Annotated in this window: 113 protein-coding genes, 2 tRNA genes and 2 pseudogenes; 46 read left to right on the plus strand and 71 right to left on the minus strand. The window is 54.3% G+C overall.

What is annotated here, in order from left to right; all coding sequences use genetic code 11:
- Window positions 1-72: 72 nt before the first annotated feature.
- Window positions 73-318 (plus strand): annotated as a pseudogene (locus IM299_RS18030) (tyrosine-type recombinase/integrase); the annotation flags it as partial.
- Between the two features lie 156 nt (window positions 319-474).
- Here the strand turns inward: IM299_RS18030 and IM299_RS18035 are convergent.
- Complete coding sequence (locus tag IM299_RS18035) at window positions 475-1,776, minus strand: polysaccharide biosynthesis protein (RefSeq protein ID WP_236918386.1); 1,302 nt, start codon at window positions 1,774-1,776, stop codon at window positions 475-477.
- Window positions 1,777-2,345: 569 nt separating this feature from the next.
- Between IM299_RS18035 and IM299_RS18040 the strand changes: the two genes are divergently transcribed.
- Window positions 2,346-2,945 carry a helix-turn-helix domain-containing protein gene (locus IM299_RS18040; RefSeq protein ID WP_052445443.1) on the plus strand — a complete coding sequence of 200 codons (600 nt, stop codon included), beginning with the start codon at window positions 2,346-2,348 and terminating at the stop codon, window positions 2,943-2,945.
- A 142-nt stretch (window positions 2,946-3,087) separates the two neighbouring features.
- Here IM299_RS18040 and IM299_RS18045 read toward each other — a convergent pair whose 3' ends face one another.
- From IM299_RS18045 to icd, 3 genes are all read right to left on the minus strand, one after another.
- Window positions 3,088-3,624, minus strand: coding sequence for a LuxR C-terminal-related transcriptional regulator (locus tag IM299_RS18045; protein ID WP_040017163.1), 537 nt, complete (start codon window positions 3,622-3,624; stop codon window positions 3,088-3,090).
- 17 nt (window positions 3,625-3,641) lie between these two features.
- On the minus strand, window positions 3,642-4,124 hold the full coding sequence (locus tag IM299_RS18050; RefSeq protein WP_087822351.1) for an outer membrane beta-barrel protein: 483 nt from the start codon (window positions 4,122-4,124) through the stop codon (window positions 3,642-3,644).
- 414 nt (window positions 4,125-4,538) lie between these two features.
- Window positions 4,539-5,789: an NADP-dependent isocitrate dehydrogenase gene (gene icd / locus IM299_RS18055; protein WP_003857898.1), complete on the minus strand. Its 1,251-nt coding sequence runs from the start codon at window positions 5,787-5,789 to the stop codon at window positions 4,539-4,541.
- Between the two features lie 117 nt (window positions 5,790-5,906).
- Here icd and rluE point away from each other — a divergent pair, with 117 nt between their 5' ends.
- The 8 genes from rluE to IM299_RS18095 all read left to right on the plus strand — a co-directional run bounded on the left by rluE (window position 5,907) and on the right by IM299_RS18095 (window position 13,714).
- Window positions 5,907-6,560, plus strand: a complete 654-nt coding sequence (gene rluE, locus IM299_RS18060; protein ID WP_193357899.1) for a 23S rRNA pseudouridine(2457) synthase RluE — start codon at window positions 5,907-5,909, stop codon at window positions 6,558-6,560.
- A gap of 9 nt (window positions 6,561-6,569) precedes the next feature.
- Window positions 6,570-7,043 carry an NUDIX hydrolase gene (locus IM299_RS18065; protein ID WP_153656053.1) on the plus strand — a complete coding sequence of 158 codons (474 nt, stop codon included), beginning with the start codon at window positions 6,570-6,572 and terminating at the stop codon, window positions 7,041-7,043.
- A gap of 40 nt (window positions 7,044-7,083) precedes the next feature.
- A complete protein-coding gene (gene mnmA / locus IM299_RS18070) occupies window positions 7,084-8,196 on the plus strand; it encodes a tRNA 2-thiouridine(34) synthase MnmA (RefSeq protein WP_028012751.1) in 1,113 nt (370 codons plus the stop codon).
- A 26-nt stretch (window positions 8,197-8,222) separates the two neighbouring features.
- Complete coding sequence (gene hflD / locus IM299_RS18075) at window positions 8,223-8,852, plus strand: high frequency lysogenization protein HflD (RefSeq protein WP_013097081.1); 630 nt, start codon at window positions 8,223-8,225, stop codon at window positions 8,850-8,852.
- Window positions 8,853-8,871: 19 nt separating this feature from the next.
- On the plus strand, window positions 8,872-10,242 hold the full coding sequence (gene purB / locus IM299_RS18080) for an adenylosuccinate lyase (RefSeq protein ID WP_014883421.1): 1,371 nt from the start codon (window positions 8,872-8,874) through the stop codon (window positions 10,240-10,242).
- Window positions 10,243-10,366: 124 nt separating this feature from the next.
- On the plus strand, window positions 10,367-11,038 hold the full coding sequence (gene phoP / locus IM299_RS18085) for a two-component system response regulator PhoP (RefSeq protein ID WP_025911763.1): 672 nt from the start codon (window positions 10,367-10,369) through the stop codon (window positions 11,036-11,038).
- Window positions 11,039-12,502, plus strand: coding sequence for a two-component system sensor histidine kinase PhoQ (phoQ, locus tag IM299_RS18090; protein WP_045630113.1), 1,464 nt, complete (start codon window positions 11,039-11,041; stop codon window positions 12,500-12,502). It begins immediately after the preceding gene.
- Between the two features lie 90 nt (window positions 12,503-12,592).
- Window positions 12,593-13,714, plus strand: coding sequence for a cupin domain-containing protein (locus IM299_RS18095; protein ID WP_047364295.1), 1,122 nt, complete (start codon window positions 12,593-12,595; stop codon window positions 13,712-13,714).
- A gap of 42 nt (window positions 13,715-13,756) precedes the next feature.
- On the opposite strand, the gene pepT is transcribed toward IM299_RS18095, so the two are convergent.
- Window positions 13,757-14,980, minus strand: coding sequence for a peptidase T (pepT, locus tag IM299_RS18100; RefSeq protein ID WP_032644861.1), 1,224 nt, complete (start codon window positions 14,978-14,980; stop codon window positions 13,757-13,759).
- A 237-nt stretch (window positions 14,981-15,217) separates the two neighbouring features.
- Here pepT and potA point away from each other — a divergent pair, with 237 nt between their 5' ends.
- Genes potA through potD form a run of 4 tightly spaced genes read left to right on the plus strand, consistent with a single transcriptional unit; the run spans window position 15,218 to window position 19,026 of the window.
- The gene (gene potA, locus IM299_RS18105) at window positions 15,218-16,366 is read left to right on the plus strand and encodes a spermidine/putrescine ABC transporter ATP-binding protein PotA (protein ID WP_167401640.1); all 1,149 of its coding nucleotides are present in this window, start codon (window positions 15,218-15,220) and stop codon (window positions 16,364-16,366) included.
- Complete coding sequence (gene potB, locus IM299_RS18110; RefSeq protein WP_041910497.1) at window positions 16,350-17,207, plus strand: spermidine/putrescine ABC transporter permease PotB; 858 nt, start codon at window positions 16,350-16,352, stop codon at window positions 17,205-17,207. The genes potA and potB overlap by 17 nt, the downstream gene beginning before the upstream one ends.
- Window positions 17,204-17,995, plus strand: coding sequence for a spermidine/putrescine ABC transporter permease PotC (gene potC / locus IM299_RS18115; protein WP_193357900.1), 792 nt, complete (start codon window positions 17,204-17,206; stop codon window positions 17,993-17,995). Before potB ends, potC begins: the two co-directional genes overlap by 4 nt.
- Window positions 17,992-19,026 (plus strand): spermidine/putrescine ABC transporter substrate-binding protein PotD, encoded by a 1,035-nt coding sequence (potD, locus tag IM299_RS18120; RefSeq protein WP_028012743.1) that lies wholly within the window; start codon window positions 17,992-17,994, stop codon window positions 19,024-19,026. The genes potC and potD overlap by 4 nt, the downstream gene beginning before the upstream one ends.
- A gap of 39 nt (window positions 19,027-19,065) precedes the next feature.
- On the opposite strand, the gene cobB is transcribed toward potD, so the two are convergent.
- Genes cobB through lolC form a run of 5 tightly spaced genes read right to left on the minus strand, consistent with a single transcriptional unit; the run spans window position 19,066 to window position 24,005 of the window.
- The gene (gene cobB, locus IM299_RS18125) at window positions 19,066-19,887 is read right to left on the minus strand and encodes a Sir2 family NAD+-dependent deacetylase (RefSeq protein WP_041910499.1); all 822 of its coding nucleotides are present in this window, start codon (window positions 19,885-19,887) and stop codon (window positions 19,066-19,068) included.
- 14 nt (window positions 19,888-19,901) lie between these two features.
- The gene (nagK, locus tag IM299_RS18130) at window positions 19,902-20,813 is read right to left on the minus strand and encodes an N-acetylglucosamine kinase (RefSeq protein ID WP_193357901.1); all 912 of its coding nucleotides are present in this window, start codon (window positions 20,811-20,813) and stop codon (window positions 19,902-19,904) included.
- Between the two features lie 54 nt (window positions 20,814-20,867).
- Window positions 20,868-22,112 carry a lipoprotein-releasing ABC transporter permease subunit LolE gene (lolE, locus tag IM299_RS18135; RefSeq protein WP_193357902.1) on the minus strand — a complete coding sequence of 415 codons (1,245 nt, stop codon included), beginning with the start codon at window positions 22,110-22,112 and terminating at the stop codon, window positions 20,868-20,870.
- Window positions 22,112-22,813, minus strand: a complete 702-nt coding sequence (lolD, locus tag IM299_RS18140) for a lipoprotein-releasing ABC transporter ATP-binding protein LolD (RefSeq protein WP_008500772.1) — start codon at window positions 22,811-22,813, stop codon at window positions 22,112-22,114. Before lolD ends, lolE begins: the two co-directional genes overlap by 1 nt.
- A complete protein-coding gene (lolC, locus tag IM299_RS18145; RefSeq protein WP_028012739.1) occupies window positions 22,806-24,005 on the minus strand; it encodes a lipoprotein-releasing ABC transporter permease subunit LolC in 1,200 nt (399 codons plus the stop codon). Before lolC ends, lolD begins: the two co-directional genes overlap by 8 nt.
- Window positions 24,006-24,262: 257 nt before the next feature.
- Here lolC and IM299_RS18150 point away from each other — a divergent pair, with 257 nt between their 5' ends.
- The 3 genes from IM299_RS18150 to IM299_RS18160 all read left to right on the plus strand — a co-directional run bounded on the left by IM299_RS18150 (window position 24,263) and on the right by IM299_RS18160 (window position 30,048).
- A complete protein-coding gene (locus IM299_RS18150) occupies window positions 24,263-25,336 on the plus strand; it encodes an acyltransferase family protein (protein WP_048956787.1) in 1,074 nt (357 codons plus the stop codon).
- Between the two features lie 149 nt (window positions 25,337-25,485).
- Complete coding sequence (gene mfd / locus IM299_RS18155) at window positions 25,486-28,932, plus strand: transcription-repair coupling factor (RefSeq protein ID WP_045630106.1); 3,447 nt, start codon at window positions 25,486-25,488, stop codon at window positions 28,930-28,932.
- 150 nt (window positions 28,933-29,082) lie between these two features.
- Window positions 29,083-30,048: a L,D-transpeptidase family protein gene (locus IM299_RS18160; RefSeq protein WP_193357903.1), complete on the plus strand. Its 966-nt coding sequence runs from the start codon at window positions 29,083-29,085 to the stop codon at window positions 30,046-30,048.
- A gap of 69 nt (window positions 30,049-30,117) precedes the next feature.
- Here IM299_RS18160 and IM299_RS18165 read toward each other — a convergent pair whose 3' ends face one another.
- From IM299_RS18165 to bhsA, 8 genes and pseudogenes are all read right to left on the minus strand, one after another.
- A complete protein-coding gene (locus IM299_RS18165; RefSeq protein WP_193357904.1) occupies window positions 30,118-30,480 on the minus strand; it encodes a hypothetical protein in 363 nt (120 codons plus the stop codon).
- 247 nt (window positions 30,481-30,727) lie between these two features.
- The gene (locus IM299_RS18170; RefSeq protein ID WP_193357905.1) at window positions 30,728-31,855 is read right to left on the minus strand and encodes a hypothetical protein; all 1,128 of its coding nucleotides are present in this window, start codon (window positions 31,853-31,855) and stop codon (window positions 30,728-30,730) included.
- Window positions 31,855-32,112 carry a PAAR domain-containing protein gene (locus IM299_RS18175; RefSeq protein ID WP_032639699.1) on the minus strand — a complete coding sequence of 86 codons (258 nt, stop codon included), beginning with the start codon at window positions 32,110-32,112 and terminating at the stop codon, window positions 31,855-31,857. The genes IM299_RS18170 and IM299_RS18175 overlap by 1 nt, the downstream gene beginning before the upstream one ends.
- Window positions 32,112-32,837, minus strand: a pseudogene (locus IM299_RS18180) (hypothetical protein). Before IM299_RS18180 ends, IM299_RS18175 begins: the two are co-directional and overlap by 1 nt.
- 2 nt (window positions 32,838-32,839) lie before the next feature.
- Window positions 32,840-33,550, minus strand: coding sequence for a hypothetical protein (locus tag IM299_RS18185; protein WP_193357906.1), 711 nt, complete (start codon window positions 33,548-33,550; stop codon window positions 32,840-32,842).
- Between the two features lie 13 nt (window positions 33,551-33,563).
- A complete protein-coding gene (locus IM299_RS18190) occupies window positions 33,564-35,702 on the minus strand; it encodes a DUF3274 domain-containing protein (RefSeq protein WP_193357907.1) in 2,139 nt (712 codons plus the stop codon).
- On the minus strand, window positions 35,699-38,212 hold the full coding sequence (locus IM299_RS18195) for a type VI secretion system Vgr family protein (RefSeq protein WP_193357908.1): 2,514 nt from the start codon (window positions 38,210-38,212) through the stop codon (window positions 35,699-35,701). Before IM299_RS18195 ends, IM299_RS18190 begins: the two co-directional genes overlap by 4 nt.
- 831 nt (window positions 38,213-39,043) lie before the next feature.
- Window positions 39,044-39,301 carry a multiple stress resistance protein BhsA gene (gene bhsA / locus IM299_RS18200; protein WP_023332711.1) on the minus strand — a complete coding sequence of 86 codons (258 nt, stop codon included), beginning with the start codon at window positions 39,299-39,301 and terminating at the stop codon, window positions 39,044-39,046.
- Window positions 39,302-39,545: 244 nt separating this feature from the next.
- Here bhsA and comR point away from each other — a divergent pair, with 244 nt between their 5' ends.
- Window positions 39,546-40,181: a TetR family copper-responsive transcriptional repressor ComR gene (gene comR, locus IM299_RS18205; protein WP_193357909.1), complete on the plus strand. Its 636-nt coding sequence runs from the start codon at window positions 39,546-39,548 to the stop codon at window positions 40,179-40,181.
- A 59-nt stretch (window positions 40,182-40,240) separates the two neighbouring features.
- Here comR and IM299_RS18210 read toward each other — a convergent pair whose 3' ends face one another.
- The 8 genes from IM299_RS18210 to hinT form a co-directional block, all read right to left on the minus strand.
- Window positions 40,241-40,780: a glycine zipper 2TM domain-containing protein gene (locus tag IM299_RS18210; protein ID WP_028012731.1), complete on the minus strand. Its 540-nt coding sequence runs from the start codon at window positions 40,778-40,780 to the stop codon at window positions 40,241-40,243.
- Window positions 40,781-40,973: 193 nt separating this feature from the next.
- Complete coding sequence (locus IM299_RS18215; RefSeq protein ID WP_041910505.1) at window positions 40,974-42,278, minus strand: NAD(P)/FAD-dependent oxidoreductase; 1,305 nt, start codon at window positions 42,276-42,278, stop codon at window positions 40,974-40,976.
- Window positions 42,279-42,515: 237 nt separating this feature from the next.
- Complete coding sequence (ycfP, locus tag IM299_RS18220) at window positions 42,516-43,058, minus strand: alpha/beta hydrolase YcfP (RefSeq protein WP_008500781.1); 543 nt, start codon at window positions 43,056-43,058, stop codon at window positions 42,516-42,518.
- 34 nt (window positions 43,059-43,092) lie between these two features.
- Window positions 43,093-44,118, minus strand: coding sequence for a beta-N-acetylhexosaminidase (gene nagZ, locus IM299_RS18225; RefSeq protein ID WP_045630221.1), 1,026 nt, complete (start codon window positions 44,116-44,118; stop codon window positions 43,093-43,095).
- An 11-nt stretch (window positions 44,119-44,129) separates the two neighbouring features.
- Entirely contained in the window at window positions 44,130-44,954 is an 825-nt protein-coding gene (thiK, locus tag IM299_RS18230; RefSeq protein WP_193357910.1) for a thiamine kinase, read from the minus strand.
- The gene (gene lpoB / locus IM299_RS18235) at window positions 44,935-45,579 is read right to left on the minus strand and encodes a penicillin-binding protein activator LpoB (RefSeq protein WP_088205017.1); all 645 of its coding nucleotides are present in this window, start codon (window positions 45,577-45,579) and stop codon (window positions 44,935-44,937) included. The genes thiK and lpoB overlap by 20 nt, the downstream gene beginning before the upstream one ends.
- A gap of 13 nt (window positions 45,580-45,592) precedes the next feature.
- Window positions 45,593-45,967: a YcfL family protein gene (locus IM299_RS18240; RefSeq protein ID WP_041910507.1), complete on the minus strand. Its 375-nt coding sequence runs from the start codon at window positions 45,965-45,967 to the stop codon at window positions 45,593-45,595.
- A gap of 1 nt (window position 45,968) precedes the next feature.
- Window positions 45,969-46,328: a purine nucleoside phosphoramidase gene (hinT, locus tag IM299_RS18245; RefSeq protein WP_006809243.1), complete on the minus strand. Its 360-nt coding sequence runs from the start codon at window positions 46,326-46,328 to the stop codon at window positions 45,969-45,971.
- Window positions 46,329-46,668: 340 nt separating this feature from the next.
- Here hinT and fhuE point away from each other — a divergent pair, with 340 nt between their 5' ends.
- A complete protein-coding gene (fhuE, locus tag IM299_RS18250; RefSeq protein WP_045630101.1) occupies window positions 46,669-48,858 on the plus strand; it encodes a ferric-rhodotorulic acid/ferric-coprogen receptor FhuE in 2,190 nt (729 codons plus the stop codon).
- 71 nt (window positions 48,859-48,929) lie between these two features.
- On the opposite strand, the gene ptsG is transcribed toward fhuE, so the two are convergent.
- The 14 genes from ptsG to yceD form a co-directional block, all read right to left on the minus strand.
- Entirely contained in the window at window positions 48,930-50,363 is a 1,434-nt protein-coding gene (gene ptsG, locus IM299_RS18255; RefSeq protein WP_028012724.1) for a PTS glucose transporter subunit IIBC, read from the minus strand.
- A gap of 297 nt (window positions 50,364-50,660) precedes the next feature.
- Window positions 50,661-51,455 carry a metal-dependent hydrolase gene (locus IM299_RS18260; RefSeq protein WP_193357911.1) on the minus strand — a complete coding sequence of 265 codons (795 nt, stop codon included), beginning with the start codon at window positions 51,453-51,455 and terminating at the stop codon, window positions 50,661-50,663.
- 10 nt (window positions 51,456-51,465) lie between these two features.
- A complete protein-coding gene (holB, locus tag IM299_RS18265; RefSeq protein ID WP_045261638.1) occupies window positions 51,466-52,470 on the minus strand; it encodes a DNA polymerase III subunit delta' in 1,005 nt (334 codons plus the stop codon).
- Window positions 52,467-53,108, minus strand: coding sequence for a dTMP kinase (tmk, locus tag IM299_RS18270; RefSeq protein WP_041910511.1), 642 nt, complete (start codon window positions 53,106-53,108; stop codon window positions 52,467-52,469). The genes holB and tmk overlap by 4 nt, the downstream gene beginning before the upstream one ends.
- Window positions 53,098-54,120 carry a cell division protein YceG gene (gene yceG / locus IM299_RS18275; protein ID WP_041910512.1) on the minus strand — a complete coding sequence of 341 codons (1,023 nt, stop codon included), beginning with the start codon at window positions 54,118-54,120 and terminating at the stop codon, window positions 53,098-53,100. The genes tmk and yceG overlap by 11 nt, the downstream gene beginning before the upstream one ends.
- A complete protein-coding gene (gene pabC, locus IM299_RS18280) occupies window positions 54,117-54,932 on the minus strand; it encodes an aminodeoxychorismate lyase (protein WP_193357912.1) in 816 nt (271 codons plus the stop codon). Before pabC ends, yceG begins: the two co-directional genes overlap by 4 nt.
- Before the next feature lie 121 nt (window positions 54,933-55,053).
- Window positions 55,054-56,295, minus strand: coding sequence for a beta-ketoacyl-ACP synthase II (gene fabF, locus IM299_RS18285; protein WP_045630098.1), 1,242 nt, complete (start codon window positions 56,293-56,295; stop codon window positions 55,054-55,056).
- A 91-nt stretch (window positions 56,296-56,386) separates the two neighbouring features.
- On the minus strand, window positions 56,387-56,623 hold the full coding sequence (gene acpP, locus IM299_RS18290; protein WP_003857954.1) for an acyl carrier protein: 237 nt from the start codon (window positions 56,621-56,623) through the stop codon (window positions 56,387-56,389).
- Window positions 56,624-56,777: 154 nt separating this feature from the next.
- Window positions 56,778-57,512, minus strand: a complete 735-nt coding sequence (gene fabG / locus IM299_RS18295) for a 3-oxoacyl-ACP reductase FabG (protein ID WP_010429699.1) — start codon at window positions 57,510-57,512, stop codon at window positions 56,778-56,780.
- 12 nt (window positions 57,513-57,524) lie between these two features.
- Entirely contained in the window at window positions 57,525-58,454 is a 930-nt protein-coding gene (fabD, locus tag IM299_RS18300; RefSeq protein WP_028012717.1) for an ACP S-malonyltransferase, read from the minus strand.
- 15 nt (window positions 58,455-58,469) lie between these two features.
- Window positions 58,470-59,423 carry a beta-ketoacyl-ACP synthase III gene (locus IM299_RS18305; protein WP_041910515.1) on the minus strand — a complete coding sequence of 318 codons (954 nt, stop codon included), beginning with the start codon at window positions 59,421-59,423 and terminating at the stop codon, window positions 58,470-58,472.
- Window positions 59,424-59,429: 6 nt separating this feature from the next.
- Complete coding sequence (gene plsX / locus IM299_RS18310) at window positions 59,430-60,464, minus strand: phosphate acyltransferase PlsX (protein ID WP_028012715.1); 1,035 nt, start codon at window positions 60,462-60,464, stop codon at window positions 59,430-59,432.
- Between the two features lie 80 nt (window positions 60,465-60,544).
- Window positions 60,545-60,718 (minus strand): 50S ribosomal protein L32, encoded by a 174-nt coding sequence (gene rpmF, locus IM299_RS18315; protein WP_003857964.1) that lies wholly within the window; start codon window positions 60,716-60,718, stop codon window positions 60,545-60,547.
- Between the two features lie 16 nt (window positions 60,719-60,734).
- Window positions 60,735-61,256: a 23S rRNA accumulation protein YceD gene (gene yceD / locus IM299_RS18320; RefSeq protein ID WP_021240759.1), complete on the minus strand. Its 522-nt coding sequence runs from the start codon at window positions 61,254-61,256 to the stop codon at window positions 60,735-60,737.
- Between the two features lie 140 nt (window positions 61,257-61,396).
- On the opposite strand from yceD, the gene IM299_RS18325 reads away from it, so the two are divergent.
- On the plus strand, window positions 61,397-61,981 hold the full coding sequence (locus IM299_RS18325) for a nucleoside triphosphate pyrophosphatase (RefSeq protein WP_193357913.1): 585 nt from the start codon (window positions 61,397-61,399) through the stop codon (window positions 61,979-61,981).
- A 79-nt stretch (window positions 61,982-62,060) separates the two neighbouring features.
- Here the strand turns inward: IM299_RS18325 and rluC are convergent, their stop codons facing one another.
- Window positions 62,061-63,008 carry a 23S rRNA pseudouridine(955/2504/2580) synthase RluC gene (gene rluC, locus IM299_RS18330; protein WP_045630096.1) on the minus strand — a complete coding sequence of 316 codons (948 nt, stop codon included), beginning with the start codon at window positions 63,006-63,008 and terminating at the stop codon, window positions 62,061-62,063.
- A gap of 572 nt (window positions 63,009-63,580) precedes the next feature.
- On the opposite strand from rluC, the gene rne reads away from it, so the two are divergent.
- Window positions 63,581-66,682 carry a ribonuclease E gene (gene rne / locus IM299_RS18335; RefSeq protein ID WP_193357914.1) on the plus strand — a complete coding sequence of 1,034 codons (3,102 nt, stop codon included), beginning with the start codon at window positions 63,581-63,583 and terminating at the stop codon, window positions 66,680-66,682.
- A gap of 41 nt (window positions 66,683-66,723) precedes the next feature.
- Here the strand turns inward: rne and IM299_RS18340 are convergent, their stop codons facing one another.
- Window positions 66,724-67,662: a LysR family transcriptional regulator gene (locus IM299_RS18340; RefSeq protein ID WP_193357915.1), complete on the minus strand. Its 939-nt coding sequence runs from the start codon at window positions 67,660-67,662 to the stop codon at window positions 66,724-66,726.
- A gap of 109 nt (window positions 67,663-67,771) precedes the next feature.
- On the opposite strand from IM299_RS18340, the gene IM299_RS18345 reads away from it, so the two are divergent.
- Window positions 67,772-68,986, plus strand: a complete 1,215-nt coding sequence (locus IM299_RS18345) for an MFS transporter (protein ID WP_193357916.1) — start codon at window positions 67,772-67,774, stop codon at window positions 68,984-68,986.
- A 75-nt stretch (window positions 68,987-69,061) separates the two neighbouring features.
- Here IM299_RS18345 and flgL read toward each other — a convergent pair whose 3' ends face one another.
- The 11 genes from flgL to flgB all read right to left on the minus strand — a co-directional run bounded on the left by flgL (window position 69,062) and on the right by flgB (window position 78,910).
- A complete protein-coding gene (flgL, locus tag IM299_RS18350; RefSeq protein WP_193357917.1) occupies window positions 69,062-70,015 on the minus strand; it encodes a flagellar hook-associated protein FlgL in 954 nt (317 codons plus the stop codon).
- A 14-nt stretch (window positions 70,016-70,029) separates the two neighbouring features.
- Entirely contained in the window at window positions 70,030-71,670 is a 1,641-nt protein-coding gene (flgK, locus tag IM299_RS18355) for a flagellar hook-associated protein FlgK (protein WP_048956760.1), read from the minus strand.
- Window positions 71,671-71,745: 75 nt separating this feature from the next.
- Window positions 71,746-72,699 (minus strand): flagellar assembly peptidoglycan hydrolase FlgJ, encoded by a 954-nt coding sequence (gene flgJ / locus IM299_RS18360; RefSeq protein ID WP_041910522.1) that lies wholly within the window; start codon window positions 72,697-72,699, stop codon window positions 71,746-71,748.
- Complete coding sequence (locus IM299_RS18365) at window positions 72,699-73,790, minus strand: flagellar basal body P-ring protein FlgI (protein ID WP_028012706.1); 1,092 nt, start codon at window positions 73,788-73,790, stop codon at window positions 72,699-72,701. Before IM299_RS18365 ends, flgJ begins: the two co-directional genes overlap by 1 nt.
- 12 nt (window positions 73,791-73,802) lie before the next feature.
- Window positions 73,803-74,501, minus strand: coding sequence for a flagellar basal body L-ring protein FlgH (flgH, locus tag IM299_RS18370; RefSeq protein WP_023311139.1), 699 nt, complete (start codon window positions 74,499-74,501; stop codon window positions 73,803-73,805).
- A gap of 57 nt (window positions 74,502-74,558) precedes the next feature.
- The gene (flgG, locus tag IM299_RS18375; RefSeq protein ID WP_000625853.1) at window positions 74,559-75,341 is read right to left on the minus strand and encodes a flagellar basal-body rod protein FlgG; all 783 of its coding nucleotides are present in this window, start codon (window positions 75,339-75,341) and stop codon (window positions 74,559-74,561) included.
- Between the two features lie 11 nt (window positions 75,342-75,352).
- Complete coding sequence (locus IM299_RS18380) at window positions 75,353-76,108, minus strand: flagellar basal body rod protein FlgF (protein WP_193357918.1); 756 nt, start codon at window positions 76,106-76,108, stop codon at window positions 75,353-75,355.
- Between the two features lie 20 nt (window positions 76,109-76,128).
- Window positions 76,129-77,337, minus strand: coding sequence for a flagellar hook protein FlgE (gene flgE, locus IM299_RS18385; protein ID WP_193357919.1), 1,209 nt, complete (start codon window positions 77,335-77,337; stop codon window positions 76,129-76,131).
- 26 nt (window positions 77,338-77,363) lie between these two features.
- The gene (flgD, locus tag IM299_RS18390; protein ID WP_041910524.1) at window positions 77,364-78,074 is read right to left on the minus strand and encodes a flagellar hook assembly protein FlgD; all 711 of its coding nucleotides are present in this window, start codon (window positions 78,072-78,074) and stop codon (window positions 77,364-77,366) included.
- 11 nt (window positions 78,075-78,085) lie between these two features.
- Window positions 78,086-78,490 (minus strand): flagellar basal body rod protein FlgC, encoded by a 405-nt coding sequence (gene flgC, locus IM299_RS18395; protein WP_013097138.1) that lies wholly within the window; start codon window positions 78,488-78,490, stop codon window positions 78,086-78,088.
- 3 nt (window positions 78,491-78,493) lie between these two features.
- Window positions 78,494-78,910 (minus strand): flagellar basal body rod protein FlgB, encoded by a 417-nt coding sequence (gene flgB / locus IM299_RS18400; RefSeq protein WP_041910525.1) that lies wholly within the window; start codon window positions 78,908-78,910, stop codon window positions 78,494-78,496.
- A 157-nt stretch (window positions 78,911-79,067) separates the two neighbouring features.
- Between flgB and flgA the strand changes: the two genes are divergently transcribed.
- From flgA to flgN, 3 genes are all read left to right on the plus strand, one after another.
- Window positions 79,068-79,727: a flagellar basal body P-ring formation chaperone FlgA gene (flgA, locus tag IM299_RS18405; protein WP_041910526.1), complete on the plus strand. Its 660-nt coding sequence runs from the start codon at window positions 79,068-79,070 to the stop codon at window positions 79,725-79,727.
- 93 nt (window positions 79,728-79,820) lie between these two features.
- Window positions 79,821-80,114 (plus strand): flagellar biosynthesis anti-sigma factor FlgM, encoded by a 294-nt coding sequence (gene flgM, locus IM299_RS18410; RefSeq protein WP_014883360.1) that lies wholly within the window; start codon window positions 79,821-79,823, stop codon window positions 80,112-80,114.
- A gap of 4 nt (window positions 80,115-80,118) precedes the next feature.
- A complete protein-coding gene (gene flgN, locus IM299_RS18415; RefSeq protein WP_028012701.1) occupies window positions 80,119-80,544 on the plus strand; it encodes a flagella biosynthesis chaperone FlgN in 426 nt (141 codons plus the stop codon).
- A 59-nt stretch (window positions 80,545-80,603) separates the two neighbouring features.
- Here flgN and murJ read toward each other — a convergent pair whose 3' ends face one another.
- From murJ to rimJ, 4 genes are all read right to left on the minus strand, one after another.
- Entirely contained in the window at window positions 80,604-82,139 is a 1,536-nt protein-coding gene (gene murJ / locus IM299_RS18420; protein WP_048956754.1) for a murein biosynthesis integral membrane protein MurJ, read from the minus strand.
- Window positions 82,140-82,268: 129 nt separating this feature from the next.
- Window positions 82,269-83,192: a Gfo/Idh/MocA family protein gene (locus tag IM299_RS18425; RefSeq protein ID WP_048956753.1), complete on the minus strand. Its 924-nt coding sequence runs from the start codon at window positions 83,190-83,192 to the stop codon at window positions 82,269-82,271.
- A 2-nt stretch (window positions 83,193-83,194) separates the two neighbouring features.
- Window positions 83,195-83,842: a YceH family protein gene (locus IM299_RS18430; RefSeq protein ID WP_193357920.1), complete on the minus strand. Its 648-nt coding sequence runs from the start codon at window positions 83,840-83,842 to the stop codon at window positions 83,195-83,197.
- A 9-nt stretch (window positions 83,843-83,851) separates the two neighbouring features.
- Window positions 83,852-84,436: a ribosomal protein S5-alanine N-acetyltransferase gene (gene rimJ / locus IM299_RS18435; RefSeq protein ID WP_013097146.1), complete on the minus strand. Its 585-nt coding sequence runs from the start codon at window positions 84,434-84,436 to the stop codon at window positions 83,852-83,854.
- Window positions 84,437-84,671: 235 nt separating this feature from the next.
- On the opposite strand from rimJ, the gene mdtH reads away from it, so the two are divergent.
- From mdtH to IM299_RS18480, 9 genes are all read left to right on the plus strand, one after another.
- Window positions 84,672-85,880, plus strand: coding sequence for a multidrug efflux MFS transporter MdtH (mdtH, locus tag IM299_RS18440; protein WP_059354732.1), 1,209 nt, complete (start codon window positions 84,672-84,674; stop codon window positions 85,878-85,880).
- 123 nt (window positions 85,881-86,003) lie between these two features.
- Window positions 86,004-86,564, plus strand: coding sequence for a lipoprotein (locus IM299_RS18445; RefSeq protein ID WP_028012696.1), 561 nt, complete (start codon window positions 86,004-86,006; stop codon window positions 86,562-86,564).
- A 126-nt stretch (window positions 86,565-86,690) separates the two neighbouring features.
- Window positions 86,691-87,737, plus strand: a complete 1,047-nt coding sequence (gene pyrC, locus IM299_RS18450) for a dihydroorotase (protein ID WP_028012695.1) — start codon at window positions 86,691-86,693, stop codon at window positions 87,735-87,737.
- 74 nt (window positions 87,738-87,811) lie between these two features.
- On the plus strand, window positions 87,812-88,057 hold the full coding sequence (dinI, locus tag IM299_RS18455) for a DNA damage-inducible protein I (protein ID WP_028012694.1): 246 nt from the start codon (window positions 87,812-87,814) through the stop codon (window positions 88,055-88,057).
- 272 nt (window positions 88,058-88,329) lie between these two features.
- Window positions 88,330-88,584 carry a biofilm formation regulator BssS gene (bssS, locus tag IM299_RS18460; protein ID WP_023299782.1) on the plus strand — a complete coding sequence of 85 codons (255 nt, stop codon included), beginning with the start codon at window positions 88,330-88,332 and terminating at the stop codon, window positions 88,582-88,584.
- Between the two features lie 116 nt (window positions 88,585-88,700).
- Window positions 88,701-89,819 (plus strand): N-methyl-L-tryptophan oxidase, encoded by a 1,119-nt coding sequence (solA, locus tag IM299_RS18465; protein WP_047368279.1) that lies wholly within the window; start codon window positions 88,701-88,703, stop codon window positions 89,817-89,819.
- Window positions 89,820-89,879: 60 nt separating this feature from the next.
- A complete protein-coding gene (locus IM299_RS18470; RefSeq protein WP_032644857.1) occupies window positions 89,880-89,993 on the plus strand; it encodes a YceO family protein in 114 nt (37 codons plus the stop codon).
- 218 nt (window positions 89,994-90,211) lie between these two features.
- Entirely contained in the window at window positions 90,212-90,778 is a 567-nt protein-coding gene (locus tag IM299_RS18475) for a cytochrome b (RefSeq protein WP_028012692.1), read from the plus strand.
- 1 nt (window position 90,779) lies between these two features.
- Window positions 90,780-91,358 carry a YceI family protein gene (locus IM299_RS18480; RefSeq protein ID WP_048956748.1) on the plus strand — a complete coding sequence of 193 codons (579 nt, stop codon included), beginning with the start codon at window positions 90,780-90,782 and terminating at the stop codon, window positions 91,356-91,358.
- Window positions 91,359-91,399: 41 nt separating this feature from the next.
- Here the strand turns inward: IM299_RS18480 and IM299_RS18485 are convergent, their stop codons facing one another.
- Window positions 91,400-92,449, minus strand: coding sequence for a rhodanese-related sulfurtransferase (locus IM299_RS18485; protein ID WP_048956746.1), 1,050 nt, complete (start codon window positions 92,447-92,449; stop codon window positions 91,400-91,402).
- A 222-nt stretch (window positions 92,450-92,671) separates the two neighbouring features.
- Between IM299_RS18485 and IM299_RS18490 the strand changes: the two genes are divergently transcribed.
- From IM299_RS18490 to IM299_RS18500, 3 genes are all read left to right on the plus strand, one after another.
- Window positions 92,672-93,598 carry a Kdo(2)-lipid IV(A) acyltransferase gene (locus IM299_RS18490; protein WP_028012689.1) on the plus strand — a complete coding sequence of 309 codons (927 nt, stop codon included), beginning with the start codon at window positions 92,672-92,674 and terminating at the stop codon, window positions 93,596-93,598.
- A 140-nt stretch (window positions 93,599-93,738) separates the two neighbouring features.
- Window positions 93,739-94,956: a multidrug efflux MFS transporter MdtG gene (gene mdtG, locus IM299_RS18495; protein ID WP_193357921.1), complete on the plus strand. Its 1,218-nt coding sequence runs from the start codon at window positions 93,739-93,741 to the stop codon at window positions 94,954-94,956.
- Between the two features lie 97 nt (window positions 94,957-95,053).
- Window positions 95,054-95,428, plus strand: coding sequence for a MysB family protein (locus tag IM299_RS18500; RefSeq protein WP_028012687.1), 375 nt, complete (start codon window positions 95,054-95,056; stop codon window positions 95,426-95,428).
- Between the two features lie 6 nt (window positions 95,429-95,434).
- On the opposite strand, the gene IM299_RS18505 is transcribed toward IM299_RS18500, so the two are convergent.
- From IM299_RS18505 to mdoG, 3 genes are all read right to left on the minus strand, one after another.
- A complete protein-coding gene (locus tag IM299_RS18505) occupies window positions 95,435-95,662 on the minus strand; it encodes a YceK/YidQ family lipoprotein (RefSeq protein ID WP_013097162.1) in 228 nt (75 codons plus the stop codon).
- Window positions 95,663-95,746: 84 nt separating this feature from the next.
- Window positions 95,747-98,275 carry a glucans biosynthesis glucosyltransferase MdoH gene (mdoH, locus tag IM299_RS18510; RefSeq protein WP_041910533.1) on the minus strand — a complete coding sequence of 843 codons (2,529 nt, stop codon included), beginning with the start codon at window positions 98,273-98,275 and terminating at the stop codon, window positions 95,747-95,749.
- A complete protein-coding gene (gene mdoG / locus IM299_RS18515) occupies window positions 98,268-99,821 on the minus strand; it encodes a glucans biosynthesis protein MdoG (protein ID WP_028012685.1) in 1,554 nt (517 codons plus the stop codon). Before mdoG ends, mdoH begins: the two co-directional genes overlap by 8 nt.
- A gap of 254 nt (window positions 99,822-100,075) precedes the next feature.
- Between mdoG and mdoC the strand changes: the two genes are divergently transcribed.
- Entirely contained in the window at window positions 100,076-101,215 is a 1,140-nt protein-coding gene (gene mdoC / locus IM299_RS18520; RefSeq protein ID WP_041910534.1) for a glucans biosynthesis protein MdoC, read from the plus strand.
- Window positions 101,216-101,250: 35 nt separating this feature from the next.
- Here the strand turns inward: mdoC and ymdB are convergent, their stop codons facing one another.
- The 5 genes from ymdB to csgB all read right to left on the minus strand — a co-directional run bounded on the left by ymdB (window position 101,251) and on the right by csgB (window position 103,711).
- Window positions 101,251-101,793 carry an O-acetyl-ADP-ribose deacetylase gene (ymdB, locus tag IM299_RS18525; RefSeq protein ID WP_193357922.1) on the minus strand — a complete coding sequence of 181 codons (543 nt, stop codon included), beginning with the start codon at window positions 101,791-101,793 and terminating at the stop codon, window positions 101,251-101,253.
- Window positions 101,794-101,896: 103 nt separating this feature from the next.
- A complete protein-coding gene (locus IM299_RS18530; RefSeq protein ID WP_045261657.1) occupies window positions 101,897-102,217 on the minus strand; it encodes a type 1 fimbrial protein in 321 nt (106 codons plus the stop codon).
- 150 nt (window positions 102,218-102,367) lie between these two features.
- Window positions 102,368-102,700, minus strand: coding sequence for a curli assembly chaperone CsgC (gene csgC, locus IM299_RS18535; protein WP_041910536.1), 333 nt, complete (start codon window positions 102,698-102,700; stop codon window positions 102,368-102,370).
- 61 nt (window positions 102,701-102,761) lie between these two features.
- Window positions 102,762-103,214, minus strand: a complete 453-nt coding sequence (gene csgA / locus IM299_RS18540) for a curli major subunit CsgA (RefSeq protein WP_193050303.1) — start codon at window positions 103,212-103,214, stop codon at window positions 102,762-102,764.
- Window positions 103,215-103,255: 41 nt separating this feature from the next.
- Window positions 103,256-103,711, minus strand: coding sequence for a curli minor subunit CsgB (gene csgB, locus IM299_RS18545; protein ID WP_163333835.1), 456 nt, complete (start codon window positions 103,709-103,711; stop codon window positions 103,256-103,258).
- 754 nt (window positions 103,712-104,465) lie between these two features.
- Between csgB and csgD the strand changes: the two genes are divergently transcribed.
- Genes csgD through csgG form a run of 4 tightly spaced genes read left to right on the plus strand, consistent with a single transcriptional unit; the run spans window position 104,466 to window position 106,807 of the window.
- Window positions 104,466-105,116, plus strand: a complete 651-nt coding sequence (gene csgD, locus IM299_RS18550; RefSeq protein WP_045630077.1) for a biofilm master transcriptional regulator CsgD — start codon at window positions 104,466-104,468, stop codon at window positions 105,114-105,116.
- Between the two features lie 4 nt (window positions 105,117-105,120).
- A complete protein-coding gene (gene csgE / locus IM299_RS18555) occupies window positions 105,121-105,510 on the plus strand; it encodes a curli production assembly/transport protein CsgE (protein ID WP_028012676.1) in 390 nt (129 codons plus the stop codon).
- A gap of 23 nt (window positions 105,511-105,533) precedes the next feature.
- Complete coding sequence (gene csgF / locus IM299_RS18560; protein WP_028012675.1) at window positions 105,534-105,947, plus strand: curli production assembly/transport protein CsgF; 414 nt, start codon at window positions 105,534-105,536, stop codon at window positions 105,945-105,947.
- Window positions 105,948-105,973: 26 nt separating this feature from the next.
- Entirely contained in the window at window positions 105,974-106,807 is an 834-nt protein-coding gene (gene csgG / locus IM299_RS18565) for a curli production assembly/transport protein CsgG (RefSeq protein ID WP_028012674.1), read from the plus strand.
- A 45-nt stretch (window positions 106,808-106,852) separates the two neighbouring features.
- Here the strand turns inward: csgG and IM299_RS18570 are convergent, their stop codons facing one another.
- The 4 genes from IM299_RS18570 to ghrA form a co-directional block, all read right to left on the minus strand.
- A complete protein-coding gene (locus IM299_RS18570) occupies window positions 106,853-107,335 on the minus strand; it encodes a DUF1097 domain-containing protein (protein WP_075206204.1) in 483 nt (160 codons plus the stop codon).
- Between the two features lie 96 nt (window positions 107,336-107,431).
- Complete coding sequence (locus IM299_RS18575) at window positions 107,432-107,986, minus strand: molecular chaperone (protein ID WP_045630075.1); 555 nt, start codon at window positions 107,984-107,986, stop codon at window positions 107,432-107,434.
- A 20-nt stretch (window positions 107,987-108,006) separates the two neighbouring features.
- A complete protein-coding gene (locus tag IM299_RS18580) occupies window positions 108,007-108,744 on the minus strand; it encodes a phosphatase (protein ID WP_028012671.1) in 738 nt (245 codons plus the stop codon).
- A gap of 84 nt (window positions 108,745-108,828) precedes the next feature.
- Entirely contained in the window at window positions 108,829-109,767 is a 939-nt protein-coding gene (ghrA, locus tag IM299_RS18585) for a glyoxylate/hydroxypyruvate reductase GhrA (RefSeq protein WP_028012670.1), read from the minus strand.
- A 232-nt stretch (window positions 109,768-109,999) separates the two neighbouring features.
- Here ghrA and IM299_RS18590 point away from each other — a divergent pair.
- A tRNA-Ser gene (locus IM299_RS18590) sits at window positions 110,000-110,087 on the plus strand.
- Window positions 110,088-110,243: 156 nt separating this feature from the next.
- Here IM299_RS18590 and IM299_RS18595 read toward each other — a convergent pair.
- Window positions 110,244-111,149, minus strand: coding sequence for a LysR family transcriptional regulator (locus tag IM299_RS18595; protein WP_048957843.1), 906 nt, complete (start codon window positions 111,147-111,149; stop codon window positions 110,244-110,246).
- Between the two features lie 109 nt (window positions 111,150-111,258).
- On the opposite strand from IM299_RS18595, the gene IM299_RS18600 reads away from it, so the two are divergent.
- The 3 genes from IM299_RS18600 to IM299_RS18610 all read left to right on the plus strand — a co-directional run bounded on the left by IM299_RS18600 (window position 111,259) and on the right by IM299_RS18610 (window position 113,042).
- Window positions 111,259-112,119, plus strand: a complete 861-nt coding sequence (locus IM299_RS18600; protein ID WP_045261663.1) for a pirin family protein — start codon at window positions 111,259-111,261, stop codon at window positions 112,117-112,119.
- Between the two features lie 20 nt (window positions 112,120-112,139).
- Complete coding sequence (locus IM299_RS18605; protein ID WP_025755865.1) at window positions 112,140-112,817, plus strand: isochorismatase family protein; 678 nt, start codon at window positions 112,140-112,142, stop codon at window positions 112,815-112,817.
- Between the two features lie 137 nt (window positions 112,818-112,954).
- Window positions 112,955-113,042, plus strand: a tRNA-Ser gene (locus IM299_RS18610).
- Window positions 113,043-113,403: the final 361 nt, after the last annotated feature.

The raw sequence follows: 113,403 nt of genomic DNA on the forward strand, positions 1-113,403 counted from the left end.
AAGATGCCACCGGCTGAATATGAAAACCAGTATTACCAACGGCTCGGAAGTGTCTAGATTATCCGTGGCGATTCAGAACGAGGTGCTCAGGTAAAGTCGAACACAATAACAATGAACTTCAGTAAGGCTCGTGATAAATCAGACATAAATTGGGGGAATGGCACGCCAGCTACTTTCCATGAACAACGCTCGTTAGCGGAAAGACTATATGAGATTCAAGGGATAGATACTCAGAAGTTGCTAGGTCATAAGTCACCGAATCAAACGGCTCGATATCATGATGATCGGGGTAAAGATTGGATTAAAATATTTATATAAAGGAGTATACACTCCTTTATATAAATTTTTAAAACCCCACCGGACTGCAAAACGCCTTACCAATTTAATTAAACATAACAATTAATATCTTTTATTAAGAATGAATTTTAGACGTAAACTTTTATCTTAACCTATTCAGATAAAGATTTCTCTTTGCTAATCTTTATCGAGCGCTTTTATTTTAAATAACTTTTGAACGCACCCGCAAATAACCTTTATTATTTCGATATGCACTAACAATATAAAACCTTGCATGAACAAGTAGTTAAAAATTGTTAGAGAAAAAATTTCAGTGATGATAACCGCTAAGGCAGCACCAATTAACCCGAACCTTAGAGAAAACAAATAAGAAAGCACCAAACTAAAAACCAAAACAAATATAGTTTTATATAGCAAAAATCTATATCCAGAAAACTTAACAATTATTTTTGATGAAGCCATTCCAAGTGTAGATAATAATGTTGCAAAACATAATAAAATGCAAGGCGCTATAGATTCATTATACTCACCCCCATATATGTAGAAAATTATATAGTTTATCAAAAACGTCATCAGCAATATTACTGGAATTGACAGTAAAATGATATTCAAATGCAGTCTTGCACCAAGATTTATTATTTTTGATTTACTTTTCTCTCGAAATATTGCTGGTAAACAAGAGGTTAGCAATGATAGCAAAATGAAATTCCAACTAGTAGCAAGAGTTTGAGAAACTGAATATATGCCGACATCATGATCACCATACAAACATGATATTACAAGTAAATTCAACCTCGGATAGATTGATGCAATAACAGAAGGAATAACGAGAATACTACCCGCATAACTCAGGTGAAAAAATCTTTTTCTTAATACTTTGTATTTTATTGACACTTTACTTTTATACTCCCTCCGGAATATAAATAACTTCAAAAAGTAAGGGGTGGCGCTTATAATTATAAGAGGCAATCCAAAAAAGATAACCGGAGCTTTATATTTAACCATTAATGCTCTGACTACTAAACCGAAAATAAGTCCGGTTACGTTTGCAAGAGCATTCATTCTAGAGTTCAGTAATGACTCATTAAGGCTGGTATATGTATCAATTGTGTAAAAGTAATATGCCAAACATATTGACAGCACTAACACCATACCTGTTAAATCCATTTGCACATTTAAAATCATGATGCAAGCACATGCAAAAAATATAAATACCGCACTCCTCAATATGAATACAGGCAACATTAATTGAATGCCGCCCAGTAAATTTGTGGTTATTCTTTTATAGAAAATACTATCGCTACCAAAAACCGCGGCAACTTGGATAATTTGAAAAATCGCAGTTGCGATTGCTATTTGCCCAATTACTACAGGCCCCAAGTATTTAGCTACTAAAGCGTTTATAAAGAAAAGACCAATTACGCCTATTGATTTTTCTGTAATCATCCAAATGATATTTTTTTGAGTTTTAGTTAACACCTATCCAACCTCTTTTAAATATTTATTTCTCTTCATCATCTTTATATAGTAAATCTATGAATTGCGTTATATCCATGCTATTTTTATTCAATAGCATAACGTAAACAACAGCAACTATCAGTATCAATAAGACAATACATGAAAGTAGAAATAACATATTCAATCCTCTTTCTAACATTAAATTCAAAACCAATCTAATTCAAAACAGAATGAGTAGACTAGTAAAAATATCGCAAAAAAAATAGAATTGCAGAAGTGTTTTTAGCAATACTCAAGCATGGAAAACATTAGTATGCACGCTATATATTATAAATAGTTATAATATATATTATTAGCACCCTACCAAACAATCAACTAATACAAAATACACATCCAAACGACTATTGAGAATGATAGATTGATATTTTTTGACGAACCCAGAACTGCCTGCTGGTAATTTAACTAATAGATAAATTATGTATAATTACACAAGAACATATTTAAATTTAAACTTGCCATCCCCTAAAAAGATCATATGATTGCCTAACATCAAACTTTAAGAATGAAAATAATAGCAGAGGCATTAAATCATGTTTGACCATATCTTAGAGATTGTTGAAGCTTCTAACAAATTTATACGCATTTATGCGTCAAATGGACAGCAGATACACAGCACACTCAATAATAAACCACATGTTTACTTTCTCACCGAAGGTAGAGTAGATATTTATAGGAAAACAGACGATATTTTAATTTTCACTGTATATGCACCTCATATTTTAGGGTTATTTTTTATGTTCGAAAAGAATGATTATCATTATTTCAGAGCTTCAACGGATGCAACCTTTACAGCAATTCCAACTATAGAACTGAACTGCCTGGCTGATAGTAATGATTTGTGGAAACATTTTTTCTTAATGACTTGTGAAATCGCTTCAAACTTTTTCAAAAGGGATCAAAGATTTTCATCAAAAAATGCCTACGATATTATAAAAAACAACTTAGAAGCTATATGGGAATTACCAGAAAATGAAAGATCTCAAATTTCAGTTTTCAAATTCATTTTATCTAGAAGTACAATATCTCGTAGCTCCTTAAATAAAGTTCTAAAAGACCTCAATGATGGGGGGTATATTAAAATTCACAGAGGAAAACTTTTAAACATTAAAAACCTACCGCTAAAATATTAATCACTTAGGCGGCAGAAAAATCTTTCTCCATAATGGTGTTGTTTCTGATGTAATACTCTTCTTTTCGTTTATGCGATAATTAGCATAAAGACAATAGATTGAGAATGGAATCAATACCATTATCGATACAATAGATATTATATTATACATGCTCATAAACCCCTTCCTTTGTTGCCAGAGCATACATATAAAGTTCATGTCTATTTTTTAAATTTAATTTTTGCAAAATATTACGCCGATGTGTGCTTATTGTCTTTTTTGTTATGTTAAGAATAATTGCAATGTTGTCATCTGTTGTTCCTTCAGAAAACAAAGTGAACAAAAGAGCCTCTTTTGATGATAGTTTTTTAAAATGAAGCATATCATGAAAGTCATTTTGGTCTGTTAAATCATTAAAACACTCAATGTATTTATCCAAGTCGTAATTACATGGTAAAATCAAAGTTTTTTCTGGTCTGTATTTTGAAACTGCATAACAATGTAAAAAGTTATCTGTAATAATAATATCTTGAGTATGATACTTATGATAAAAAATAAGTGTTGGAAGCTTTGTTGTTTGCTCAACGTTATATGTATAAGATTCAAAAACTTTTGAATCTTCAATAAGTTCCCTGATGCCGTGATATAAAAAATAATTGTCAGTAATAACGTATATTCTTAATAATTTTTTAGAGATCATTTTATTCACCTTCAAAATCAAAACAAATATCCTATCCCAATGATGAAAGTATTTATTTCTTTGTTATCAATAATACCCAATTCATATCCTGAATTTAATTGAATGTTGTCTGTTAAATTGTAAAAAAAACCAGCACCAAAAGCGGCTCCATAAACCTCATGTGTTTGATTAGGTTGCATTTTTGAACCAGAAGCAAGACCAGCAAGCCCATATAATTTTAAATCTTGCGTAATGTTAAATGCTATACCCGGCATAATAGATGCATATTTATTCTTTAAATAAGAATATCCAGATCCGCTGGTGTTCTGTATATAAGTGCCTGATGCGACCAGTGCGAAATTATTCATATCGTGTCTAAACATGATATTCATTCCATGCATATTTTCTGCCCCATTTTTCTTGCCTATGGCATAATTCATAGACATTGAATTACTAGCAGATACAGTCGTGTTAAAAACGCAAATAAAAAGAAACAGCACTGCAAGCTTGATTTTATGCATAAATCCTCCAAAAATTTCTCTTAAATATACAGAGATAAAATTGTGTTACCAGCATATAAATACGCAAGAAAAAGTTATAATCACACAATGAAATGTATATTTTTGTATATTGACTAAGGAAATCAACAGGAACCAGTGATTCCCAGATAAAATAGCAAAAGGATATGAGAACCGACGTTGTATACATTTCTGATAGTTTGGAAACTACAACGCCCGAATACATATTATATGCTTATAGTAACCTGTATGCCGTCTGGTAAATTGTTTTGGAAAATGCGGAAATAATAGGGAAAAACATCTGATTAAGAGAGGATTTTGATAATCTATTTTGATAAATTGTTGATAACCGTTCGAAAACTAATAATAAAAACGGGAACCAATCGGCTCCCGCTCTTGTTTAACCCAGAATCTGGATTACATGTTCGCGATAATCGCGTCGCCAAACTCTGAGCATTTCAGCAGCTTAGCGCCTTCCATCAGACGTTCGAAATCGTAAGTTACGGTTTTCGCGTTGATGGCGCCTTCCATACCTTTAACAATCAGGTCTGCGGCTTCGAACCATTCCATATGACGCAGCATCATCTCTGCGGAGAGGATGATAGAGCCTGGGTTCACTTTGTCCTGGCCTGCGTATTTTGGTGCAGTACCGTGGGTTGCTTCGAACAGGGCGCACTCGTCGCCGATGTTCGCGCCGGGGGCGATACCGATACCGCCAACCTGTGCCGCCAGGGCGTCAGAAATGTAGTCACCGTTCAGGTTCATACAGGCGATCACGTCGTATTCAGCAGGACGCAGCAGGATCTGCTGCAGGAACGCATCGGCGATCACATCTTTAATGATGATCTCTTTGCCGGTGTTCGGGTTCTTGATCTTCTGCCACGGGCCGCCGTCGATCAGCTCACCGCCGAACTCTTCGGTCGCCAGCTGGTAGCCCCAGTCTTTGAACGCGCCTTCGGTGAACTTCATGATGTTGCCCTTGTGAACCAGGGTCACAGAATCACGGTCGTTGGTGATCGCGTATTCAATGGCCGCACGCACCAGGCGCTTGGTCCCTTCTTCAGAGCACGGCTTAATGCCGATACCGCAGTGCTCAGGGAAGCGAATTTTCTTCACGCCCATCTCTTCGCGCAGGAATTTAATCACTTTTTCTGCATCAGCAGAGTCCGCTTTCCACTCAATGCCCGCGTAGATGTCTTCTGAGTTTTCGCGGAAGATAACCATGTCGGTCAGTTCAGGGTGCTTAACCGGGCTTGGGGTGCCCTGATAGTAACGAACCGGACGCAGACACACGTACAGGTCCAGCTCCTGACGCAGCGCCACGTTCAGGGAACGGATGCCGCCGCCGACCGGAGTGGTCAGTGGGCCTTTAATAGCAACGCGGTAGTCGCGGATCAGGTCCAGCGTTTCCGCTGGCAGCCAGACGTCCTGGCCATAAACTTGCGTTGATTTCTCACCGGTGTAAATTTCCATCCAGGAAATTTTACGCTCGCCTTTGTAGGCTTTCTCAACAGCGGCATCAACCACTTTCAGCATTGCCGGGGTAACGTCTACACCGATACCGTCGCCTTCGATGAACGGAATAATCGGATTGTGAGGAACGTTAATCTTGCCGTTTTGCAGGGTGATCTTTTTACCTTCCGCCGGAACAACTACTTTGCTTTCCATTAACCTCTCCTTCGAGCGCTTCTGGTTGTTACTGATCTTATGTTAATAAATTGTAATGAGCCCTTCGATAGTACCTGATTGTCCTGCGCCATGAAAGGTCTTCGTTATTAGGCTATAATGCGGCAATTGATAACGCCTGAAAATACCATGAAGAAAACTTCTTTTACAAAACACCGGGTTGAGCGATTCAGCTCGCGACAAGCCGCCAGACGACCGCAAGAAACCCAGCCAAAGCGGGTTATTCTGTTCAATAAACCCTACGATGTTTTGCCGCAGTTTACCGATGAGGCCGGACGCAGCACGCTAAAGGATTACGTCCCCGTTCAGGGCGTCTACGCCGCCGGTCGCCTGGACCGGGACAGCGAAGGACTTTTGGTCCTAACCAACGACGGCGCCCTACAGGCAAAGCTTACACAACCGGGCAAACGCACCGGCAAAATTTACTTTGTGCAGGTTGAAGGCGAGCCGGACGAAGAGACGCTGGCGAAACTGCGCAGCGGGGTGACGCTGAACGACGGTCCCACCCTACCCGCCGGTATTGAACGCGTGAATGAGCCGGAGTGGCTGTGGCCGCGTAACCCGCCCATTCGCGAGCGCAAATCTATCCCGACAAGCTGGCTCAAAATCACCCTGTATGAAGGCCGCAACCGCCAGGTGAGGCGAATGACCGCGCACGTCGGCTTCCCTACCCTACGTCTGATTCGCTACGCCATGGGCAGCTACACGCTGGATACGCTGGCAAACGGCGAATGGCGCGACGCTGCCCCTTAAGGAGAAACGATGTTTAAACCTCATGTTACGGTCGCCTGCGTGGTGCACGCGCAGGGAAAATTCCTCGTTGTGGAAGAGAGCATCAACGGCAGGGCGCTGTGGAATCAGCCTGCCGGACATCTTGAAGCCAATGAAACGTTGCTGCAGGCCGCGAAGCGCGAGCTTTGGGAAGAGACCGGCATTCGCGCTGAGCCCCAGCACTTCATTCGCATGCACCAGTGGATTGCGCCCGACAGCACCCCATTCCTGCGCTTTTTATTCGCCGTTGAGCTTAGCGAAACGTGCGTCACAGAACCGCATGATGACGATATCGATCGCTGCCTGTGGGTCACCGCCGAGGAGATCCTGAACGCGCCAAACCTGCGCTCGCCGCTGGTTGCGGAAAGCATCCGCTGCTGGCAGTCAGGCGCACGCCTGCCGCTGGGTGTCATCGGAGAATTTAACTGGCCGTTTACAGAGGGTGTCAACGGTGGGGGGGCGTGATAGAATACGCCGCCTTGAAGTTCAATGTCGTGAGTATTCCATGTCAGATAACAGCCAGAAAAAAGTGATCGTCGGCATGTCCGGCGGTGTCGATTCCTCCGTTTCCGCCTACCTGTTGCAGCAACAGGGCTATAAGGTGGAGGGCCTGTTCATGAAGAACTGGGAGGAAGACGATGGCGAGGAATACTGCACTGCCGCAGCGGATCTCGCCGACGCGCAGGCCGTATGCGACAAACTCGGCATTGAACTGCACACCGTTAACTTTGCCGCAGAATACTGGGACAACGTCTTTGAACTGTTCCTGGAAGAGTACAAAGCGGGCCGTACCCCGAACCCGGATATTCTGTGCAACAAAGAGATCAAATTTAAAGCCTTCCTGGAATTCGCCGCGGAAGATCTGGGCGCTGACTACATTGCGACCGGTCACTACGTGCGACGTGCGGACGTGAATGGCAAAAGCCAACTGCTGCGCGGCCTCGACGGCAATAAAGACCAGAGCTACTTCCTTTATACGCTGAGCCACGAACAGATTGCGCAAAGTCTGTTCCCGGTCGGCGAACTGGAAAAGCCGGAAGTGCGTAAAATTGCCGAAGAGCTGGACCTGATCACCGCGAAGAAAAAAGACTCCACCGGTATCTGCTTTATCGGCGAGCGCAAATTCCGTGATTTCCTGGGCCGCTACCTGCCTGCACAGCCAGGTAAAATTGTCACCGTTGATGGCGACGAGATTGGTCAGCATCAGGGGCTGATGTACCACACCTTAGGCCAGCGTAAAGGCCTGGGTATTGGTGGGACGAAAGAAGGCAGCGAAGATCCGTGGTACGTGGTCGACAAAGACGTCGAAAACAATATTCTGGTGGTGGCTCAGGGTCACGACCACCCGCGTCTGATGTCCGTTGGCCTTATCGCACAGCAGTTGCACTGGGTCGATCGCGAGCCCCTGAAAGGCACGCTGCGCTGCACGGTGAAAACGCGCTACCGCCAGACCGATATTCCTTGCACCATCACCGCGCTTGATGACGACCGTATTGACGTCCGTTTCGACGAGCCGGTCGCCGCCGTTACCCCGGGCCAGTCTGCTGTCTTCTACAGCGGCGAAATCTGCCTGGGCGGCGGGATCATTGAACAGCGCCTGCCGCTGCCCGCTGTTTAACCGATTGCACACATAAAGGAGACCGTGTGGCGAAGAATTATTATGACATCACCCTGGCGCTGGCAGGAATTTGCCAGTCTGCTCGTCTGGTGCAACAACTGGCGCATCAGGGTCACTGTGACGCTGATGCCCTGCACGTTTCGCTCAACAGCGTTATCGACCTCAACCCCGGTTCAACCCTGGGCGTGTTCGGTGGCAGTGAAACCAATCTTCGTCTCGGTCTTGAAACCCTGCTTGGCGTGCTTAACGCCAGTAGCCGTCAGGGGTTAAACGCGGAACTGACCCGCTACACCTTAAGCCTGATGGTGCTTGAGCGTAAGCTAAGCGCGGCGAAAGGCGCGCTCAATACCCTGGGCGATCGCATCGCCGGGCTACAGCGTCAGCTCGACCATTTTGACCTGCAGTCTGAAACGCTGCTGAGCGCCATGGCGGGCATTTACGTTGATGTCATCAGCCCGCTGGGCCCGCGCATTCAGGTCACCGGCTCCCCTGCCGTACTGCAAAGCCCGCAGGTGCAGGCGAAGGTCCGCGCTTCCCTGCTGGCTGGGATCCGCGCCGCCGTGCTGTGGCATCAGGTTGGCGGTGGCCGCCTGCAGTTAATGTTTTCTCGTAATCGCCTGACTACTCAGGCAAAACAAATTCTTGCTCATTGTTAACCTCCCGGAGTTGCGAATTATGGAATTATCCTCACTGACCGCCGTATCCCCTGTCGATGGACGCTACGGCGATAAAGTCAGCGCGCTGCGCGGGATCTTCAGCGAATATGGTTTGCTGAAGTTCCGTGTTCAGGTTGAAGTACGCTGGCTGCAGAAGCTGGCCGCCCAGGCAGCAATCAAGGAAGTTCCTGCTTTTGACGAAAAGGCAAACGATTACCTTGATAAAATCGTTGCTGAGTTTAGCGAAGAAGATGCCGCGCGTATTAAGACCATTGAACGCACCACCAACCACGACGTGAAAGCGGTTGAGTATTTCCTGAAAGAGAAAGTGGAAAGCGTCCCGGCCCTGCATGCGGTATCCGAGTTCATTCACTTCGCCTGTACGTCCGAAGATATCAATAACCTGTCTCACGCGCTGATGCTCTCCACCGCGCGTAAAGAAGTGGTGCTGCCTTACTGGCGTAAAATCATCGACGCGGTGAAAGCGCTGTCCGTGGAATACCGCGACATTCCGCTGCTTTCCCGTACTCACGGCCAGCCAGCCACCCCATCCACGATGGGTAAAGAGATGGCGAACGTGGCGTACCGTATGGAGCGCCAGTATCGTCAGCTGGAGCAGGTTGAAATTCTGGGTAAAATCAACGGCGCGGTCGGTAACTACAATGCCCACATTGCCGCGTACCCGGAAGTGGACTGGCATCAGTTCAGCGAAGAGTTCGTGACCTCTCTGGGGATCCAGTGGAACCCGTACACCACCCAGATTGAGCCGCACGACTACATTGCAGAGCTGTTTGACTGCATCGCGCGCTTCAACACCATCCTGATCGACTTCGATCGCGACGTGTGGGGCTACATCGCGCTGAACCACTTCAAGCAGAAGACTATCGCCGGGGAAATTGGCTCCTCCACCATGCCGCACAAAGTGAACCCAATCGACTTCGAAAACTCCGAGGGCAATCTGGGCCTGGCGAATGCCGTGCTGCAGCATATGGCGAGCAAGCTGCCGGTTTCCCGCTGGCAGCGCGACCTGACCGATTCCACCGTGCTGCGTAACCTGGGCGTGGGCATTGGCTACGCGCTGATCGCGTATCAGTCCACCCTGAAGGGCGTGAGCAAGCTCGAAGTGAACCGTGACCGTCTTCTGGACGAGCTGGATCACAACTGGGAAGTATTGGCAGAGCCGATTCAGACCGTGATGCGCCGCTACGGTATCGAAAAACCGTACGAGAAGCTGAAAGAGCTGACACGCGGTAAACGCGTCGATGCCGAAGGCATGAAACAGTTTATCGACGGTCTGGCACTGCCGGAAGAAGAGAAAACCCGCCTGAAGGCCATGACTCCGGCGAATTACATTGGCCGCGCCATCACCATGGTTGATGAGCTGAAGTAACGTTCCTTCCCCCCCTTTCCGCCCGGAAAGGGGGTTGCTTTTCCCCGGTTTACTGAATGTTTATCCCCACAGCAACATAATCAGCGTTAAACTATTCATACTATTTATTCTGGGAGAAAAGATGATGCGCGTACTGGTTGTTGAGGATAACGCATTGCTACGCCACCACCTGAAGGTTCAGCTTCAGGAGATGGGACATCAGGTGGATGATGCTGAAGATGCAAAAGAAGCCGATTATTATCTCAATGAACACCTGCCGGACATCGCCATTGTCGATTTAGGCCTGCCTGATGAAGACGGCCTGTCGTTAATTCGTCGCTGGCGCAGCCATGACGTTTCCCTGCCGGTTCTGGTTCTCACCGCCCGCGAAGGCTGGCAGGACAAAGTTGAAGTGCTCAGCGCCGGTGCGGATGATTACGTCACCAAACCGTTTCACATTGAAGAAGTGGCGGCGCGCATGCAGGCGCTGTTACGCCGCAACAGCGGGCTGGCTTCACAGGTTATCTCCATTCCGCCTTTCCAGGTGGATCTCTCCCGTCGCGAGCTCTCGATTAACGATGAAGTGATCAAGCTCACCGCGTTCGAATACACCATTATGGAAACGCTGATCCGTAACAGCGGAAAAGTAGTGAGCAAAGACTCCTTAATGCTCCAGCTCTACCCGGATGCTGAGCTGCGCGAGAGTCACACCATAGACGTGCTGATGGGCCGTTTGCGTAAGAAAATTCAGGCGCAGTATCCGCAGGACGTGATTACGACCGTCCGCGGCCAGGGCTACCTGTTCGAATTACGCTAAATGAGACGGATTTTGCGCCACATTCTGCCCCTCTCGCTGCGGGTTCGTTTTTTACTGGCAACGGCCGCGGTGGTGCTGGTGCTGTCGCTCTCCTACGGTCTGGTCGCCCTGGTGGGCTACAGCGTCAGCTTCGATAAAACGACCTTTCGACTGTTACGCGGCGAAAGTAATCTGTTTTATACCCTGGCCACATGGGAAGACAACCACATCACCGTTGAAATGCCAGAAAACCTGGATCAACAGAGTCCTACTTTAGCCCTGATTTACAATGAAAAGGGAAAGTTGCTTTGGGCGCAACGCGATATTCCGTGGCTGGCGAAAAGCATTCGTCCGGAGTGGCTCAAAACCAACGGGTTTCATGAGATAGAAGCCGATCTCAATACCACCAGCACGCTGATTCGCGAAGATCGCTCGATGCAGCAAAAGCTCAATGAAATCCGGGCTGACGATGCCGAGACGGAAATGACGCATTCGGTGGCGATCAATATCTACCCGGCGACCATGAACATGCCGCAGTTAACTATTGTGGTGATCGACACCATTCCGGTTGAGCTAAAACGTTCCTATAAGGTCTGGGGCTGGTTCGTTTATGTTCTGGCCGCAAACCTGCTGCTGGTGATCCCGCTGCTTTGGGTGGCGGCGTGGTGGAGCTTGCGCCCTATTGAGTCCCTGGCGCGAGAGGTGCGCGAGCTTGAGGAACATCATCGTGAAAAGCTCAATCCGGAAACCACCCGTGAGCTGACCAGTCTGGTGCGTAACCTCAATCGCCTGCTGAAAAGCGAGCGTGAACGCTATGATAAGTACCGTACGACCCTGACCGACCTCACCCACAGCCTGAAAACGCCGCTGGCCGTAATGCAAAGCACCCTGCGTTCCATGCGCAGCTCAAGGCTGAGCGTCGACGATGCCGAGCCGGTGATGCTGGAACAAATCAGCCGAATCTCGCAGCAAATTGGCTACTATCTGCACCGCGCCAGCATGCGTTCCGGCAGCGCGCTCCTGAGCCGCGAGCTGCACCCGGTGGCCCCGCTGCTGGATAATCTCACGTCCGCCCTTAACAAGGTGTATCAGCGTAAAGGGGTCAACATCAGTCTCGATATTTCGCCTGAAATTAGCTTTGTTGGCGAAAAAAATGACTTCATGGAAGTGATGGGCAACCTGCTGGATAACGCCTGTAAATACTGCCTGGAGTTTGTTGAAGTATCGGCGCGCCAGACGGATAACGAGTTACACATTATCGTTGAGGATGATGGCCCCGGGATCCCGCTTAATAAACGTGATGTGGTGTTCGATCGCGGTCAGCGAGCGGATACGCTGCGCCCCGGTCAGGGCGTGGGTTTAGCCGTCGCCCGTGAGATTGTCGACCAGTATGACGGAAAAATCGAAACCAGCGAAAGCTTGCTCGGCGGGGCCAGAATGGAAGTGATTTTTGGTCGTCAGCAGCCCACATCGGACGATAGTTAACCCGTTATGTGAAAAATGCGAGGATCTCGCAGCCGGGGGGCTGAGCTTCCGTTATAATCCGAGTCAGTAAGAGCCTGCGGATAAAAAAATATGGATTATCACTTAACACTTAACTGGCCCGAGTTTATTGAACGTTACTGGCAAAAGCGCCCGGTGGTTCTGAAACGCGGGTTCAGCAACTTTGTCGACCCTATCTCACCTGACGAGCTGGCCGGTCTGGCCATGGAAAACGAAGTCGACAGCCGTCTGGTCAGCCACCAGGACGGGAAATGGCAGGTCAGCCACGGTCCTTTCGAAAGCTACGATCATCTCGGCGAAAGCAACTGGTCGCTGCTGGTGCAGGCGGTTAACCACTGGCACGAGCCGACTGCCGCGCTAATGCGCCCGTTCCGCGCCCTGCCCGACTGGCGAATGGACGATCTGATGATCTCCTTCTCCGTACCTGGCGGCGGCGTGGGTCCGCATCTGGACCAGTACGACGTGTTTATCATTCAGGGCACGGGCCGCCGCCGCTGGCGCGTGGGCGAAAAAGTGCCGATGAAGCAGCACTGCCCGCACCCGGATCTGCTTCAGGTGGATCCGTTCGAAGGCATTATCGACGAAGAGCTGGAGCCAGGCGATATTCTCTACATTCCGCCAGGATTCCCTCACGAAGGTTACTCCCTGGAGAACTCGCTGAACTACTCTGTCGGGTTCCGCGCGCCAAGCGGCCGCGAGATGATCAGCGGCTTTGCCGACTATGTCCTGCAGCGCGAGCTGGGAAGCTATCGCTACAGCGATCCGGATGTGCCTGCACGCGAGCATCCGGCAGACATCGTGCCAGAAGAGCTGGATAAGCTGCGCGGCATGATGCTGGATCTGATCAACGAGCCGGAACATTTCAGGCAGTGGTTTGGCGAATTTATCAGCCAGTCACGTCACGAGCTGGACGTTGCACCGCCGGAGCCGCCGTATCAGGCAGATGAGATCTATGATGCGCTGCAGCAGGGTGACAAGCTGGTTCGTCTGGGCGGATTACGCGTGCTGCGCATTGGTGAAGAGGTCTTCGTCAACGGTGAGAAGCTCGACTCCCCGCACCGCCCGGCGCTGGAAGCCATTGCCAGCCATATGGTACTGACGGCAGAAACCTTTGGCGACGCGCTGGAAGACCCATCCTTCCTCGCGATGCTGGCCGCGCTGGTCAACAGCGGGTACTGGTTCTTTGAGGACTGAGTTGTGACAATGCCCGGTGGCGCAGCGCCACCGGGCATTTTTTTAGCGTTTAGCGGTTAACTCGGCTATGCGCACAATCACCTTCACCGCCTTTTCCATCCCTTCCAGCGTCACAAACTCATGCTTGCCGTGGTAGTTATAGCCCCCGGTAAACAGGTTTGGGCACGGTAGCCCCATAAACGACAGCTGCGAGCCGTCAGTACCGCCGCGAATCGGTTTTAAGACCGGTTCAATATCGCAGTCTCGCATCGCCTGCTGGGCGATATCCAGAATGTGCGGATGGGCCATCACCTTGTCGCGCATATTGTAATAGCTGTCTTCAATGATCAGCTCAATATAGCAGTCAGGATGCAATCCCTTCCCAACCTTCTTGGCGATCTCCATCATTTTGCGCTTGCGCGCCTCAAAAGCTTTACGGTCAAAATCGCGGATGATGTAGTGCATCTGCGCACTGTCCACGGTGCCTTTGATGCTGGTGAGGTGATAAAAGCCCTCGTACCCCTCTGTCTGTTCAGGGCTCTCTTCCGCCGGGACTTCCGCATGAATACGCGACGCCAGCGACAGCGCGTTCACCATCACCCCTTTGGCAGACCCTGGGTGAACGTTGTTTCCGACAATTTTTATGGTCACCGACGCCGCGTTGAAGTTTTCATACTCCAGCTCGCCCACGCCACCGCCGTCGACAGTATACGCCCACTGCGCGTTAAAAGCGTCCACGTCGAAGTGCTTCGCGCCCTTACCCACCTCTTCATCTGGGGTAAAAGCAACGCGGATGTCCCCGTGCGGGATGTTTTTACCTTTCAGCACCGCCAGCGCCGTCATGATTTCCGCGATGCCCGCCTTGTCATCCGCCCCCAGCAGCGTTTTGCCGTCGGTGGTGATCAGCGTCTGCCCGAGCAGCTGGTGCAGCACCGGGAACATCACCGGAGAGAGCACTTCGTCGCCAATCCCCAGCGCGATATCACCGCCGCGGTAGTTTTCCACAATCTGCGGGTTCACGTGTTTGCCGCTAAAATCAGGTGAGGTATCGACATGAGAAATAAAGCCAATCGCCGGAATATCACCCGGCACATTCGCCGGCAGCGTTCCCATCACAGTGCCTTTTTCGCTTAACGTGACGTTGACCAGCCCCATGGCCTCAAGCTGCTCTTTGAGCAGGTTTAACAACTTCCACTGGCCTTCGGTGCTTGGCACCTGGCGGACACCCGGCTTAGATTGGGTATCCAGCGAAACATACTGTAAAAAACGCTCAAGTAATTTATCCATGCAGTCACCCTCACTTTTTGTGACAACATTATCAGTAAGCATCAAAACGCAAATATTGCGTCAGGTCACTTTTATCCCGCAAACGAGAACTTTTTACGTTTATATCTTTATGCGTTAATAAATGTAGCTTATGAATCAGTGACAAGGATTGGCGATTACGGGGGATTGCCGTAGAATGTCCGCCCTCATTACGAGTCACCAAGGTGGTTACACACAAACCCCGCTTCAGTCTGCTGCCTGAGGCGTCTATATGGGACAGCGCAAAAATTGAATACACAATCCCGTTCTCGTTCACCGCTGGTGCAACTGGAACGAATTCGTAAAAGCTTTGATGGCAAAGACGTCATTTCCGACCTCAACCTGACCATCAATGATGGTGAGTTTCTTACGCTGCTTGGCCCTTCCGGCTGCGGCAAAACCACCGTACTGCGCCTTATCGCCGGGCTGGAAAGCGTTGATAATGGCCGCATTCATCTTGAGAACCAGGACATAACCCAGGTTCCTGCCGAAGATCGCCACGTCAATACCGTTTTTCAGAGCTACGCCCTGTTCCCGCACATGACCGTGTTTGAGAACGTGGCGTTTGGCCTGCGGATGCAAAAAACCCCGGCTAATGAGATCGAACCGCGCGTCACCGAAGCCCTGCGCATGGTTCAGCTGGAGACGTTTGCCCAGCGAAAGCCCCACCAGCTCTCCGGCGGTCAGCAGCAGCGCGTGGCCATTGCCCGCGCGGTCGTCAATAAACCGCGCCTGCTTCTGCTGGATGAATCCCTCTCCGCGCTGGATTACAAGCTGCGCAAGCAGATGCAGAACGAGTTGAAAGCGCTACAGCGCAAGCTCGGTATCACCTTTGTCTTCGTCACCCACGATCAGGAAGAGGCGCTGACCATGTCAGACCGTATCGTGGTAATGCGTGACGGTAAGATTGAGCAGGACGGTACGCCGCGTGAAATTTACGAAGAGCCGAAAAACCTGTTTGTCGCCAGCTTTATTGGCGAGATCAATATCTTCAACGCCACCGTGCTTGAGCGTCTGGATGCACAGCGCGTTCGCGCGAACGTCGAGGGACGCGACTGCATTATCACCGTGAACTTTGCCGTCGAGAAAGGACAAAAACTCAACGTCCTGCTGCGCCCGGAAGATCTCCGCGTTGATGAGATCCACGACACGGCCGACGTCGAAGGTCTGATCGGTTACGTTCGCGAACGTAACTATAAAGGGATGACCCTCGAGTCCGTTGTGGAACTGGAGAACGGCAAAATGGTGATGGTCAGCGAATTCTTTAACGAGGACGATCCTGACTTTGACCACTCTCTTGACCAGAAAATGGTTATCAACTGGGTAGAAAGCTGGGAGGTTGTGCTGGCTGATGAAGAACACAAGTAAGTTCCAGAAGGTGGTCATTGCCACTATCGTCGGTTGGCTTGTGTTATTTGTCTTTTTACCCAACCTGATGATCATCGCCACCAGCTTCCTGACCCGCGACGATGCAAACTTCGTTTCGCTGGTCTTTACGCTGGACAACTACGCGCGCCTGCTCGATCCGCTCTATTTCGACGTGCTGTTGCACTCGCTCAATATGGCGCTGATTGCCACCGTGGCCTGCCTGCTGCTGGGGTACCCTTTCGCATGGTTCCTGGCGGGACTGCCGCAAAAGGTGCGCCCGCTGCTGCTGTTTCTGCTGATTGTGCCGTTCTGGACCAACTCACTGATTCGCATCTACGGGCTGAAAATCTTCCTCAGCACCAAAGGCTACCTCAACGCGTTTCTGCTGTGGCTGGGCGTGATTGATACGCCAGTGCGCATCATGTTTACCCCAGGTGCGGTAATCATTGGCCTGGTCTATATCCTGCTGCCGTTTATGGTGATGCCGCTCTACTCCAGCATTGAGAAGCTCGATAAACCGCTGCTGGAAGCGGCAAAAGATCTGGGGGCCAGCAAGCTGCAGACCTTTATCCGCATTATCATTCCGCTGACCATGCCCGGCATTATTGCGGGCTGTCTGCTTGTCATGCTCCCGGCGATGGGCCTGTTCTACGTGTCTGACCTGATGGGCGGGGCGAAAAACCTGCTGATTGGGAACGTGATCAAGAGTCAGTTCCTGAACATTCGCGACTGGCCGTTCGGCTCCGCGACCAGCATTACGCTCACGGTGGTGATGGGACTGATGCTGCTGGTCTACTGGCGCGCTTCTCGCCTGCTCAACAAGAAGGTGGAACTCGAATGATCGGTCGACTGCTTCGCGGCGGTTTTATGACCGCCATTTACGCTTACCTTTATATCCCGATTATCATTTTGATCGTGAACTCGTTTAACAGCTCGCGGTTCGGGATCAACTGGCAGGGGTTTACCACCAACTGGTACAGCCTGCTAATGAACAATGACAGCCTGCTGCAGGCCGCACAGCACTCGCTGACGATGGCGATCGTCTCCGCCACCTTCGCCACGCTGATTGGCTCGCTGACCGCCGTGGCGCTGTATCGCTACAGTTTTCGCGGCAAGCCCTTCGTCAGCGGCATGCTGTTTGTAGTGATGATGTCGCCGGACATCGTGATGGCGATTTCGCTGCTGGTGCTGTTTATGCTGCTGGGCGTACAGCTTGGCTTCTGGTCGCTGCTGTTTTCCCATATCACCTTCTGCCTGCCGTTTGTGGTGGTCACCGTCTACGCGCGTCTGAAAGGGTTCGACGTGCGCATGCTGGAAGCGGCGAAAGATCTGGGTGCCAGCGAGATGATCATCCTGCGCAAAATCATCCTGCCGCTGGCGATGCCTGCCGTCGCCGCCGGATGGCTGCTCAGCTTTACCCTGTCGATGGATGACGTCGTGGTTTCCTCCTTCGTGACCGGGCCGAGCTACGAAATTCTGCCGTTGAAGATCTATTCGATGGTAAAAGTTGGCGTCTCACCGGAGGTGAACGCGCTGGCGACCATACTGCTGCTGTTTTCGCTGGTTCTGGTGATCGCCAGCCAGGTTCTTGCTCGTGATAAAACAAAAACTCAGGGGACAATGAAATGAAAAAAATGCTCGCCGCTGCGGCGCTGGTGCTTGGCATGGGTGCCGCGCACGCTGATGACAGCAAAACGCTCTACTTCTACAACTGGACGGAATACGTGCCGCCGGGCCTGCTGGAGCAGTTCACCAAAGAGACGGGCATCAAGGTGATCTATTCGACCTATGAGTCGAATGAAACCATGTACGCCAAGCTCAAAACCTACAAGGACGGCGCCTACGATCTGGTGGTTCCTTCCACCTACTTTGTCGACAAAATGCGCAAAGAGGGCATGATCCAGAAGATCGACAAAACGAAGCTAACTAATTTTTCAAACCTCGATCCTGAGATGCTCAACAAGCCTTTCGACCCGAATAACGACTACTCCATTCCGTATATCTGGGGGGCGACGGCGATTGGCGTGAACAGCGAGGCCATCGATCCGAAAACGGTCACCGGCTGGGCGGATCTGTGGAAACCGGAATACAAAGGCAGCCTGCTGTTAACCGACGACGCGCGTGAAGTGTTCCAGATCGCGCTGCGTAAACTTGGCTATTCCGGTAACACCACCGATCCGAAAGAGATCGACGCGGCTTACAACGAGCTGAAAAAGCTGATGCCTAACGTGGCGGCATTCAACTCTGATAACCCGGCGAATCCGTATATGGAAGGCGAAGTAAACCTGGGGATGGTGTGGAACGGCTCTGCGTATGTTGCCCGTCAGGCCGGGACGCCGCTGGAGGTGGTCTGGCCGAAGGAAGGCGGGATCTTCTGGATGGATAGCCTCGCGATCCCGGCCAACGCGAAGAACGTGGACGGTGCACTGAAGCTGATTAATTTCCTGCTGCGTCCGGACGTGGCGAAACAGGTAGCCGAGACGATTGGCTACCCGACGCCAAACCTGGCCGCCCGCAAGCTGCTGAAGCCTGACGTGGCTAACGATAAGTCACTCTATCCGGATGCCGAAACCATCAGCAAAGGAGAATGGCAGAACGATGTAGGCGACGCGAGCCGCCTTTACGAAGAGTATTATCAGAAGTTAAAAGCAGGTCGTTAATGCAATACATAACGGGCGACGCAACGTCGCCCGTTACTCTTACAGCCCCTTCAGAAGCTTATCTACAAACGCTGGCACCACCTCGCTCGCCAGGCCATATTGCTTCTCTTCAAACTCGCTGCCCACCTGGCTCGGCTCCAGATTGAGCTCCACCGTATGCGCCCCATGCAGTCGCGCTTCGTGAACAAACCCCGCCGCCGGGTAAACGTGCCCTGATGTGCCAATAGCGATAAACACGTCCGCCATCGCCAGCGCGCTGTAGATCTCATCCATCCCCAGCGGCATTTCGCCAAACCAGACCACGTGCGGACGCAGGCGCGACGGGAACTGGCAGCAGTGGCACTTGTCCTCTGGCAGCACGTCCTCTTTCCAGTCCAGCACCTGGCCGCTCCAGGCGCAGCGAACTTTAAGCAGCTCGCCATGCATGTGGATGATGTTCTTGTTACCGGCCCGCTCGTGCAGGTTATCAATATTCTGCGTCACCAGCAGAAAACGATCCCCGAGCGCCTCTTCCAGCTTCGCCAGCGCCAGATGCGCCGCGTTCGGCGCAATCTCAGGCTGCTGAAGCTGCCGACGGCGAGCGTTGTAAAACGCCTGCACGAGATCCGGATCGCGGGCAAAGCCTTCCGGCGTCGCCACGTCCTCGACGCGGTGCTCTTCCCACAGCCCGTCTGCCGCACGGAAGGTTTGAATTCCTGACTCGGCGGAAATCCCCGCCCCGGTCAGTACCACCACTCTGGGTTTATCCATCGCTTCTGGCATGATTCTGTCTCTGAAAAAGATCCGCTGGCGCAAGCGCTCTCGTAAGCGGCGTTTGTTTTTGCGAAAACGGCTGAGTCGACCCTGGCGACGCGACAGCATAAAGACCTCGTAAACTAATCGGTGAGATGAAGGAATGCGGCTCCGCGCATGCCTCCCGCGTCCCCGTGTCGCGCGCGTTCAATGCGCGGCACGCGGGCGACCGGCAATAAATGTCGGGGCAGACGCCCGGACAACCGTTCCGTAATCGCAGTAAAGTTTGACAGCCCTCCCCCGATCACCAGCAGATCCGGGTCGACGATGGTGAGAATATTTCCCAGACACACCGCCAGCAGATCCAGATAGCGCTCGACGTGCTCACGCGCCTGCGCATCCCCCTGCTCCCACAGGGTAATGATTTGAGGGGCCTCAAGTTTCTGATGATAGAAGTGTTCGTAAAGCCATGCAAACCCGCGTCCTGAGAGATAGTTCTCGATACAGCCGTGCTGGCCGCAGCCGCAGCGGGTCAGCGGGAAATCACGCCCCACCACCTCCAGCGCATCCACCGGGAGACGGATATGACCAAACTCCCCGGTGATGTAGCTGCGCCCGGTAATCGGCTTGCCGTTGATGACAATCCCCCCGCCTACGCCGGTACCGAGGATCAGCCCCATCACCAGCGGATAGCGGCGGAATTCATCGTCCCAGGCTTCAGAGAGGGCAAAGCAGTTGGCATCGTTATCTAAACGCACGTCGCGTTTAAGGAGGGCCGAGAGGTCGGCGCGGAGCGGTTTACCGCTGGCGGCAGGCACGTTGGCGGCATACAGCGTACCGTCGTCGGTTTCGGGCATGCCCGGAATACCAATGCCGACGCTGCCTTTTACGCCAAAGCGTTCATCCGCCTGCGCCACCAGCGCAGTAATGGCGGTTAAAAATTCATCGTAGCTTTCACGCGGCGTGGGAACGCGGGTTTCCCACTGCAGTTTGAGGTCTTTATCAAACACGCCGAGCGCAATCTTGGTGCCGCCAATATCAAATCCATAATACATAACGCATTCCTCTTTCTGACATAGCGGCCTCAGGACCGCTACACCATGACGTAATTACTGGCCACTTAATACCCTCGCCGGATCAATTCGGCTTGCGCGACGCGCCGGATACCAGCTTGCCAGCAGACTCAGTAAAAGTGCTGTAACCAGCACATAAAAAACGTCCAGCCAGTGCAGTTCAGACGGCAGGAAGTCAATAAAATAGATGTCACCGGACAGGAACTGGTGACCAATAAGCTTTTCAATCCCGTTGATAATCGGCGTCAGCTGCAGAGAAACCACCACGCCAATCACCACGCCGCAAAGGCTGCCGAACAGCCCTGCCAGCAAACCGTACCAGACGAAGATGGCGCGAATAAGACCGTCTTTTGCCCCGAGGGTACGCAACACGGCGATGTCGCCGCTCTTATCCTTAACCGCCATGACCAGCGTCGAGACGATATTAAAGCACGCCACGCCAATCACCAGCACCATCGCCAGATACATGATCGCACGGATCATCTGGATATCACGGTACATATATCCGTAAGTGCCGACCCAGCTTTTGATATAGACATAGTTATTGGTGACGCTGCCGGCATCACGCACCAGTTTGTTGGCGTTAAAGACGTCGTTCACCTTAATGGCAATGCCCGTCACGCTGTCGCCCATGTCGAGATACTGGCGCGCATCCTCCAGCGGAACCATCGCAAAGCTATGGTCAAGCTGGCCGCTCAGTTGGAGAATACCGGTGACGTGCAGGCGCACGCGCTTGGGCTGCTGTAATTTGTGATCGGCGCTGGCGTTCGGGATCATGATTGACACCCAGTCGCCCTGCTTCACCTTCAGGGCATCGGCAACGCCTTTACCCATAATGATCTGCTGCTCGCCGGCCTTAAAGTTCGCCCACGCTCCGTTCTGAACATATTTCGGCAGCGCGCTGAGCCGCGCTTCCTGGGCCGGGTTGACCCCTTTCACCTGAATGGCGCGCAGGTTTACCCCGCTCTCCACCAGCCCGGTAAAGTTAATGTATGGCGCGGCCGCGTCAATGCCCGGCACTTTTTCCACTTTGGCGAGCGCATCGCTCCAGTTGGCCCACGGCTGGTTAACCGGCTCAATCTCCCCGTGCGGCACCACCGCCAGAATGCGGTTATTCAGCTCGCGCTCAAAGCCGTTCATGGCGCTTAAGCCGACAATCAGGACCGCCACGCCCAGCGCAATACCGATGGTGGAGATAACGGAGATCAGCGACACCATACCGCCGCGACGGCGGCCGCGGCTAAAGCGTAACCCGATGAGTAACGATAACGGTGACGCCATTACTCTGCCCCCATCAGGGTCAGTTCCGCATTCAGATGGCCGTCGCGCATCTCAAGCTGGCGACCCATGCGTTTTGCCAGCTGCAGGTCGTGGGTCACCACCAGAAACGCGGTTCCCTGCGAGGCGTTCAGCTCGCCGAGTAGCTGGAAGATACTGTCCGCATTGCGGGCGTCCAGGTTACCGGTCGGTTCATCCGCCAGCACCAGGCGCGGATTATTGACCAGCGCGCGGGCAATCGCCACGCGCTGGCGCTCGCCGCCGGACAGCTCCGACGGGCGGTGATTTCCCCGGTGGCCCAGCCCTACCGCTTTCAGCATATCGCTGGCGCGGGCGTTGATTTCTGCCGGTTTCTTTTTGCCAATCAGCAGCGGCATCGCCACGTTTTCCAGCGCCGTAAAGTCCGGCAGCAGGTGGTGGAACTGGTAGATAAAGCCCAGCTCGCGGTTACGCAACTCGGCCTTCGCCGCAGAGGACATTTTGCTCATCGGCTGACCGGAGAAGATCACGTCGCCGTTGGTTGGCGTGTCCAGCCCGCCCAGCAGGTGCAGCAGCGTACTTTTGCCCGAGCCGGAGCTGCCGACAATCGCCATCATCTCGCCCTCGCCCACGCTGAAGCTCACATTGTGCAGCACGTCAGTCTGCACAGTGCCTTCCTGATAGCGTTTGGACAGGTTGTCGCATTGCAACAGGATCTTATTCATAACGTAAAGCCTCAGCGGGTTGAGTGGCGGCAGCGCGCCAGGAAGGATAAAGCGTAGAAAGCAGCGCAATGGCCATCGCGGCCAGCGCAATTCCGACCACCTGCAGCGGCTCGATAGCCACTGGCAGCGCCGCGCCGTCAAGGAGCGCGCCGATGATCGGCATTAAATTATTAAGCTGGCTGGCAAGCAGTGCGCCGAGCACGGCGCCCAACAGCGCGCCGATAATGCCTGCACTGGCCCCCTGCACCATAAAGACCGCCATGATCTGGCGCGGCGTCAGACCCTGGGTTTGCAGGATGGCGACTTCGCCCTGCTTCTCCATCACCATCAGGCCCAGCGAGGTGATGATGTTAAATGCAGCCACGGCGACGATCAGGCTCAGCAGCAGCCCCATCATGTTTTTTTCCATGCGCACGGCCTGGAACAGCTCGCCTTTACGCTCGCGCCAGTCCTGCCATTTGGTGCCGTCCGGCAGTTTTTGCTGGCTGAGGGTATCGACCTTCAGCGGCTGATCGAGCCACAGGCGCCAGCCGGTGATATTTCCCGCCGGGTAACGCATCAGGCGTGACGCATCCTGAATGTTCACCAGCATCTGATAGCCGTCAACTTCGCTGTTGGCGGCAAAAGTACCAATCACGTTAAACAGGCGCTGGCTCGGCAGGCGACCCATTGGCGTAAACTGGCTGGCGGACGGCACCATCACGCGCAGCTGATCGCCGCGGTTGACGCCAAGCTGCCCGGCAAGCTGCTCCCCCAGAATCACGTTGTATTTTCCGGCTTCCAGATCGGTTTGCTTCACGTTAACCAGGAACGGCGTCAGCGGGTCTTTTTGCGCCGGGTCAATCCCCAGCATCACGCCGACCGCCACGCTGCGGGCGCTTTGCAGCACCACATCGCCAGTGGTTAAGGGCGCAACGCGCGTGACGCCCTGTAACTTCGCCGCGCTTTCCGGCAGCTGTTGCGGGTTAACGGAACCGTTATTCGATGAGAGAACGGCCTGCGGCATCAGCCCCAGGATGTTGTTTTGCAGCTCGCGCTCGAAGCCATTCATGACGGAAAGCACCGTCACCAGTGCCATCACGCCGAGCGTAATGCCAATAGTCGAAAGCCAGGAGACAAAGCGACCGAAGCGGTCCGCGGCGCGCCCACGCATGTAGCGTAAGCCTATGAAGAGTGCGACAGGTTGATACATGAAGTCCGTCTGTTTGCTGATAGCAGACCCACGAGTATATAAGCGAATCCGTTAAGGGTAAATGACTGAAACCGTAAGCTTTGGTAATCATTTTTCCGAAAAACTCAGATAAATCAGGGTGGTACTTTCCATTTCCCCTCTGGATAGTCTCCACCTTTTCCGAAAAACGTCCCGATACAGACAGTTACCCGTTACATCTCTCTGTCGTTTTAGAACAATTGCCCCTACGTTTATGGCAAAACTGGTATGGGTTACCAATGAAACAAAAAGCATTATGGATTAATCAGATAAAAGGGCTGTGCATCTGTCTGGTGGTGATTTACCACTCGGTCATCACCTTTTATCCTCATCTCAGCGGGCTACAGCATCCGCTCTCCGGTCTCCTCGCCAAATGCTGGGTCTATTTTAACCTCTATCTCGCCCCGTTCCGGATGCCGGTTTTCTTCTTTATCTCCGGCTATCTGATCCGTCGTTATATTGATGAGGTAGACTGGCGCACCAGCCTCGACAAGCGGATCTGGAGCATTGTCTGGGTTCTGGCGCTGTGGGGGATCCTGCAATGGCAGGCGCTGACCCACCTGAACGCCTGGCTGGCGCCCGAACGCGAGCTTGCCACCTCGTCGAACGCGGCCTACGCCGATTCCCTGGCAGGATTTGTGCGGGGCATGCTCACCGCCAGCACCAGCCTGTGGTATCTGTATGCTCTGGTGGTCTACTTCACGCTGTGTAAACTGCTGAGCCGCTGGAAGCTGCCGGTACTCGGACTGCTTGCGCTGGCGAGCATCGCGATCAACTTCCTGCCGCTGCCATGGTGGGGAATGAACAGCGTGGTACGCAACATGATCTACTACAGCCTGGGGGCGTGGTATGGCGCCGAGCTGATGGCGTGGATGAAAAGCTTCAACCTGCGCCGCACCTGGCTGGCTACTGGCGCTTTCGCGGCCGTCTCCGTGGTGCTGTGGTTTGCTAACGTTCCTCTCCTGCTTTCTCTGCTGTCGATCGTGTTGATCATGAAGCTGTTCTACAGCCTTGAGCAGCGTTATGTCGTACATCCCAACAACCTGCTGAACGTGATTGGCTCAAACACCATTGCGATCTATACCACCCACCGCATCTTAATTGAGGCCTTCAGCCTGATCCTGATCGGCGAGATGAATGCCGCTTACTGGCCGGTCTGGGCAGAGCTGTGCTTAATACTGATCTACCCGTTTGCCAGCCTGCTTATCTGTACCCTTGCCGGACTCGGGGTGCGTAAAATTTCCACCGCGCTGTTCGGGGACCTTTTCTTCTCTCCTCCGTCTGCGCGGAGCCTGTCACCTGCCACCCGTTAATGCCCTCTCCGCCCCCGTTTTGGGGGCGTTTAGCCCTGCCGTGCGGTTACAATTTGCTTATGTAAAACGATCGAGGATAATAAAGACATTGCGTATCAGTGATATGCCCCAATACTGTTGGTATATCCATAAGAGACTCTGACATAGCCATGCCTGAACACTATCGTTATTCCTTGCCCGTCAAAGCGGGCGACCAGCGCCAGCTGGGTGAACTCACGGGCGCGGCCTGCGCCACGCTGGTGGCAGAAATCGCTGAGCGGCACCCTGGCCCGGTGGTGCTGGTTGCCCCGGATATGCAAAACGCCCTGCGCCTGCACGATGAAATCCGCCAGTTCACCGATAGCCTGGTGTTCAGCCTGGCCGACTGGGAAACGCTGCCGTATGACAGTTTCTCCCCGCATCAGGAGATCATCTCCTCGCGCCTGTCGACGCTATATCAACTCCCGACCATGCAGCGCGGCGTGCTGATTGTGCCGGTGAATACCCTGATGCAGCGCGTCTGCCCGCACAGCTATCTGCACGGCCACGCGCTGGTGATGAAAAAAGGCCAGCGCCTGTCTCGCGACACCCTGCGAGACCAGCTTGACGGTGCAGGATATCGCCATGTCGATCAGGTCATGGAGCACGGGGAATATGCCACCCGCGGCGCGCTGCTCGACCTTTACCCGATGGGCAGCGACCAGCCGTATCGTCTGGATTTCTTTGATGATGAAATCGACAGCCTGCGCGTGTTCGATGCCGACACCCAGCGCACGCTGGAAGAGGTGGAATCCATCAATTTACTGCCTGCCCACGAGTTCCCGACGGACAAAACCGCCATCGAGCTGTTCCGCAGCCAGTGGCGCGACAGGTTCGACGTAAAGCGTGATGCAGAACATATCTATCAGCAGGTCAGCAAAGGTACGCTCCCGGCCGGAATCGAATACTGGCAGCCGCTGTTCTTCAGCGAGCCGCTGCCCGCCCTGTTCAGCTACTTCCCGGCGAATACGCTGATTGTGAACACCGGCGATATCGACGCCAGCGCCAGCCGCTTTGAAAGCGAAACCCGCGCGCGCTTCGAAAACCGGGGCGTTGACCCGATGCGTCCGCTTCTGCCGCCGGAAGCGCTGTGGCTGCGCACCGACGAACTCAACGCCGAGCTGAAGCGCTGGCCGCGCATGCAGCTGAAAACCGATTCGCTTGCCGATAAGGCCGCCAACACCAACCTCGCCTTCCGCACGCTGCCGGAGCTGGCCGTTCAGGCTCAGCAGAAATCGCCGCTGGATAATCTGCGCAAGTTCCTGGAGTCCTTTACCGGCCCGGTGGTGTTCTCCGTTGAGAGTGAAGGCCGACGCGAAGCTTTGGGTGAGCTGCTGGGACGCATTAAGGTGGCGCCGAAGCGCATCCTGCGTCTGAGCGAAGCGACCGGAAACGGTCGTTATCTGATGATCGGCGCCGCCGAGCACGGGTTCATCGACACGCTCAACAACCTGGCGCTGATTTGCGAAAGCGACCTGCTGGGCGAGCGCGTCGCGCGCCGCCGTCAGGACAGCCGTCGGACCATCAACCCGGACACGCTGATCCGCAACCTGGCCGAGCTGCATCCAGGCCAGCCGATTGTTCACCTGGAGCACGGCGTTGGCCGCTATCAGGGGATGACCACGCTGGAAGCGGGCGGTATCAAAGGTGAATACCTGATGCTGACCTACGCCAACGACGCCAAACTCTATGTACCGGTCTCGTCGCTGCACCTGATCAGCCGCTATGCGGGCGGCGCGGAGGAAAATGCGCCGCTGCACAAGCTGGGCGGCGACGCCTGGGCGCGTGCACGCCAGAAAGCGGCGGAAAAAGTGCGCGACGTGGCGGCCGAACTGCTGGATATCTACGCCCAGCGCGCGGCCAAAGAGGGCTTCGCCTTTAAGCACGACAAAGAACAGTACCAGCTGTTCTGCGACAGCTTCCCGTTTGAAACTACGCCGGATCAGGCTCAGGCCATTAATGCCGTGCTGAGCGACATGTGCCAGCCGCTGGCAATGGACCGCTTAGTCTGCGGCGACGTCGGCTTCGGCAAAACCGAAGTGGCAATGCGCGCCGCCTTCCTTGCGGTGGAAAACAACAAGCAGGTGGCGGTGCTGGTGCCGACCACCCTGCTCGCCCAGCAGCACTTCGACAACTTCCGGGACCGTTTCGCCAACTGGCCGGTACGCATCGAGATGCTGTCGCGTTTTCGCAGCACCAAAGAGCAGACGCAGATCCTGGAGCAGGCAAGCGAAGGCAAGATCGATATTCTGATCGGCACCCATAAGCTGCTGCAAAGCGACGTGAAGTGGAAAGATTTGGGGCTGCTGATCGTCGACGAAGAGCACCGCTTCGGGGTTCGCCATAAAGAGCGCATCAAAGCGATGCGCGCGGACGTCGACATCCTGACCCTGACCGCCACGCCGATCCCGCGCACGCTGAACATGGCGATGAGCGGCATGCGCGATCTGTCGATTATCGCCACGCCGCCGGCGCGCCGTCTGGCGGTGAAAACCTTCGTCCGCGAATACGATAATCTGGTGGTGCGTGAGGCCATTCTGCGTGAAGTGCTGCGCGGGGGTCAGGTCTATTATCTGTATAACGACGTGGAAAACATCCAGAAAGCGGCCGACAGGCTGGCGGAGCTGGTGCCGGAGGCGCGTGTTGCTATCGGTCACGGACAGATGCGCGAGCGCGAGCTGGAACGGGTGATGAACGACTTCCACCACCAGCGCTTTAACGTGCTGGTGTGCACCACCATCATCGAAACCGGGATCGACATTCCGACGGCGAATACCATCATCATTGAACGTGCGGATCACTTTGGTCTGGCGCAGCTTCACCAGCTGCGCGGCCGCGTCGGACGTTCGCACCATCAGGCTTACGCCTGGCTGCTGACACCGCATCCGAAAGCGATGACCACCGACGCGCAAAAGCGTCTGGAAGCCATCGCCTCTCTGGAAGACCTCGGCGCTGGCTTCGCGCTGGCCACGCACGACCTGGAGATCCGCGGCGCGGGTGAACTACTGGGTGAGGACCAGAGCGGCTCCATGGAGACCATCGGCTTCTCGCTCTATATGGAGCTGCTGGAAAACGCGGTGGACGCCCTGAAGGCCGGGCGCGAGCCGTCTCTGGAAGATTTGACCAGCCAGCAAACTGAGGTCGAGCTGCGAATGCCTTCCTTGCTGCCGGACGATTTCATTCCGGACGTGAATACCCGCCTGTCGTTCTACAAGCGCATCGCCAGCGCGAAGAATGAGAACGAGCTGGAAGAGATTAAAGTGGAGCTGATCGACCGCTTCGGCCTGCTGCCAGATGCTGCGCGTAACCTGCTGGATATCGCGCGCCTGCGCCAGCAGGCGCAGAAGCTGGGCATTCGCAAGCTTGAGGGCAACGAAAAAGGCGGCGTCATTGAATTTGCCGAGAAGAACCACGTCAACCCGATGTGGCTGATCGGCCTGCTGCAAAAACAGCCGCAGCACTTCCGTCTTGATGGCCCGACGCGACTGAAATTTACCCAGGAGCTGACGGAGCGCAAAACGCGCATGGACTGGGTGCGTAACTTTATGCGTCAGCTGGAAGAGAACGCGATCGCCTGACCTCCCTTCCCCCCCGTTAGCGCAGTGCTGGCGGGGGGACAATTTACAAACTCTTTGCACTTCACCCGATCTTCCCGACACACCCATTCGCCATAATTATCTTTAACCCCTTATAAAACAATAACCTTATCATTTACATGGATTATGGTGATGATGACCTCTTCGCGTTTTACCCGCTGGATAACCCTGTTTGCGCTGGCAGCCACCGTCGCGGTTGCGCTTCCTGCGCGGGCAAACACCTGGCCCCTTCCCCCGCCCGGCAGCAAGGTGGTGGGCGAAAACCGTTTTCATGTGGTTGAAAACAATGGTGGCTCACTGGAAGCGATAGCCAAAAAATATAACGTCGGTTTTCTGGCCCTGCTGCAGGCGAACCCCGGCGTCGATCCGTACGTCCCGCGCGCGGGCAGCGTACTGACCATTCCGTTACAGACTATCCTGCCGGATGTCCCGCGCGAGGGGATCGTGATCAACCTGGCGGAGTTGCGTTTGTACTATTACCCGCCGGGTAAAAATGAGGTTACCGTCTACCCTATCGGTATTGGTCAACTGGGCGGCGATACGCTGACGCCGACGATGGTCACCACCGTCTCGGATAAACGCGCCAACCCAACCTGGACGCCGACGGCCAACATTCGCGCCCGCTATAAGGCCCAGGGCATCGATCTTCCTGCCGTGGTTCCGGCAGGCCCGGATAACCCGATGGGTCATCACGCGATCCGCCTTGCCGCATATGGCGGTGTGTACCTGCTGCACGGTACGAACGCGGATTTTGGCATCGGCATGCGCGTCAGCTCCGGCTGCATTCGTCTGCGCGATGACGATATCAAAACGCTGTTTAACGTCGTTACGCCGGGAACGAAGGTGAATATTATCAATACGCCGATTAAGGTCTCTGAAGAGCCAGGCGGCGTGCGGCTGGTTGAGATTCACCAGCCGCTATCAAAAAATATCGGCGACGATCCCCAGACGTTACCCATTAACCTGAATGCCACGATGGTGAGCTTCAAAACGAATGCGAATACCGATAGCCTGGTGATGGAGCGCGCGATGGAAGCGCGGTCAGGCATGCCGACCGACGTCACCCGGCATCACGATGTTATCCAGCAATCGATATAAATTGGAAAGAAAAACGCCCTGCACGTCTGCTTTACTTAAGGCTCACGTGACTTAAACCTGAACGGATATTTAGATGGCACATAAAGCACTGAACGATCGTATCGTCGGTGCTTTCTTTTTTTTGGCAGGAAATCCCGGATACATAATCAACATCATTAAAAAAACCTTATAGTCTGTGAAAATCCTCAGCGGCACACAAATATAGCATTCCTGTCGGGAAGGGATACGTATCGGCATATATAAGTGGTAGATTCCTGGAGAGTCCTTCAATGATTTTAATTTATTATATGCACACCAGTGCTTTTTGTTCCTGTAATCAAAAGACAAATCAATATCCACCACCATTAACGCAAGCATTACACCGAGGGCCAAATTATCATAATAAAATACAGATTTATGAGGTAAAATAAGAACGATTAGTTCATTCATCATTACATCCCTATGTGCTGGTAAGCTTTATCACCCTGTAGCCAGGTAATAAATACGCCTGCAGCCGTAAACAATCCAGTACATATTACAAAAAGAATAACCAGGAACCCGCCAGAAATATCTTCACCCTCGTTAACGCTGAAACCAAACATAGTTAATATAGCAGTGAAAAATAATATCATTCCGGATAGCCCGGCTGAAGACCACGGTGGAGTGTACATTTTTTCCGCCGGATAATCGGGCTGATGGGTTAATCTGGAGGATACCGCCGTAATAGAAAACTTTTTCTGTTCGGATGCCGCCACAACTGGTCCCCCTGTGCATACGATACTGCATCTGATGCCAGCGCCAGCGCCAGCCACGGATACCCTGCAGAATGCTCACCGAGCGACATTTCAAGCTCCAGCCGATCTGGTACGACTTTTTTTTCGTCCAGCACTTCCAGCAGCGGATACTTCTCTGTGCGCGATAAACCGGTATACCAGATCTGTTTGGGTTTACTGACAGCCTCCGCACGCAGATAAACAGGTACTGCACTTTCTACGTCAATAACCCTCGTCATCGGTTGATAAAGATAAACAGGTTTTTCTCCTTCCGTTTTAACGTAGTAATTCGTCAGGAGAAGCGCGGTAGCATTCTCCATCCACTTGCATTCCCCTTCTTCAGAATGCAAATCTACACAGATAAGCAGGCGTTCAACGACGTAGCCGTTCGTCTGTTTTATCCACTCTGTGACTAACGTATAGTCCGGGCATTCATGCAAAAATGTGATTTTTTTGGTTGAAATCCCGGAGCGTTCAAGCACACGCCGGAGTTCATCGCTACAGGACTCATCCCCACCTCGCACCCATACAAGCGCTTCAATCTGCCTGTACCGGGAGAGTTTTTCCATCATCGGCGCCAGGAGGTAGATAATTGCCTGCCCGGCTCGCGTGAAATCGAATGATTTATCCAGGTCAATTTTCAACGGCATTTTGGCGGCCAGCGGAAACTCCCCCTCCAGTTTCAACATGTTCAGCGCCAGCTCCTTTGTTGCCTTTGGCGGGGTCAGTATCGACCAGCCAGCCAGGATGATGTTACGCCTGGCATAGCTGACAACCTTGTATTCCTGCCGTGCCGCAATCAATAACCGCGTTTCTATGTAGTGTCTGTGCGCGTTATACGCAATACAGAACACCTGTACTAAAAAGGTTACTACAGCGACAGGTATTACCACGGCATCAACAAGAAAACCTGAATCAACATGTTTATTACCCGGCCAGGTGACAGCCCGGATACCAGTACAAACAATCACGACGAGGACATAGACAACACACACACCAATAGTGGGAAAGTCATGTTTAAATTCGTTCTGCTTAGGGTAAAGCCACCAGTTCATCACACGGCCCCCGCAGTGGGCAGTGTGGTGCGAATAACACAGCCGCACGCCGCTTTACAGCCATCCACGACCACGCCCCGGCCGTTCATCGTCCATGTCGGATGGCTCTCTTTAATGGGGAACGTCCCCTTGTGTTCGGGACACATCACCTCATCCCCTTTCAGCGCGACAGGCATGCCCATAAACTGCGCGCCTGACGCCTTAATTACCTTCCCGCCGCTCACCAGCGGGTCATTCAGTCGAATTACGCCGTTCATCAGTATCCTTTCCTTCCTGCGTCCATATCGCAGCGCATATAGTCCCAGCCGGTGTATCCCTTTACTTCCGGAACCTTATCGGGTTGATTGTGCCAATTGGTTTTAAGTTGCTCAGTAGAGCCTTCTAAACCTTGTTTGGTCATATACACCATTCCCCAAGGCCAGCCAGGTGAACGAGGTTCCACTTTCCCGCTTACCTTTTGCCCAGTTCCGTCGTCAACGGTATATTCAATCCCAGGACCACCAGCGGCAAGGCGCGGGTCGTCAAACGGTTTGGACGACATATACAGTCGATGTTTGGTCTGTAAAAAACCCTGATCGTTCACTACAGTAAAGGAAATAACATCGTCATAATAAGGGGCATTACTTCCATCAGGCTCATTGCCTCCCGGCGACATTGATGCACCACCTTTTTCCCATGTTTTTCCATAGTCTTTTGATACTGAAAAACCACCAGTTATATTTCCCCACCACGGAATGGCAATATAACGTTCTGAAGGGTGTACGAACTTTTTAGTGAAAATTCGATAAAACTGACTGGCTATTTGCGAATGAATGCCTTTTTGCGTATCCGTAAATCAGAGCTCTCCTTCGCAGTCCCACCCCTTCAGCTCCAGATAACGATGATCATCAAAACGGTACACTACCTGTGTTGGCGGCTCTGAAGCCTTGCAACCTGCGGCCACCAGCAGCAGCGCGGTCAGCAATGGATAAAGTCCTTTCATGGCTATCTCCCTGCATCCATATTGCATTGCATATGGTCCCAGCCGGTATAATCTTTGACTTCCGGTACTTTATTGGGTAAGCCCTGATAGTTAGTCTTAAACTGGGCTGTATCCTCTTTCAGACCTTGTTTAGTTATGTAGTCCAGCCCCCATGCAGGGCCAGCATTGCTTGGCTCCAGCTTACCGTTTACCTTACCTCCCATACCGTCATCCACGGTATATTCAATCCCAGGACCACCGGGCTGAATGCGCGGGTCATCAAACGGTTTGGACGACATATACAGTCGGTGTTTGGTCTGCAAAAAACCCTGATCGTTGATGACGGTGAAAGACACAGCATCTTCTGCGGGTGCTCTGTTATCACCATTAGGTTCATTAGGTGATGGGGAAAATCCTACTGACCTCCATGTTTCGCCATAATCTTTCGAAACAAGGAATCCATCTACCTCCCAGTTGGGGATTGAAATATAGCGCTCTGAAGGGTGAATAAATTTATGGGTAAATATTCGGTAAAACTGGCTAACCGGCTCGGTATGGATCCCTTTCTGGGTATCCGTGTACCAGAGTTCACCTTCGCAGTCCCAGCCCTTCAGCTCCAGATAACGATGGTCATCGAACCGATAAACCACCTGCGTCGGTGGCTCTGAAGCCTGGCAACCGGAACCTATCAGTACGCCTGCTAAGGCAATACCCGTTGTATATTTCAGAATCATATCTGTCTCCCTGTCATGATTCCCACCACGATTTCTGTTTCGCTATTCCCAGATCACTGTCAGATTTTGGCTTCGGCATATCCCACTGTAGATTTGCCACTTCCTGATTACCGGCGGCCAAATCGCGGGACGGCTTCACCGTAGTAGCATTGTTAAATTCGTTTACTACGCCAAAGTCGCATGTGGGTAGAACATCGTTGGGTTTATTCATAAAGAATTTGGTTGTACCTGCAGGCAGTTTGCCAGAACGATAATATTCTTTCGCATCAGTATTGCCGTTCTGTGGGTCGCGCCAGTCCGCGCGGTGTAACAATCCTTCCCAGAACTTACCCGCCTGATAGTCAAAGGACTTGCACTGACCGATAGCCAGGTCGAACGCCATCGCGTGTGACGGTGCAAATTCACTGGCGACGATAGAAGAGTGCTGGCTGTAGCCTACCGGATCGGTGTTCTGCCACTCCTTTTCAAGTTCGTCACGGGATTTAAGCCAGGTCAGCGTCAGCTGAGAAAAATCTCTCGTTCCCGTCACTTCACCGCGAATAACTTCATGCCCCCGGTCAAAACTTTCCACCTGCAGCTCATTCGGCGTTAATACATGACCCGGTTGCCAGCTGATACGCTGATAGTTATCAAGCGCATAGGTAGCCGATGCCGTGCGCGAAATGGCACTGGCTTTAGCTGAATAGGAAATGTAGGCATCCGGGCTGTTCGGATCGATATACGCGGTGTACGGTTTATCACTGGTCTTCGGATCGTTATCCGGATGGTTATCCTGCCCCATGAGTTTGAAAATAAATGGCTCCGGCAGTTCTTCGCCGTTAATCACCACATCGCTGTACGAATATCCCGCATTCATCACCGGCGTGGTACTGAAATCCCCCTTTCGCTCCGGTGCCATCTTAAACGGCTCCGTCTCCAGTCGCCCTACCCAGCGGTGCTGGCAGAATACCCGCTGACGCAGGTTAGGAATGCCAGCAGCTAACTTATCGGGAATGCCCCGCCAGCCGAATCCCTGGATATTTTGCAGGGATACCGTGCCATCCTGCGGACACCAGTAGTTATAGACTTTGCCGTTGTTATCACGCCGGTATCTGGCATCCTTGCGTAACGGGTTATCAGAAGACTTGCGCGCGGCACAGCTGGCTTCCATCGCCAGCATATCCGCGTCTGACAGATCACCGCCTTTGTACTGGGTTGCCATCAGTGCGCAGAAGTGTTTAAACGTCTCCTGGCGGGCAAATGCTGTCTGGTGATGACCGGGCTGAGCGTCTTCAGTGAGACGCCCCTCCATCGAATACGGCGAATGATTCAGAATGACGCAGTTCACTGGATCCATTATTTCCTTTTTAACCAGCATATTAGCAAGCATGGTGATGATCGTGCCCTGACTGTGTGCCACCACGTTAATCACATCCTTTGCCGTCACCGGATTACGCCGGATAGTCAGAATCAGGTCCGCCAGACGCTGCGCGGCAAAGAATTGATAGATGCGGTGCGGGTTCGGAAAGATGGGGTGCGTGTAATCGCCGCCGTTCATGTGCAATGTGGCAAACCCTGCGGCGGCCAGCGCCGCGCCACCAGCTCCCGGTCCTAACATATCGGGGATGTTGGTTGTCGCATTGGCAAACGTCCCTCCACCTTTGGCAAAATTTGTATCGAGGGCGTTTTTGAAATTATCGTTCTGGTACTTAAACGCACCTTTGCCGTCGTTACCCAGCGCCGCTTTATTCTCCTCGTTATCCTCCTGATAAGCATCAAACGGCAGGTGCGCATTGTCTCCCTGCTTGTAAACCTCTTCCCTGTAGCGTTGCTGGTCTGCAACGTAATCAGCATGAGTGACCGGCTTGTACCCCCAGTAAAACGGGATAACAGGCGAACGGCCAGGATGGGTAATTCTGTAATCACCCCATTTATGCGCGTAAAAATCCTGACGATTAAGACGCTTACTCAGACCCGCAATAATGCCCTTCTCCTGATTCTGGTACGCTTCACCCACGTCGTTCACGCCATGAACCAGGATCACAATCCCCGGCATCGGGCGCGGCACACCAACGCGACGGGTCTGGGCCACCTCACCCAAATCTTTGTGTATCGGGATATCCCCTTCTGATATGACCCGTGGGGCATACGGGCTTTGTCTGGCTTCCGTCATTCCATTAACTCCATTTTGTAGGTGTCAAGGTCATCGGCATCGAGTAATGCTGAATGGCCGTTGCTGTCCGTTATGCCTTCCACCACTTTTCCGGCCGAACTGGTCAGCCTGAATTTTTTGTTCGCGAGAATTTGCTCCGGGTCATCTCCGGCGTGCAGCTGGTAGCGGAGCTTAAATGCGCCCTTATTGAACGACGGGACCGTGACATGCGCGCTTTCCGGGCCGTCATACTTAAGATTTGGCCCTTTCAGTTCGATTCCTGTTGGCGAGAATATGGTGACCAGTCCGTTCGGACTGACGCGTATTCCGCCACCGCCACAGACCAGCTGTATGCCTTGCTTGGCGCTGCCGTTCAGTTGCCCGGCGGTGCTCGCCATCGTGAAATCATTCTGCGAGAGCATATGCATGGCACCGCGCTGGGCCTGCGTCGTGATATCCCCGGCACCGGCAATCATCTGAATGCCGAGCTTGCGGGCAAACAGCGAGAGTTTTTCCCCCACGGCCAGAGAGAATTTTTTCACCACGTTTACGCTGGTATCCTGGCCCGCAGTCACAATCACATCTTTCCCGGCAGACAGTTGCAGACTGTCCGGCGTGACGTGTGCCTGCCCTTTGTCGGCATAGGTAAGCAGACCCGGCCCTGCCAGATTACTCAGCACTTGGTTCAGCTGGTTTTGCTGATCGGTTTCCACATTACTGGCCCCGGCCGTCAGTGCGCTTTGTTGCAGCGTCATTGCCAGCGACAACGCTTTCTCCAGCTGCGCAATGGCGGCCGTCATATCCAGTTGCTTACCCACAGCACGCGGTTGCGCCTCCGTGGTGATCATCACCCCTTTGGCCGCACGGAGCGCCATGTGATTGTCAGTACGCGCTTCCACACCTTCACCGCGCTGTTTTCCCTCCGCGTCAACGAGGTGGCCAGCGCTGACCTGACTCTTGCCGTACTCCGTGGAAATCTTGATGTGTTCCTGACCGCGGCGGTCCTCCAGGCGGATTTTGTTTGAAGCAGCAGTGCGGATCACGTTGCGGGTGTCGTTGCGGTTTGTAACCAGATCAGGGTGCGCGCCGTCATGCATGACATGCGCAATAAAGGGCCGGTCCGGATCGCCGCCTTCAAAGGCTACAGCCACTTCTGTGCCGTCCAGCAGCGGGAAATGAAAACCAAACACATCCCCGCCGTACGGTCTGCCCAGACGCATCAGCGCACTTTCAAAACCGTCACGTTTCTCGTCGAGGTCAAAATCAAACTTCACGCGGTATCGGCCCCGGGCATCGACTCCGGCATAAGTGTGATCCCGATTGATGGCCGCCACGCGACCGGGTACCGTACCGGCAATCACCGGTCGCGGCAGATATTCCGGACGATAGCTGTAGCCGTTCAGATAAGGGATCCCTTTCAGGATGGCGCGGTAGTGCTGTGCGCGACTGCCGGATAGCGTCATTGTGGTGACAAGAAAACCGTGCTTAAACCCGTCAGGAATATCTCCTGTCGGGTGGAACATCACACCCGGCAGCAGTGCCGGGTCACTGGTTGTTCCACCCAGCACACTCTGTTTGTTCAGCAGGCGCTCATAGCGCAGGCGCGCGTAGAACGTGGCTGTTTCCGCCTCTTCACCGTAAAAATCGCCGTACTTCAGATAATGATCGGCATAGTGGTACTGTTTGCCGCTGGTTATCCCGTCGGGAATATCATTATCGAAAATGGTTTTATCCGCCTGTGGCGAAAATGGATTGCGGTAGTTATACGTACGCACCAGCACGCTTTCAGGAATGAGTTCGTATTGTTCTTCGAGCTCGGTAATGTATTCTTCATAGCTGGTCATGCCGGAATGGCGAACGTACGGCAGCTTCTTATCGCTGAAGGCATAGCGGCTGCCACCGTCACCAAAGACAACCACCGTTTCGCCCTGTACTTTGTCATGGTTTTCAAAGCGGAACCAGATCCCCACCTCGGCCAGCAGACGGCGGATAAACTGGAGATCGGTTTCCTTCCACTGAATAATCATTTCACGGCTGGGGTAGCTGTGGCTCAACTGGTCAAAATCGATGTTGTAACCTTGAAAATGCCCGCTCTCCTTCATCAGCTTCGTGACGAGCTCTGGCACTGACACATTCACGTATACGGCCGAACGGTAATTCCGGTCCAGCAGCGCCAGATCATGCTCCAGCACACACTCGTAAAGGGCTTCATCGGCAGATGACTTCAGACGGGCAAACGACGTGATCACCCCGTTAATCTGGCGCGCCGGCAGCCAGGGCTCCTGATTGTGCCAGCCAGCTTTCGGATTGGGGGCACGCAGAATAAATTCCGCCCTCTGATTGAGGACATCGTTGACGGCAATGCTTGATGCCGGGCTGGTAAAGCGGATGGTGTAGCGATAGGGCTTACTGAGTCCTTCTTCCCCTGTAAAAGAGTGAACATCCGGTAAAACAGATTTGCCTCGTGGAATATACAGTAAATAACGGTTTAACGTATTCTGTTGCTGAATAATGCCTGACGGCCCTGTCATCGCCCAATATCCCTGATAAAGAATGACTGTTTATTAAAAAACAATACACTCATAGGCCATTGAATAAAATGCCATTCGGTAACAAATCACAGAATTTTACAAAATACATATCATTCAGTTTAAAGATAAATAAAATAAAAAATATTCACACTATAAATAAAAGACCAGGAATAATATCCGGCCCGCTTATAACAATTCAGTCGGTAAAAACAATATGGACGACGTATTTTTCCTGTGAACGCATAATCAGATATTCAGAAGCCACCGCTGAAGGGTAGAGTTATTCGGCCCTTTCTCCTGATATAAATCGGTATTCCCTGGAAAGCAGCAATAAATATTAAACCGGTCGCCGCCTGGTAAGAATATACAGCAGTTTCCGTAAGCGGGATTTTATCTGCCACCAGTATATGAGGATAAATTCCGTTCCGGTATCCAGGGTTCGCAGGAGGCGGCAAAGAGCCGCTGCTTAAACTTAGGAGAATAATCAGGGCAGCCTTTTCGCCTGCCGCGAGTCACATTTTTCCGCATATCTGACACGTTGATACCCACCACTTATTCGGTAGACACCACGTTGTCGAAAATATCAGATTATGGCCAGACGACTCTCGCTGAACGCATACTAAGAGTGGGAAAAGGTATCCAGTTCGGACGGGAAAGCATCCGCAACGAAGTCCATATCGAGTTCAGACGTAAAAAATCCGGGCCAGAGGGGCTGAACCCGGATTGTTTCTTACTGGCAGGATCGTTCAAGTGTTCTTAAACGATCGGCATTACTGCACATGTGCAGGGCGTTTTTTATTGCAGTGGCATAAATGAGGGTTTATGCCCGGCTTATTTGTAGATGACAGCGGTGCCGTGCAGGGTGTTAGGACCGGTCACAGAGGTGATGCGGTAAGATTTTGCACCCATTGCTTCCGCTTTTTGTGCCAGCTGATCTTCCAGAGAGCCCAGGTTAGTCCCGGCAGACGCAGAGATCGTCCCGACTTTATGCTGATCGGCTGGAGTGGATTGTACCTGTACAGCAGCAAAGCTTGCGAAAGAGAGTGAACTCAGTACAGCAGCAGCGATGAGGGTTTTTACGTTTTTCATAATGTTTACCTTTGGCAGATGAATTTTTTGGTCGTTAGCTATTTAGTTAACGATCGATAGATAAATAATAAATGTGATCCAGCTCACGCGTCAACACATTTTTATAACGAGCATTAATTAAATTTTAAAATTGTTATTTTTCATACATATATGATTAATTTATTTTTATGCATTCTGCACTGGTGGTGGGTTGCGTTTATTTTTATAATGGTCATTCAACAAACCAACAGAGGACCAACGGCAAATGACAACCGACGTCACGAGTTGTGTGAAGAAAAGCCGTGGCCGACCAAAAGTGTTTGACAGGGATGCAGCGCTTGATAAGGCCATGACTCTCTTCTGGCAACATGGGTATGAAGCGACCTCGCTTTCCGATCTGGTAGAAGCCACCGGAGCTAAAGCGCCGACGCTTTATGCTGAATTTACCAATAAAGAGGGGCTGTTCAGGGCGGTGCTGGACAGGTACATTTCGCGCTTTGCGGCGAAACACGAAGCCCAGCTATTTTGTGAAGAGAAAAGTGTAGAACAGGCGCTACGGGATTACTTTACTGCCGTTGCCACCTGCTTCACCAGTAAAGAGACGCCCGCGGGCTGCTTTATGATTAACACCTCTGCCACCCTGGCGGCAGCATCAAAAGAGATCGCCAATACGGTGAAATCGCGTCATGCGATGCAGGAGGAGACGCTCAGCGCATTTCTGGCTCAGCGCCAGCAGCGCGGTGAAATTCCCGCGCACTGCCAGCCTCAGATGCTGGCGCAATACCTGTGTTGTATTTTACAGGGAATGTCGATCAGCGCCCGTGAAGGAGCGACGCTGGAAAAACTGCAGAACATTTCCGACACCACGCTGCGCCTGTGGCCTGAACTGCTCAAAATCTGACGCAAAAAAAAGCTCCTCAGCCTGAGCGCTTGAGGAGCTAAGTTCAGAGAACATCTTTTTTACGCTTTGTTATTCAGTACCAGCTGGCCGTTTCCATCCAGTGGAATTTGGGTGCCCGGGTCTTTATCCATGCGGATTTTGCCCTGCTGATCGCCAATTTTGTAGGTCACGTCATAGCCCAGCATTTTTTCCGACTTGTCATAGACGGTTTTACAGCGCTGCTGGGTCGTGGTGTAGGTATCGTTATCCTGCATTGCGCCCTGCACCTGGTTACCGGCATAGCCGCCACCCAGCGCGCCGACCACGGTCGCGACATCTTTACCCCGACCACCGCCAAACTGGTGACCAATCACCCCACCCGCTACCGCACCCAGAACAGAGCCGGCAATACGGTTTTCATCCTGTACCGGACGACGGTGGGTTACGGAGACGTTACGGCACTCCTGACGTGGGGTTTTTACGGTTTCTTTAATAGGCGTTGCAGAAACTACCTGCGCATACTGCGGGCCGCGATCTAAAACGTTGAGACTGGCAACAGCAGCCACACCTAACGCAGCTGCGACGCCGATCCCTATACCCGCCAACATTGATTTATTCACGGGACTTCCTCCTTTGTTGCTATTGGTAACAATTCTGCTATGGAGGCGCGGCTTCGCCAATAAGACAAAGGATCAAAAAGTGGACATTGGGTGGGGATATATCGTGTTTAGGAGAACTCTTAAGCACCTAATCCACGACGAGCAGCATGATATGCTAAAAAATCCCTCCGGAGGGCCCGGAGGGAGTGAAAGATTAGTGCAGCTTCAGACGCGGACGAATGACGCGGTTGATTCTGCCCACCAACATCATCAGGCCCGTTTTAAAGTAGCCGTGCAGCGCGATCTGGTGCATACGGTACAGGGAGATATACACGAAGCGTGCAATGCGCCCTTCCACCATCATCGAGCCACGCATCAGGTTACCCATCAGGCTACCGACGGTAGAGAAGTTTGACAGCGATACCAGCGAACCGTGGTCTTTATAGACATACGCCTTCATTGGCTTGCCTTTGTACTGCGCCAGGATGTTGTGCAGCACCAGGCTTGCCATCTGGTGAGCGGCCTGAGCGCGCGGCGGCACGAAGCCCCCTTCAGGACGCGCGCAGGAAGCACAGTCACCAATAGCGAAGATTTCAGGGTCGCGCGTGGTTTGCAGCGTCGGCTCGGTGACCAGTTGGTTAATGCGGTTCGTCTCCAGACCACCGATATCTTTCATAAAGTCAGGCGCTTTGATACCTGCCGCCCAGACCATCAGATCCGCTTTAATGTACTCGCCGTCTTTGGTGTGCAGTCCACCTTCGTCAGCGCTGGTCACCATGGTCTGCGTCAGGACGCGCACGCCCAGTTTCGTCAGTTCATTGTGCGCTGCGCCGGAAATGCGCGGAGGCAGCGCAGGCAGAATACGCTCACCCGCTTCAACCAACGTCACGTTCAGCGCTTCGTTAGTTAACCCTTTGTAACCGTAGCTGTGCAGCTGTTTAACCGCATTGTGCAGCTCTGCGGACAGCTCAACGCCCGTCGCGCCGCCGCCGACAATGGCAATGTTAACCTTGCCATTTGCACCCAGATTGCTGGTGTACTTCAGGAACAGGTTCAGCATTTCCTGATGGAAACGACGCGCCTGGTGCGGGTTATCGAGGAAGATACAGTGCTCTTTAACGCCCGGCGTGTTGAAGTCGTTGGAGGTACTGCCGAGCGCCATCACCAGCGTGTCATACGCCAGCTTGCGCTCGGGGACCAGCAGCTCGCCTTTTTCATCACGCAGCTCGGCCAGGGTAATGGTTTTGTTCTCACGGTTGATGTCAACCACCGAGCCCAGCTGGAACTGGAAATGATGGTTGCGCGCGTGCGCCAGATAGCTCAGCGCGTCCACGCCCTCATCCAGTGAGCCGGTCGCCACTTCGTGCAGCAGCGGTTTCCACAGGTGGCTGTGGTTACGATCCACCAGCGTGATTTTGGCTTTTTTACCGCGCCCCAGCTTCTTGCCCAACTGTGTGGCCAGCTCCAGCCCGCCAGCACCACCGCCTACAATCACTATCTTTTTCAATGGCGTAGTCAACGTGACCCCCTCAAATTATTAACCAATTGTTAATTAAAGGTTATGAAAATAACCCTTAATTAACAACAGGTTACAACACTGAAACCATTCAGGTGCATTGAGAATAACACGTCAGGCGCATTGGTCATACCAAAATTGATATGCATCAAGTTTTGATGGCTTAAAAGTAGACAATTCTGGACAAAAAGAAACCCGGTGCGCGTTCGCGACCGGGTTTCTGAAGTGGCAGGCTGTGGTTTAGCCCAGCGTTTTAAAGGCTTTGATGCGCTGGAGGTGCGGGGAGATGTTCTTGAACTTGTGGGTCTGCTCTTCGTCCCAGACGATCTCGTAATAGTGATGCAGCAGCTCTGCGGCCCGATGGCTGTTCAGTGCTTCATCATTACGCGAGAGGATCACCAGACAGCGATCGCGGTTTTTCTCACGGAAGTTGCTCACGCACTTGGTCGCAATATCGACATACTCTTCCGGGCGGTCAATTTTGCCTTCCATGTTCTCATTCGGGAAAAGGTTAGGATTGAAGACCACCTGGCGGATGTCGCACAGGAAGCCAATCCGCTCCGCCCAATAGCCGCCCAGCCCCACGCCGCAAATCAACGGGCGATCGTCGACGTTAAGCTGCAGCATCTTGTCCACCTCTTTGAGCAGATGCTGCATATCATGCTTCGGATGGCGCGTACTGTAGCTAATCAGCCGTACATCGGGATCGATAAACTGCAGCTGTAGCACCTTCTCATGATTACCAGGACTGTTTGAGTCAAAACCGTGTAAATAGATGATCATTGTCTTCTCACCACTCTACGCCTTCCGGGAGGGTTTACAGGCTGGCTTTATGTGCCTGCCAGCGCTCATTCAGGTCTTCAAGCCGGGCGTTGACCGACTTCCAGCGCGCCGAATCCATCAGCTCCTGACGGCTAAATGAACCTTTATGATACAAATGCGTAACACGCTCTGCATTGATCGGTGACAGGTTATCCAACACGCTAACGGCACCTTTACGATTATTGCAGACAAGGATCATATCGCAACCTGCATCCAGCGAGGCCTGGCCGCGCTCAGCATAGCTGCCCATGATTGCCGCCCCTTCCATCGACAGATCGTCGGAGAAAATGACGCCGTTGAAACCCAGCTCCTGGCGCAGAACGGTTTTCAGCCAGTGCGGGGAGCCGCTGGCAGGACGCGGATCAACGTCGCTGTAAATCACGTGCGCGGGCATAATGGCGTCCAGCTTGTTATCGGTGATAAGCGAGCGGAACACCGACATATCTTTGGCGCGAATTTCTGCTTCCGGACGCGGGTCGCGCGGGGTCTCTTTGTGGGAATCTGCCGTCACCGCCCCGTGGCCCGGGAAGTGTTTCCCGGTGGTTTTCATTCCCGCATCGTGCATCCCGTCGATAAACCGGGTCGCCATTTCCAGCGCAATACGCGGATCTTCATGGTAGGAGCGCTCGCCAATCGCGGCGCTGATATGGCCCACATCCAGCACCGGGGCAAAGCTGATGTCGATATCCATGGCAATCATTTCGCTGGCCATCAGCCAGCCGGCTTCCTGCGCCAGTTTCCCACCCTCTTCCGTGCCGAGCAGCGCGGCGAAAGACTGGGCTGCCGGCAGGCGGGTAAAACCGTCGCGAAAACGCTGCACGCGGCCGCCTTCCTGATCGACGGCCACCACCAGATGATTGCGCGACGCGGCGCGGATCTGGCGCACCAGTTCACGCAGTTGCGCCGGATCGTGATAGTTGCGGGTAAACAGGATCAGGCCGCCCACCAGCGGATGCGCCAGAATTTCACGCTCCTCCGCATCCAGCTCAAACCCTTCTACATCCAACATGACTGGACCCACACTCACCTCTCTTATCCTTTCGTTTGTAACTGGCGCCAGGCATCGTCTGCCAGCGCAATAAAGTGTTTATCTCTGGACTGCTGCAAACGCATCTCAAACCAGCCCGCCATCAGCATGATGACCCAGGGCCGCCAGCGTCTCACCTGGCGTGCCAGCGCATCGGCGTTAAAGTGCGCAACGCTGGCATACTCTCTGATGAGTTTCTGCCGCGCGGCTTCACTTTCCGTCCAGACCGCGGCCAGCTCCAGCGCCACATCGCCGTCTCCGGCATATTCCCAGTCGATAAGCCTGGCGCCCTGTGGCGTATGCACGATGTTCCCGGCGTGCACATCCATATGTAACGGCGAGAGCCGAATCGCTTGCGGCTCGCCCGCTTTACGCAACCGTTTGAGATGCGCAAGCCACACTGGGGTACGTCTTGCTGGAGAGGCTTGTTGCCAGTAGTTTTCCAGCAGTGGAAGTAAGGCGATTCGCCACCCCAGACGCTGTTGCTGGTGCAGATGATACAGCATCGCCGCAAGCGCTGGGGTGTCCGGCAGCGCGCTTTTCACCTCCCCCTCCAGATAGTCGACGGCCATCCAGCCCTTGCTGAAAAATCGGGGTTCAGGCACGAGATCCGACGGAAGGCGTTTGAGGGCGCGAAACTGACGGCGAAACTGGAAAGCCGGGGCGAAGGGATCGTGGTTCTGCCGCAAGACCAGACGGTGCGCGCCCCGCGCTATAATGCAACTCGCGCCGCTAAGCCCGGAGTGGGCCTGCGGCGCGATAAGGCGGTACTGTGGAAAATAACGCGTCAGAATCTCTTCACGCGTGGTGTCATTGTTGCGTAACCGCACCTTTACCTGACCAGATAATTTCGCCTGTCTGAACCAGCATCAGCTGCATCTGCAGGGCTGGGGTATTCACGTTACCGGTCGCATTAGAGTACAGCACATACTGGGCGCCAACGTTGCGGGCAATGCCAATCGCCTTGCTGCGGGTACCGAGGCTATCCTGCGGCGACAGGCCCAGCTGCTGTTTGGCTAACGCGAGCTGCTGAGCAGAGACCAGCGTAAACTTACCGTTGTTTGCCAGCGCATTGCGCAGCGTTTCTGTCGCTTCGCCCGCGTTCAGCGAACCGTTGGTACGGTTGTTCACGCTATCGACCAGCAGCACGCTGCCTGCCGTCACGCCCTGAGCCTGCAGCATTTTACCGACCATCGGCTGCATCGCACCGTTCCAGTCGTAATGGCGCACGCGCGGCGCAGGTTGTGACGTCTGGTCCTGATGTTCAATCGGGCCAGGCTGTGACGGAATAGACGGTACAGACGGCACGGTTGGCTGGGTCTGCGTTGGCGGTGTCGGCTGCTCGGTACCCGGCTTTGCCTCTTCCACAGGTGCTGGCTGTTCTGTACGGGTCACACACCCTGCGAGGAACAGCGCGAATGCGGTCACGAGCGCATAACGGCTCATATTTTTAATCAAGGTTCACCCCTTAGAGATAAAGATAAAGTCTCACCTTATGCGCACCCAGATAGCTGGCGCTGTCATAGAGCGTTACCGACGACCTTGCCGGAAGAGTGACGCTGCGCGGCGCCTCCAGCGGGTGCATCTCAAGACCTCTTACGTCATACCAGAAAAAACGGTAGTGGACCGTCACCGGTTCATTTCTTTCGTTATAGAGCGTAGAGGAGGCAGAAGATTTAATTTCACTGATGGTCAGTGCGGGCTGTTGCGCCGTGATGCCCGCAGCCAGCACGGAGGATTCCATCACCAGCGTCTGTTCATCGCTGACGGGGATCGCCGGACGCGTGCTGCACCCCACAACCATCATCGTCATTACCAGCGCTGCAATACGCCCTTTAAACATGTTACAGACCTTTGTGAGCCAGCATCGGTCCCAGCGGACGTCCACCCAGCAGATGCATGTGAATATGATAAACTTCCTGGCCGCCATGACGATTACAGTTCATGATCAGACGATAACCGTCTTCCGCTATGCCTTCCTGCTCGGCAATTTTCGCCGCCACCGTCAGCATACGACCTAACGCCACTTCGTGCTCGGTTTTTACGTCGTTTACGGTCGGAATCAGAATATTAGGAATGATAAGGATGTGTGTCGGTGCCTGAGGGGAAATGTCCCGGAAAGCCGTTACCAGTTCATCCTGATAGACGATATCCGACGGGATTTCGCGGCGAATAATTTTACTGAAAATCGTTTCTTCAGCCATGACCTTTTCCTTTTTTGTTAGGTGCGTCCGCTGTTAACACACTCTCTGGAGGACTGTGTGACACAATTCAAGAGTATGAGCGAGTTTCTCCTGTCCTTTCAACCTTCTCCCCCGAATTCTTTGCTGAATATTCATCAGCTGACTGAAGAGTGACCGCTCGCGTGGCTTAACGGGCTGAAACATTATTTCAGTTTCGCACGACACATCTGTTTACAGCATTAATGGCAATGCGTATATTTCGCATTTGCATTTTCATGCGCATTTTTAACATAGAAAACGACGTCAGACCGTATTTGTGGGACTGACGCAAACACTCTTCACCGTTCATAAGGGTTTGATAATGTCTTTCATTGATCATACCAGGGATGGGCAACGTCAGCCTGTCGCAACGCCTTCGTTGCTGGCAGCCTGTATTGCTATGGCATTGACGCCAGCCGCCGCTTTCGCTGCATCAGCAACCGAAGACACCGTCGTCGTGGATGGAGGTTTTGACAATACGCAGGATCCTTCCGCAAGTCAGGACCGGGATTACAGCGTAAAAACCACCACCACCGGCACAAAGCTGTTGCTGGTTCCACGCGATATCCCACAGTCCGTTAGCGTCATTAGCCAACAGCGCATGGCGGATCAGAACCTGCAGTCTATCGGCCAGGTCTTAACCAACACGACTGGCGTAACAGCGCAGGTGCAGGACAGCGATCGTACCGTATTTTACTCGCGCGGATTTTTCGTCAGTAACTACGCCTTTGACGACCTGCCCACCTCCATCAGCGAAGTGTGGAACTTCGGCGACACCGCCGCCGATACCGCGATTTACGACCGTATCGAAGTGGTTCGCGGCGCGACCGGGCTGATGTCCGGCACCGGTAACCCGGCGGCGTACGTCAATATGGTGCGTAAGCATGCGGACAGCAATGAGTTCAAAGGCAATGTCTCCGCCAGCTACGGCAGCTGGGACAAACAGCGCTACGTGCTGGATCTCCAGGCACCGCTGGTAGAGTCCGGGAAGGTACGGGGACGCCTGATTACGGGCTATCAGGACAACGACAGCTTCGTGGATAACTACCACTACCGGAAGAAGTTCCTCTACGGCGTGGTGGATGCGGACGTCACCGACAGCACCACCCTCTCTGTAGGGTATGAATATCAGGAAAGCCACACCGCCGATCCGACCTGGGGCGGATTGCCGACCTGGTACAGCGACGGGAGTAAAACCGACTACAATCGCAGCCAGACCGTCGCGCCTGACTGGGCCTACTCGGACAAGGATAGCACCCGCATCTTCGCTAACCTGACCCAGCGTTTCGACAACGGCTGGGAAGCGCACGTCAACGGCATGCACGCGGAGACCAACTTCGACAGCAAGCTGATGTATATGTCCGGCTATCCGGAAAAAGAGACCGGGGCGGGCATGGTTGGCTACGGCGGCTGGAACAGAGGTGAACGCAAACAGGATGCGGTTGATGCCTTCCTGCGCGGCGGCTTCGATCTTTTCGGCCGCCAGCATGAGATGATGTTTGGCGGCAGCTTCAGCCGACAGCGCAACCACTATGACAACAGAATGCCGGATGCGCTGTACGGCATGGTGGACGTGGGGAATTTCAAAAACTGGAACGGAAATATCGCCGATCCACAGTGGACGCCGTGGAAGCTCTACAGCCAGGACGACATTCGCCAGTCCTCAGCGTACACCTCCGCCCGCTTCTCGCTGGCTGACCCGCTGCACCTGATCCTCGGGGCGCGCTACACCAACTACAACATTCGCTATAACCCGGCGGGCTCTCCTGACACCCGTCTGGAAAGCACTGAAGATGACGTAACGCCTTACGCGGGCCTGGTCTACGATATCAACGAAGACTGGTCGACCTACGTCAGCTATACCTCCATCTTCCAGCCGCAGGACAAGCGCGACGCCAGCGGACGTTATCTCGATCCAACCACGGGCAAAAGCTACGAAGCCGGCGTTAAAGCAGACTGGTTTAATACCCGTCTGACTACCTCGCTGGCGATTTTCCGCATCGAGCAGGATAACGTGGCGAGCAACACCTATACCTACATGCCGAGCGGTGAGTCGATTTATGAATCGCTGGACGGCGTGGTCAGCAAAGGGATTGAGTTCGAGCTGAACGGCGCCCTGACCGATAACTGGCAGCTGACGTTCGGCGCGACCCGCTACATTGCGGAAGATAAGAACGGCAGCGCTGTCAGTTCCGATCAGCCGCGCACGACAATGAAGCTGTTTACCCGTTATCAACTGCCAATGCTGCCGGCGCTGACGGTGGGCGGTGGCGTAAACTGGCAGAACAAAGTGTGGACGGATGTGGACGGTGGCCCGGCGGGACAATCCCGCGCAGAGCAAGGCAGCTATGGACTGGTTAACCTGTTCAGCCGCTATCAGGTCACCAAAGATTTTGCTATTCAGGCGAACGTCAACAACCTGTTCGACAAAGAGTATTACGATTACGTCGGCTCTTACGTGGTTTATGGCGCACCGCTGAACGTCTCGGTGAGCGCGAGCTACGACTTCTGAGTGTTGGCACCACAAACCACAGCAATAAAAAAGGCAGCCATTCGGCTGCCTTAGTCTCCCCAGGTCACAGCTTAGCTGTTGCGGATGTACTCATCCATTTCGGTTTTCAGGTTATCGGATTTAGTACCGAAGATAGCCTGAACGCCCGAACCTGCAACAACCACGCCCGCTGCACCCAGTTTTTTCAGACCCGGCTGGTCCACTTTCGCAACGTCGGCAACGCTCACACGCAGACGAGTGATGCACGCGTCCAGGTTAGTGATGTTCTCTTTACCGCCGAACGCAGCAACCAGTGCCGGAGCCATTTCGCTGGTCGCGCCTGCTTTGCTGTCTTCAGTTGCATCTTCACGACCCGGAGTTTTCAGATCCAGTGCTTTGATCAGCACGCGGAAGATGGTGTAGTAAACAACGGCGTAGCACGCACCCACGATTGGGAACAGCCACAGCTTGCTGCTGTTACCGGACAGAACGATGAAGTCGATCAGGCCGTGAGAGAAGGACGTACCGTCACGCATACCCAGCAGGATACAGATTGGGAACGCCAGGCCAGCCAGTACAGCGTGGATGATGTACAGGATTGGCGCAACGAACATGAAGGAGAACTCGATCGGCTCGGTGATACCGGTCAGGAACGAGGTCAGCGCTGCGGAGATCATGATACCGCCCACTTTTGCACGGTTTTCTGGCTTAGCAGAGTGCCAGATTGCAATCGCAGCAGCAGGCAGGCCGTACATTTTGAACAGGAAGCCACCAGACAGTTTACCTGCAGTTGGGTCACCCGCCATGTAACGTGGGATATCGCCGTGGAACACCTGACCTGCTGCGTTGGTGAATTCACCAATCTGCATCTGGAATGGAACGTTCCAGATGTGGTGCAGACCGAATGGCACCAGGCAACGCTCGATGAAGCCGTAGATACCGAACGCGACAACCGGGTTCTGGTAAGCAGCCCACTGAGAGAAGGTCTGGATAGCGGAACCGATCGGTGGCCAGATGAAGGACAGGATCACGCCAGTGAAAATCGCTGCCAGACCAGAAATGATCGGAACGAAACGCTTGCCCGCGAAGAAGCCGAGATACTCAGGCAGCTTGATGCGATAGAAGCGGTTGAACATATACGCTGCAATCGCACCGGAGATGATACCGCCCAGAACACCGGTATCTGCCAGGTGTTTCGCGGCAATCTCTTCTGCCGGTAAATGCAGAACCAGCGGCGCAACCACAGCCATGGTTTTCACCATGATGCCGTAAGCAACCACTGCAGCCAGCGCAGAAACGCCGTCGTTATTGGTGAAGCCCAGCGCCACACCGATAGCGAAGATCAGAGGCATGTTAGCAAAGACGGAACCGCCTGCTTCAGCCATCACATGGGAAACTACGGCTGGCAGCCAGCTGAAGTTAGCAGAACCGACACCCAGCAGGATACCTGCGATAGGCAGTACGGATACTGGCAGCATCAGCGATTTACCGACCTTTTGCAGGTTAGCAAATGCATTCTTAAACATAATTGAGAGTGCTCCTGAGTATTTGTGCTTTTTTTACGCTTTCACGCATTGGCCCGGGGGGAGTACCGTGCCGTGGACAGGACATCTAAGCGCCCTTTATTTATTACACAGAGTAAAATAATTCCCTCTGAGTTTGTTTGACGGCTATCACGTTTCAGCTTAAGACGGTCGAAAAACTTTCAGTAATTTACAAAAAGCATGTCTGGATGTTTCTAAGAACACCGTCACCGCCCCAAATGAGGCGGTGAACTTTACTCGTTTTATTTATTAATTACGAGCCTAAAAAAAACAGGCTTATCAGACGGATTGCAGGCGGGCGGGGTCTATATGGAACAGCGCAGAGAAGTTTTGCGTCGTGACGCGGGCCAGCTCTTCGATACTGACGCCTTTAAGCACGGCCATGTACTCTGCGACGTCTCGCGTCATGGCCGGCTGGTTCTCTTTACCGCGATGCGGTACCGGCGCCAGATACGGAGAGTCTGTTTCCACCAGAATGCGATCGAGCGGGACATAGCGCGCAGCATCACGGAGCTGCTCAGCGTTACGGAACGTCACGATCCCGGAAAACGAAATATAAAACCCCAAATCAAGCAGTTTACCCGCCGTTTCTCTGTCTTCTGTGAAACAGTGTAGTACGCCACCGCAATCCGTCACGTTTTCTTCCCGGAGGATCGCCAGCGTATCGGCGCGCGCATCGCGCGTATGTACGATGACCGGTTTATTCAGTTCGCGGCCGATGCGGATATGGTTGCGGAAAGATTCCTGCTGGCGAGGTTTCGTCTCTGGCGTGTAGAAGTAGTCGAGGCCGGTCTCGCCCATCGCCACGACGCCCGCTTCTGCTGCCAGTCGGCGCAGCTCTTCTACGTCATACTCTTCGTCCTGGTTCAGCGGATGAACGCCGCAGGAGAACACCACGTTATCGCGATCGCCCACCAGCTCACGCATTGAGCGATACCCCGGCAGCGTCGTCGCCACCGCAAGACAAAATTTCACATCGCGGGCAGCGGCTTTTGCCAGCACGTCATCCACGTCGTTGTGCAGGGATTGATAATCCAGGCCATCAAGATGGCAGTGTGAGTCGACTAAAAACATAATGTCTCTCTCAGAGATGGGAAACAGGCGGCGTAACGCCCGGTTGCAGGTAGTGTTCAATACGCAGTAACTGGTCGGTCAGCAAAAGCTCGCGATTAAGACCCGTCACGGTTAAAAGCTGTTCGCGGCTCTCGCAAACATCATGAAGGATAGCGTGCAGAGACGCGCCTGTAAGGCGGCTCGCCAGCATGTTCACCAGGGGCCACGCGTCCGGGTTAGTCAGCAGCGTAGCTCCTTGCTGGATTTTTAGCGCATCGAGCAATAAGGAGGCCAGCCAGTGCAGACGCTCGACGGCCCGATCGCTATTCAGCGCAGGCAGTAAACTCAGCCAGTCCTGGTTGTTAAGTGAAGCCTCAACGGCCCGGCAAAGCGCTTCTCGCTGCGACCAGACATCAGGCTGTAGTAATGCCAGCGCCGCCGCGGGGGCGCCGCTGCTGAGGCGCAGTGCAGACAACGCACTCTCCTGTGACGTTGTCACCTCTCGCTCAAGCCAGCTTAACGCCCACGATTCCTGAGGTACCGCCAGATGATGGAGACGACAACGGCTGCGCAGCGTCGCCAGTAAACGTCCCGGGTCCCGGCAGGAAAGGAAAAACCACGTCTTTTCCGGCGGCTCTTCCAGGGTTTTAAGCAGCGCGTTCGCCGCCGCCTCGGTAAGCAACGCAGCGTCGTTGAGCCAGACCACTTTTGCCCCGCCCAGACGCGCATGTTCGTACAGTTTCTCGCTGACTTCACGCACGGCATCAATGCCGAGCGCGCTTTTGCCCTTCTCAGGCTCAAGCGTGTAGTAGTCAGGATGCGTGCCGGCCTGCATCAGCTGGCAGCCGCGGCATTTACCGCAGCTTTTATGCCCTTCCGGCTGCTGGCACATCAGAAAACGAGTGATGGCGTAGATCAACGCATCATCCCCCATTCCCGGCAACGCCTGAATCAGTAACGCATGATGCCCCCGACCGGCCTGATAGCTGGCGATCAGCTGTTCAAAGTGCGGGCGCAACCATGGATACCATTTCATGCCTGCTGCTCCTGTAGCCACTGCGTAACGGTCTGTTGAATATCGCGCGTGACGTCGTCCAGAGATTGCGTGGCGTCAATGGTACGAATTGCGCTGTCCCGTGCGGCCAGCTCAAGATAGCGTGCGCGCGTGCGGTTAAAGAAATCGAAAGACTCTTGCTCAATGCGGTCCAGTTCGCCGCGCGCGCGGGCGCGCCTGAGGCCCACTTCCGGGGTCACATCCAGGTAGAGGGTCAGGTCCGGGCGAAAATCCCCCAGTACGGCATCGCGAAGGGTTGCCAGCATCGCCTGGTCAATACCGCGTCCGCCGCCCTGATAGGCCTGAGTCGACAGATCGTGACGGTCGCCGATCACCCACTTGCCGTCGGCCAGCGCAGGTTTAATCACGGTCTCAACCAGCTGGACGCGCGCCGCATAGAACATCAGCACTTCGGCTTTGTCAGTAATAACCTCGTCGCCAACGGATTTAATATCCAGCACCAGGCTGCGCAGTTTCTCCGCCAGCTGAGTACCGCCCGGCTCGCGGGTAAAGACCATGTCAGCGACGCCAAGCGATTTCAGCGTATCCACTACCACGTTACGGGCGGTGGTTTTACCCGCCCCTTCGAGTCCCTCAATGACAATGTATTTACTGCGCATTTTTTTCCTTAAGTGCCTTCAGATAGTCCTGAACAGAGCGATTATGGCTGGCAAGGTTGGTGTTAAAGGTATGCCCCCCTTTCCCATCAGCCACAAAATAGAGGTACGGTGTTTTGGCCGGGTGCGCGGCGGCTTTGAGCGAAGCCTCGCTCGGCGTGGCTATCGGGCCCGGCGGCAAGCCGTTAATCACGTAGGTATTATACGCCGTTGGCGTCTCCAGATCTTTTCTGGAGATCTTACCGGCATAGCTCTCGCCCATGCCGTAGATGACGGTCGGGTCAGTTTGCAGACGCATGCCGATGCGCAGGCGGTTGATAAATACCGACGCGACCCGGTCGCGCTCAGCCGCCACGGCCGTCTCTTTCTCAATGATCGAGGCCATTGTCACAAACTGGTTTTGATCTTGATAAGGCAGCCCGTCCATGCGCCCTTCCCAGGCGGAATCAACTGCCTCGACCATCTTTTTGTGTGCCCGTTTAAGAATCGCCACATCGGTCGTGCCCGCCGTATACATCCAGGTGTCTGGCCAGAACCAGCCTTCCACCCACTCAGGATGTTCAAATTTCAGCACCTCGGCGACCGTCTCATAGCGATCGTCTTTTAGCGTGTGCTTGATGTAAGGCGCATCACGCAGCTGCTTGAGGTAATCGCTTAAGCGCATCCCTTCAACAAAGCGCAGCGGGAACTGTGCCTCTTTACCGCTTTCCAGCAGCTGCAGCATCTCTCTGACGGTCATGCCGGGCGTAAAGCGATAGGTACCAGCCTTGAAGTGAGACAGTTCAGGCTCGATACGCAATAACCACTGGAACACGCGTGGACGGTTGATGATTTTATCCCCGTAAAGCTGCTCGCCCAGCGCCATCCGCCCGGTACCGGCTTTCAGGGTAAAAATCGTCTCGTCTTTAATCAGGATTTTACTGTCCGCCAGCTGGCGAACCTTCCATACTCCCGCTCCGCCGGCAATACCCAGCGCAACGATCAGGAGAAGGACAAAGCGCAACATTTTCTTCATGACTTTTTGATTTGCTCACATATCGGGGCTAAAAACGTAAAGAGCTCTCGCGAAGACCAGCGCTGTTGACCATACGCCCGAACGGGTATAACAGGCATCAGCGCATTGCAGATCACAACTTCATCGGCGGACAGCAGCGCCTCTTCCTTCGCGTTTACTTCGACAACGCGAAAGCCTGCATGTGCCAGCTGTTGCAAACAAAAATGGCGCATGATGCCGTTAACCCCAGCCTGCTCCAGCGAAGGGGTGAAGACCTCACTGCCCTTCCGCCAGAGTAAATTAGCCGCACAGCATTCCGTAATGAACCCTTCGCTGTCAAGGACTAGCGCCTCATCGGCGTCCGTCTGTTCAAGATGAGTACGAATAAGCACCTGTTCAAGGCGGTTAAGATGTTTTATTCCGGCGAGCATAGGGTTTCGCCCCAGCCGTACCGGGCTCAGCGTCAGCGTTACCCCTTCCTCACGCCAGCGCGCATAGTGAGCAGGATACGCTGATACGGAAAGAATACGCGTGGGATGCTGACAGGCGGAACCGCTGTACCCTCGCCCGCCGCTGCCGCGGCTAAGAATAACTTTTAAAACGCCGTTTGTATTACCTGACGCCAGCCGGCGCATCTCGCGCTCGAGAGTGTCCCACTGCATGAAGGGAATCAGCAATTTCTCGCAGGCTTTTTGTAAACGACGGATATGGGCGTCAAGCAGGCTCACCTCACCGTCAAGAATACGCGCAGTGGTGAAACAGCCATCGCCAAACTGAATTGCCCTGTCGCTTGCCGGCAGTGTTTCTTGCTCAAGGCCATTAATGAGAAACATGGTGTCTCCTTATGCGTGGAGGCTCAGTCTGGCAGGATGTTAAAAGCCGGACAAGGGGATTTTCCCTAATAAAAAAGGCCCGCCAAGCGGACCTTTTTTTATAGCTTTCAGGCAGTCAGGCTCAGACCTTTTTGAAGATCAGAGAACCATTCGTACCGCCAAAGCCGAAGGAGTTACACAGGGTGTACTCCATACCGCTAACCTGACGCGCTTCGTGCGGAACGAAGTCCAGATCGCAACCTTCATCCGGGTTATCCAGGTTGATGGTTGGCGGCACAGCCTGATCGCGCAGCGCAAGGATAGAGTAGATTGACTCTACTGCACCCGCCGCACCCAGCAGGTGACCGGTCATGGATTTCGTGGAGCTGACCATTACGCGGCTGGCAGCCTCGCCGAAGATAGACTTAACCGCCTGCGCTTCTGCTTTATCGCCTGCAGGCGTAGAAGTGCCGTGCGCGTTAACGTAGCCAATCTGTGCAGGGGTAATACCCGCATCACGGATCGCATTTTCCATCGCCAGCGCAGCACCCGCGCCGTTCTCCGGAGGAGACGTCATGTGATACGCATCGCTGCTCATCCCGAAGCCAACGACTTCAGCATAAATTTTCGCGCCACGTTTTTTCGCATGTTCGTACTCTTCCAGTACGAGCATACCTGCGCCGTCACCCAGCACGAAACCATCGCGGTCTTTATCCCACGGACGGCTCGCCGCCTGAGGATTATCGTTACGGGTAGAGAGCGCACGTGCTGCGCCGAAACCACCAACACCCAGTGGGGTACTGGCTTTTTCAGCACCGCCCGCAACCATAGCATCTGCATCGCCGTACGCAATGATACGCGCGGCCTGGCCGATGTTATGTACGCCAGACGTACACGCGGTAGCGATAGAGATGCTTGGCCCACGCAGGCCGAACATAATGGTCAGGTGACCTGCCACCATGTTAACAATCGTGGACGGAACGAAGAACGGGCTGATCTTACGCGGTCCGCCATTCATCAGCGATGTATGGTTTTCCTCGATCAGGCCAAGACCGCCAATCCCGGAGCCAATAGCGGCGCCGATACGGGTTGCGTTCTCTTCCGTAATCTCAAGGCCAGAATCCTGCATGGCCTGAACGCCAGCGACAATTCCATATTGAATGAAGGCATCCATCTTGCGCTGTTCTTTGCGCGAGATGATCTCTTCACAGTTAAAATCCTTTACTAAGCCAGCAAATTTCGTTGCATAGGCGCTAGTATCGAAATGGTCGATTAGGCTGATGCCGCTCTGACCGGCAAGGAGAGCTTTCCAGGTGGACTCTACGGTATTGCCGACAGGAGACAACATGCCAAGTCCGGTCACAACTACACGACGCTTAGACACGTTTGTCCTCCAGGGAGGGATAAAAAAAGAGTTACGTGGGACTAAAAAAGATAAAACTCAGGCGGTCGAATGACCGCCTGGAGATGTTCACTTACGCCTGGTGGCCGTTGATGTAATCAATGGCAGCCTGAACGGTGGTGATTTTCTCAGCTTCTTCGTCCGGAATCTCAGTATCAAACTCTTCTTCCAGAGCCATTACCAGCTCAACGGTGTCAAGAGAATCTGCGCCCAGGTCTTCAACGAAGGAAGCGGAGTTCACAACTTCTTCCTGCTTAACGCCCAGCTGTTCGCCGATAATTTTCTTAACGCGTTCTTCGATAGTGCTCATACTCTTAAATTTCCTATCAAAACTCGCTTTCGCGATGGTTTTCGTAGTGTATAAAATGTTGAAAAATTTGCAACTAAATCCCGGCAGGTCTTACCACGATTTTACGTTATTTTGAGGCCATTTGCCCTAATAACGCAAATATTTTCGATCGTGATTAAACCATGTACATCCCGCCGTTGACGTGGAGGGTCTCACCAGTGATGTAACCCGCTTCGTCAGAGGCTAAAAATGCAACCGCACTGGCGATTTCTTTAGGGTCGCCAAGACGACCCGCCGGAACTGCCGCCAGCGTACCCGCACGCTGATCATCAGTCAGCGCACGCGTCATGTCCGTTTCAATAAAGCCCGGAGCAACAACGTTTACAGTAATCCCGCGGGACGCGACTTCACGCGCCAGCGACTTACTGAAACCGATCAGACCTGCTTTCGCCGCAGCGTAGTTAGCCTGACCAGCATTTCCCATGGTACCAACCACAGAACCAACAGTGATAATACGACCATGACGCTTTTTCATCATAGCGCGCATTACCGCTTTTGACAGACGGAATACAGATGACAGGTTGGTTTCGATAATATCGTTCCACTCATCATCTTTCATTCGCATCAGCAGGTTGTCGCGAGTGATCCCGGCATTATTGACCAGAATATCCACTTCACCAAACTCTGCGCGAATATTTTCCAGAACAGATTCGATAGATGCAGGTTCGGTCACATTCAGTACCAGACCTTTACCGTTCGCACCCAGATACTCGCTGATGGCCTGAGCGCCATTCTCGCTGGTTGCTGTACCAATCACCTTCGCGCCGCGCGCGACCAGTGTTTCAGCAATTGCACGCCCGATACCGCGGCTTGCGCCAGTAACCAGGGCAATTTTTCCTTCAAAACTCATGGTATTCCTCTTTTATTGCGAGAGTGCCGCTGACATCGCTTCCGGCTCGTTAATCGCCGAGGCAGTCAGGGTGTCAACAATACGTTTCGTCAGACCGGTGAGGACTTTACCAGGACCGACTTCATAAAGGTGCTCAACGCCCTGAGAGGCCATAAACTCAACGGTTTTGGTCCACTGTACCGGGCTATAGAGCTGGCGAACCAGTGCGTCACGGATCGCCTCCGGCGCGGTTTCGCATTTCACATCGACGTTGTTCACAACGGAAATCGTCGGTGCGTTAAAGGTAATTTTTTCCAGCTCAGCCGCCAGTTTCTCGGCTGCGGGCTTCATCAGTGCGCAGTGAGACGGTACGCTGACCGGCAGCGGCAGTGCGCGTTTGGCGCCCGCGGCTTTACAGGCAGCACCGGCACGTTCAACGGCTTCTTTATGACCAGCAATAACAACCTGGCCCGGCGAGTTGAAGTTAACCGGAGAAACCACCTGCCCTTCAGCAGATTCTTCACACGCTTTTGCAATCGCGGCATCATCCAGACCAATAATGGCAGACATGCCACCCGTTCCTTCTGGCACCGCTTCCTGCATGAATTTACCGCGCAGTTCTACCAGGCGCACCGCGTCAGCAAACGCAATCACACCGGCGCACACCAGCGCAGAGTATTCACCCAGGCTATGGCCCGCGAGCAGCGCTGGCGCTTTACCGCCCTGCTGCTGCCATACGCGCCACAGCGCAACGGACGCAGTCAGCAACGCTGGCTGAGTTTGCCAGGTTTTGTTCAGCTCTTCGGCCGGTCCCTGTTGGGTCAGCGCCCACAGATCATAACCCAGCGCATCAGAAGCTTCACGAAAAGTCTCTTCAATGACCGGGTAGTTTGCTGCCATTTCAGACAACATCCCAACGGTTTGAGAACCCTGGCCCGGGAACACAAAAGCAAATTGCGTCATTTTTTATTCCTTATACTAGAAACGAACCAGCGCGGAACCCCAGGTGAACCCGCCACCGAAGGCTTCAAGCAAGACCAGCTGGCCCCGTTTGATTCGTCCGTCGCGTACCGCTTCATCAAATGCGCACGGTACCGACGCCGCAGAGGTGTTGCCGTGACGATCCAGCGTCACCACAACGTTATCCATCGACATACCCAGCTTTTTAGCGGTGGCGCTGATGATACGCAGGTTCGCCTGATGCGGCACCAGCCAGTCGAGCGCGGTGCGTTCAAGGTTATTTGCTTCCAGCGTCTCATCGACAATGTGCGCAAGCTCGGTCACCGCCACCTTGAACACCTCGTTACCCGCCATGGTCAGGTAGATGGAGCTGTCCGGATTAACGCGATCGGCGTTAGGCAGCGTTAACAGCTCGCCGTAGCGGCCATCGGCATGCAGATGCGTGGAGATGATACCCGGCTCTTCGGACTGCCCCAGCAGCACCGCACCGGCACCATCACCGAAAATAATGATCGTTCCGCGATCGGTTGGATCGCAGGTACGTGCCAAAACGTCAGCACCGATAACCAGCGCATATTTGACGGAGCCAGATTTAACATACTGATCGGCAATGCTCAGCGCGTAGGTGAAACCTGCGCACGCGGCGGCAACGTCAAACGCCGGGCAGCCTTTAATACCGAGCATGTTCTGCACCTGACACGCCGCGCTTGGGAAAGCATGCGTGGCAGACGTCGTGGCAACCACGATCAAGCCAATCTCTTCTTTATCGATACCCGCCATTTCGATAGCGCGCTGTGCGGCTTCGTAACCCATGGTGGACACGGTTTCGTCTGGCGCGGCGATACGACGTTCACGGATACCTGTGCGCGTGACAATCCACTCGTCAGACGTATCTACCATTTTTTCCAGATCGGCGTTGGTACGCACTTGTTTTGGCAGGTAGCTGCCGGTACCTAAAATCTTCGTATACATGTACGCTCAGTCACTTTTAGCTAATACAGATTCCAGGCGAGCGGCAATCCGCTGAGGGACTTGTCGCTGCACCGCCTGCACTGCCTGTTCAATGGCGACAGAAAATGCTCGCTGATTGGCGGCGCCATGACTCTTAATCACGATGCCGCGCAATCCTAACAGACAGGCGCCATTATACTGGTCGGGGTTGAGGTGACTGAATCGCCGCGTCAGGCTCTTTTGTAACCAACGCTTCAATAAAATCAACCACCAGGCGCTTTTTTTGCCTTCTCCCTGAGATTTCAGCAGAGAAAGGAACATGCGCACGACCCCTTCCATGGTCTTCAACGTTACGTTTCCGGTGAAGCCATCGCACACCAGAACATCCGTTTTTCCCGTCAGCAACTCATTGGCTTCGAGATAACCAATATAGTTGATGGAGGGAACCTGTTTGAGCATTTCAGCAGCGTCGCGAATGCTGTCCAGGCCTTTGGTCTCTTCTTCACCAATATTCAATAACGCAACGCGGGGATTGTTGATCCCGACCACGTCTTCTGCCAGCACCGACCCCATCACGGCGAACTGAGCCAGCATGGTACTATCACAATCCACGTTAGCGCCCAAATCGAGCACCACCGTTTTCCCCTTCTGCTGATGCGGTAACACCGTCACCAGTGCCGGGCGCTCAATGCCCTCAATCGGCTTGAGCAGTAATTTCGACAGCCCCATCAGCGCACCGGTATTGCCGGCGCTGACGCAAGCCTGCGCTCGCCCTTCTTTTACCAGCTCCAGCGCCATGCGCATAGAGCTGCCACGGCTATTACGAATCGCCTGTGAGGGGCGTGCATCACTGGCAATAACTGACTGCGCAGGAATAATCTGCAGACGCGAACGTTGTTCAAAGTCAGCTTTTGCAAGTAATGGCGTGATTGTGTCGGGATTGCCGACTAAAAGAAGTGTGAGTTGCGAATTAGAATTCAGTGCCTGCAATGCTGCAGGCACTGTCACGGAAGGGCCAAAATCTCCCCCCATGACATCTAACGCCAGGGTTAGACGTGTCAAGGTATCGTCGCAGCCTGGTTCGGTAACTTCCCCGTTTGCACGGGGAAATCCTCACTAAGCCTAATCACGCTTTCGCGCGATTACTTAGTGATAACCTTGCGGCCGCGGTAGAAACCGTCAGCGGTGATGTGGTGACGCAGGTGTTTCTCACCAGAAGTCTTGTCTACAGACAGGCTGGTAACTGCAGTCAGCGCGTCATGGGAACGACGCATGCCACGTTTGGAACGGGTTGGTTTATTCTGTTGTACGGCCATGGACCTTACTCCTCAATTACTTACGCTTTAAGCTGGCTAATACGGCAAATGGGTTTGGTTTTTGCGCTTCATCAGGCAGTTCCCCAAAGACCATGTCCGCCTCGGACACTTCACAGTGTTCAGAATCATGCACCGGAACAACTGGCAAGGAGAGGATGATTTCATCTTCAACCAGAGCCAGAAGATCGATTTCACCGAATTCGTTAACCTCAATCGGCTCATACGCTTCCGGGAGTGCTTCAGCCTGTTCGTCAGAACGAACCGGACTGAAACAATACGTTGTGTGAACATGCTGTACAAACGGTTTCCCGCAACGCTGACACTCGAGCGTTACCGTTACCTTTGCATCACCGGTTAAAACGGCGAGACGCTGGTTGTCGATAGCGAACGACATGGAGCATTCTACATCACTGTCCACACTGACTACAGATTCGGCAATACGCTCGGCCTGATCGGAAGTATAGATACCTTCGTAATCGAGGCGTTTTTGAGCCGTACGAACCGGATCAAGAGTCAGGGGTAATTTTACCTTTTGCATAGGGCGCGCATATTAACTTTGTAACGTCATAGAGTCAAAGAAAAAGGCAACCAGAGCTGCCTTTTGCCAATTATTCGCACACATTGCGGCCTGTAGTTTAAAATGGCTGGCATCGATACGCTATATCTGGTGATAAAAATATGCCAAATCTCGTCCTTGCTTCCACTTCTCCCTACCGTCGAACGCTGCTGGAAAAGCTCGGGATCCCGTTTGAATGCGCCGCGCCGGACGTTGATGAGACGCCGCAGCCGAGCGAATCACCGCGTCATCTGGTAACGCGTCTCGCTAAGGAGAAAGCGCAATCGCTGGCCGCACGTTATCCTGCACATTTGATTATAGGCTCCGATCAGGTTTGCGTGCTGGACGGCGAAATCACCGGCAAGCCCCATACGGAGGAGAATGCCTGCCAGCAGCTTCTGCGTGCGCGGGGCACTATCGTGACCTTTTACACGGGCCTGGCACTCTATAACTCCGCCTCCGGCCACCTGCAAAGCGAGTGTGAGCCGTTCGACGTACACTTCCGCCATCTTAGCGAGCAGGAGATTATGGACTACGTGCGCCGGGAACGTCCGCTGAACTGCGCAGGAAGCTTCAAAAGTGAGGGGCTGGGAATTGCGCTGTTCGACAAGCTGGACGGTCGGGATCCGAACACATTGGTGGGATTGCCGCTGATTGCCTTGTGCCAGATGTTAAGGCGAGAAGAGTGTAATCCGCTGATCGTGTAAGTTATGCCCAGCGGCGCTTCGCTTGCATGGGCCTACGGGTTTCGTAGGCCGGGTAAGCGCAGCGCCACCCGGCACCTAATCAGCCGCGCAGAACCTTCAGGCAGCGTTTCAACTGCTCGTCCAGCGGCGCTTCAATACGGATAACTTCCCCGGTATTAGGATGGGTAAACTTCAACGCTGCCGCATGCAGGAACAGACGCGACAGGCCCGTGCCCGCCAGCTGTTTATCAAATTCCCGGTCGCCGTAGCGGTCATCAAACGCAATCGGATGGCCCGCAAACTGGGTATGCACGCGAATCTGATGGGTACGCCCCGTCACCGGACTGCAGCGCACCAGCGTGGCAAACTCATAGCGCTCTTCAACCTTAAAGCGCGTCTCCGACGGTTTCCCTTCCTGGCTCACGCGCACAATGCGCTCGCCGCTTTGCAGAATGTTCTTCAGCAGCGGGGCCTGCACCACCTTCACGTGGGACTGCCACTGACCGCGCACCAGCGCCAGATAATCTTTCTGCATGCCCTTCTCACGCAGCTGCTCGTGCAGGGAACGCAGCGCTGAACGCTTTTTCGCTACCAGCAGCACGCCTGAGGTATCACGGTCCAGGCGGTGAACCAGTTCGAGGAAACGGGCTTCCGGACGCAGCGCACGTAACCCTTCAATCACGCCGAAGCTCAGACCGCTACCACCGTGGACCGCGGTACCCGATGGCTTATTCAGCACCAGAATATGATCGTCCTCATAAAGGATGACATCGCTCAGGGCCGCGACTTTTTGCAGCTTCGGCGAAACCCCCTCTTCTTCACGTTCAGCCACGCGCACCGGTGGAATACGCACTTCATCACCGGCTTCGAGCTTATACTCAGGCTTCACGCGTTTTTTATTCACCCGCACCTCGCCCTTACGCAGGATGCGGTAAATCATACTCTTTGGCACGCCCTTCAGTTGGGTGCGCAAGAAGTTATCGATGCGTTGCCCCGCGTAGTCATCCGCGATAGCAACCATTTTTACGGCTGGAGTCTCTGTTTTCATGGTTGGCGATTCTAAATATCGTCAGCCATTAGCGCCACTCATTTTTCTATGCTTATATTTACTTTTATCCGGCCTGCGCCCCGTTTCACGCAATCGATTTGGTGGTTATTAAACCAATCACCACCTTGAGGTGAAGAAACTGTGAGTAACCGGGTGATAATTGGTAAAAGTCATCTTGCTATAACCCGGCGAGCAGTGGAATAATGGGGCTGTTTTCCGCGTTAAATCCGGGTTTTGTAAGGATGTCGACGGAATGACCAATTTTGTCTGACCGATCATCCACGCAGCAATGGCGTAAGACGTATTGATCTTTCAGGCAGTTAGCGGGCTGCGGGTTGCAGTACTTCCCGGTATAAGGATTGTTCTCTGGAGAGTTCTACCCAGGCAATTCCCCTGATAATTGCGCTGTGTTTCCGTATGAAATACAGGCAACCGACACTCTGCGCCTCTTAAGCGAGCGACAACCGTGAGGTTGGCGACGTGAACAGACACGAGGCCATCGGTTCATACCCCGGAAAGCGTCACCTTGCCCGCAGCTTTGTCGTCAATGTAAGAATAACGAGTAAGTTACGATGAAAAGAATGTTAATCAACGCAACTCAGCAAGAAGAGTTGCGTGTCGCCCTTGTGGATGGGCAGCGCCTGTACGATCTGGATATCGAAAGTCCTGGACACGAACAGAAAAAAGCGAACATTTACAAAGGTAAAATCACCCGCATTGAACCAAGCCTTGAAGCTGCATTTGTCGATTACGGTGCTGAGCGTCATGGTTTCCTCCCTCTGAAAGAAATCGCCCGCGAATATTTCCCTGCAAACTACAACGCCCATGGCCGCCCAAACATCAAAGATGTTCTGCGTGAAGGTCAGGAAGTTATCGTTCAGATTGATAAAGAAGAGCGCGGCAACAAGGGTGCCGCACTGACCACCTTTATCAGCCTGGCGGGGAGCTATCTGGTGCTGATGCCAAACAACCCGCGCGCGGGGGGCATCTCTCGCCGTATCGAAGGTGATGACCGTACCGAGCTGAAAGAAGCGCTGGCAAGCCTTGAGCTGCCGGATGGCATGGGGCTTATCGTGCGTACCGCGGGCGTGGGCAAATCTGCCGAAGCGCTGCAGTGGGACCTGAGCTTCCGTCTGAAGCACTGGGAAGCTATCCAGAAAGCCGCAGAAAGCCGCCCTGCTCCGTTCCTGATCCACCAGGAAAGCAACGTTATCGTGCGTGCCTTCCGTGATTACCTGCGTCAGGACATCGGTGAGATTCTGATCGATAACCCGAAAGTGCTTGAGCTGGCTCGCCAGCACATCGCCGCGCTGGGTCGTCCGGATTTCACCAGCAAAATTAAACTGTACACCGGTGAAATCCCGCTGTTCAGCCATTATCAGATCGAATCTCAGATCGAGTCCGCCTTCCAGCGTGAAGTGCGCCTGCCGTCCGGCGGTTCTATCGTTATCGATACCACCGAAGCGCTGACCGCTATCGACATCAACTCCGCGCGTGCAACCCGCGGCGGGGACATCGAAGAGACGGCCTTCAACACCAACCTTGAAGCCGCTGATGAAATCGCCCGCCAGCTCCGCCTGCGCGACCTGGGCGGTCTGATTGTTATCGACTTCATCGACATGACCCCTGTTCGCCACCAGCGCGCGGTTGAAAACCGCCTGCGTGAAGCGGTGCGTCAGGATCGCGCGCGTATCCAGATTAGCCACATCTCGCGCTTCGGCCTGCTGGAGATGTCCCGCCAGCGTCTGAGCCCGTCGCTGGGTGAGTCCAGCCATCACGTCTGCCCGCGCTGCTCCGGTACCGGTACCGTGCGTGATAACGAATCGCTGTCTCTCTCTATCCTGCGTCTGATTGAAGAAGAAGCGCTGAAAGAGAACACCAAAGAGGTTCACGCCATTGTGCCTGTGCCGATTGCCTCCTACCTGCTGAACGAAAAACGTGCAGCGGTCAGCGCAATCGAAGCGCGTCAGGGCGGCGTTCGCTGCATCATCGTGCCAAACGACCAGATGGAAACCCCGCACTATCACGTGCTGCGTGTCCGTAAGGGCGAAGAGACCAGCACCCTCAGCTACCTGCTGCCGAAGCTGCATGAAGAAGAGATGGCGCTGCCTTCCGATGAAGAACCTGCCGAGCGCAAACTGCCAGAGCAGCCTGCGTTAGCGACCTTCATTATGCCTGAAGCACCACCGGAAGCGGCGCTGGAAAAACCTGCAGCCAAACCGGCGGCGCAGAAACCAGAAGTAACTGCAGTGAAAGCCCAGCCGGCGCAACCGGGTCTGCTGAGCCGCTTCTTCGGCGCGCTGAAGAAGATGTTTGCGGGTGAAGAAGTTCAGCCAGAGCAGCCGAAAGAAGAACCTAAAGCAGCCAAACCTGAACGTCAGCAGGACCGTCGCAAGCGTCAGAACAACCGCCGCGATCGTAACGACCGCAGCGACCGTAACGAGCGTCGTGACAGCCGTTCAGACAATAACGAAGGCCGTGACCAGCGCGAAGACAACCGTCGCAACCGTCGCGAGAAACAGCAGCAGAATGTTGAAGATCGTGAAATTCGCCAGCAGGCGGGCGATGAGTCCGAGAAGAGCAAACAGCGCGACGAGCAGCAGCCACGCCGCGAACGCAACCGTCGTCGTAACGACGAGAAGCGTCAGGCGCAGCAGGAAGTTAAAAACCTGAACCGCGAAGAGCCCGCTGAGCAGCAGGACGGCGAGCAGGAAGAACGTACTCAGGTGATGCCTCGTCGTAAGCAGCGCCAGCTGTCACAGAAAGTGCGCGTTGGTGCGGCTCCGGTAGAAGAAACTACCGTAGTTGCGGCTGAAGCGGCAGAAACCGCAACAGGCACGCAGGTTGCAAAAGTTGACCTGCCAGCCGTCGTGGACAATAACGTTGAGCAGGATGAAAACGGTGAAAACCGTGACAACGCAGGTATGCCGCGTCGCTCCCGCCGTTCTCCGCGTCATCTGCGCGTGAGTGGCCAGCGTCGTCGTCGCTACCGTGACGAGCGTTATCCGACTCAGTCTCCAATGCCGTTGACCGTGGCGTGCGCGTCACCAGAGATGGCATCCGGCAAAGTCTGGATCCGTTATCCGGTCGCTCGCCTGGAGCAGGCTGTTGAAGAGCAGGCTGTGACCGAAGAGGTGATTGCTCCTGTAGCAGCGGTTGAAGATGCGGTGACCGAAGCAGCAACCGTGGTTGAACCTCAGGTTGTTGAAGCGGCAGAAACACACGCAGTGGACGTCGAAACCACCCATCCTGAAGTGATTGCCGCGCCGGTTGATGCCGCACCGCAGATTATCGCCGAAGAAGATGTCGTGGTGGCTGAGGAAGTCGCTGAAGAGGCTGAACCAGTAGCCGCAGTGGAAGAAGCCGCTGAAACCGTCGTAGAAACCACCACTGAAGAAATCGTTCAGGACGTTGAGATTCAGGTTGAACCGGTTGTTGAAGAAGCGAAAGCGCCTGAAGTGGAACCAGAGCCGGTTAAGGTTGTTGCCGCTCCTGCTCACGTTGCGACAGCGCCGATGACGCGCGCTCCGGCACCAGAGTATGTGCCTGAAGCACCGCGTCACAGCGACTGGGTTCGCCCGGCGTTCAACTTTGACGGTAAAGGCGCTGCAGGCGGCCACAGTGCAACGCATCAGGCGACTGCACCAGCGACGCGTCCGCAGTCTGTCGAATAACGACGCAGAAAGTAAAAAGCCGACCTTCGGGTCGGCTTTTTTTATGGCTGCTGCACGGGCTTTCTCATCCCGGTGACCTCCGGCATGATCTGCCGCATTAGCTCCAGAAATCGCCGCAAGCGCGCAGGATAATACCGGGACCAGGGGTAAACCAGATGCACCGGTAACGCCGCCGGCTGCCACTCTGGCAGCAAATGTACCAGCCGACCTTCCCGGATATCATCCTGTACCGTCCAGCTGGATACTACCGCCACGCCAAGACCGGTGAGTGCCGTATTGCGTGCGACATACAGACTGTCAGTGCTCAGGCGTGGGGTAATTATCACGCGCGCGGTGGCGGATAATGCCTCGTGAAAAAGCTCCACATGGCGCTGGTAGAAAGAGCTGATGGCAATCCAGGGAAGCTGCTGCAGATCCTCCGGGGTGTTAACCGTCGGAAAGCGGTCCAGTAATGCCGGAGAAGCCACCACCGAGCGCGGCACTTCGGCCAGCAGTACGGACACGGTCGCCGGGTCGACTTCCATTCCCACCCGAATAGCGCAGTCAAGGTTGTCGCCCAGAAAATCAGCCGACCGATCGTTGAGCATCCACTCAATAGAAAGCTGCGGATAACGCTGTAGAAATTCGGTTAGTGGTTTCAGGAGCTGATCCTGACCAAACGCATGCGGTGCCCGCACCCGCAGCACGCCTACAGGTTCATCTTCCGTCTGCCCCACCTCATCTTCCAGCGCCAGCCAGCTGTCAATTACCCGACGGGCATGCTGATAGCAGCGCTCCCCGTCATCCGTCAGCCGCGTCGTGTGGGTGGTGCGCAACATCAGACGCACGCCCAGCATTGTCTCAAGCGACTGCAGCCGCCGGCTCACCGTAGCCTGGGTGGTGTCCAGCTGCCGTGCCGCCGCAGAAAGGGAACCCGCCTCCACAATGCGGACAAACGTTCGCATCAGCTCTACCCTGTCTATACGCTCAACTCTTTTCATTTACTTTTCATCTATACGTTCAACGTATAAGCGTTTTACCACCGCGCCCGCTACCGCCGCAAGGCGTACTGATAAAAAATAGCCTCACACGATGAATGAGGAACGTCTTATGAACACAACAACCGCCGCCCATGCCGTAAGCCGCTGGGTAATCTTAATGCTGGCGCTCGGTGCAGGCTTCAGCGTGGCATCCATCTATTATGCCCAGCCTCTGCTCCCTCTGATGGGCGCCGACCTTCACCTGAGTATCGAAGGAATGGGCCTGGTCCCGACCCTCACCCAGGCGGGATATGCCTCAGGGATCCTGTTCCTGCTGCCGCTCGGCGATCGCCACGACCGCAGAACATTAATCCTGATAAAGAGCGCGGCCCTGGCGCTGTTCCTGCTGGGCTGTAGCCTGACCGGACAGATCCACTCTCTGCTGCTGGCAAGCCTGCTCATCGGCATGGCCGCCACCATGGCGCAGGATATTGTCCCGGCTGCGGCGATCCTTGCGCCGGAAGGCAAACAGGGGAAAACCGTGGGTACGGTGATGACCGGTCTGCTGCTGGGCATTTTGCTCTCCCGAACCGTCAGCGGCGTGGTGGGCGAAGCGTTTGGCTGGCGCGTGATGTATCAGCTGGCTGCGGGAAGTATTGCGTTTATCGGCGTGGTGATGTGGGCCGTACTCCCTCGTTTCGCCGTTCACTCCACGCTGAGCTATCCCGCTCTGCTGCGCTCGATGGAACATCTGTGGCGTCGCTATCCCGCTCTGCGCCGTGCCGCGCTGGCCCAGGGTTTTCTGTCGATAGCCTTTAGCGCCTTCTGGTCTACGCTTGCGGTCATGCTGCTGGAACGCTATCACCTCGGGAGTGCCGTCGCCGGTGGTTTTGGTATCGCAGGGGCAGCCGGTGCGTTGGCAGCCCCGCTGGCGGGCGGCCTGGCGGATAAACTGGGTGCAGGGAAAGTCACGCAGCTTGGTGCCGTCCTTGTGACCGTCTCGTTTGCCCTGATGTTCCTGATGCCCGCCCTGGGAGTTCACGGACAGCTGATTCTGATTGCCGTCTCTGCTATCGGGTTCGATCTGGGCCTGCAGTCCAGCCTGGTCGCGCACCAGAATCTGGTTTACAGCCTTGAGCCACAGGCGCGGGGTCGTCTGAACGCCCTGCTCTTTACCGTGATCTTTATCGGCATGGCGTTGGGTTCAGCGTTAGGCAGCAATATTTACACGCTGGCTGGCTGGACGGGCGTGGTTGCGCTGGCAACGGTTTGCGGCATCATTGCGCTGGCAATCCGTATGATTGAAAGCGCGCGGGTCGCCTCGGCACCAGCAGAAATGGCATAAAAAAAATGCCCAATCCAGACGGATTGGGCAGTAAAACATGCCCAGTTTCAAGACATGTTCCAAGAGGTCAAGATGTTATTTGTTCAGCTGGAACAGAGACATGCCCTGCATATCGCTAAACGCTTTATAAGAAGCCTGCAGGGCCGCCTGCTGCATGGTGTAAGAGGAAATAGCTTCGTTCCAGTCCACGTCCACCAGGTCGCTCATCTGCTTAGTCTGACCCAGCGCGCGGTCGTCACCCAGGGTATCGAGTTTTTCCAGTTCGTTCAGCTTAGTACCCACATCCGCAACGACCGTCAGGACGTTGTTCTGAGCGTTTTTAATACCGATCTGCGCGTTGGAAATCACCTGGCCTTGCGCGGCGGTCGCGGCCGGATCGTTCTCAATCGGCGTTTTCAACGAAGCAATGGCGGAATCAAGGATTTTAAACATGTTGGTATCGCCATACCCACCGCCCGGCAACTCTTGTGCATTGCTGGTAATGCTCTCAAAGATCTGCTGGCCGGTATGGCTGATCGCCATGTTTCGCGCCGTATCGACCTGCTGAGTGATCGCCTCAGTACCACCATTGTAGGTGCCGGTTGCGGCATCAAACGGTGCACTCTCGGTTTTGTATCCCGCAAAGATAAAGCGACCATTGCCATCCGTCGTGTTAGCCAGGTTCATCAGCTGGTCGCGGATCCCCTGGATATCGGTCGCCAGAGAGAGACGGTCGTCATCGCTTAAGGTGCCGTTTGACGCGTAGACCAGCTTCTCACGCACGCTTGATAACGCGGTGTTCACCTGGGTCAGCACGTTATCTTCCAGCGACACTTTTTGCGTGGCAAAGGTGCGCGCTAACGCGAACTGGCTGTTTTGAGACTGAGACTGTGACAGCACAATAGACTGTGAAGCCGCGATAGGATCGTCCGACGGACGGTTAACGCGCTTGCCGGTGGACATTTGTTCACCGTAGCTCAGCCATCTGCTCTGGGAATCGGTGATCCCGCGCATGTTCTGTTCGTACATCATCTGGGTGCTAATACGCATTTTTCACCTCAACCTTAACGAATGTTGATAATTGCATCGAAGAGCGTACTGGCAGTCTGAAGCACCTGCGCGTTGGCGAGGTAATACTGCTGATAACGCTGCAGGTTGCCATACTCTTCGTCGAGGTTTACCCCAGAGATGGTCTGCTGCTGCTTGATTAACTGCGTTTCCACATTGGCTTTCGTCTGGCTACTGACTTTCAGTGAAGCGGTGGTGCTCCCTACGGTGCTCACCAGTGAGGCATAGGCATCGTTAAAGGTTTTGTTCCCGCCAACCACTTTGCTGTTTTGCAGATCGAGCATTTTCTGCCCGTTGCGGTTGTCGCTCTCACCGCCGTTCTGCACCGCGGCCATGGCCAGTTTGGATTCGTCGCTGATCGACAGTTCCATATTCATGATGACGTCAGAGACGGGCTTCACGGTAAAGCTGTCTTTGGCGTTGGCCGAACCGCTGACGTTCACGTTGAGACCATCAAACGACAGATTGCCGCTGGCATCCGGGCTCATGGTAAAGCTGGTCTTGTCCGACGTGCGGGTGATGGTCCAGTCGGTGCCGTTAAACTGCAGCTTATAGTCCGTTGCCTGAACTTTGGTGCTGTCCGCAACGGTGGCATTGACGACCGCCGTACCGCTATTTTTGCTGTTGGAAAGCACAGCCGGAGAACCGAAGCCGAACAGCTTGCCGCCCGCATCGCCGTTGGCATCAAAGCCGGCCTCATGCTGCTTGTTCATCGCGTCAGCAAACGCCAGCGCCATCTGGTTCAGGTTATTACGAGCCTTATCCAGATCTTCGGCGCGGAAGGTCAGCAAACCGCCTAACGAGCCGGTGGTGATCATCTTTTCCGGGATCTCGACATTACCCGCAACTTCATCGACGTAGGCGATAGTGGTGCGGGAAGGATCGGCGCTAGACTTCACGGCAGCCAGCTGGTTAGCTTTGCTGCCCTGCACCAGGCTGTAGCCGTTGCCGAAAGAGATGTTAAACGTGCCGCTATCCTGAACCGAAACTTCCACACCCACGATTTTGTTCAGCTCGTTGACGAGCTGATCGCGCTGGTCGAGCAGATCGTTAGGCGATGCGCCCGCGCCGACGCCGGTGAGGCGGGAAATCTGATCGTTCAGATTGGCAATCTGTTTGGCATAGTTGTTGATCTGCGAAACGCTGGTTCCGATCGCCGTATTCACCTGCGTATCCTGATCGCGGAGATACTGATCGTTGGTTTTGAACTGGTTGACCAGGCCGCCCGCTTTTCCCAGCACCGTCTGACGCGCAGCCGGGTCTTCCGCGTTGCTCACCAGCGTTTGCAGGCTCTTAAAGAAATCCTGCAGGGTGGTGGAAAGCGAGTTGGTGGTATCGGAGAGCACATCGTCAATTTTTGACATCTGCTGATAGCGCGTAGTCAGGCCGCTGCTCTGGGTCTGCGCGGCGCGCAGCTGGTTGGTGATGAAAGCGTCATATTCACGCTGGACACCGGAGACATACACCCCGTTACCCACCCAGCCACCGCCGGTCAGCGTGCTGTTAGATGCACCCAGCACCGTCGTCTGGCGGGTGTAACCTGCCACGTTATAGCTTGAAATATTATTACTGACGGTATTGAGTGCCGACTGCGCGGCACTGAGGCCACTCATGGCGCTGTTAATCAAACTGGACATGGGGGTTCCTTTTATACGTTCAGACACGAGTCCTGATGAAGGTTATCGGCAACCTCCACCGGGACTTGAGAACTTTCAGAACAGATTTTCGATATCTGTGCTATAGGCTTTGCTGACCTTCTCGCCCATGGATTTCAGCTGCTGGATCATGCTGGTAAGCTTGCGCGCGTAGTTCGGGTCGGTCGCGTAGCCCGCGTTTTGCAGAGCCTGAGCGCCCTGCTCCGCCGTTGCCGCCTGCGTAACGGCGGTATAACGCGGATTTCGGCTCAGCAGGCCTACATAATCGGATAAGGCTTCCAGATACGAGCTGTAAACGCGGAATTTGGCTTTCACCTTCACCGCCGCGCCGTTCTCGTATTCCGTAGTCGTGATCTCCGTGGTCGGTCCCTTCCAGCTGGAGGTGGCCTTCACGCCGAAGATGTTGAAGCTCGGGTCGCCGTTTTCCTTGCGGATCTGGCGCTGGCCCCAGCCCGACTCCAGCGCGGCCTGGGCCAGAATCAGGTGGTGAGGCACGCCGCTCTGTTCACTGGCAAGCCGTGCTGGCAGAGAAAGCTGCGCCAGGAAGTCTTTGCTGTCACCGGAGAGCGCCTCGTCGCCGCTGCCCGTTGCTTTCGGTATCGCTTTACGCACCATCTGCGTCAGCGCCTGGTTCTGATAACTGGTCACCGTTTCGAGGTCGAACTTCATCGGCACCTGCGGCGGCTGCTCTTCTGGCTGAACACCCTGTGCGGCAGCGGTCTGTTTGACAATCATGTCAGCCAGACCGAGGCCTTTACCGGCGGTCATCTGCTGCGCAATCTGCTGGTCATACATGCTGGTGTAGAGACGCGTTGAATCGCTGCTGAACATCCCGTCTTTCGGCAGGGTTTCGCGCATGCTCTTCAGCATCATCTGTACAAACATCCCTTCCACCTGGCGGGCGACCGGGCGGATATTCGCCGCCGGGTCTTTACCTGCTTTGGCTTTCAGTTCGTTGAGCGACTGGGCGTCCCAGGCGGCACTGGTCAACAGTTTGCTATCGGTCAGCATCAGATGATTTCCAGTTTGGCGCGCAGGCAGCCCGCGCTTTGCATCGATTGCAGAATGGACATCAGATCCATCGGCGTCGCGCCCAGGGCGTTCAGGGCACGCACCACGCTGTTCAGGTTGGCGCTGGAGCGCACGCTCTGCAGGGAACCGCCGCTCTGGCGTAAATCAATCTGCGTTTGCGGCGTCACTACCGTCTGGCCGCCACCAAATGGTGTATCCGGCTGGCTGACGTTGGCGGAACGGTTAACCGTCACCGACAGGTTACCCTGCGCCACGGCACAGCTATCCAGCGACACTTCCCGGTTCATCACCACGGAGCCCGTACGGGAGTTGATGATCACTTTGGCATCCTGCACCGGCACGTTCACTTCCAGATTCTGGATATCCGCCAGCATGCGCACCTGGTTGCTGCTGCCGGTGGAGGTGCGGATCTGCACGGTACGCGCATCCAGTGCCGTGGCATTGCCATAGCTGCGGTTGATGGTGTCGGCAATCTGCTGCGCCATCGTGAAGTCTTCATTATTCAGCTGCAGGTTGATGGTGTTGCCCGCGCCAAACTGGGTCGGCAGTTCACGCTCGATGATCGCACCGTTGGTGATGCGCCCGCCGTTCAGCTGGTTCACCTGTACGCTGCTTCCACCAGCGGATGCGCCTGCCCCGCCGACCAGGATGTTCCCCTGCGCCAGCGCGTAGACCTGGCTGTCGACGCCTTTAAGCGGGGTCATCAGCAGCGTACCGCCGCGCAGGCTTTTGGCGTTACCCATTGAGGAGACCACCACGTCAATGGTCTGCCCCTGGCGCGCAAACGCCGGGTAGGAGGCAGTGACCATAACCGCGGCCACGTTTTTTAGCTGCATGTTGGTTCCCGCCGGCACGGTAATGCCGAGCTGGGAAAGCATGTTGTTTAAGCTTTGGGTGGTAAACGGCGTCTGGGTGGTCTGGTCACCGGTACCGTCCAGCCCCACCACCAGGCCATAGCCAATCAGCGAGTTCCCGCGGACGCCCTGAACGCTGGTGAGATCGCGAATGCGGTCGGCCTGGGCAAACGTTGCGACAAGAACCAGCGCCGCGGCGAAGATCGATTTAAACATGGGTCACCTCGCTTACATCGGCGATAAATTAAGGAAGAAGCGCTGCAGCCAACCCATATTCTGCGCTTCATTAATGTAGCCGTTACCGACGTACTCAATGCGCGCATCCGCCACCTGGGTGGACGGAACGGTGTTGGTGCCGCTGATGGTGCGTGGATTCACCACGCCCGAGAAGCGAATGAATTCAGTGCCCTGGTTAATGGCGATCTGTTTTTCACCCACGACGTGTAAATTGCCGTTAACCAGCACCTGGTCAACCGTGACCGTCAGCGTTCCGCTGAAGGTGTTGCTGGCGTTCGCGCCACCTTTACCGTTAAAGGTGTTGCCGCCGGAGGCCTCAACATCCGCACGGGCATTGCCGAACAGGCCCTGCAGATAGCGTGGAACGGTGTCAAAGCCAAAATTGGTTTTGCCATCGCGGCTGGCGTTCGCCGACGAGCTCTTGCTCGCGCTGACGTTTTCCTGCAGCACAATGGTCAATGTATCGCCGACATTACGCGGGCGGCGATCTTCAAACAGCGGCTGATAGCCGTAGTTAATCGGCTGCGCGGTCTGGAAAATGGAGCCGTTTACAACTGGCGCAGGGCCAGGAACGGGTTGGGCAGTCGTCGCACCCTGGACCAATGGTTTAGACGGGATCAAAGCGCACCCGCTGAGGGTGACGGCCAGAACAGTCAGTATCGGATAACGAAACGCCGCGTTTTTTTGCATTGCCTTCATCTTCGAAAACAGGGAGCCGGTGCGGGGTTTACCGCACCGGGCTACACCTTAGAGTTGCGTCAGTTTCTGCAGCATCTGATCGGTCGTCGAGACTGCTTTACTGTTAATTTCATACGCGCGCTGGACCTGGATCATATTCACCAGCTCTTCCGCCACGTTCACGTTGGAGGTTTCAACATACCCCTGATACAGCAGACCGGCACCGTTCAGGCCTGGCGTACTTTCATTTGGCGTACCGGAGGATTGCGTTTCGGTGTAGAGGTTCTCACCAATGCTTTCCAGACCGGTATCGTTCATGAAGGTGGTCAGGTTGAGCTGTCCGACCTGGACCGGCGCGGCCTGCCCCTGCTGGGTCACGCTCACGATGCCGTCGCGGCCGATGGTAATGCTCAGGGCGTTCGCCGGAATGGTGATCGCAGGCTGAACCTGGAAACCGCCCGCCGTCACCAGCTGACCGTTCTGATCGACCTGGAAGGAACCGTCACGAGTGTAGGCAGAGGTCCCGTCAGGCAGCTGCACCTGGAAGAAGCCCTGGCCTTTGATCGCCACGTCTTTGCTGTTGTTGGTCTGAGACAGGTTGCCCTGGCTGTGCAGACGCTCGGTCGCCACCGGGCGAACGCCGGTACCGATCTGCAGGCCTGACGGCAGCGTCGTCTGTTCAGAAGACTGCGCGCCCGGCTGGCGGATGGTTTGATAAAGCAAATCTTCGAAAACGGCGCGCTGACGCTTGAAACCATTGGTGCTGACGTTTGCCAGGTTGTTGGCAATCACATCCATGTTGGTTTGCTGCGCGTCCAGGCCAGTTTTCGCGATCCATAAAGAACTGATCATAAAGAGTCCTGTTAACTCATCGACAGAAGTTGGTTAGCCTTGCCCGCGTTTTCGTCCACGATGCTGATAATTTTCATCTGCATTTCAAAACGACGGGCGCTGGCGATCATGTCGCTCATGGCGGCTACCGGCTTAACGTTGCTGCCTTCCAGAACGCCGGACATCACGCGGATGCTCGGATCGGCCTGTAATGTGGCACCACGGGTAGCCTGAGCTGCCTGGGTCAGACGGAACATGCCGTCGTCGCCGCGCTGCACCTCTTTGCCTTCCGCTTTGACCAGCTTCAGACGCCCGACGGGGGCAACGGTGTTGGCCGGATCGCCCGGGTTCAGCGCCGAGATGGTGCCGTCCGCGGCGATGGTCAGCTCAGAGCCTTCCGGCACGGTCAGCGGGCCCGCTTCACCCATCACCGGATGCCCCTGAATCGTCAGCTGGCCGGTCGCGCTGACCTGGATATTCCCGTTACGGGTATAGCCTTCACCACCGTCCGCCGTTTGCACCGCCAGCCAGCCGTCCTGCTGCAGAGCAACGTCCAGCGGGCGTGAGGTGTAATCCATCTGCCCTGGCGTCATGTCTGCGCCCGGGGTGGATGCCGCCACCAGCGTACGGGTCGGCAGGGAGAGCCCTTCCACCGGCACCGCGCGCAGCGCATTCAGCTGCGCGCGAAAGCCCGGCGTAGAGGCGTTTGCCAGGTTGCTGGCGGTAACGGCCTGCTGGCTGAGCGTCTGACTTGCCGCGCCCATCGCGGTATATATTGCGTGATCCATTGCGCTTTCCTGTTAGCCGCTTAACGCAGGTTAACCAGCGTGTTGAGGATCTGATCCTGGGTCTTGATGGTCTGCGCATTCGACTGATAGTTACGCTGCGCGACAATCATGTTCACCAGTTCTTTACTCAGGTCCACGTTAGAGGCTTCCAGCGCGCCGTTGGTCAGCGTGCCGAAGTTACCGCTTCCCGCCGTACCCAGCAGCGCCACGCCGGAGGACTGAGTCGCCGACCAGACGTTATCGCCTTCAGACTTCAGCCCTTCGTTGTTGGCAAAGTTTGCCAGCACGATCTGGCCCAGCACCTGAGTCTGCTCGTTGGAGTAGTTCCCGACGACGGTGCCGTCATCATTAATCTGATAGCTGACCAGATCGCCCGGCTTGAAGCCGTTCTGGTTGGTCGCCACGATATTGTTCGCACCGGTGTTCTGCTGCATGGAGTTAGCAAAACTCATCGCGAAGGTCGCCGGGTCCGCACCTGGGATAGTCGCGGTAGTGATGTTGATGTTTCCACCCCCGATCAACGTACCGTTATTATCGAAGGTCAGTGTCGTCGCCAGTGCCGCCGTGCTCCCTGCCACGCTGCCGTCCTGGGCATACACTTTCCAGGAGTTCGCCGGGGTCGCATCCTTGACATAGAACAGGTTCATGTTGTGCGCATTACCCTGGCTGTCGAAAACGGTCACCGTGCCTTTTTTGTTGTAGGTGTCCGGGATAGCCGGATCAAAGGCGGCGGTCGGTGCGGTATCGGTGGAGTTGAGGTTAATCTGCTGGGAAGCTGTGGTGGTGGACTTCGCGGCCATCAGCGTGGTCGGGATATTAATAACCTGTGGGTTCGCACCGGTCTGAACCGTTGATGGCGTCCCGGCAACCGGATAACCCGTTAACTGCATCCCCTGCATGTTCACCAGATTACGGTTTTCGTCCAGCTTGAACTGGCCGTTACGGCTGTAGAACACCGAGCCGTTTGCATCGACCATACGGAAGAAACCGTTCTGGCTGATGGCAACGTCCAGGCCACGACCGGTGTTGGTGGTGGTACCGTCGGTAAAGTCCTGAGTGATGCCCGCAACTTTTACGCCCAGACCCACTTTGGAACCGGCAAACATATCTGCAAAAGACGCAGAACCGGATTTGAAACCATAGGTCGCGGAGTTGGCGATGTTGTTGCCAATGACGTCCAGGTTGGTGGCCGCAGCATTCAGGCCGCTGACCGCTTGAGAAAAGGCCATGACTTACTCCTGATAAGTGTTAAGGCTTAGATAATCTGCCGAACTTCGTCGAGTGTGGTGGTACCAGAGGTACCCAAATCCAGTTTGTTGCCGTCGCCCCCTTTAATCACGCCCTGAACCAGCGCGAACTGCAGCGGCTGCGCCACCAGCTGGGTCGTCCCGTTGCTGGCGCTAATCGCGACTTTGTAGGAGCCATTTGGTGCTTTCGTGCCGTCGGTCAGGCTGCCGTCCCAGGTAAAGGTGTGAACGCCCGCTTTCAGCTCGCCGATGTCGATGGTGCGAACTACGGCGCCGGTTGAGTCGGTGATCGTCGCCGTCACTTTGTCAGCCGCCTGCTGCAATTCAACGCCGAACGGCGTAGTGGTGGTGGTCGATGTACCGTCGGTGGTGCTGGTGCCCGCCAGGATCGTGGTCCCCGGGATCATTACGCCGTGACCAATCAGGCTTGCCGCCTGCAGGGACTGAGCGCTGTTAATCTGACCGGAGACGGAACCGAGGGTGGTGTTCAGTTTCTCAATGCCGCTCACGGTACTGATCTGCGCAAGCTGCGTGGTCAGTTCGTTGTTCTGCATTGGGTTAGTCGGATCCTGGTTCTTAAGCTGCGCCACCAGCAGCGTCAGAAAACTGCTCTGCAAATCGGAGGCATTGCTTCCCGTCAGGGAGCTGGAGCTTGTCGAACTTTTGGTGTTGTTAACACCCGTGTTCGTCGGATCATTCACATTTACGGCGATGGACATGCATGTCTCCTTTACTGGCCGAGAGTGAGTGTTTTGAGCATCATGCTCTTCACGGTATTAAGCACTTCGACGTTCGCCTGGTAGCTACGGGACGCCGACATGGAGTTCACCATCTCGCCTACCACATCCACGTTTGGCATCTTCACGTATCCGTTAGCGTCCGCGAGCGGGTTACCTGGCTCATACACCAGCTTGTCCGGCGCCTGGCTCTCAACCACGTCAGACACCTTCACGCCGCCCGTTGCAGCGCCTGGCGCAGCGTCGACCTGAAACACAACCTGTTTGGCACGATAAGGCTGTCCGTCAGGTCCGGTCACGCTGTCGGCGTTCGCCAGGTTACTGGCGGCCACGTTCAGACGTTTGGACTGGGCTGTTAACGCCGAGCCGGCGATATCAAAAATATTCAGCAAGGCCATTTATCAGTTGCCCCCCTGCAGGACGTTCATCATGCCTTTGATTTGTCCGCCGAGTACGGTCAGGCCCGTCTGGTATTTCAGGCTGTTATCGGCAAACTGCGTACGCTCCCGGTCCATATCCACGGTGTTACCGTCGAGTGAAGGCTGGTCAGGGATGCGATAAAGTAAATCGGTCACTGGCGCGGTCATCGCCTGAGCGGGAATATGGCGAGAGGATGTCATGGCGAGTGCAACACCGGTTCCTTCGGCACGTCCACGCTCCATCACCTTTTTGAGCTCACTGGAAAAATCAATATCGCGCGCCTGATACCCGGGCGTATCGGCGTTAGCGATGTTGGCGGCTAAAATCTCCTGCCGCTGGGCGCGTAAATTGAGCGCTTCCTGCTGAAAACGTAACGCGGCGTCGAGTTTATCGAGCATGTCTCCTCCGCTGATGGCAAAATTTCAGTTCACAGCTTAAATCTCACCCGGTCTCCCCTATCGACGGAATAAGCACAAAATGCGTCGCTATTTATTCCGTTGATGCAAAACCACTGCAGGTAGAATTCATCCAACTCTGGAAACGGTGGAACTTGCGATGCAAACGTTAAAACGTGGCCTGATGGCAACCTTCTTGCTGTTTAGCCCTCTGGTGAATGCCGGGGATTTACAGGATGCGCTGACGAATTTTTTTGCCCAGAAGCTGGCGGGCTTTAGCGATGACGTTAACGTGACCATCCGCACGCCGCCGAATCTGTATCCGACCTGCGAGCAACCGTCATTCAGCGTGACGGGGACCACGAAGCTGTGGGGCAATGTGAACGTCCTGGCACGCTGCGCCAACGAAAAACGCTATTTACAGGTTGCAGTTCAGGCGACGGGCAATTATGTTGTCGCCGCCGTACCCATTGTGCGTGGCAGCGCGCTGCAGGCAAACAGCGTGACGTTAAAGCGCGGGCGTCTGGATCAGCTCCCGCCGCGGACAATGCTGGACATTAACCAGGCACAGAACGCCGTCAGCCTGCGCGATGTCGCGCCGGGCCAGCCGATTCAGCTCTCCATGCTGCGCCAGGCGTGGCGTGTCAAAGCGGGACAGCAGGTGATGGTCGTTGCCAACGGAGACGGCTTTAGCATCAACAGTGAAGGGAAAGCGTTGAACAATGCCGCGGTAGCGCAAAACGCCCGCGTCAGAATGTCCTCAGGCCAGGTGGTGAGCGGAACCGTCGATTCTGATGGGAATATTCTGATTAACCTATAATCTTTTTAAAGATTTCGCGGCGCGTGCCGATAAATATTCCACTAATGATGATGTCAGGCGCAAACGCCGCGAACCCTCGATGAGGACAACACTATGAGCATTGATCGTACATCAGCCCTGAAGCCGGTAAGCGCTGTACAGCCTCGCGAAACGAACGACGCTACCCCTCAGAAAACGCGTCTGGAAAAACCGTCAACGTCTAACAGCACCAGCGTGACCCTGAGCGATGCCCAGGCAAAACTGATGCAGCCAGGCAGCAACGATATCAATATGGAACGTGTTGAAGCGCTGAAAACGGCTATTCGCAACGGTGAGCTGAAAATGGACACCAGCAAAATCGCTGATGCCCTGATTCAGGAAGCACAGAGTTTCTTACAGAGTAACTAACCGTATGAGTCGACTGTCAGAAATACTGGATCAAATGACGGTTGTCCTGAACGACCTGAAAACGGTAATGGATGCTGAACAACAGCATCTCTCTTCCGGTCACATTAACGGCAGCGCGCTGCAGCGTATTACTGAAGATAAGAGTTCGCTGCTGGCCACGCTGGATTATCTGGAGCAGCAGCGCCGCGCCGAGCAGGACTCGAAGCGCAGCGCCAATGACGATATTGCTGAGCGCTGGCAGACCATTACCGAAAAAACCCAGCATCTGCGCGATCTCAACCAGCATAACGGCTGGCTGCTTGAAGGCCAGATAGAGCGTAATCAGCAGGCGCTTGAGGTGCTGAAGCCGCATAAAGAAACTGGACTGTACGGCGCGGATGGTCAGACGGCGACGGCACGTATTGCGGGTGTAAAAAAGATTTCGATTTGACGCGTAAGCGACAAATCTTGCAGTGGGGAGCACCCTGAGGTGAACTCCCCTTTTAGCGTTTATGCCGTCCGGCGGGTAAACTCTTTCACTTTGAAGCCCAGCACGGCGAGCGCGGCAAAATACGCTACCACCCCAACGCCCACCACGGCCATCAGCCGCATCAGACGATAAGGCATCGTGCCCAGAGACCATTCCGGCATGACGTACATCATCCCGATGAGTGCCGCAGACATCACCAGCACCGCCACGACCAAACGCACGAGGAAACTTGCCCACCCCGGCTGCGGCGTAAAGATATCCTGCTTGCGCAGCTGCCAGTAAAGCAGCCCGGCATTCAGACAGGCCGCCAGACCAATAGACAGCGACAGGCCGGCATGCTTCAGCGGGCCGATAAATGCCAGGTTCATCAGCTGCGTCATAATCAGCGTTACAATGGCAATTTTCACCGGCGTTTTGATGTCCTGACGCGAGTAAAAGCCCGGCGCCAGCACTTTCACCACGATCAGCCCCATCAGTCCCACCGAGTAAGCGACCAGCGCGCGCTGGGTCATCGCGGCGTCAAACGCGGTGAATTTCCCGTACTGGAACAGCGATACCGTCAGCGGCTTGGCGAGGATCCCCAGCGCTACCGCGCTTGGCAGGGCCAGCAGGAAGCAGAGACGCAGGCCCCAGTCCATCAGGCGGCAGTATTCGTCATGGTTGCCGCTGGCAAAGCTTTTCGACAGCGATGGCAGCAGGATGGTCCCCAGCGCCACGCCCAGCACGCCGGACGGGAACTCCATCAGGCGGTCAGCGTAGTACATCCACGAGACAGAACCCGACACCAGGAAAGAGGCAAAGATGGTGTTGATGATAAGCGAGATCTGGCTGACGGAGACGCCAAGAATGGCGGGCCCCATCTGCTTGATAACGCGCATCGCCCCGGCATCTTTCAGGTTGATACGCGGCAGCACCAGCATGCCGATTTTCTTCAGATGCGGCAGCTGATACGCCAGCTGCAGCACGCCGCCCACGGTGACCGCCCAGGCCAGGGCCAGCACCGGCGGGTTGAAGTGCGGCGCGGCGAACAGCGCAAAACCGATCATGCTGACGTTGAGAAACGTCGGCGCAAACGCCGGAACGGAGAAACGGTTCCAGGTATTCAGGATAGCCCCCACCAGCGAGGCCAGCGAGATCAGCAGAATATAGGGGAAGGTAATGCGCAGAAGCTGCGAGGTCAGGGCAAATTTATCCGCCGTGTCGGCAAAGCCGGGCGCGGTCACCATAATGACCCAGGGCGCGGCCAGCATACCGACTACCGTCACCACGGCCAGCGCCAGCGTCAGCAACCCGGAGACATAAGAGACAAACACGCGCGTCGCGTCTTCACCCTGCTTGCTTTTATATTCCGCCAGAATGGGTACAAACGCCTGGGAGAACGCCCCTTCAGCAAAAATGCGACGCAGCAGGTTCGGCAGTTTGAACGCCACGAAAAAGGCGTCCGTTGCCATCCCTGCACCAAAGACCCTTGCCACAATGGCATCGCGCGCAAAACCGAGAACGCGAGAGAACATGGTCATCGAGCTGACGGCCGCCAGCGATTTTAATAAGTTCATTAACGTGAATTTCCAGAACCATACGGATTTATAGACCGGGAAAGCACAAGCGCCACCCGGCAAAGCCAACAAGCGGCGCTTAGTCTAACCCGATTTCAACGAATTACTATCCGCAGATGTTACAGCGAGTTATTCACTCATGGCCTCGCGCCAGAGCCGTTCCACAATGCGCTGAGCCAGAATGGCCTGCTCGCCGGACGTTTCAGGAACCGTCTGATTTTGCACGCAGGTGATAAAGTGGCGGGCACATCCTGCGAAACCTCGTTGCTCCAGAGTGCTTTGCCAGCCGGGGACCGGCTGCATCACCACGCCGCTGCCCTTCTCTTCCCGCCATTCACGCATGTCGGTAACGTCGTACAGCGCGCCGTCGGTTACCGCCTGCACGGATTCCCGCTGGCTGCCCGCGCGGCGGTGCATGCTGGTGGTGACCTGAAGATGCTCAACGGCAAAATGGTGTTCCGCATAGACCATCTGCCCCTGTTCGTTGGTGACAAGAGTGCCGCTTTTCAGCAGCGCTTCGCCGTTAGTCAGCCACAGCGCGGTGTCCACCACGTGGAGGTAGTCATCGAGAAGGGTAAAGCGTAGATCGTTTGGACCCACGCTGTCGGTGCGGTGCTTATCCATGCGCAGCGAGGCGATATTGCCGGACTGCGCCTTCAGCTGCTGGTAAAGCGGCGCGAAGCGGCGGTTGAAACCGACCATCAGCGTCAGTTTTTTACGTGCCGCCAGCTCAATCAGCCGTTCGGCGTCCTGAACATTTTCCGCCAGCGGTTTATCCACGCAGACGTGAACACCCGCATTGAGCAACTCGCTCACCACCTGATAGTGGGTTGCCGTTGAGGTATGCACAAAGACCGCATCGCACTCGCGGGCCAGATCCTGGAGCGATGCCACATACGGGATACGCCAGGTTTCACAGATACGTTCTGCCTTTTCTCGGGTCGGTGACCATGCCCCTTGTAGCGTCCAGTCAGACGCAGCGCCCAATACGGGCAGCCAGGCTTTCTGCGCAATACCGCCCAGCCCCACCACGCCAATGCGTAATTTTTTCACCGTTAGTCTCCCAAATGTGCCAGCAGTGCATCCAGACGCTGTTTCAGCCCGGCCACCTCGTCTTCCAGCGCCTCTACCCGCGCGGCAAGGTCGTCACGGGTTGCAGGGCTCGATTCCGTCGCCACGCTTGCGAGGTCAACGTCGCCGCTGAAGAGATGCATGTAGCGGCTCTCACGTTTACCCGGCTCGCGCGCCAGGCGCACCACGAAAGGGCCATCCTCACGCGCGGCCAGCCCTTCCAGGGTCTGCTCGACTTCCTGCATGTCGCTGAACTCATGCATTCGGGAAGCGCGCGTTCGCAGTTCCCCCGGCGTTTGCGCCCCGCGCAGCAGCAGCGTGGTAATAACCGCCACTTCCGCGCTGCTCAGTTTCAGATCGCCAAATTCGGAGTTACAGAAGCGCTGCTCGTATTTGGTCACGCGGTTGCCGAAGCCGCTGACGGTGCGCAGATAGTGGCGCTTCACCAGCGCATCCAGCACGTCCTGAACCTCATGCTCGCTGAGATTCATCACCGGCTCGCGGTTGGTCTTCTGGTTGCAGGCCATGGTCACGGCGTTAACAGAGAGCGGATACTGCTCCGGCGTGGTGACCTGTTTTTCGAGTAAGCACCCAATCACGCGCGCTTCCGTACCGTTTAGCTGATACTTCATCTTTTCTCCTTAACGACCTGCGGTCCAGTCACGGGTGGTTAATGCCGTCAGAACGTGGTCGCGCCACTCTCCGTCTATCAGCAGATAGTCTTTGGCATAACCCTCTTTCTCAAACCCTAAACGCGCCAGCAAATTCCCGCTGCGCTGATTATGCGGCATGTAGTTCGCCATAATGCGATGGATATGCTGCGTGCGTTGCATATAGCGGATGGCTACCGTTAACGCCTCGTACATCAGTCCCTGCCCCTGCCATTTCTGGCCGATGGAATAGCCAAGGTAGCAGGCGTGAAACGATCCCCGCACCACGTTTGAAAAATTGGCGATCCCGATAATCTCTTTCTCTTCTGGATCCAGCAGCGCGAAATAAAACGCGCTGCCCTGCTTATGAAATTCAGCGATCATGCTGAGGCGTGCCTGCCAGCCGGAGGGGTAACAATGGCTCTCATCCCGAACGGGTTCCCAGGGTTTTAAAAACTGGCGATTCTCGGCGTAATAATCCGCCAGACGCCAGGCATCACGCTCATGCACAAGACGAACGACCAGCCTGTCCGTTGTCAGACGCACTTTTGGCACATTACTGCGATAGCCAAACATCAATACCACTCCTTCCCGTCACTTCAGCTTACCCATTAGCTTTACTATACCTGCGCCCGTGCCGTCTGTGAAAACAGTGACATACCATTTTGACCTCTTTTCACATTTTTCGATGAGAACTCTCTATCAAAGCACCGTTTTGATAAAAAAATATTGTCGCGCCCGGGGTGGGAAAAAACGCGGCGACACCGCAGAATGTTAGCGTGCTCACCTTCTTATTTTCCCTGGAGGGAAAATGTCCCGCGTATCACAGGCCAGGAGCCTGGGTAAATATTTCCTGCTCGTCGATAACATGCTGGTCGTGCTCGGCTTTTTTGTCGTGTTCCCGCTCATCTCGATCCGCTTTGTCGATCAAATGGGCTGGGCGGCATTAATGGTTGGGATTGCCCTGGGGTTACGCCAGTTTGTCCAGCAGGGGCTGGGCGTCTTTGGCGGGGCTATTGCCGACCGCTTTGGCGCTAAACCGATGATCGTGACCGGTATGCTGCTCCGCGCGGCAGGCTTTGCCACGATGGCGGTTGCCCACGAGCCGTGGCTGCTCTGGTTCTCCTGCTTTCTCTCCGGTATCGGTGGCACCCTGTTTGACCCGCCGCGCACCGCGCTGGTGGTCAAGCTGATTCGTCCTCAGCACCGCGGACGCTTCTTCTCCATTCTGATGATGCAGGACAGCGCCGGGGCGGTTGTTGGCGCCCTGCTGGGCAGTTGGCTGCTGCAGTACGATTTCCGTCTGGTTTGCGCGGCCGGGGCGGTGCTGTTTATTCTGTGCGCCCTGTTTAACGGCCTCTACCTTCCGGCCTGGAAGCTGTCGACGGTAAAAGCCCCGGTGCGCGAGGGGCTAGGACGCGTCCTGCGCGACAGGCGTTTTGTCACCTACGTGTTGACCCTGACCGGCTATTACATGCTCGCCGTACAGGTGATGCTGATGCTGCCAATCATGGTGAACGATATTGCGGGCACGCCTGCTGCCGTAAAATGGATGTACGCCATCGAAGCCTGCCTTTCATTAACGCTGCTTTATCCGATTGCCCGCTGGAGTGAACGGCGTTTTCGCCTGGAGCATCGTCTGATGGCAGGGCTGTTTCTGATGACGCTGAGCATGATGCCGATCGGTCTGGTAAACACGCTTCAGCAGCTTTTTACGCTGATCTGCACCTTCTATATCGGCTCCATCATCGCCGAGCCCGCCCGCGAAACGCTTAGCGCCTCGCTTGCGGATGCGCGTGCGCGCGGCAGCTATATGGGCTTCAGCCGCCTGGGTCTGGCCTTTGGCGGTGCGCTGGGTTACGCCGGCGGCGGCTGGCTGTTCGATGCCGGCAAAGCGCTGAACCAGCCGGAACTCCCCTGGATGATGCTCGGCGTGGTAGGCATCATGACGCTTCTCGCCCTGTGGTGGCAGTTCAGCCAGAAACGCAGCGCGAGCGGCATGCTCGAGCCTGGCGCGTAGCCTTTCCCTCGGGCGGGAGCCTCTCCCGCCCCACTTCTCAGTTTTTTCTGCTGGTTTCTGCCCATTCACGCTGACATACTGGCGTAACAGGACAGAAGCGCCGATTTTTCGTTGAGGAGCACTATGAAGAAAATTGTCTTAGCCGCGGCATTCGTTGTCAGCGGTCTGCTGGTCGGCTGTAACCAGCTTACGCAATATACCGTCAGTGAGCAGGAAATTAATCAGGCGCTGGAAAAACATAACAATTTCTCTAAAGACATTGGCGTGCCGGGGCTGGCCGATGCCCACATCGTGCTCACCAATCTCACCAGCCAGATTGGTCGCGAAGAGCCGAATAAAGTCACTCTCGCAGGCGATGCCGCGCTTGATATGACGTCCCTTTTTGGCAATCAGAAAGCCAACATCAAGCTCAAGCTGAAGGCGCTCCCCGTTTTCAACAAAGAGAAAGGGGCGATATTCCTGCAGGAGATGGAAGTGGTCGATGCGCAGGTTTCGCCGGACAAAATGGCGCCGGTACTGCAAACCCTGATGCCCTATCTGAACCAGTCGCTGCGAAACTACTTTAACCAGCAGCCGGCGTACGTCTTAAGCGAAGACAACAGCAAGGGTGAAGCCCTCGCGAAGAAATACGCAAAAGGGATAGAGGTGAAACCGGGAGAGATCGTTATTCCTTTCACCGATTAACCTGAAGGGCGCTGCTGCGCCCTTTTTTTTACGGAAAAGTGTGCAAACGAAAACGTTTCCGCTTATGATTTGTGTCCGGCAAAAACAGCCATCCTTATGACTGATTCCTGACAAGCCGGAGCTTCCATGACTGCACAACCCCAGGTTCTTAAAATCCGCCGCCCAGACGACTGGCATATCCATCTGCGCGATGGCGATATGCTGAAAACCGTCGTGCCCTATACCAGTGAAATTTATGGCCGCGCGATTGTCATGCCAAACCTGGTTCCGCCAGTCACCACCGTCGATGCCGCCATTGCCTACCGTCAGCGCATTCTGGATGCCGTTCCGGCGGGACATGATTTCACCCCGTTGATGACCTGCTACCTGACCGATTCACTGGATCCGAACGAAGTGGAACGCGGGTTTAACGAAGGCGTATTTACGGCGGCGAAACTCTACCCGGCGAACGCCACCACCAACTCCAGCCACGGCGTCACCAGTATTGATGCCATCATGCCGGTGCTGGAGCGCATGCAGAAACTGGGCATGCCGCTGCTGGTACACGGTGAAGTAACGCATGCGGAGATTGACATCTTCGACCGTGAAGCCCGTTTTATCGAAACCGTGATGGAGCCCCTGCGCCAGCGCCTGCCGGCGCTTAAGGTGGTCTTTGAGCATATCACCACCAAAGACGCGGCAGAGTATGTTCGCGACGGTAACGAACTGATCGCTGCGACCATCACCCCACAGCATCTGATGTTTAACCGTAACCATATGCTGGTGGGTGGAGTGCGCCCTCACCTGTACTGCCTGCCGATCCTCAAGCGCAACGTTCACCAGCAGGCGCTGCGCGAGCTGGTCGCCAGCGGATTCACGCGTGCGTTCCTGGGCACAGACTCCGCGCCTCACGCCCGCCATCGCAAAGAGGCAAGCTGCGGCTGCGCGGGCTGTTTCAACGCCCCAACGGCGCTTGCCAGCTACGCAACCGTATTTGAAGAGATGAACGCGCTGGAACATTTCGAAGCGTTCTGCTCCCTCAACGGCCCGCGCTTCTACGGCCTGCCGGTCAATGACACCTTCATTGAGCTGGAGCGCAAAGCGAGCCAGGTTGAGGAGTCTATCGCGCTGACGGATGACACGCTGATCCCCTTCCTGGCAGGTGAAACCGTAAGCTGGACGGTAAAACGCTAAAAAATCAACGCCCCTTGTTGTCAAACCGATAATATGCCTGTATAAATAAACAGTATATTACACAGGGGGCATTTATGCGTATTGAAGTCACCATAGCCAAAACTACCGTTCTGCCTGCTGGCGCGCTTGACGCTCTGGCAGGCGAATTATCCCGTCGTATTAACAACACCTTTCCCGACAACGCGGGCGCCGTAACGGTGCGTTACGCCGCAGCGAACAACCTCTCCGTCATGGGTGCCGCAAAAGAAGATAAAGATCGCATCAGCGAAATCCTGCAGGAAACGTGGGAAAGCGCAGACGACTGGTTCATTACCGATTAACACTGCTCCCTCATTGTGTTTTTTGCCGGGTCGCCCCGGCTTTTTTTTGCCTGTAATTTCGAAAGTTCAAATTAATTCAGCGTGTTCTTAAAAAATCGTGAACGAGATGGTGTTTTATTGTTCGAACAATCCTAAAAAGCAGAAAAATGTGTTGCTACCTGTTTATTTTTCCCGTTGGAACCCTTATTACTTGGTATACTGAAGAAGCTTTCAGAAAAACATGCATTGAACCTCAGAGCCGTTGTCTTCTAACACGCATTAAGGGGGTTATAATGGAAAAGAATAACGAAGTGATCCAGACCCATCCGCTTGTAGGCTGGGATATCAGTACCGTAGATAGCTACGATGCACTGATGCTGCGTTTGCACTACCAGACCCCAAATCAACTCAACCGTGACGAAGCGGAAGTTGGACAGACGCTGTGGCTAACAACAGACGTCGCCCGTCAGTTTATTTCTATTTTAGAGGCAGGCATTGCAAAAATAGAATCTGGCGACTATCAGGAAAATGAGTATAAACGGCACTAACCTTATGCCCACTTTTCACTCAACAGGCACCCTCGTGGTGCCTTATTTATTTCCCGCTTGTTTACGCCCGCGTTGTTAATTACTCTGCTAACAAACCGTACGTTTACGAGATGCATATGAGATACGACTTAATCATTATTGGTAGCGGCTCCGTTGGATCGGCCGCCGGTTATTACGCAACGCAGGCAGGGCTAAACGTCCTGATGATTGACGCGCACCTGCCGCCGCATAGCGAAGGTAGCCATCATGGCGACACCCGTCTCATTCGCCATGCCTATGGCGAGGGGGAGCGCTACGTTCCGCTGGTGCTTCGCGCCCAGACGCTGTGGGACGAGCTGGCGAAACAGACTGAAGAGCGCATTTTCGAACGCACGGGGATCATCAACCTCGGTCCGGCCCGTTCAGAATTTCTCGCCAACGTCGAACGCAGCGCGAAAGCCTTTAATCTTGACGTTGAGAAGCTGGACGCGGCGGCCATTACCTCGCGCTGGCCTGAAATTACCGTCCCGGAGGATTATATCGGTCTCTTTGAAGCCAACTCCGGTGTGCTGCACTGTGAAACGGCGATCAAAACCTGGGTCGATCTTGCCGCCAAAGCGGGCTGTGCGCAGCTGTTCAATTGCCCCGTAGAGGCCATCACGCATGATGCAAACGGCGTTACGGTGAAAACCGTAGACGGTGAATATTCGGCTTCCCGCCTGCTTATTAGCGCAGGAACCTGGGTTACCCGCCTGCTCCCGGACCTGCCGATCCAGCCGGTACGCAAGGTCTTCTCCTGGTTCCAGTCGGACGGGCGTTACAGCGCGCAAAATAAATTCCCGGCGTTTACCGGCGAGTTACCCAACGGCGATCAGTTCTACGGTTTCCCTTCCGAGAAGGACGCTCTCAAGATTGGAAAACACAACGGCGGGCAGGTCATCTCATCACCTGAGGAGCGCAAGCCGTTTGGCGCCTGCCCGCAGGACGGCTCAGAAGCCTTCTCGTTCCTGCGCAATATTCTCCCGGGCGTCGGTGGCCTGCTTTATGGCGCGGCCTGCACCTATGACAACACGCCGGATGAAGACTTTATCATTGATACGCTGCCGGGACATGACAACACCCTGCTGATTACCGGGCTGAGTGGCCACGGCTTTAAGTTCGCTTCGGTTTTGGGTGAAATCGCCGCGCAGTTTGCCCAGGGTATCACGCCGCAGTTTGATCTGACGCCGTTCTCACTCTCGCGTTTTAACGGATAATCGGCCACGGGCTCCGGCGGTATCGGGGCCCGTTTTCTTCGTACTCAATTGTAGGGCGTTATGCGCAGGATAGTGGATTTCCTCATCAATAACATTCGCGAACACTTTATGCTCTATATCTTATTGTGGGCGCTGCTCGCTATCGTTGATGTTATTTACATTGTGTTTTATTGAAAGTGACAATTGACGTTAACTGACGTTACTTTATGTTTATTTAAGGTTTTTTCTTCTGCTAAATACGTCTTGCACGAAGCCATTGAATTAACCTTGCCGTTTCTTTTCAAAATCGCTGAAATAAATAAAATAAAAATCAATAGGCAATTATTTCAGTTGCAATATCGCGTCTTCCCGTTCATTTTTACCTTTCGGTTAATTTGAAAATGGACATTCTGATGCAATTGCGTAACTCCTCCCGGCGCTACGGAATAATATCCATAAGTTTGCACTGGATATTTGCCATTGCCGTCTACGGTATGTTCGGACTTGGACTCTGGATGGTCACGCTCAGCTATTACGATGGCTGGTATCATCAGGCACCCGAGCTGCATAAAAGCATCGGGGTTCTGCTGATGCTGGGGCTGGTGTTTCGCGCCATCTGGCGACATATTTCCCCACCGCCCGCGCCACTAAAGACATACGGAAAAATAACCCGCGTCAGCGCCGTTGCCGCGCATATTGCGCTCTACGCGCTGCTCTTCGCCATTCTGATCAGCGGCTATCTCATTTCAACGGCAGACGGCAAACCGATTAGCGTTTTTGGCCTGTTCGAGGTTCCGGCAACGCTCAGCGATGCCGGGGCTCAGGCCGATACGGCAGGCGTCGTTCACCTCTGGCTTGCCTGGAGCGTGGTGATCCTGTCCGTACTGCACGGGCTCGCCGCCCTTAAACACCATTTTATTGATAAAGACGATACGCTTAAGCGCATGCTTGGCCGCTCGTCAGTTGACTCTGGAGCATAAAATGAAAAAACACCTGCTGGGTATTGCCCTCGGTTCTCTGTTATTCACCACCGGTTCTGCCGTAGCGGCTGACTATAAAATTGATAAAGAGGGCCAGCACGCTTTCGTCAATTTCCGCATTCAGCACCTGGGATACAGCTGGCTGTACGGCACCTTTAAAGATTTCGACGGCACATTTACTTTTGACGAGAAAAATCCTGCGGCAGATAAAGTCAATGTGACCATTAATACGAACAGCGTCGACACGAACCATGCTGAGCGCGATAAACACCTGCGCAGCGCAGAGTTCCTCAACGTCACAAAATTCCCACAGGCCACCTTCACCTCCACGGAAGTTAAGAAAGACGGTGATAAATTGGCTATTACCGGGAATCTGACGCTGAATGGCGTATCCAAACCCGTTACTCTGGATGCGAAGTTGATCGGTCAGGGCGACGATCCGTGGGGCGGAAAACGCGCAGGTTTTGAAGCGGCGGGTAAAATTCATCTGAAAGATTTTAATATCACAACGGATTTAGGCCCGGCGTCGCAGGACGTTGAGCTGGTTATTTCCGTTGAAGGTGTGCAGCAGAAGTCGTAATAGATTCGCCCGGCAGGCTTTCGCCGTGCCGGGCGTTATTATCATTCCGGGTCAGGAATACCCAGTTTGGTATTCAGACGGCCGCGTGATTTATTAAAAATCTTATTACCGTTTTCACGTCCCGCGCGACGACGACGCTGCTCTTCTTCCGGCAGGACGCTCTCTTCGCTGCACAGCTCGCTACAGCAGCCGTTAAACTTCTCGGCACAGGCCGGGCACTGAATAAACAGCAGATGACACCCGTCGTTTTTGCAGTTGGTGTGGGTATCGCACGGCGCGCCGCACTGGTGGCACTGGGCAATCACATCTTCTGAAATGCGCTCGCCCATGCGCTCGTCAAAGACGAAGTTTTTACCGATAAAGCGTACCGGTAAGCCCTGCTCACGGGCGCGGCGGGCGTACTCAATAATACCGCCTTCAATGTGCCAGACCTTGTTGAACCCATTGTGCTTCATCCACGCGCTGGCCTTCTCGCAGCGGATACCGCCGGTGCAGTACATAACGATTTTTTTATCCTTATGCTCCTGCATCATCTCCACCGCTTTAGGCAGTTGCTCGCGGAAGGTATCGGCCGGAATCTCCATCGCGTTTTCGAAATGCCCCACTTCGTACTCGTAGTGGTTACGCATATCAATGAACACGGCATCCGGATCGTCCAGCATCGCATTCACTTCCGCGGCCTTCAGATATTCGCCGACGTCCGCCGGGTTAAACTCAGGATCGTCAATACCGTCCGCCACGATGCGTTCACGCACCTTCATGCGCAGCACCCAGAACGATTTTCCATCGTCATCAAGGGCAATGTTCAGGCGTAAGCCGTTGAGGGCCGGATCGAAGCTATAAAGCGCGTCGCGGAACGCATCCACTTTGCTTTCCGGCACGCTAATCTGCGCGTTAATGCCTTCGCGGGCAAGGTAGACGCGGCCGAATACGTTCAGCGCCGTGAAGGCCTGATAAAGCGCATCGCGGGTCGCCTGCGGATCGTCGATAGTGAAGTATTTGTAGAAGGAGATGGTCGTGCGCGGTTCGGTTTCAGCCAACATGCGCGCCTTTAACATCTCATTCGAAACGCGGTTGTGTAACACTGGCATGGTGTACAAGTCCTGCAATCGTCAGAGAGAATGAAAAATCGGTCGGCATCATATAGCAAACAAAACCAATTTACATCCACACAATTTACGCTACATTTCACACACCCTGATGAATCAGGCTTAACAATCGCCGTCGTCGTGCAGGTTTCGACGGCAGATATTTTGGCTACGTCTCAAAAAATGCGACAATAGCGAAACAGGACGTTTGAACACAGGAAAGACATGACCCAGTTACCAAAATTTACCGTCGCCCTTTTGCATCCCCGCTATTGGATGACCTGGCTTGGCATTGGCTTTTTATGGCTACTGGTACAGCTTCCCTACCCTGTTATCTTCCGGTTAGGTACATCATTAGGCCGACTCGCGCAAACGCTTATGAAGCGCCGCGCCCGCATCGCGTATCGTAACCTTGAGCTGTGCTTTCCGCAGATGAGCGAGGCAGAGCGCCATGATATGGTCTCGAAGAATTTCGAATCCGTCGGCATGGGTCTCATGGAGACCGGCATGGCGTGGTTCTGGTCGGACAAACGTATGGCCCGCTGGAGCAAGGTTACAGGCACCGGCATGGAGCCGGTGCATACGCTTCAGGCCAATCAGACCGGCGTGTTGCTGATCGGCGTCCATTTCCTGACGCTCGAAATCGGGGCGCGTATGTTTGGCATGCAGGCGCCCGGCATCGGGGTTTACCGTCCTAACGACAACCCGGTTATCGATCTCATCCAGACCAACGGCCGCATGCGCTCCAACAAAAGCATGATCGACCGTAAGGATCTGAAGGGTATGATCCGCGCGCTGAAGTCCGGTGAAGTGGTCTGGTATGCCCCCGATCACGACTATGGCCCCCAGGCCAGCGTCTTTGTCCCCTTCTTCGCCGTTGATGAGGCCGCCACCACGACCGGCACCTGGATGCTGGCGCGGATGTCCAAAGCCGCCATCGTTCCCTTTGTTCCCCGCCGTATGCCGGATGGCTCAGGCTACGAGCTGATGATGCTTGAGCCGGAACTCGCGCCGCCGCTGGAAGATGCGGAAACCACCGCGCGCTGGATGAACGGCGTTGTGGAGAAGTGCATCATGCTGGCACCCGAGCAGTACATGTGGCTGCATCGACGCTTTAAAACGCGGCCAGAAGGCACGCCTTCCCGCTATTGATCCTCATGCGGCCCTCAGGGCCGCATGCTATTTTAGCTTTAAAAGCTCCCCCTCATTGCGGCAATCATAACCCAGGCGCATAATTAGCAGGCTTATTACTTCATGCCTCAGGTGCTCTGCACCTCACTATGCGGATTGTTATGACACCCTCAGATGCCCCCATAAACTGGAAGCGTAACCTCACGGTTGCGTGGCTTGGCTGTTTTCTTACCGGTGCGGCGTTTAGCCTGGTCATGCCTTTCCTGCCGCTCTACGTCGAACAGCTGGGCGTGACGGGCCATAGCGCACTCAACATGTGGTCTGGCCTGGTATTCAGCATCACGTTTCTCTTTTCCGCCATTGCCTCGCCCTTCTGGGGCGGCCTTGCCGACCGCAAGGGACGTAAAATCATGCTCCTGCGTTCAGCGCTGGGGATGGCGATTATCATGGCGCTGATGGGCGTGGCGCAGAACGTCTGGCAGTTCCTGATTTTGCGCGCATTGCTGGGCTTATTGGGCGGATTTATTCCCAACGCGAACGCCCTGATCGCCACGCAAATTCCTCGCCATAAGAGCGGCTGGGCGCTTGGCACGCTCTCAACCGGTGGCGTGAGCGGCGCCCTGCTTGGGCCGCTGGCGGGGGGATTACTGGCGGATAACTACGGCCTGCGCCCGGTCTTTTTCATCACCGCCAGCGTGTTGTTCCTGTGCTTCATCGTCACCCTGGTCTGCATCCGTGAAAAATTTACGCCCGTCGCCAAAAAAGAGATGCTTCACGCCAGAGACGTGCTGACCTCGCTTAAAAATCCCAGACTGGTGCTGAGCCTGTTCGTAACGACATTGATCATTCAGGTGGCAACCGGATCGATCGCTCCTATTCTCACCCTATACGTTCGCGACCTGGCGGGTAACGTCAGCAATATTGCGTTTATCAGCGGACTGATTGCCTCTGTGCCCGGCGTGGCGGCGCTGGTTAGCGCACCGAGACTGGGGAAATTGGGTGACCGGGTCGGCCCGGAAAAGATCCTGATCTGCGCACTGATCATTTCCGTCCTGCTGCTTATCCCCATGTCGATGGTGCACTCTCCATGGCAGCTGGGCGTGCTTCGCTTTTTGCTGGGCGCCGCCGACGGAGCGTTGCTGCCCGCCGTACAGACCCTGCTGGTCTACAACTCCACGAATCAGATTGCCGGGCGTATCTTTAGCTATAACCAGTCGTTTCGCGATATCGGTAACGTCACCGGGCCGCTTCTCGGGGCGGGTATTTCCGCCAGCTTCGGTTTTCGCACCGTCTTTATCGTGACGGCAGGCGTGGTGCTGTTCAACGCGATTTACTCGTGGTTCAGTTTATCCCGCGCGTTACGGCCAGTGACGGAATAAGAAGAACGCCTGACGGCTTATTTTCGCATTCATACTTGCAGAATCTGATATTCAGCTATTCTTTCCCTGAAACCTTCTGGAAAACAGGGAGACACCAATGACCATGTACGCCACGCTGGAAGAAGCTATTGATGCCGCTCGTGAAGAGTTCCTTGCCGATAATCCCGGCGTTGAGGAAGAAGATGCTGACGTGCAACAACTTAATATCCAAAAATATGTTCTGCAGGATGGGGATATTATGTGGCAGGCCGAATTCTTTGCCGACGAAGGTGAAGAAGGAGAATGTTTGCCGGTCCTGAGCGGTGCAGGTGCGCAGGCCGTGTTTGATGGCGACTATGACGAAATCGAGTTACGCCAGGAATGGCTGGAGGAGAATACGCTGCACGAGTGGGATGAGGGCGAATTTCAGCTCGAGCCACCGCTGGATACGGAAGAAGGTCAAACCGCAGCCGATGAATGGGACGAGCGTTAATTTACGCTACTCGTACGGGCCGTGGCTGGCATCGATGGGCAGCAACAGCGTGTCGAAAATCAGCGAGAACGGCAGATCGAGCACCGTCAGGTAGCGCCATGCGGAATCACGGACATCCCATTTTACGCCCGGGTAGTACTGGTTGCCATGGCCCTGACCTGGAATAGTGCGGCTGATGATGCTGCCGCAGCCGCTCAGCAGGCATGCCATCATGACGACGATGATTATTTTCATCAGTAACCTCTAAAAAAATACCGGCCTCACAGCCGGTATTTTATCTGGCGGGTGGCGCTTTGCTTACCCGCCTTGCTTAACCGCTTACTTCGCCTTCAGCGCCAGCGGGTTCAGCTTCAGCTCTTTGTAGTAGTTCACCCACGAAGAGTACTTCTCCGGAGCGGACCATACGCGATAGTGAAGCCTTGCCATCGTGACCGGATCGCTCAGCAGCACCAGACGACGGTCGCGATTGAGTTTTTCCGGGGTCTCGTTAAGCGCCTGCTCAACGTGACGATCGCGTGCAATCTCCAGAACCTGGCTTGCGCGGTGGCGCGCGGTGGCCATTGCCGTCGCCAGAGCGTTGAATGACGGATTAAACACGGCGTGCATAAAGCCATCGTCCAGCGTGCGGTTACGGTTCTGCTCCAGATAGGTATCGGTATCCACCAGCACCTGCGGCGGAGAATACTCTTCCGGGATCAGGAACAGTTTCCAGCGTTTGGTACGCAGCCCTACCGTTGAACGGCTGGAGATCACGGACACAAACGGCGACAGGATCAGCGAGAAGACAATCGGCGCCAGCCAGAACAGGAAGCGCAGATCCAGCCAGGCCATTCCGGCCGCCCACACCAGGCCCAGCAGCAGCTGAGACCCGTGACGCATGAAGGCTTCACTCCACGGCGTGGAGTCGTCATCACGCTGCGGTGAGTTCCAGACCACTTCCCAGCCCAGGAACGCGCTGACCACAAACACGGTGTGGAACAGCATACGCACCGGCGCCAGCAGCACGGAGAACAGCACTTCCAGCAGCAGCGAAAGGGTGACGCGGAAGAATCCGCCGTACTCTTTCGAGCCTTTGCACCAGATCAGGATGATACTGAGCAGCTTAGGCAGGAACAGCAGCACCATGGTGGAAGCAAACAGCGCAATCGCCAGCTCCGGACGCCACTGCGGCCACACCGGGAACAGCTGGCGCGGTTGCAGGAAGTATTGCGGCTCCGTCAGGGCATGGACGACCTGCAGCGCAGTGGAGAGCGCGAGGAACATAAACCACAGCGGTGCGGAGAGATAAGACATTACACCCGTCAGGAACACCGCACGGTGAACCGGGTGCATCCCTTTTACGAGGAACAGGCGGAAGTTCATCAGGTTACCGTGACACCAGCGGCGGTCGCGCTTGAGCTCGTCCAGCAGGTTCGGCGGCAGCTCTTCGTACGATCCCGGCAGGTCGTAGGCAATCCAGACGCCCCAGCCCGCACGACGCATCAGCGCCGCTTCCACGAAGTCATGCGACAGAATCGAACCGGCAAACGAACCCTCGCCCGGCAGCGGCGCCAGCGCACAGTGTTCGATGAACGGCTTCACGCGGATAATGGCGTTGTGGCCCCAGTAGTGCGACTCACCCAACTGCCAGAAGTGCAGACCGGCGGTAAACAGCGGGCCGTAAACACGGGTGGCGAACTGCTGGCAGCGCGCGTACAGGGTGTCCATGCCGGATGCTTTTGGCGAAGACTGAATGATCCCCGCGTTCGGGTTGGCTTCCATCAGACGCACCAGACCGCTCAGGCAGTCACCGCTCATGACGGAGTCAGCATCCAGCACGACCATGTAGCTGTACTGGTTACCCCAGCGGCGGCAGAAGTCATCGATGTTGCCGCTTTTACGCTTCACGCGACGGCGGCGGCGGCGGTAGAAGATCTGTCCTTCGCCCTGCACTTCTGCAATCAGCTCCATCCAGGCTTTTTGTTCTGCCACGCAGATATCCGGGTTGTAACTGTCGCTCAGGATGTAAACGTCGAAATGCGCCGCATTACCGGTTGCCTTTACGGACTCCCAGGTTGCACGCAGCCCCGCAAATACGCGGTCAACGTCTTCGTTACAGATAGGCATAATCAGTGCGGTACGGTGCTCGGGATTGAGGGGTTCATCCCCGACCGTTGACGCCGAAATGCTGTACTTGTCCCGTCCCATCAGCAGCTGCAGGAAGCCCATCAGCGCGGTCCAGAAACCGGCCGAGACCCAGCAGAAGAGGACCGCGAACAGCAGGAGAATGCCGCTCTGCAGGATATACGGCAGCAGCTGCATGAAGGAGACCCAGAGATCCTGGCCCATCATGTCTGTCGGGTTGATAAACGCCCAGCCCTGGTAAGGCAGAATGGTTTTCATATACCAGGTCGCGACAACCGTCTGCGCCAGCGTCAGAAGCAGCAGGATATAACGGCGAATTGTCCCCACGGTACGCCATTTCTGTTCGGAGGCCTGCTCTTCTTTCGTCAGGCGCGACAGATAGCGCGGCGTGACGTCACGCCCGCGCAGGCGATCCCAGAAGCGGCCAACCGGGTTGGTGCGCCATGGATCGGGGAACATTGAGGAACGCGTCGCTTTCGGCATCGCCTGAAGCTGATCGCGTCCTTCGTCGTCTTTAATCAACTGCCCTTCTGCCAGCGAGTCCGGCCAGGCCTGCTCCAGACGCGCCTTGACTGACCCCAGCGGCGTATCATCATCACGGGAAAACTGACGATGTTCGCCATCCAGCGCGGTATGAACCGCGCGGATGTCGCTCTTAGGCAGCGCCGCTTTTTCGATATCCGTCAGCGGCATGGCATCAATATATTCAGATGTATTATTCATTGGCAGGTAGCTGGTAGCTCCAGGTTTCACTCAGCGGCTGATCTTCACTGACCAGCGCAGCACGCATTTCAGTGGTCTGTTTCGGATCTTTCACTTTCACGCGCAGGGTCAGACGCCAGCCTTTGGTTACCGGGTTGTAACGCACGGTGTTCTCTACGATTTCACCGTTGTCACCGATGCTGGCCTGGGCCGACACCGCAGTATCAGGAGACAGTTTCTTCATATCCTGGCCGGTGAAGTCCACGACAAACGCTACCGTACCGTCAGGCTGACGGATCAGGTTAGACTGCTTCACGTCACCCGTAGAGCGGCGAGTCTGCGTCACATACGCGTTATCCGGCGCATGCAGCTTATCTTCGTCGCGGCTGAAGGTAATGGTGTACTTGAAGTTCATCTCTTTACCGGCTTCCGGCAGCTGATCCGGCGTCCAGTATGCGACAATGTTATCGTTGGTTTCGTCGTTGGTTGGAATTTCAACCAGCTCTACCTTGCCTTTACCCCAGTCGCCTTTCGGCGTAACCCAGGCGCTTGGACGCAGGTCATAGCGGTCGTCGAGATCTTCAAAGCGAGAGAACTGACGGCCACGTTGCAGCAGGCCAAAGCCCTGCGGGTTTTCCATCGCAAAGCTGCTGACTGCCAGATGTTTCGGGTTATTCAGCGGACGCCAGATCCACTCACCGTTACCGGCATGAATAGACAGACCGTTGGAGTCATGCAGTTCCGGGCGGAAGTTGGTTGCCGGTGACGGCTGGTTCGGCCCAAACAGGAACATACTGGTCAGCGGAGCGACGCCCAGTTTGCCCACTTTGTCACGCAGGTAAACCTTAGACTGCACGTCAACGACCGTGTCACGACCTGGCATAATCACAAAGCGATAGGCACCGGTTGCGCGTGGGGAATCCAGCAGCGCATAAATAGTCAGACGTTTGTCCGTTGGTTTTGGACGCTCAATCCAGAACTCGCGGAAACGCGGGAACTCTTCACCTGATGGCAGCGCGGTATCAATAGCCAGACCGCGCGCAGAAAGCCCGTACACCTGCCCCGCGCCAATCACGCGGAAGTAGCTGGCGCCAAGCATGCTAACGATTTCGTCGTTTTTATCTTTGCTGTTGATCGGGTAAAGCACCTTGAAGCCTGCGAAGCCCAGGTCTTTCACCGTATCTTTGTCGTGCTGCACATTGCCAAAATTGAAGTAATCCGGGCTGTACTTGATCTTACGTACCGCGGTCGCCGTCACTTCATTGATGGCAACAGGCGTGTCGAAGTACATACCCTGATGATAAAATTCAAGCTTGAACGGGGTTTTAACGTTGTTCCAGTACGCTTTATCGTGGTTGAACTGGATCTGCTGATAGTCCGCATACTTCATGTCGCGGAAAACGGAGGGCAGGTTACTTTTCGGCGCTTCGTAGCTCTTGCCTGCCATCGATTTTGCCTGTTTTGCGACATCGTCGATGTTAAAGGCCAGTGCCGATGAGGTATACAGTGATAACACCACCGCAACACCCAACCAACGCATTTTCATCATCTGTGGTTTATGTTTCATAATAAGTAAGCACTTCCCCCTTTGTGTGCTTATATCGATCCGATCCATTTTAATGGAAACTCAGGCAATCCGACAACATAATCACTGCTTTGTTCAGCTGCTGGCTCATGGATTAAGCAAATGAAAGAACCCGTTATTCACTTTGCGTGCTTATCCTGGAGACAGTGTGTCGGTCTTGGTGTAGGGTTGGCGTCGAATGTAACCATTATGAGCCTTAGGGATAAGGCGAAAAGTCTGAGAATGCGCAACGTTATATGAGCACAACACCGATACAACGGGAATATTTCCTCGACTCGATCCGGGCATGGCTGATGCTATTGGGGATCCCCTTTCATATTTCACTGATTTACTCCAGCCACACGTGGCATGTTAATAGCCAGATGCCCTCCTGGTGGCTGACGCTGTTTAATGACTTTATTCACGCCTTCCGCATGCAGGTGTTTTTTGTCATCTCCGGCTATTTCTCGTACATGCTTTTTTTACGCTATCCGCTTAAGCGCTGGTGGAAAGTGCGCGTAGAGCGCGTAGGTATTCCCATGTTAACCGCCATACCACTGCTGACGCTGCCGCAGTTCATTATGCTGCAATACGTTAAAGGCAAGGCGGAGAACTGGCCGAATCTCTCGCTGTATGAAAAGTACAACACGCTGGTCTGGGAGCTGGTGTCTCACCTCTGGTTCCTGCTGGTTCTGGTGGTGCTGACCACAGTCAGTCTGGTGATTTTCAGCCGCCTGCGCCGTCATCTCAGCACGACAGCAGACTCTTTCTTCGCTAACGTCACGCTGGGCAAACTGTCGGTGCTCTTTTTACTGCTGGGGATCGCCTATGCCGCGGTGCGACGCACGTTGTTTATCGTCTATCCACCAATACTGAGCGACGGCCTGTTCAATTTTGTGGTGATGCAGTCGCTGTTCTACATTCCGTTCTTTTTAATTGGCGCGCTGGCCTTTATTCATCCGAGGCTTAAAGCGCTGTTTACCACCCCGTCACCGTGGTGCGCGGTGGGTGCGGCCATCGCGTTTGCGGCCTACCTGCTGAACCAGCGCTACGGGAGTGGCGACGCCTGGATGTATGAAACGGAAAGCGTGATCACCATGCTGTTGGGCTTGTGGATGGTGAACGTAGTGTTCGCGCTCGGCCACCGTTTGCTGAACTTTAAGTCCAGCCGCGTGACCTACTTCGTCAATGCCTCACTGTTTATCTATCTGGTGCACCACCCGTTGACGCTGTTCTTCGGGGCATACATCACGCCACATATCGCATCCAACACGCTGGGCTTCTTTACCGGGCTGGTGTTTGTTGTGGGGATTGCCGTCGTACTCTACGAGATCCATCTGCGGATCCCTCTTCTGCGCTTCCTGTTTTCAGGAAAACCTCAGCCGAAAGCCGCCTGAGCAGCGCGGCGCACTCACGGTGCGCCGCCTTCGCTTCAGCTCTCCAGCTCTTGTCTGCGCTGAGTCAAAAGCCGCTGATAAAGATGCGTGGTGTCTTCATCGAAGCAGACAAAAATCACCTTCTCTGGCAGCGGTTTAAGCGACAAATAGCGGTAAACCGTTTCGACGGCGATGGTCGCCGCTGCCGCCTTAGGATATCCATACACGCCGGTGCTGATGGCCGGGAACGCCATCGTTTTATAGCCGTTGTCGGCGGCAAGCCGCAGACAGTTTCGGTATGCCTCCTCCAGAAGGCTCGCTTCATGCTGGTCTCCGCCGTGCCACACGGGCCCGACAGCATGAATCACCGCTTTGGCAGGAAGGTTGCCTGCCAGCGTAATCACCGCATGGCCCAGAGGGCATTCACCCTGTTGCTGACGCACGATTTTACAGGCTTCCAGTAACTGCGGTCCGGCAGCCCGGTGAATAGCGCCGTCTACGCCTCCTCCCCCCATCAGGGAAGGATTGGCCGCATTGACGATGACGTCGACATGAACTGTCGTAATATCGCCATGAATAACTTCAATTTGCGGTTTCATAAAGCCCCTCTGCTGCCCGCCTTTTTTATAAGTGTATCGCAGAGGGGTTATTGAGAAAAACGATAGGCATAAAACCGCGCCCGCCGACGGGCGCGCACGGGTATTAACGGTACTGGATCTGAACAACCGCGAGCGTTTTTTCAGGATTCAGGTACGTCATATTCACTGTCGCCAGGCCGGAAGCCGTCGCCTTGCCGTTCAGCGCGTCGCCGTAACTCACCATACGCGTTTGCATACGATTTTTTTCCGGACACGACACCGCCAGCTGCCGCTGCTGCTGGGTAACTTCGCAAGGGTCAGCAACGATTGCGCCGCGAAAGTGAATAACGCCGCCCTGCGCGAGCGTGGCCGAATAAGCTGGAGCGATAAATGCCGAAACAAGCAGGCCCAGACCTGAAATAAGATGTGCAAAAGAGTGGGTCACGATATGTACTCCTCAATGAAAATCGTCCATGAGGGGCAAACGCGCTTCATTATGCAAACGAAGGCTGACGTTACGGAACCTTACAACGCAGTTCCTGATAACAGCTTAGTTCAACGGCAAATATTCACAATGCATTGATTTCATGAATATTTACAGCGCACCCCCGGCTGGCGACCACTGCTGTGATAAATGAAGCGCTTTTCCATCCGTGACGGTGACAACGATGTTGATCGTGTCTTCCGCAGAAATAGTTAAACTCAACCGCGTTAAATCAATCGGCTGATTAGCGGGAATAAAAAGGGTATTTTGCTGTCGCGAAGCACTTTGCCCACTCTGCCCTTCCTTCAAAGAGAGGATCTGGACCTGACAATCACACGGTTCCGTCAAAATGACCTGCGGAATAATGGTCGTCATATTTCCCTGCTGTGACGTTTGAAAGGTTATCTGCCCGGAAAGCGCGGCAAGGAGAATGAAGGTATTCATGAGGAACTCCCGAAAAAAAACAGGGCATCGGCCCTGTTTTTTTGTAGTACAGATTTCAGTATCAGTACTGATGCGCTGTCGCGTGGTTACCAAAGCCGATCTGGGTAACGTTGACGGTGGAGTTAGACGCCGTCTGGTCTACGAGCGCACCGTTAAGGCCGCCGTACTGGCTAACATTCATAACGGATTTTTTGCTGTTCCACTGATCGAGTGTCGCACTGTTGCCAAAGCCGTTCTGGGTCAGGTTGATTTTGCTGTCGTCAGAACCCTGACCGACATCAGCCCCGTTACCGCCACCGGTCTGGCTAATATTAAGAACGGAATTTCTGGCATCTGTCTGCAACGCCAGCGCGGAGTTACCGCCACCGTTCTGATAAATATTCAGGGTTGAATTTGGACCACTGTTTCCGCCATGACCGTGTCCATGACCCCATCCGCCCTGATTAATGATACCAGCCATAGCACTACCAGAAACGACGATTGCTGCAAGTGCTGCCACTTTGATAAATTTCATGGTAAACCCCCATCGGATTGATTAACGTCGTCGCGAAATAGCTAGCGCTGAATAACGCGAATTGCCATCTGCGACTGTTTCTGCACTACAACTGCGGTTTTCTGCGTACCGTACTGCGTAATATTTGCTCTATTACCCGACCCTTTCTGGATAATTTTCGCACTATTACCATATCCATCCTGCGTAATACCTGCATCGTTCCCGTTACCGCTCTGATCGATCCAGGCAATATTGTAAGTCCCTGATTGATCAACTCTCGCTCTGTTGCCTGCCCCATCCTGAGAAATGACGGACAAGAGTTTCGCTCCTTCCTGGCGAAGCTGAGCGTCATTAAATACGCCCTGTTGACCAATAATGGCTGCCTGATTTAATGATGAATAACTTAATTCATTAACCGCAAAATTATATTCAGCGTTTGCTAAATCTGAATTCGCGGCGGTTACAAATCCAGGCGCACCCAGTAATGTAAACATCAAAAATAACGATGTGTTTTTCATGTTGTCACCCTGGACCCGGCTACCTGAAAACACCCTGATCGTATTTCGTATTAAACGACTCGTTTTTGTTAACGCGTCGTTACGGTGAAGAGTATGTCCGCTGAAACATTTTAAATATCTCACCCGCGCGGCTTATTTTTATTTTTCAGGTCACCACAAAGTTGTAATTTGCACCATAAAAGGCATGACACAGGCCGTTTTTATTTTTTATGAAATATTTATGCGCGACATGTTGTACAACGGCGCGAAAGCCGTCCATGCCCCTTCCCGCGTTGTTTAAGCGTAACGCCAGGATGAGATTTTCTTCAGGGCGTGACACAAGGCGAGTTTTCTTAAGCCAGAAAAACCAGAACGGCATGACTTAGAAAGTATCAGTTACTCATACCTGGGTACAAACTAAAGAAAATAATAAATACTTATAAATATTAACCAGTTAATTATATTTGTATGATTTTTAAAATCTATGCACAACTATTTCCATGTACAACTTTCATATCAAATAACAACATTAAAAATCTGCAATTTTCACAAATTAATATTGATTTTTACATCTTGTTACATGATTAACACTTGCTTTAAAATTCGTAAAAGCTAGATTGAAATTAGATGTACGAAATTGGTTTTATATTTACCTCCCTGTGGAGGTTATGTTCTGATTCTACACACAGCAGTGCAACATCTGTCAGTACTTCTGGTGCCCTCTTCTTTAGAGAGAGGGCGGCTGTCAGGTGCCAAAAATAAGTGGGGTTTCATCATGTATAATGAAGTCCATAGTTTACATGGTCATACATTACTGTTGATCACAAAACCTTCTCTGCAAGCGACAGCTTTATTACAACATTTAAAGCAATCTCTATCACTGAACGGGAAATTGCATAATATTCAACGTTCTTTTGATGATATTGTGCCTGGCAGCATCATTCTGTTTGATATGATGGAAGCCGATAAAAAGCTTATCCATTACTGGCAAGATAACTTAAGCAGGAAAAACAATAATATCCGCGTATTATTATTGAATACGCCTGATGAATATCCTTTCCGAGATATTGAAAGCTGGCCGCATATCAATGGCGTGTTCTACGTCACTGAAGAAGAGGTTCGGGTGGTAGATGGTCTGCAAGGCATATTGCGCGGCGAATGCTATTTCTCGCAAAAGCTGGCCAGCTACCTCATCACGCACTCCGGAAATTACCGCTATAACAGTTCGGAATCAGCGCTGCTCACCCACCGTGAGAAAGAGATCCTGAACAAATTACGCATTGGTGCTTCAAATATTGAAATCGCCCGTTCGTTATTTATCAGCGAAAATACGGTAAAGACGCACCTTTATAATCTTTTCAAGAAGATAGCTGTTAAAAACCGAACTCAGGCGGTTTCATGGGCAAACGATAACCTCAGGCGTTAATCACATGAAGCGCACGTTGAGTTGGATCGCCGCAGCGAGTCTCCTGCTCGCTGCAGGGAACCTGCAGGCCGTTGAGGTCGAAGTTCCCGGATTGTTAACTGACCACACTGTCTCATCGATCGGGCACAGTTTTTACCGGGCCTTCAGCGATAAATGGGACAGTCCCTACACGGGTAATTTAACAATCAACGAGCGGCCCAGTGCACGATGGGGAAGCTGGATAACCATAACGGCCAATCAGGACGTTATTTATCAAACGTTTTTATTCCCCTCGAAAACAGACTTCGAAAAAAACGTAGCCTTAGCACTGGCTCAAACTGAAGACGCTATTAATCGCCTGCAAATAGATAAAGCCCTATTAAGCACCAGCGATTTAGCAAAAGATGAGTTCTAGCGAACCGATATGCGGAGGCTGTCATGCGTATTGCATATGCAGTTGTTTCGATCATGCTTATTGCTCCCCTGAGCTGGGCCGGAAATATGACCTTCCAGTTCCGTAACCCTAACTTTGGCGGTAACCCCAACAACGGTGCCTTTCTGCTGAATCAAGCTCAGGCACAAAACTCCTATAAAGATCCGAGCTTTCAGGATTTTACCGTTGATACCCCTTCCGCACTGGATAACTTCACCCAGGCTATCCAGTCGCAGATTTTAGGGGGATTGCTGACCAACATTAATACCGGCAAACCCGGCCGAATGATGACCAACGACTTTATCGTCGACATCGCCAACAGGGATGGACAGCTCCAGTTGAATGTGACCGATCGTAAAACCGGAAAAACTTCCACCATAGAGGTTTCCGGCCTGCAAAATAATTCAACTGACTTTTAAACAATAGCTAAATAAGGACAACGACCATGCAGCGCTTCCTGATATTTGTTGCAGTGTGCTTATTGAGCGGTTGTTTAACTGCTCCGCCTAAAGAAGCTGCAAAACCCACATTAATGCCGCGGGCTCAAAGTTACCGTGATTTAACCCATTTGCCTTCACCTACGGGCAAGATATTTGTCTCGGTATACAACATTCAGGATGAAACCGGACAATTTAAACCTTATCCGGCAAGTAACTTCTCCACCGCGGTGCCGCAAAGCGCCACCGCCATGCTGGTGACTGCACTTAAAGATTCGCACTGGTTTATTCCGCTGGAACGCCAGGGGCTTCAGAACCTGTTAAATGAACGAAAAATCATTCGTGCCGCGCAGGAGAATGGCACCGTTGCGGACAATAACCGGATGCCTCTGCAGTCTCTGGCCGCCGCAAACGTGATGATTGAAGGGTCGATTATCGGTTACGAGAGCAACGTGAAATCGGGTGGCGTGGGCGCGCGCTACTTCGGTATCGGCGCAGATACCCAGTACCAGCTCGACCAAATTGCGGTTAACCTGCGCGTCGTGAACGTCAGTACCGGTGAAGTGCTCTCTTCGGTCAACACCAGCAAAACGATATTGTCTTATGAAGTTCAGGCTGGGGTATTCCGCTTTATTGATTACCAGCGCCTGCTGGAGGGAGAAATTGGCTACACCTCTAACGAACCGGTCATGATGTGTCTGATGTCAGCCATTGAAACCGGCGTGATCTTCTTAATCAACGATGGTATCGATCGCGGGCTGTGGGATCTGCAAAACAAAGCGGACGTGCAGAATCCGATCCTGGTGAAATACCGTGATATGTCGGTGCCTCCGGAATCCTGACGGGCAGCGCATAAAAAAAGGCGAGATGAGTATCTCGCCTTTTTTTTATTCACTCACCGCGGTGATGTTTTGCGTTTTTTCCCGTCGCGCCGCCAGCCAAAGACCGCTGTTCTTCATGGCGTAGCCAAACAGCAGCCCCAGCGCCAGGGAAGGAACCACCAGCTTCCACTCCCCCTGCCCGGCAAAGGTTGCGCAGGCCCCCATAAAGGTTCCCGGCACAAACGACAGCAGCAGATGCTTCGCCTGGATGCACATCAGGAAGGCGACGACACCCGTCATGACGTACCCCAGCATCTCCAGATGCGGCGCCAGCGCGCTGCCTTTCATGATGACCAGCGCCCAGATAACGCCGCTCATCAGCGTGCAGCCTGAGATAAAGAGCCCTTTCAGCCCGCCCTGAGGACAGGCGAAATAGGCCGTGCAGCCCAGGAAGCCAGCCCAGCTTAACAGACCGAGAGACACCGCTACCCATCCCCAAATACCGGAGAGGATGCCCGTCGTGATTGCAATACAAAGTAATATGTTCATGGCGCGCATCTTAGCAGAAGCGCGCCATAGAAATGAGATCAGAAGCACATTACGTGCAAGTTGAAATGTATCGTTGCAGGATTTTTGTGATTTACATCACTCCTCGTTCTCTTCTTCCAGTTCATCCCACATTGCTGCAATGGCGTCACGCGTCAGCGGGGCCAGCGTTCGCCAGAACGGAGAGGTGGCATGAGCTTCCACTTTACCCAGGAAGGTCCCCACCCACGGCAGCAGATAGGTTTCGAAGAGGATCCCGATGGCTTCATTTTCATCGTCGCCAGCGTTGTCTTCGATCCAGGACGCGGCCAGCAGCAGCGTACCGATATGATCGGCTGGGGTATCGCTCAGCGGCATCCCGCGTTCTGAAAGGAATGCCCGCACTTCCGCTTCGGTCGCTCCTTCCTGCCAGGCGGAGCGATACGGCGACACGCGGCACTCTTCGCCCACGAACAGAGCATTGTAGTCCGTTGAGATCTGCTGCATATCGCAGCTTTTCTGCAGGCGCTCCAGTAACTCATCCTGTTCCAGCGGCCAGTTCTGCGCCAGTTTACCTTCGCGAATCAGCGTAAACAGCGGCACCAGCAGCGGGTCCTGCGGCTGGCGGTAATACAGGGAGCCCAGCACGCGGCAAAGGATGGAAAATTCATTCATTGTTTTATTCCGTTATTCAATTAAAGATCGGCAAATTCATCAATCGGCGCCATGCCGCGCGACTCGAGGAAATCAAGCATACGACGCGGCGTGACGTTCAGGATGCGTTCTTCCGGGAAATCCACATCCTGCAATATTTTCAGGCACTCGCTAAAATCCCCCAGCGTGAAGGCCGTGTGCGAATCAGAGCCCAGCGCCACCATGCCACCCGCATCACGCACGGCGGCAGCCACTTCGCGACAGTTGGCTTCACTGCCTTTACGCGAGTGCACGAACGAGGAGTTATTAATCTCCAGCGCCACGCGGTGTTTCGCCGCGGCCTGCGCCACGGCCTGAATATCAATCGGGTATTTCGGATTGCCCGGATGGCTGATGATGTGCACATTGCCGCTGGCAATAGTGGCAATCATCGCCGCGGTATTGGTCTCTTTATCCTGCGGCGGGAAAACCGGCTCATGGAAACCGGCAAGGATCAGATCTAAGGAGGTCAGCATCGGGCCGGTACAGTCAATTTCACCGTCGGTGTTTTTGATGTTCGCCTCAATGCCGCGCAGTATCCCAATGCCGTCCACCAGACGTGGCCAGATACGCATATTCACAAAATGCCAGTAGTGCGGCGCATCCGCCATATCCGGGCCGTGATCGGTTATCGCGAACAGCTTGATGCCCTTAAGCTTCGCCTGGGCAATATAATCATGGAGGTTGCTATACGCGTGGGTGCTGGCGACGGTGTGCATATGCAGGTCAACGGGATACATCTTTCTCTCCTCTGCGTTTTTTCCAAAGGATAGCAGTTATCAGCGGCGAATATTAGCAAAAACCCGGCGAACGCCGGGTTTCTCTCAGTAGCCGCGCTGTCGGTCGACCTGTCCGGTGACCGGGTTACCCTTCTCTATTTCACCGATCGTGTGCGAGATATAGGCCACCGCCTCGGCAGGTCGCGTCACGGCGGCAACGTGCGGAGTCATTGCCACGCGCGGGTGTCGCCACAGCGGGCTTTCCTCCGGCAGCGGCTCACGGCTGTAGACATCCAGCATGGCGCCTTTAAGCTTCCCGCTATCCAGCGCCTTCAGCAGATCCGGCTCGACCAGATGCACGCCGCGCGCCAGGTTCATCAGGTAGCTCTGGTCGTCCAGCTGGTTGAGCAGGCCTTCATTGATAATCCCCACCGTTTCCGCCGTATTGGGCAGCAGGTTAATCAGCACACGCGTGCCGTTCAGGAAGGCCGGAAGCTCATCCGTTCCGGCAAAGCTCTCAACGCCCGGATAGTCTTTACGGCTGCGGCTCCAGCAGCGCAACGGGAAGCCCCACGGCGCGAGCGCTTCAGCCACTTTCGAACCCAGCACGCCCGCGCCGAGGATACCAACGGTAAACGCTTCGCGCGGATATTCAGGCAACGGCTCCCAGCGGGATTGCTGCTTAAGCGCCTGATAGTCATCAAAGCGGCGGAACCAGTGCAGCACCTGGCTGACGGCATATTCCTGCATTTGCTGGCCCATACCGGTATCTTCCAGGCGGAACAGAGGAATATCTTCCGGCAGCATTTCAGGGTGTGCTTTCAGCTTGCTCAGAATGGAATCCACGCCGGCTCCAAGCGCGAACACGGCCTTTAGCTTACGGCCCTGGAGCATTTCTACCGGCGGATGCCAGACCAGCGCGTAGTCAGCATGTTCGTTATCGCCCCGCTTCCACTCACGAACGCGAGCGCCCGGCAGTGCCGCAGAAAGTGCCTTAATCCAGTAAGCCGTATCAAAAGTGGGGTGATAGAAGAGTATATCCATAGTCAATCCTGCCTTTTATTGCGCTGATTTATTTTGCTTTTTAACTGGACGGTCAGCATAGCAAATTTCTTGCGCGACCGTGTTGTTGATAAAAAAGACGCTTTCAGCACATTTAAGAATCATGTTGCCTGAAGTTTGTCTAAACGCGCTAAATTACTGAAAAAGTGGGTTGACGGCAGTTCGGCTTTTCCTTACATTAGCGCCCGTCCCAGCAACAACGGGATGACAATATGGTGAGGTGTCCGAGTGGCTGAAGGAGCACGCCTGGAAAGTGTGTATACGGCAACGTATCGGGGGTTCGAATCCCCCCCTCACCGCCATATTTGAGATAAGAGCTCGTACGAAAGTACGGGCTTTTTTCTTTTATATTCTCGTAAGGGGGGGATGAGAACCCCCGACCGGGGTTCGACAACTGGCGCAGCCAGTTGGACAGATGACGAACCTGCGAGGAATCTGCCCGAAGGGCGAGGGGATCGTTACTCCTCCACCATCCGCGCATACTCTTCAGTAAGAAAATCCACCAGCGTTCTGACGGACGGCAGCAAACCTCGCCTGGAAGGATAAACAGCGTGAATCACTTCCCGTCGGGGTTCCCATGCGTCCAGCACCCTTACCAGTTCCCCGGATGCCAGCTGATCCTTGACCATCAAAATAGGCAGCTGCACCACGCCCACCCCCGCCATCGCCGCTTCACGCAGCGCCAGCATGTCGGTGGTAATAAAGCGCGGCGTGTAATGAATCGCGGCTTTCGCTCCCTCCGGCCCGCTCAGCTCCCATCTGTGCAGCTGCTTTCCCACCCCCATGCTCAAACCCGGCCACTCGCTCAGCTCAGAGGGCACGGCAGGGTGACCCATCCGCTCAATCAGCGCAGGGCTCGCCACCAGGCAGTGTCCCCTGTCTGCCAGCACTCTTAACACCAGGTCGCTGTCATCAAACGGACGTGGACGAACGCGGATCGCCACGTCAATACCCTCGCCCACCAGATCGACCCGTCGGTTGGTGGCCTCAAGCTGAAGATTGATCCCCGGATAGCGCGCCATGAACCGCGCCAGCATGGGCCCCACGTGCACGTGCAGCAAGGTGACCGGACAGGTGATCCTGACCACGCCGCGTGGCTCGGCCTGCAACGCCGCCACCGCCTCTTCCGCAGCTTCGGCCTCTACCAGCATGGCTTTACAGTGCTGATAGAACGTCAGCCCCACTTCCGTCACCGTAAACTGCCGGGTGGTGCGCTGGATCAACCGCACGCCAAGGCGCTCTTCCAGCTGGGCAATCCGGCGGCTCAGTTTTGACTTGGGCTGATCGAGCGCCCGACCCGCCGCCGCAAATCCACCATGGTCCACCACCTTCACAAACCACGCGAAATCATTGAGATCCTGCATACGCCCTCATCGTTCCATATTCAGAACAGTGAATGTCATTTTCACTATCTACCGGGATATTAACCCTGAATATAAGCTAATTACATCAACTGAACATCAGGAGTTCATCATGAAAAACGTAACAGGCGTTTATACCGCACCGCGTCCGCACTGGGTCGGTGACGGTTTCCCGGTTCGTTCAATGTTTTCTTACCAGACGCACGGCGAGCCGCTGAGCCCGTTTCTGCTGCTGGACTATGCCGGACCGTACACCTTCCCGGCGGACGGCGCGAAACGCGGCGTGGGCGAGCATCCTCATCGCGGCTTTGAAACGGTGACCATCGTTTACGCCGGCGAAGTGGAGCATCGCGACTCCACCGGCAGGGGCGGCGTTATTGGCCCCGGCGACGTGCAGTGGATGACGGCGGGCGCAGGCATCCTGCACGAGGAGTTCCACTCCAGCGCCTTCGCGCAGAAAGGCGGTGAACTAAAAATGATGCAGCTATGGGTCAACCTGCCCGCCAAAGACAAAATGGCGACGCCCGGCTACCAGAGCATCACCAAAGCGGATATCCCGGTGGTCACGCTGCCGGATAACAGCGGCACGCTGCGGGTCATCGCCGGTCGCCTTGAGGACGTGACGGGCCCGGCCCATACCTTCTCACCGCTGAACGTCTGGGACATCGCGCTTAACCAGGGCAGCCATCTGACGCTCAACCAGCCCGAAGGCTGGAGCACGGCGCTGGTGGTACTTGAGGGCAGCGTAACGGTGAACGGCACCACGCCAGCGGGTGAAGCGCAGCTGGTTGTGCTAAGTCAGAGCGGTGAAAAGCTGCATCTGGAAGCGAACAGCGACGCGAAATTGCTGCTGATGGCCGGTGAGCCGCTGAATGAACCGATTGTGGGCTACGGCCCGTTTGTGATGAACAGTAAAACCGAGATCGCGGAAGCCATTCGTGATTTCAACTCCGGCCGCTTTGGCCAGATCTGAACGTAATTAAGGAGCGCAATATGTCTACCCCTGCAAACTTCAACGGTGCACGTCCCGTCATTGACGTAAATGATGCCGTCATGCTGCTTATCGACCACCAGAGCGGGCTGTTCCAGACCGTCGGCGACATGCCCATGCCGGAGCTGCGCGCCCGTGCCGCGGCGCTGGCAAAGATCGCCACGCTGGCGAAGATCCCGGTGATCACCACCGCCTCCGTTCCACAGGGACCGAACGGCCCGCTTATCCCGGAGATCCACGCCAACGCGCCGCATGCGCAGTATGTGGCCCGCAAAGGTGAGATCAACGCCTGGGATAACCCGGAATTCGTGGCGGCGGTAAAAGCTACCGGTCGCAAGACGTTAATTATTGCAGGCACGATCACCAGCGTCTGCATGGCCTTCCCGTCCATCAGTGCGGTGGCGGACGGATATAAAGTGTTTGCGGTGATTGATGCCTCCGGCACCTACAGCAAAATGGCGCAGGAGATCACCCTGGCCCGCGTGGTCCAGGCAGGCGTGGTGCCGATGGATACCGCCGCTGTGGCCTCTGAGATCCAGCGAACCTGGAACCGTGAAGATGCGGCTGAATGGGCTGAGGTATACACCCACATCTTCCCGGCCTACCAGCTGCTGATCGAAAGCTACGGCAAAGCGCAGGAGGTGGTGAAAAACAGCGAAGTGCTCGATTCGCAGCGTTAATCCTGCGCTGTGCGTCATAAGCTGATTAAGGCTTAACCGAACAAGCACGAATGCAGAAAATCTGCTTGACCGCTTTCGCGCAACTCCCTATAGTAGCGCCCCGTTGCCCCCCAAGCGGTCAGGCAGCAAAACAATATGGTGAGGTGTCCGAGTGGCTGAAGGAGCACGCCTGGAAAGTGTGTATACGGCAACGTATCGGGGGTTCGAATCCCCCCCTCACCGCCATATTTGAGATAAGAGCTCGTACGAAAGTACGGGCTTTTTTCTTTTATATTCTCCGTAAGGGGGGGGGGGATGAGAACCCCCGACCGGGGTTCGACAACTGGCGAAAGCCAGTTGGACAGACTGAGAGCGCAGCGAACAGGCTGCCCGCAGGGCGAGCGAAGCGAGTCAATCCCCCCCGTAGCCATATGCAACTCGGTGCGGCCTGAGACCCTAACCTTCTCCCCAGGAGCTGAGGGTTCCCCACAAATTAATGCTAGCACTGAACAATCCCCTCGCCCCTTTGGGGTGTACAGTCCGGGGACATGGTAGACAGGTGTTCGGGGACATGGTGAACACTTTTTAACATCCTTTACCCATGGTG

Source organism: Enterobacter cloacae complex sp. P47BA, from assembly GCF_014930485.1.
GTDB classification, from domain to species: Bacteria; Pseudomonadota; Gammaproteobacteria; order Enterobacterales; family Enterobacteriaceae; genus Enterobacter; species Enterobacter bugandensis.

Coding starts and splice junctions, on each gene's coding strand:
- IM299_RS18040 (WP_052445443.1), top strand. CDS start 2,346: ATGTTTGACCATATCTTAGAGATTGTTGAAGCTTCTAACAAATTTATA.
- IM299_RS18045 (WP_040017163.1), bottom strand. CDS start 3,624: ATGATCTCTAAAAAATTATTAAGAATATACGTTATTACTGACAATTAT.
- IM299_RS18050 (WP_087822351.1), bottom strand. CDS start 4,124: ATGCATAAAATCAAGCTTGCAGTGCTGTTTCTTTTTATTTGCGTTTTT.
- icd (WP_003857898.1), bottom strand. CDS start 5,789: ATGGAAAGCAAAGTAGTTGTTCCGGCGGAAGGTAAAAAGATCACCCTG.
- rluE (WP_193357899.1), top strand. CDS start 5,907: ATGCGGCAATTGATAACGCCTGAAAATACCATGAAGAAAACTTCTTTT.
- IM299_RS18065 (WP_153656053.1), top strand. CDS start 6,570: ATGTTTAAACCTCATGTTACGGTCGCCTGCGTGGTGCACGCGCAGGGA.
- mnmA (WP_028012751.1), top strand. CDS start 7,084: ATGTCAGATAACAGCCAGAAAAAAGTGATCGTCGGCATGTCCGGCGGT.
- purB (WP_014883421.1), top strand. CDS start 8,872: ATGGAATTATCCTCACTGACCGCCGTATCCCCTGTCGATGGACGCTAC.
- phoP (WP_025911763.1), top strand. CDS start 10,367: ATGCGCGTACTGGTTGTTGAGGATAACGCATTGCTACGCCACCACCTG.
- phoQ (WP_045630113.1), top strand. CDS start 11,039: ATGAGACGGATTTTGCGCCACATTCTGCCCCTCTCGCTGCGGGTTCGT.
- IM299_RS18095 (WP_047364295.1), top strand. CDS start 12,593: ATGGATTATCACTTAACACTTAACTGGCCCGAGTTTATTGAACGTTAC.
- pepT (WP_032644861.1), bottom strand. CDS start 14,980: ATGGATAAATTACTTGAGCGTTTTTTACAGTATGTTTCGCTGGATACC.
- potB (WP_041910497.1), top strand. CDS start 16,350: ATGAAGAACACAAGTAAGTTCCAGAAGGTGGTCATTGCCACTATCGTC.
- potC (WP_193357900.1), top strand. CDS start 17,204: ATGATCGGTCGACTGCTTCGCGGCGGTTTTATGACCGCCATTTACGCT.
- potD (WP_028012743.1), top strand. CDS start 17,992: ATGAAAAAAATGCTCGCCGCTGCGGCGCTGGTGCTTGGCATGGGTGCC.
- cobB (WP_041910499.1), bottom strand. CDS start 19,887: ATGCTGTCGCGTCGCCAGGGTCGACTCAGCCGTTTTCGCAAAAACAAA.
- nagK (WP_193357901.1), bottom strand. CDS start 20,813: ATGTATTATGGATTTGATATTGGCGGCACCAAGATTGCGCTCGGCGTG.
- lolE (WP_193357902.1), bottom strand. CDS start 22,112: ATGGCGTCACCGTTATCGTTACTCATCGGGTTACGCTTTAGCCGCGGC.
- lolD (WP_008500772.1), bottom strand. CDS start 22,813: ATGAATAAGATCCTGTTGCAATGCGACAACCTGTCCAAACGCTATCAG.
- lolC (WP_028012739.1), bottom strand. CDS start 24,005: ATGTATCAACCTGTCGCACTCTTCATAGGCTTACGCTACATGCGTGGG.
- IM299_RS18150 (WP_048956787.1), top strand. CDS start 24,263: ATGAAACAAAAAGCATTATGGATTAATCAGATAAAAGGGCTGTGCATC.
- mfd (WP_045630106.1), top strand. CDS start 25,486: ATGCCTGAACACTATCGTTATTCCTTGCCCGTCAAAGCGGGCGACCAG.
- IM299_RS18160 (WP_193357903.1), top strand. CDS start 29,083: ATGATGACCTCTTCGCGTTTTACCCGCTGGATAACCCTGTTTGCGCTG.
- IM299_RS18165 (WP_193357904.1), bottom strand. CDS start 30,480: ATGATGAATGAACTAATCGTTCTTATTTTACCTCATAAATCTGTATTT.
- IM299_RS18170 (WP_193357905.1), bottom strand. CDS start 31,855: ATGAACTGGTGGCTTTACCCTAAGCAGAACGAATTTAAACATGACTTT.
- IM299_RS18175 (WP_032639699.1), bottom strand. CDS start 32,112: ATGAACGGCGTAATTCGACTGAATGACCCGCTGGTGAGCGGCGGGAAG.
- IM299_RS18185 (WP_193357906.1), bottom strand. CDS start 33,550: ATGATTCTGAAATATACAACGGGTATTGCCTTAGCAGGCGTACTGATA.
- IM299_RS18190 (WP_193357907.1), bottom strand. CDS start 35,702: ATGACGGAAGCCAGACAAAGCCCGTATGCCCCACGGGTCATATCAGAA.
- IM299_RS18195 (WP_193357908.1), bottom strand. CDS start 38,212: ATGACAGGGCCGTCAGGCATTATTCAGCAACAGAATACGTTAAACCGT.
- bhsA (WP_023332711.1), bottom strand. CDS start 39,301: ATGAAAAACGTAAAAACCCTCATCGCTGCTGCTGTACTGAGTTCACTC.
- comR (WP_193357909.1), top strand. CDS start 39,546: ATGACAACCGACGTCACGAGTTGTGTGAAGAAAAGCCGTGGCCGACCA.
- ycfP (WP_008500781.1), bottom strand. CDS start 43,058: ATGATCATCTATTTACACGGTTTTGACTCAAACAGTCCTGGTAATCAT.
- IM299_RS18240 (WP_041910507.1), bottom strand. CDS start 45,967: ATGTTTAAAGGGCGTATTGCAGCGCTGGTAATGACGATGATGGTTGTG.
- hinT (WP_006809243.1), bottom strand. CDS start 46,328: ATGGCTGAAGAAACGATTTTCAGTAAAATTATTCGCCGCGAAATCCCG.
- fhuE (WP_045630101.1), top strand. CDS start 46,669: ATGTCTTTCATTGATCATACCAGGGATGGGCAACGTCAGCCTGTCGCA.
- ptsG (WP_028012724.1), bottom strand. CDS start 50,363: ATGTTTAAGAATGCATTTGCTAACCTGCAAAAGGTCGGTAAATCGCTG.
- IM299_RS18260 (WP_193357911.1), bottom strand. CDS start 51,455: ATGTTTTTAGTCGACTCACACTGCCATCTTGATGGCCTGGATTATCAA.
- holB (WP_045261638.1), bottom strand. CDS start 52,470: ATGAAATGGTATCCATGGTTGCGCCCGCACTTTGAACAGCTGATCGCC.
- tmk (WP_041910511.1), bottom strand. CDS start 53,108: ATGCGCAGTAAATACATTGTCATTGAGGGACTCGAAGGGGCGGGTAAA.
- yceG (WP_041910512.1), bottom strand. CDS start 54,120: ATGAAGAAAATGTTGCGCTTTGTCCTTCTCCTGATCGTTGCGCTGGGT.
- pabC (WP_193357912.1), bottom strand. CDS start 54,932: ATGTTTCTCATTAATGGCCTTGAGCAAGAAACACTGCCGGCAAGCGAC.
- acpP (WP_003857954.1), bottom strand. CDS start 56,623: ATGAGCACTATCGAAGAACGCGTTAAGAAAATTATCGGCGAACAGCTG.
- fabG (WP_010429699.1), bottom strand. CDS start 57,512: ATGAGTTTTGAAGGAAAAATTGCCCTGGTTACTGGCGCAAGCCGCGGT.
- fabD (WP_028012717.1), bottom strand. CDS start 58,454: ATGACGCAATTTGCTTTTGTGTTCCCGGGCCAGGGTTCTCAAACCGTT.
- IM299_RS18305 (WP_041910515.1), bottom strand. CDS start 59,423: ATGTATACGAAGATTTTAGGTACCGGCAGCTACCTGCCAAAACAAGTG.
- rpmF (WP_003857964.1), bottom strand. CDS start 60,718: ATGGCCGTACAACAGAATAAACCAACCCGTTCCAAACGTGGCATGCGT.
- yceD (WP_021240759.1), bottom strand. CDS start 61,256: ATGCAAAAGGTAAAATTACCCCTGACTCTTGATCCGGTTCGTACGGCT.
- IM299_RS18325 (WP_193357913.1), top strand. CDS start 61,397: ATGCCAAATCTCGTCCTTGCTTCCACTTCTCCCTACCGTCGAACGCTG.
- rluC (WP_045630096.1), bottom strand. CDS start 63,008: ATGAAAACAGAGACTCCAGCCGTAAAAATGGTTGCTATCGCGGATGAC.
- rne (WP_193357914.1), top strand. CDS start 63,581: ATGAAAAGAATGTTAATCAACGCAACTCAGCAAGAAGAGTTGCGTGTC.
- IM299_RS18340 (WP_193357915.1), bottom strand. CDS start 67,662: ATGAAAAGAGTTGAGCGTATAGACAGGGTAGAGCTGATGCGAACGTTT.
- IM299_RS18345 (WP_193357916.1), top strand. CDS start 67,772: ATGAACACAACAACCGCCGCCCATGCCGTAAGCCGCTGGGTAATCTTA.
- flgL (WP_193357917.1), bottom strand. CDS start 70,015: ATGCGTATTAGCACCCAGATGATGTACGAACAGAACATGCGCGGGATC.
- flgK (WP_048956760.1), bottom strand. CDS start 71,670: ATGTCCAGTTTGATTAACAGCGCCATGAGTGGCCTCAGTGCCGCGCAG.
- flgJ (WP_041910522.1), bottom strand. CDS start 72,699: ATGCTGACCGATAGCAAACTGTTGACCAGTGCCGCCTGGGACGCCCAG.
- IM299_RS18365 (WP_028012706.1), bottom strand. CDS start 73,790: ATGTTTAAATCGATCTTCGCCGCGGCGCTGGTTCTTGTCGCAACGTTT.
- flgH (WP_023311139.1), bottom strand. CDS start 74,501: ATGCAAAAAAACGCGGCGTTTCGTTATCCGATACTGACTGTTCTGGCC.
- flgG (WP_000625853.1), bottom strand. CDS start 75,341: ATGATCAGTTCTTTATGGATCGCGAAAACTGGCCTGGACGCGCAGCAA.
- IM299_RS18380 (WP_193357918.1), bottom strand. CDS start 76,108: ATGGATCACGCAATATATACCGCGATGGGCGCGGCAAGTCAGACGCTC.
- flgE (WP_193357919.1), bottom strand. CDS start 77,337: ATGGCCTTTTCTCAAGCGGTCAGCGGCCTGAATGCTGCGGCCACCAAC.
- flgD (WP_041910524.1), bottom strand. CDS start 78,074: ATGTCCATCGCCGTAAATGTGAATGATCCGACGAACACGGGTGTTAAC.
- flgC (WP_013097138.1), bottom strand. CDS start 78,490: ATGGCCTTGCTGAATATTTTTGATATCGCCGGCTCGGCGTTAACAGCC.
- flgB (WP_041910525.1), bottom strand. CDS start 78,910: ATGCTCGATAAACTCGACGCCGCGTTACGTTTTCAGCAGGAAGCGCTC.
- flgA (WP_041910526.1), top strand. CDS start 79,068: ATGCAAACGTTAAAACGTGGCCTGATGGCAACCTTCTTGCTGTTTAGC.
- flgM (WP_014883360.1), top strand. CDS start 79,821: ATGAGCATTGATCGTACATCAGCCCTGAAGCCGGTAAGCGCTGTACAG.
- flgN (WP_028012701.1), top strand. CDS start 80,119: ATGAGTCGACTGTCAGAAATACTGGATCAAATGACGGTTGTCCTGAAC.
- murJ (WP_048956754.1), bottom strand. CDS start 82,139: ATGAACTTATTAAAATCGCTGGCGGCCGTCAGCTCGATGACCATGTTC.
- IM299_RS18430 (WP_193357920.1), bottom strand. CDS start 83,842: ATGAAGTATCAGCTAAACGGTACGGAAGCGCGCGTGATTGGGTGCTTA.
- rimJ (WP_013097146.1), bottom strand. CDS start 84,436: ATGTTTGGCTATCGCAGTAATGTGCCAAAAGTGCGTCTGACAACGGAC.
- mdtH (WP_059354732.1), top strand. CDS start 84,672: ATGTCCCGCGTATCACAGGCCAGGAGCCTGGGTAAATATTTCCTGCTC.
- IM299_RS18445 (WP_028012696.1), top strand. CDS start 86,004: ATGAAGAAAATTGTCTTAGCCGCGGCATTCGTTGTCAGCGGTCTGCTG.
- pyrC (WP_028012695.1), top strand. CDS start 86,691: ATGACTGCACAACCCCAGGTTCTTAAAATCCGCCGCCCAGACGACTGG.
- dinI (WP_028012694.1), top strand. CDS start 87,812: ATGCGTATTGAAGTCACCATAGCCAAAACTACCGTTCTGCCTGCTGGC.
- bssS (WP_023299782.1), top strand. CDS start 88,330: ATGGAAAAGAATAACGAAGTGATCCAGACCCATCCGCTTGTAGGCTGG.
- solA (WP_047368279.1), top strand. CDS start 88,701: ATGAGATACGACTTAATCATTATTGGTAGCGGCTCCGTTGGATCGGCC.
- IM299_RS18470 (WP_032644857.1), top strand. CDS start 89,880: ATGCGCAGGATAGTGGATTTCCTCATCAATAACATTCGCGAACACTTT.
- IM299_RS18475 (WP_028012692.1), top strand. CDS start 90,212: ATGCAATTGCGTAACTCCTCCCGGCGCTACGGAATAATATCCATAAGT.
- IM299_RS18480 (WP_048956748.1), top strand. CDS start 90,780: ATGAAAAAACACCTGCTGGGTATTGCCCTCGGTTCTCTGTTATTCACC.
- IM299_RS18485 (WP_048956746.1), bottom strand. CDS start 92,449: ATGCCAGTGTTACACAACCGCGTTTCGAATGAGATGTTAAAGGCGCGC.
- IM299_RS18490 (WP_028012689.1), top strand. CDS start 92,672: ATGACCCAGTTACCAAAATTTACCGTCGCCCTTTTGCATCCCCGCTAT.
- mdtG (WP_193357921.1), top strand. CDS start 93,739: ATGACACCCTCAGATGCCCCCATAAACTGGAAGCGTAACCTCACGGTT.
- IM299_RS18500 (WP_028012687.1), top strand. CDS start 95,054: ATGACCATGTACGCCACGCTGGAAGAAGCTATTGATGCCGCTCGTGAA.
- IM299_RS18505 (WP_013097162.1), bottom strand. CDS start 95,662: ATGAAAATAATCATCGTCGTCATGATGGCATGCCTGCTGAGCGGCTGC.
- mdoH (WP_041910533.1), bottom strand. CDS start 98,275: ATGAATAATACATCTGAATATATTGATGCCATGCCGCTGACGGATATC.
- mdoG (WP_028012685.1), bottom strand. CDS start 99,821: ATGAAACATAAACCACAGATGATGAAAATGCGTTGGTTGGGTGTTGCG.
- mdoC (WP_041910534.1), top strand. CDS start 100,076: ATGAGCACAACACCGATACAACGGGAATATTTCCTCGACTCGATCCGG.
- ymdB (WP_193357922.1), bottom strand. CDS start 101,793: ATGAAACCGCAAATTGAAGTTATTCATGGCGATATTACGACAGTTCAT.
- csgC (WP_041910536.1), bottom strand. CDS start 102,700: ATGAATACCTTCATTCTCCTTGCCGCGCTTTCCGGGCAGATAACCTTT.
- csgA (WP_193050303.1), bottom strand. CDS start 103,214: ATGAAATTTATCAAAGTGGCAGCACTTGCAGCAATCGTCGTTTCTGGT.
- csgB (WP_163333835.1), bottom strand. CDS start 103,711: ATGAAAAACACATCGTTATTTTTGATGTTTACATTACTGGGTGCGCCT.
- csgD (WP_045630077.1), top strand. CDS start 104,466: ATGTATAATGAAGTCCATAGTTTACATGGTCATACATTACTGTTGATC.
- csgE (WP_028012676.1), top strand. CDS start 105,121: ATGAAGCGCACGTTGAGTTGGATCGCCGCAGCGAGTCTCCTGCTCGCT.
- csgF (WP_028012675.1), top strand. CDS start 105,534: ATGCGTATTGCATATGCAGTTGTTTCGATCATGCTTATTGCTCCCCTG.
- csgG (WP_028012674.1), top strand. CDS start 105,974: ATGCAGCGCTTCCTGATATTTGTTGCAGTGTGCTTATTGAGCGGTTGT.
- IM299_RS18570 (WP_075206204.1), bottom strand. CDS start 107,335: ATGAACATATTACTTTGTATTGCAATCACGACGGGCATCCTCTCCGGT.
- IM299_RS18575 (WP_045630075.1), bottom strand. CDS start 107,986: ATGAATGAATTTTCCATCCTTTGCCGCGTGCTGGGCTCCCTGTATTAC.
- IM299_RS18580 (WP_028012671.1), bottom strand. CDS start 108,744: ATGTATCCCGTTGACCTGCATATGCACACCGTCGCCAGCACCCACGCG.
- ghrA (WP_028012670.1), bottom strand. CDS start 109,767: ATGGATATACTCTTCTATCACCCCACTTTTGATACGGCTTACTGGATT.
- IM299_RS18595 (WP_048957843.1), bottom strand. CDS start 111,149: ATGCAGGATCTCAATGATTTCGCGTGGTTTGTGAAGGTGGTGGACCAT.
- IM299_RS18600 (WP_045261663.1), top strand. CDS start 111,259: ATGAAAAACGTAACAGGCGTTTATACCGCACCGCGTCCGCACTGGGTC.
- IM299_RS18605 (WP_025755865.1), top strand. CDS start 112,140: ATGTCTACCCCTGCAAACTTCAACGGTGCACGTCCCGTCATTGACGTA.